General features: G+C 71.2%; 106 protein-coding genes (1 of these 106 cut by a window edge). 50 read left to right on the top strand and 56 right to left on the bottom strand.

Features of this window, described 5'->3' with window-relative positions; translation table 11 throughout:
• The 5 genes from ACZ4TW_RS08940 to ACZ4TW_RS08920 all read right to left on the bottom strand — a co-directional run.
• Positions 1–538, bottom strand: partial view of a hypothetical protein gene (locus tag ACZ4TW_RS08940; protein WP_465542169.1) — the 5' portion only. It extends 236 nt beyond the left edge of the window; the window shows 538 of its 774 coding nt (coding positions 1–538); the start codon lies at positions 536–538; its stop codon lies beyond the left edge, outside the window.
• Positions 539–627: 89 nt separating this feature from the next.
• Positions 628–1,956, bottom strand: a complete 1,329-nt coding sequence (locus ACZ4TW_RS08935) for an ABC transporter substrate-binding protein (RefSeq protein ID WP_465542167.1) — start codon at positions 1,954–1,956, stop codon at positions 628–630.
• A gap of 50 nt (positions 1,957–2,006) precedes the next feature.
• A complete protein-coding gene (locus ACZ4TW_RS08930; RefSeq protein ID WP_465542165.1) occupies positions 2,007–2,936 on the bottom strand; it encodes a carbohydrate ABC transporter permease in 930 nt (309 codons plus the stop codon).
• Positions 2,933–3,880, bottom strand: a complete 948-nt coding sequence (locus ACZ4TW_RS08925; protein WP_465542163.1) for a carbohydrate ABC transporter permease — start codon at positions 3,878–3,880, stop codon at positions 2,933–2,935. The genes ACZ4TW_RS08930 and ACZ4TW_RS08925 overlap by 4 nt, the downstream gene beginning before the upstream one ends.
• The gene (locus tag ACZ4TW_RS08920; RefSeq protein ID WP_465542161.1) at positions 3,877–5,946 is read right to left on the bottom strand and encodes a beta-galactosidase; all 2,070 of its coding nucleotides are present in this window, start codon (positions 5,944–5,946) and stop codon (positions 3,877–3,879) included. Before ACZ4TW_RS08920 ends, ACZ4TW_RS08925 begins: the two co-directional genes overlap by 4 nt.
• A 142-nt stretch (positions 5,947–6,088) precedes the next feature.
• Between ACZ4TW_RS08920 and ACZ4TW_RS08915 the strand changes: the two genes are divergently transcribed.
• A complete protein-coding gene (locus ACZ4TW_RS08915; RefSeq protein WP_465542159.1) occupies positions 6,089–7,111 on the top strand; it encodes a LacI family DNA-binding transcriptional regulator in 1,023 nt (340 codons plus the stop codon).
• A gap of 14 nt (positions 7,112–7,125) precedes the next feature.
• Here the strand turns inward: ACZ4TW_RS08915 and ACZ4TW_RS08910 are convergent, their stop codons facing one another.
• Together ACZ4TW_RS08910 and ACZ4TW_RS08905 are read right to left on the bottom strand one after the other, a co-directional pair.
• On the bottom strand, positions 7,126–7,593 hold the full coding sequence (locus tag ACZ4TW_RS08910) for a hypothetical protein (RefSeq protein WP_465542158.1): 468 nt from the start codon (positions 7,591–7,593) through the stop codon (positions 7,126–7,128).
• Positions 7,590–8,240, bottom strand: a complete 651-nt coding sequence (locus tag ACZ4TW_RS08905) for an SDR family oxidoreductase (protein ID WP_465542156.1) — start codon at positions 8,238–8,240, stop codon at positions 7,590–7,592. Before ACZ4TW_RS08905 ends, ACZ4TW_RS08910 begins: the two co-directional genes overlap by 4 nt.
• 316 nt (positions 8,241–8,556) lie before the next feature.
• Here ACZ4TW_RS08905 and ACZ4TW_RS08900 point away from each other — a divergent pair, with 316 nt between their 5' ends.
• Positions 8,557–9,027 carry an NUDIX hydrolase gene (locus ACZ4TW_RS08900; RefSeq protein ID WP_465542154.1) on the top strand — a complete coding sequence of 157 codons (471 nt, stop codon included), beginning with the start codon at positions 8,557–8,559 and terminating at the stop codon, positions 9,025–9,027.
• A 12-nt stretch (positions 9,028–9,039) separates the two neighbouring features.
• On the opposite strand, the gene ACZ4TW_RS08895 is transcribed toward ACZ4TW_RS08900, so the two are convergent.
• From ACZ4TW_RS08895 to ACZ4TW_RS08880, 4 genes are read right to left on the bottom strand one after another with little or no spacing between them, the layout of a single operon-like run.
• Positions 9,040–9,855, bottom strand: a complete 816-nt coding sequence (locus ACZ4TW_RS08895; RefSeq protein WP_465542152.1) for a nitroreductase family protein — start codon at positions 9,853–9,855, stop codon at positions 9,040–9,042.
• A 5-nt stretch (positions 9,856–9,860) separates the two neighbouring features.
• Positions 9,861–10,265, bottom strand: a complete 405-nt coding sequence (locus ACZ4TW_RS08890) for a hypothetical protein (protein WP_465542150.1) — start codon at positions 10,263–10,265, stop codon at positions 9,861–9,863.
• Positions 10,262–11,482 (bottom strand): AI-2E family transporter, encoded by a 1,221-nt coding sequence (locus ACZ4TW_RS08885; protein WP_465542148.1) that lies wholly within the window; start codon positions 11,480–11,482, stop codon positions 10,262–10,264. The genes ACZ4TW_RS08890 and ACZ4TW_RS08885 overlap by 4 nt, the downstream gene beginning before the upstream one ends.
• 54 nt (positions 11,483–11,536) lie before the next feature.
• Positions 11,537–12,121 (bottom strand): helix-turn-helix domain-containing protein, encoded by a 585-nt coding sequence (locus ACZ4TW_RS08880; protein ID WP_465542146.1) that lies wholly within the window; start codon positions 12,119–12,121, stop codon positions 11,537–11,539.
• A gap of 91 nt (positions 12,122–12,212) precedes the next feature.
• Here ACZ4TW_RS08880 and speB point away from each other — a divergent pair, with 91 nt between their 5' ends.
• The 6 genes from speB to ACZ4TW_RS08850 are packed head-to-tail and all read left to right on the top strand — an operon-like array spanning position 12,213 to position 17,194.
• Positions 12,213–13,169 carry an agmatinase gene (speB, locus tag ACZ4TW_RS08875; protein ID WP_465542144.1) on the top strand — a complete coding sequence of 319 codons (957 nt, stop codon included), beginning with the start codon at positions 12,213–12,215 and terminating at the stop codon, positions 13,167–13,169.
• 39 nt (positions 13,170–13,208) lie between these two features.
• On the top strand, positions 13,209–13,628 hold the full coding sequence (locus ACZ4TW_RS08870) for a YybH family protein (protein ID WP_465542142.1): 420 nt from the start codon (positions 13,209–13,211) through the stop codon (positions 13,626–13,628).
• A 34-nt stretch (positions 13,629–13,662) separates the two neighbouring features.
• Positions 13,663–15,075, top strand: a complete 1,413-nt coding sequence (locus tag ACZ4TW_RS08865) for a purine-cytosine permease family protein (RefSeq protein ID WP_465542140.1) — start codon at positions 13,663–13,665, stop codon at positions 15,073–15,075.
• Positions 15,076–15,086: 11 nt separating this feature from the next.
• On the top strand, positions 15,087–15,716 hold the full coding sequence (locus tag ACZ4TW_RS08860; protein ID WP_465542139.1) for a cyclase family protein: 630 nt from the start codon (positions 15,087–15,089) through the stop codon (positions 15,714–15,716).
• 39 nt (positions 15,717–15,755) lie between these two features.
• Complete coding sequence (locus ACZ4TW_RS08855; RefSeq protein WP_465542137.1) at positions 15,756–16,823, top strand: PHP domain-containing protein; 1,068 nt, start codon at positions 15,756–15,758, stop codon at positions 16,821–16,823.
• Positions 16,823–17,194 carry a VOC family protein gene (locus ACZ4TW_RS08850; RefSeq protein WP_465542135.1) on the top strand — a complete coding sequence of 124 codons (372 nt, stop codon included), beginning with the start codon at positions 16,823–16,825 and terminating at the stop codon, positions 17,192–17,194. The genes ACZ4TW_RS08855 and ACZ4TW_RS08850 overlap by 1 nt, the downstream gene beginning before the upstream one ends.
• Before the next feature lie 62 nt (positions 17,195–17,256).
• Here ACZ4TW_RS08850 and ACZ4TW_RS08845 read toward each other — a convergent pair whose 3' ends face one another.
• Both ACZ4TW_RS08845 and ACZ4TW_RS08840 read right to left on the bottom strand, forming a co-directional pair.
• On the bottom strand, positions 17,257–17,451 hold the full coding sequence (locus ACZ4TW_RS08845) for a hypothetical protein (protein WP_465542133.1): 195 nt from the start codon (positions 17,449–17,451) through the stop codon (positions 17,257–17,259).
• Positions 17,452–17,484: 33 nt separating this feature from the next.
• Entirely contained in the window at positions 17,485–18,426 is a 942-nt protein-coding gene (locus ACZ4TW_RS08840; RefSeq protein WP_465542132.1) for a cytochrome b/b6 domain-containing protein, read from the bottom strand.
• A gap of 150 nt (positions 18,427–18,576) precedes the next feature.
• On the opposite strand from ACZ4TW_RS08840, the gene ACZ4TW_RS08835 reads away from it, so the two are divergent.
• Positions 18,577–19,335 (top strand): EI24 domain-containing protein, encoded by a 759-nt coding sequence (locus ACZ4TW_RS08835; RefSeq protein ID WP_465542131.1) that lies wholly within the window; start codon positions 18,577–18,579, stop codon positions 19,333–19,335.
• Positions 19,336–19,345: 10 nt separating this feature from the next.
• Complete coding sequence (locus tag ACZ4TW_RS08830) at positions 19,346–20,800, top strand: MFS transporter (protein WP_465542130.1); 1,455 nt, start codon at positions 19,346–19,348, stop codon at positions 20,798–20,800.
• Here ACZ4TW_RS08830 and ACZ4TW_RS08825 read toward each other — a convergent pair.
• From ACZ4TW_RS08825 to ACZ4TW_RS08800, 6 genes are read right to left on the bottom strand one after another with little or no spacing between them, the layout of a single operon-like run.
• A complete protein-coding gene (locus ACZ4TW_RS08825) occupies positions 20,797–21,519 on the bottom strand; it encodes an NAD-dependent deacylase (RefSeq protein ID WP_465542129.1) in 723 nt (240 codons plus the stop codon). The genes ACZ4TW_RS08830 and ACZ4TW_RS08825 overlap by 4 nt on opposite strands.
• Complete coding sequence (locus tag ACZ4TW_RS08820; RefSeq protein ID WP_465542127.1) at positions 21,516–22,142, bottom strand: class I SAM-dependent methyltransferase; 627 nt, start codon at positions 22,140–22,142, stop codon at positions 21,516–21,518. The genes ACZ4TW_RS08825 and ACZ4TW_RS08820 overlap by 4 nt, the downstream gene beginning before the upstream one ends.
• A 48-nt stretch (positions 22,143–22,190) precedes the next feature.
• On the bottom strand, positions 22,191–23,855 hold the full coding sequence (locus ACZ4TW_RS08815; protein WP_465542125.1) for a glycoside hydrolase family 13 protein: 1,665 nt from the start codon (positions 23,853–23,855) through the stop codon (positions 22,191–22,193).
• Positions 23,855–24,757 (bottom strand): carbohydrate ABC transporter permease, encoded by a 903-nt coding sequence (locus ACZ4TW_RS08810; protein ID WP_465542320.1) that lies wholly within the window; start codon positions 24,755–24,757, stop codon positions 23,855–23,857. The genes ACZ4TW_RS08815 and ACZ4TW_RS08810 overlap by 1 nt, the downstream gene beginning before the upstream one ends.
• Positions 24,758–24,774: 17 nt before the next feature.
• Complete coding sequence (locus tag ACZ4TW_RS08805) at positions 24,775–25,743, bottom strand: carbohydrate ABC transporter permease (RefSeq protein ID WP_465542123.1); 969 nt, start codon at positions 25,741–25,743, stop codon at positions 24,775–24,777.
• A 28-nt stretch (positions 25,744–25,771) separates the two neighbouring features.
• A complete protein-coding gene (locus ACZ4TW_RS08800; protein WP_465542121.1) occupies positions 25,772–27,067 on the bottom strand; it encodes an ABC transporter substrate-binding protein in 1,296 nt (431 codons plus the stop codon).
• A 130-nt stretch (positions 27,068–27,197) separates the two neighbouring features.
• On the opposite strand from ACZ4TW_RS08800, the gene ACZ4TW_RS08795 reads away from it, so the two are divergent.
• Positions 27,198–28,442 carry an ROK family protein gene (locus tag ACZ4TW_RS08795; RefSeq protein ID WP_465542119.1) on the top strand — a complete coding sequence of 415 codons (1,245 nt, stop codon included), beginning with the start codon at positions 27,198–27,200 and terminating at the stop codon, positions 28,440–28,442.
• Between the two features lie 80 nt (positions 28,443–28,522).
• Here the strand turns inward: ACZ4TW_RS08795 and ACZ4TW_RS08790 are convergent, their stop codons facing one another.
• Positions 28,523–29,074 carry a hypothetical protein gene (locus ACZ4TW_RS08790; RefSeq protein ID WP_465542117.1) on the bottom strand — a complete coding sequence of 184 codons (552 nt, stop codon included), beginning with the start codon at positions 29,072–29,074 and terminating at the stop codon, positions 28,523–28,525.
• Between the two features lie 89 nt (positions 29,075–29,163).
• Complete coding sequence (locus ACZ4TW_RS08785; RefSeq protein ID WP_465542115.1) at positions 29,164–29,766, bottom strand: histidine phosphatase family protein; 603 nt, start codon at positions 29,764–29,766, stop codon at positions 29,164–29,166.
• A gap of 117 nt (positions 29,767–29,883) precedes the next feature.
• On the opposite strand from ACZ4TW_RS08785, the gene ACZ4TW_RS08780 reads away from it, so the two are divergent.
• The 4 genes from ACZ4TW_RS08780 to ACZ4TW_RS08765 all read left to right on the top strand — a co-directional run bounded on the left by ACZ4TW_RS08780 (position 29,884) and on the right by ACZ4TW_RS08765 (position 34,334).
• On the top strand, positions 29,884–31,950 hold the full coding sequence (locus tag ACZ4TW_RS08780) for a sensor histidine kinase (protein WP_465542113.1): 2,067 nt from the start codon (positions 29,884–29,886) through the stop codon (positions 31,948–31,950).
• Complete coding sequence (locus tag ACZ4TW_RS08775) at positions 31,943–32,602, top strand: response regulator transcription factor (RefSeq protein WP_465542111.1); 660 nt, start codon at positions 31,943–31,945, stop codon at positions 32,600–32,602. The genes ACZ4TW_RS08780 and ACZ4TW_RS08775 overlap by 8 nt, the downstream gene beginning before the upstream one ends.
• Positions 32,603–32,737: 135 nt before the next feature.
• The gene (locus ACZ4TW_RS08770; protein ID WP_465542109.1) at positions 32,738–33,502 is read left to right on the top strand and encodes a hypothetical protein; all 765 of its coding nucleotides are present in this window, start codon (positions 32,738–32,740) and stop codon (positions 33,500–33,502) included.
• Positions 33,503–33,725: 223 nt separating this feature from the next.
• Entirely contained in the window at positions 33,726–34,334 is a 609-nt protein-coding gene (locus ACZ4TW_RS08765) for a dihydrofolate reductase family protein (protein ID WP_465542108.1), read from the top strand.
• Positions 34,335–34,805: 471 nt separating this feature from the next.
• Here the strand turns inward: ACZ4TW_RS08765 and ACZ4TW_RS08760 are convergent, their stop codons facing one another.
• From ACZ4TW_RS08760 to ACZ4TW_RS08750, 3 genes are read right to left on the bottom strand one after another with little or no spacing between them, the layout of a single operon-like run.
• Positions 34,806–35,222, bottom strand: a complete 417-nt coding sequence (locus ACZ4TW_RS08760; protein WP_465542106.1) for a VOC family protein — start codon at positions 35,220–35,222, stop codon at positions 34,806–34,808.
• Entirely contained in the window at positions 35,212–36,765 is a 1,554-nt protein-coding gene (locus tag ACZ4TW_RS08755) for an ATP-dependent DNA ligase (RefSeq protein WP_465542104.1), read from the bottom strand. Before ACZ4TW_RS08755 ends, ACZ4TW_RS08760 begins: the two co-directional genes overlap by 11 nt.
• A 47-nt stretch (positions 36,766–36,812) precedes the next feature.
• Complete coding sequence (locus ACZ4TW_RS08750) at positions 36,813–37,262, bottom strand: VOC family protein (protein ID WP_465542102.1); 450 nt, start codon at positions 37,260–37,262, stop codon at positions 36,813–36,815.
• Positions 37,263–37,530: 268 nt separating this feature from the next.
• Between ACZ4TW_RS08750 and ACZ4TW_RS08745 the strand changes: the two genes are divergently transcribed.
• The 6 genes from ACZ4TW_RS08745 (at position 37,531) to ACZ4TW_RS08720 (ending at position 42,808) form a co-directional block, all read left to right on the top strand.
• Positions 37,531–38,553, top strand: coding sequence for a 1-aminocyclopropane-1-carboxylate deaminase (locus ACZ4TW_RS08745; RefSeq protein ID WP_465542100.1), 1,023 nt, complete (start codon positions 37,531–37,533; stop codon positions 38,551–38,553).
• A 47-nt stretch (positions 38,554–38,600) separates the two neighbouring features.
• Positions 38,601–39,017, top strand: a complete 417-nt coding sequence (locus ACZ4TW_RS08740; protein ID WP_465542098.1) for a hypothetical protein — start codon at positions 38,601–38,603, stop codon at positions 39,015–39,017.
• A 130-nt stretch (positions 39,018–39,147) separates the two neighbouring features.
• Entirely contained in the window at positions 39,148–40,074 is a 927-nt protein-coding gene (locus ACZ4TW_RS08735) for a 3-methyladenine DNA glycosylase (protein WP_465542097.1), read from the top strand.
• A gap of 140 nt (positions 40,075–40,214) precedes the next feature.
• On the top strand, positions 40,215–41,036 hold the full coding sequence (locus tag ACZ4TW_RS08730; RefSeq protein WP_465542095.1) for a VOC family protein: 822 nt from the start codon (positions 40,215–40,217) through the stop codon (positions 41,034–41,036).
• Entirely contained in the window at positions 41,037–41,978 is a 942-nt protein-coding gene (locus tag ACZ4TW_RS08725; protein ID WP_465542093.1) for an NAD(P)/FAD-dependent oxidoreductase, read from the top strand. It begins immediately after the preceding gene.
• A 74-nt stretch (positions 41,979–42,052) separates the two neighbouring features.
• Positions 42,053–42,808 carry a DUF2306 domain-containing protein gene (locus tag ACZ4TW_RS08720; protein ID WP_465542092.1) on the top strand — a complete coding sequence of 252 codons (756 nt, stop codon included), beginning with the start codon at positions 42,053–42,055 and terminating at the stop codon, positions 42,806–42,808.
• Positions 42,809–43,037: 229 nt separating this feature from the next.
• Here ACZ4TW_RS08720 and ACZ4TW_RS08715 read toward each other — a convergent pair whose 3' ends face one another.
• Together ACZ4TW_RS08715 and ACZ4TW_RS08710 are read right to left on the bottom strand one after the other, a co-directional pair.
• Complete coding sequence (locus tag ACZ4TW_RS08715; protein WP_465542091.1) at positions 43,038–45,353, bottom strand: glycoside hydrolase family 3 C-terminal domain-containing protein; 2,316 nt, start codon at positions 45,351–45,353, stop codon at positions 43,038–43,040.
• Between the two features lie 273 nt (positions 45,354–45,626).
• On the bottom strand, positions 45,627–46,559 hold the full coding sequence (locus tag ACZ4TW_RS08710; RefSeq protein ID WP_465542089.1) for an aldo/keto reductase: 933 nt from the start codon (positions 46,557–46,559) through the stop codon (positions 45,627–45,629).
• Positions 46,560–46,659: 100 nt separating this feature from the next.
• On the opposite strand from ACZ4TW_RS08710, the gene ACZ4TW_RS08705 reads away from it, so the two are divergent.
• Together ACZ4TW_RS08705 and ACZ4TW_RS08700 are read left to right on the top strand one after the other, a co-directional pair.
• The gene (locus tag ACZ4TW_RS08705; RefSeq protein WP_465542087.1) at positions 46,660–47,544 is read left to right on the top strand and encodes a LysR family transcriptional regulator; all 885 of its coding nucleotides are present in this window, start codon (positions 46,660–46,662) and stop codon (positions 47,542–47,544) included.
• A 49-nt stretch (positions 47,545–47,593) separates the two neighbouring features.
• Positions 47,594–48,499, top strand: a complete 906-nt coding sequence (locus ACZ4TW_RS08700) for a hypothetical protein (RefSeq protein ID WP_465542085.1) — start codon at positions 47,594–47,596, stop codon at positions 48,497–48,499.
• On the opposite strand, the gene ACZ4TW_RS08695 is transcribed toward ACZ4TW_RS08700, so the two are convergent.
• The 5 genes from ACZ4TW_RS08695 to ACZ4TW_RS08675 are packed head-to-tail and all read right to left on the bottom strand — an operon-like array spanning position 48,496 to position 52,915.
• The gene (locus ACZ4TW_RS08695; RefSeq protein WP_465542083.1) at positions 48,496–49,296 is read right to left on the bottom strand and encodes a bestrophin-like domain; all 801 of its coding nucleotides are present in this window, start codon (positions 49,294–49,296) and stop codon (positions 48,496–48,498) included. The two genes, ACZ4TW_RS08700 and ACZ4TW_RS08695, sit on opposite strands and share 4 nt — an antisense overlap.
• 59 nt (positions 49,297–49,355) lie before the next feature.
• A complete protein-coding gene (locus tag ACZ4TW_RS08690) occupies positions 49,356–50,318 on the bottom strand; it encodes an oxygenase MpaB family protein (protein WP_465542081.1) in 963 nt (320 codons plus the stop codon).
• Positions 50,319–50,375: 57 nt separating this feature from the next.
• The gene (locus tag ACZ4TW_RS08685) at positions 50,376–50,864 is read right to left on the bottom strand and encodes a GNAT family N-acetyltransferase (protein WP_465542079.1); all 489 of its coding nucleotides are present in this window, start codon (positions 50,862–50,864) and stop codon (positions 50,376–50,378) included.
• Between the two features lie 26 nt (positions 50,865–50,890).
• Positions 50,891–51,514 carry a GyrI-like domain-containing protein gene (locus ACZ4TW_RS08680; protein WP_465542077.1) on the bottom strand — a complete coding sequence of 208 codons (624 nt, stop codon included), beginning with the start codon at positions 51,512–51,514 and terminating at the stop codon, positions 50,891–50,893.
• A 51-nt stretch (positions 51,515–51,565) separates the two neighbouring features.
• Positions 51,566–52,915, bottom strand: coding sequence for a serine hydrolase domain-containing protein (locus ACZ4TW_RS08675; RefSeq protein ID WP_465542075.1), 1,350 nt, complete (start codon positions 52,913–52,915; stop codon positions 51,566–51,568).
• An 84-nt stretch (positions 52,916–52,999) separates the two neighbouring features.
• Here ACZ4TW_RS08675 and ACZ4TW_RS08670 point away from each other — a divergent pair, with 84 nt between their 5' ends.
• Positions 53,000–53,395, top strand: a complete 396-nt coding sequence (locus ACZ4TW_RS08670) for a YybH family protein (RefSeq protein ID WP_465542073.1) — start codon at positions 53,000–53,002, stop codon at positions 53,393–53,395.
• Positions 53,396–53,422: 27 nt separating this feature from the next.
• On the opposite strand, the gene ACZ4TW_RS08665 is transcribed toward ACZ4TW_RS08670, so the two are convergent.
• From ACZ4TW_RS08665 to ACZ4TW_RS08655, 3 genes are read right to left on the bottom strand one after another with little or no spacing between them, the layout of a single operon-like run.
• Positions 53,423–54,163, bottom strand: coding sequence for an MBL fold metallo-hydrolase (locus ACZ4TW_RS08665; protein ID WP_465542071.1), 741 nt, complete (start codon positions 54,161–54,163; stop codon positions 53,423–53,425).
• A 29-nt stretch (positions 54,164–54,192) separates the two neighbouring features.
• Positions 54,193–54,633, bottom strand: coding sequence for a hypothetical protein (locus ACZ4TW_RS08660; protein WP_465542069.1), 441 nt, complete (start codon positions 54,631–54,633; stop codon positions 54,193–54,195).
• A 1-nt stretch (position 54,634) separates the two neighbouring features.
• A complete protein-coding gene (locus ACZ4TW_RS08655) occupies positions 54,635–55,501 on the bottom strand; it encodes a DNA-formamidopyrimidine glycosylase family protein (RefSeq protein WP_465542067.1) in 867 nt (288 codons plus the stop codon).
• A gap of 82 nt (positions 55,502–55,583) precedes the next feature.
• Between ACZ4TW_RS08655 and ACZ4TW_RS08650 the strand changes: the two genes are divergently transcribed.
• Complete coding sequence (locus ACZ4TW_RS08650; RefSeq protein ID WP_465542066.1) at positions 55,584–56,192, top strand: TetR/AcrR family transcriptional regulator; 609 nt, start codon at positions 55,584–55,586, stop codon at positions 56,190–56,192.
• On the top strand, positions 56,189–57,415 hold the full coding sequence (locus ACZ4TW_RS08645) for a glycosyltransferase (protein ID WP_465542064.1): 1,227 nt from the start codon (positions 56,189–56,191) through the stop codon (positions 57,413–57,415). Before ACZ4TW_RS08650 ends, ACZ4TW_RS08645 begins: the two co-directional genes overlap by 4 nt.
• A gap of 33 nt (positions 57,416–57,448) precedes the next feature.
• Here the strand turns inward: ACZ4TW_RS08645 and ACZ4TW_RS08640 are convergent, their stop codons facing one another.
• Complete coding sequence (locus ACZ4TW_RS08640; RefSeq protein ID WP_465542062.1) at positions 57,449–58,726, bottom strand: dihydrolipoamide acetyltransferase family protein; 1,278 nt, start codon at positions 58,724–58,726, stop codon at positions 57,449–57,451.
• Positions 58,723–60,909: an alpha-ketoacid dehydrogenase subunit alpha/beta gene (locus ACZ4TW_RS08635; RefSeq protein WP_465542060.1), complete on the bottom strand. Its 2,187-nt coding sequence runs from the start codon at positions 60,907–60,909 to the stop codon at positions 58,723–58,725. Before ACZ4TW_RS08635 ends, ACZ4TW_RS08640 begins: the two co-directional genes overlap by 4 nt.
• Before the next feature lie 167 nt (positions 60,910–61,076).
• Between ACZ4TW_RS08635 and ACZ4TW_RS08630 the strand changes: the two genes are divergently transcribed.
• On the top strand, positions 61,077–61,604 hold the full coding sequence (locus ACZ4TW_RS08630) for a VOC family protein (protein ID WP_465542058.1): 528 nt from the start codon (positions 61,077–61,079) through the stop codon (positions 61,602–61,604).
• A 10-nt stretch (positions 61,605–61,614) separates the two neighbouring features.
• Positions 61,615–62,307: a GntR family transcriptional regulator gene (locus ACZ4TW_RS08625; RefSeq protein WP_465542056.1), complete on the top strand. Its 693-nt coding sequence runs from the start codon at positions 61,615–61,617 to the stop codon at positions 62,305–62,307.
• A gap of 4 nt (positions 62,308–62,311) precedes the next feature.
• On the opposite strand, the gene ACZ4TW_RS08620 is transcribed toward ACZ4TW_RS08625, so the two are convergent.
• The gene (locus tag ACZ4TW_RS08620; protein ID WP_465542054.1) at positions 62,312–63,340 is read right to left on the bottom strand and encodes a ketopantoate reductase family protein; all 1,029 of its coding nucleotides are present in this window, start codon (positions 63,338–63,340) and stop codon (positions 62,312–62,314) included.
• Positions 63,341–63,481: 141 nt separating this feature from the next.
• On the opposite strand from ACZ4TW_RS08620, the gene ACZ4TW_RS08615 reads away from it, so the two are divergent.
• Positions 63,482–63,793, top strand: coding sequence for a Dabb family protein (locus ACZ4TW_RS08615; RefSeq protein WP_465542052.1), 312 nt, complete (start codon positions 63,482–63,484; stop codon positions 63,791–63,793).
• A gap of 5 nt (positions 63,794–63,798) precedes the next feature.
• Positions 63,799–64,854, top strand: a complete 1,056-nt coding sequence (locus tag ACZ4TW_RS08610; protein WP_465542050.1) for a zinc-dependent alcohol dehydrogenase — start codon at positions 63,799–63,801, stop codon at positions 64,852–64,854.
• 7 nt (positions 64,855–64,861) lie between these two features.
• Here ACZ4TW_RS08610 and ACZ4TW_RS08605 read toward each other — a convergent pair whose 3' ends face one another.
• On the bottom strand, positions 64,862–65,557 hold the full coding sequence (locus tag ACZ4TW_RS08605; RefSeq protein WP_465542048.1) for a helix-turn-helix domain-containing protein: 696 nt from the start codon (positions 65,555–65,557) through the stop codon (positions 64,862–64,864).
• A gap of 113 nt (positions 65,558–65,670) precedes the next feature.
• Here ACZ4TW_RS08605 and ACZ4TW_RS08600 point away from each other — a divergent pair, with 113 nt between their 5' ends.
• Together ACZ4TW_RS08600 and ACZ4TW_RS08595 are read left to right on the top strand one after the other, a co-directional pair.
• Positions 65,671–67,053: a M24 family metallopeptidase gene (locus ACZ4TW_RS08600; RefSeq protein WP_465542046.1), complete on the top strand. Its 1,383-nt coding sequence runs from the start codon at positions 65,671–65,673 to the stop codon at positions 67,051–67,053.
• Positions 67,050–67,919, top strand: a complete 870-nt coding sequence (locus tag ACZ4TW_RS08595) for an NAD(P)-dependent oxidoreductase (protein WP_465542044.1) — start codon at positions 67,050–67,052, stop codon at positions 67,917–67,919. The genes ACZ4TW_RS08600 and ACZ4TW_RS08595 overlap by 4 nt, the downstream gene beginning before the upstream one ends.
• A 24-nt stretch (positions 67,920–67,943) precedes the next feature.
• Here ACZ4TW_RS08595 and ACZ4TW_RS08590 read toward each other — a convergent pair whose 3' ends face one another.
• Positions 67,944–68,657, bottom strand: coding sequence for an SDR family oxidoreductase (locus tag ACZ4TW_RS08590; protein WP_465542042.1), 714 nt, complete (start codon positions 68,655–68,657; stop codon positions 67,944–67,946).
• Between the two features lie 166 nt (positions 68,658–68,823).
• Here ACZ4TW_RS08590 and ACZ4TW_RS08585 point away from each other — a divergent pair, with 166 nt between their 5' ends.
• Entirely contained in the window at positions 68,824–70,266 is a 1,443-nt protein-coding gene (locus tag ACZ4TW_RS08585; protein ID WP_465542040.1) for an amidohydrolase family protein, read from the top strand.
• Positions 70,267–70,422: 156 nt separating this feature from the next.
• Positions 70,423–70,962: a flavodoxin domain-containing protein gene (locus tag ACZ4TW_RS08580; RefSeq protein WP_465542038.1), complete on the top strand. Its 540-nt coding sequence runs from the start codon at positions 70,423–70,425 to the stop codon at positions 70,960–70,962.
• 95 nt (positions 70,963–71,057) lie between these two features.
• Here the strand turns inward: ACZ4TW_RS08580 and ACZ4TW_RS08575 are convergent, their stop codons facing one another.
• Complete coding sequence (locus ACZ4TW_RS08575) at positions 71,058–71,957, bottom strand: oxidoreductase (RefSeq protein ID WP_465542036.1); 900 nt, start codon at positions 71,955–71,957, stop codon at positions 71,058–71,060.
• Positions 71,958–72,047: 90 nt separating this feature from the next.
• Here ACZ4TW_RS08575 and ACZ4TW_RS08570 point away from each other — a divergent pair, with 90 nt between their 5' ends.
• Complete coding sequence (locus ACZ4TW_RS08570) at positions 72,048–72,590, top strand: TetR/AcrR family transcriptional regulator (protein WP_465542034.1); 543 nt, start codon at positions 72,048–72,050, stop codon at positions 72,588–72,590.
• Positions 72,591–72,737: 147 nt separating this feature from the next.
• Here the strand turns inward: ACZ4TW_RS08570 and ACZ4TW_RS08565 are convergent, their stop codons facing one another.
• The 7 genes from ACZ4TW_RS08565 to ACZ4TW_RS08535 all read right to left on the bottom strand — a co-directional run bounded on the left by ACZ4TW_RS08565 (position 72,738) and on the right by ACZ4TW_RS08535 (position 80,152).
• The gene (locus tag ACZ4TW_RS08565) at positions 72,738–73,760 is read right to left on the bottom strand and encodes a VOC family protein (RefSeq protein ID WP_465542032.1); all 1,023 of its coding nucleotides are present in this window, start codon (positions 73,758–73,760) and stop codon (positions 72,738–72,740) included.
• Between the two features lie 34 nt (positions 73,761–73,794).
• A complete protein-coding gene (locus tag ACZ4TW_RS08560) occupies positions 73,795–74,667 on the bottom strand; it encodes an alpha/beta fold hydrolase (protein WP_465542030.1) in 873 nt (290 codons plus the stop codon).
• Entirely contained in the window at positions 74,664–75,695 is a 1,032-nt protein-coding gene (dmpG, locus tag ACZ4TW_RS08555; RefSeq protein WP_465542028.1) for a 4-hydroxy-2-oxovalerate aldolase, read from the bottom strand. Before dmpG ends, ACZ4TW_RS08560 begins: the two co-directional genes overlap by 4 nt.
• Positions 75,692–76,645, bottom strand: coding sequence for an acetaldehyde dehydrogenase (acetylating) (locus ACZ4TW_RS08550; RefSeq protein ID WP_465542026.1), 954 nt, complete (start codon positions 76,643–76,645; stop codon positions 75,692–75,694). The genes dmpG and ACZ4TW_RS08550 overlap by 4 nt, the downstream gene beginning before the upstream one ends.
• A gap of 1 nt (position 76,646) precedes the next feature.
• The gene (locus tag ACZ4TW_RS08545) at positions 76,647–77,498 is read right to left on the bottom strand and encodes a 2-keto-4-pentenoate hydratase (protein ID WP_465542024.1); all 852 of its coding nucleotides are present in this window, start codon (positions 77,496–77,498) and stop codon (positions 76,647–76,649) included.
• Positions 77,498–79,237 carry a bifunctional 3-(3-hydroxy-phenyl)propionate/3-hydroxycinnamic acid hydroxylase gene (locus tag ACZ4TW_RS08540; protein ID WP_465542023.1) on the bottom strand — a complete coding sequence of 580 codons (1,740 nt, stop codon included), beginning with the start codon at positions 79,235–79,237 and terminating at the stop codon, positions 77,498–77,500. The genes ACZ4TW_RS08545 and ACZ4TW_RS08540 overlap by 1 nt, the downstream gene beginning before the upstream one ends.
• 216 nt (positions 79,238–79,453) lie before the next feature.
• Positions 79,454–80,152, bottom strand: a complete 699-nt coding sequence (locus tag ACZ4TW_RS08535; RefSeq protein WP_465542021.1) for an IclR family transcriptional regulator — start codon at positions 80,150–80,152, stop codon at positions 79,454–79,456.
• A 161-nt stretch (positions 80,153–80,313) separates the two neighbouring features.
• Here ACZ4TW_RS08535 and ACZ4TW_RS08530 point away from each other — a divergent pair, with 161 nt between their 5' ends.
• On the top strand, positions 80,314–81,711 hold the full coding sequence (locus ACZ4TW_RS08530) for an MFS transporter (RefSeq protein ID WP_465542020.1): 1,398 nt from the start codon (positions 80,314–80,316) through the stop codon (positions 81,709–81,711).
• Between the two features lie 159 nt (positions 81,712–81,870).
• Here the strand turns inward: ACZ4TW_RS08530 and ACZ4TW_RS08525 are convergent, their stop codons facing one another.
• Positions 81,871–82,446: a TetR/AcrR family transcriptional regulator gene (locus ACZ4TW_RS08525; RefSeq protein ID WP_465542018.1), complete on the bottom strand. Its 576-nt coding sequence runs from the start codon at positions 82,444–82,446 to the stop codon at positions 81,871–81,873.
• Positions 82,447–82,595: 149 nt separating this feature from the next.
• Here ACZ4TW_RS08525 and ACZ4TW_RS08520 point away from each other — a divergent pair, with 149 nt between their 5' ends.
• From ACZ4TW_RS08520 to ACZ4TW_RS08505, 4 genes are all read left to right on the top strand, one after another.
• Positions 82,596–83,957 (top strand): flavin monoamine oxidase family protein, encoded by a 1,362-nt coding sequence (locus ACZ4TW_RS08520; RefSeq protein WP_465542015.1) that lies wholly within the window; start codon positions 82,596–82,598, stop codon positions 83,955–83,957.
• 62 nt (positions 83,958–84,019) lie between these two features.
• Complete coding sequence (locus tag ACZ4TW_RS08515) at positions 84,020–85,471, top strand: APC family permease (protein ID WP_465542013.1); 1,452 nt, start codon at positions 84,020–84,022, stop codon at positions 85,469–85,471.
• A gap of 41 nt (positions 85,472–85,512) precedes the next feature.
• Positions 85,513–86,334 carry a MoaF C-terminal domain-containing protein gene (locus ACZ4TW_RS08510; RefSeq protein ID WP_465542011.1) on the top strand — a complete coding sequence of 274 codons (822 nt, stop codon included), beginning with the start codon at positions 85,513–85,515 and terminating at the stop codon, positions 86,332–86,334.
• Positions 86,335–86,369: 35 nt separating this feature from the next.
• A complete protein-coding gene (locus tag ACZ4TW_RS08505) occupies positions 86,370–87,785 on the top strand; it encodes an aldehyde dehydrogenase family protein (RefSeq protein ID WP_465542009.1) in 1,416 nt (471 codons plus the stop codon).
• A gap of 99 nt (positions 87,786–87,884) precedes the next feature.
• Here the strand turns inward: ACZ4TW_RS08505 and ACZ4TW_RS08500 are convergent, their stop codons facing one another.
• Positions 87,885–89,162 carry a glycosyltransferase gene (locus ACZ4TW_RS08500; RefSeq protein WP_465542007.1) on the bottom strand — a complete coding sequence of 426 codons (1,278 nt, stop codon included), beginning with the start codon at positions 89,160–89,162 and terminating at the stop codon, positions 87,885–87,887.
• Positions 89,163–89,247: 85 nt separating this feature from the next.
• On the opposite strand from ACZ4TW_RS08500, the gene ACZ4TW_RS08495 reads away from it, so the two are divergent.
• Both ACZ4TW_RS08495 and ACZ4TW_RS08490 read left to right on the top strand, forming a co-directional pair.
• Positions 89,248–89,907 (top strand): TetR/AcrR family transcriptional regulator, encoded by a 660-nt coding sequence (locus tag ACZ4TW_RS08495; RefSeq protein ID WP_465542005.1) that lies wholly within the window; start codon positions 89,248–89,250, stop codon positions 89,905–89,907.
• Between the two features lie 179 nt (positions 89,908–90,086).
• Positions 90,087–90,482 carry a hypothetical protein gene (locus ACZ4TW_RS08490; protein ID WP_465542003.1) on the top strand — a complete coding sequence of 132 codons (396 nt, stop codon included), beginning with the start codon at positions 90,087–90,089 and terminating at the stop codon, positions 90,480–90,482.
• Between the two features lie 87 nt (positions 90,483–90,569).
• Here ACZ4TW_RS08490 and ACZ4TW_RS08485 read toward each other — a convergent pair whose 3' ends face one another.
• Positions 90,570–93,191 carry an ATP-dependent Clp protease ATP-binding subunit gene (locus ACZ4TW_RS08485; RefSeq protein WP_465542001.1) on the bottom strand — a complete coding sequence of 874 codons (2,622 nt, stop codon included), beginning with the start codon at positions 93,189–93,191 and terminating at the stop codon, positions 90,570–90,572.
• A gap of 131 nt (positions 93,192–93,322) precedes the next feature.
• On the opposite strand from ACZ4TW_RS08485, the gene ACZ4TW_RS08480 reads away from it, so the two are divergent.
• From ACZ4TW_RS08480 to ACZ4TW_RS08460, 5 genes are all read left to right on the top strand, one after another.
• Entirely contained in the window at positions 93,323–94,870 is a 1,548-nt protein-coding gene (locus ACZ4TW_RS08480; protein ID WP_465541999.1) for a P-loop ATPase, Sll1717 family, read from the top strand.
• Positions 94,871–94,998: 128 nt separating this feature from the next.
• Positions 94,999–95,844, top strand: a complete 846-nt coding sequence (locus tag ACZ4TW_RS08475; protein WP_465541997.1) for a hypothetical protein — start codon at positions 94,999–95,001, stop codon at positions 95,842–95,844.
• A 242-nt stretch (positions 95,845–96,086) separates the two neighbouring features.
• The gene (locus ACZ4TW_RS08470; RefSeq protein WP_465541996.1) at positions 96,087–96,656 is read left to right on the top strand and encodes a hypothetical protein; all 570 of its coding nucleotides are present in this window, start codon (positions 96,087–96,089) and stop codon (positions 96,654–96,656) included.
• Positions 96,657–97,152: 496 nt separating this feature from the next.
• Complete coding sequence (locus ACZ4TW_RS08465) at positions 97,153–98,061, top strand: alpha/beta fold hydrolase (RefSeq protein ID WP_465541994.1); 909 nt, start codon at positions 97,153–97,155, stop codon at positions 98,059–98,061.
• 105 nt (positions 98,062–98,166) lie between these two features.
• Positions 98,167–98,721 (top strand): TetR/AcrR family transcriptional regulator, encoded by a 555-nt coding sequence (locus ACZ4TW_RS08460; RefSeq protein ID WP_465541992.1) that lies wholly within the window; start codon positions 98,167–98,169, stop codon positions 98,719–98,721.
• A gap of 83 nt (positions 98,722–98,804) precedes the next feature.
• Here ACZ4TW_RS08460 and ACZ4TW_RS08455 read toward each other — a convergent pair whose 3' ends face one another.
• From ACZ4TW_RS08455 to ACZ4TW_RS08445, 3 genes are all read right to left on the bottom strand, one after another.
• Positions 98,805–99,383, bottom strand: coding sequence for a helix-turn-helix domain-containing protein (locus ACZ4TW_RS08455; RefSeq protein ID WP_465541990.1), 579 nt, complete (start codon positions 99,381–99,383; stop codon positions 98,805–98,807).
• Positions 99,384–99,509: 126 nt separating this feature from the next.
• On the bottom strand, positions 99,510–100,934 hold the full coding sequence (locus ACZ4TW_RS08450; protein WP_465541989.1) for an APC family permease: 1,425 nt from the start codon (positions 100,932–100,934) through the stop codon (positions 99,510–99,512).
• Entirely contained in the window at positions 100,934–101,797 is an 864-nt protein-coding gene (locus ACZ4TW_RS08445; protein WP_465541987.1) for a carbon-nitrogen hydrolase family protein, read from the bottom strand. The genes ACZ4TW_RS08450 and ACZ4TW_RS08445 overlap by 1 nt, the downstream gene beginning before the upstream one ends.
• A gap of 86 nt (positions 101,798–101,883) precedes the next feature.
• Between ACZ4TW_RS08445 and ACZ4TW_RS08440 the strand changes: the two genes are divergently transcribed.
• From ACZ4TW_RS08440 to ACZ4TW_RS08430, 3 genes are all read left to right on the top strand, one after another.
• Positions 101,884–102,492, top strand: a complete 609-nt coding sequence (locus ACZ4TW_RS08440) for a TetR/AcrR family transcriptional regulator (RefSeq protein ID WP_465541986.1) — start codon at positions 101,884–101,886, stop codon at positions 102,490–102,492.
• Between the two features lie 414 nt (positions 102,493–102,906).
• Positions 102,907–103,371, top strand: a complete 465-nt coding sequence (locus ACZ4TW_RS08435) for a hypothetical protein (RefSeq protein ID WP_465541984.1) — start codon at positions 102,907–102,909, stop codon at positions 103,369–103,371.
• A 3-nt stretch (positions 103,372–103,374) separates the two neighbouring features.
• Positions 103,375–104,328: an HNH endonuclease signature motif containing protein gene (locus ACZ4TW_RS08430; protein ID WP_465542319.1), complete on the top strand. Its 954-nt coding sequence runs from the start codon at positions 103,375–103,377 to the stop codon at positions 104,326–104,328.
• Positions 104,329–104,523: 195 nt separating this feature from the next.
• Here ACZ4TW_RS08430 and ACZ4TW_RS08425 read toward each other — a convergent pair whose 3' ends face one another.
• The 3 genes from ACZ4TW_RS08425 to ACZ4TW_RS08415 form a co-directional block, all read right to left on the bottom strand.
• Positions 104,524–105,369 (bottom strand): alpha/beta hydrolase, encoded by an 846-nt coding sequence (locus ACZ4TW_RS08425; protein ID WP_465541982.1) that lies wholly within the window; start codon positions 105,367–105,369, stop codon positions 104,524–104,526.
• Positions 105,370–105,412: 43 nt separating this feature from the next.
• Positions 105,413–106,237, bottom strand: a complete 825-nt coding sequence (locus ACZ4TW_RS08420) for an alpha/beta fold hydrolase (protein ID WP_465541980.1) — start codon at positions 106,235–106,237, stop codon at positions 105,413–105,415.
• A gap of 123 nt (positions 106,238–106,360) precedes the next feature.
• Positions 106,361–109,111 carry a helix-turn-helix transcriptional regulator gene (locus tag ACZ4TW_RS08415; RefSeq protein WP_465541978.1) on the bottom strand — a complete coding sequence of 917 codons (2,751 nt, stop codon included), beginning with the start codon at positions 109,109–109,111 and terminating at the stop codon, positions 106,361–106,363.
• Positions 109,112–109,156 lie beyond the last annotated feature (45 nt).

The raw sequence follows: 109,156 nt of genomic DNA, 5'->3' as shown, positions 1-109,156 counted from the left end.
CGCGAGCGAGGCGCTCCGACTCGAAGACGCTGTCGGCCTCGAGCTCCTCCGCGAGCACGTCGGCGAGCTCCTCCGCGGTGTCGGAGTCCTCCCGGCCCGCCGCCGACGCGAACGCCTCGGCGTGCTCGGCACCGTACGGTTCGGGGAGCACCTCCTCGTCGGCGCCGGGCTCGCGGGAGGGGTCGCTCGAGTACCGGCCGAGCTCCTCGGGCCCGTTCCACGCCGCGAGCACGAGCTGGCGGTCGCGTCGCACCCGGACGGCGAACGCCGTGGCGCGCAGCCGCTCGGCGAGCACCGCCGCGACCTCGAGCATCCCGCGCCGATCCGAGGCGACCGTGCCGTCACCCGGGTCGCCGATCGCCGCGACCCACCCGCCGTCGGGCGGTGCGATCCAGCCGGTGAAGCGGATGTCGCGGAGCACGCCGACCACGTCGTCGCGCGTCGCACCCCCGGCCGTGGAGACGAGCACGGCACCGTAGGTCTCGCCCTCGGCGCCGTCGGGCTCGGACGGCGTGGCACCGGGCAGCGGGAGGGTCATGCCCCATCATCCCGCACGCCCGGCGACGGCGCACCCGTGCCGCGGAGGTCGACCGGACGTCGATCTCCGCGGCACGGTGACGCACCGGGCTATTCGGCGACCGGGATCGACTGCGCCTCGAGGGCGTCGATGGTCGACTGCTGCCCCTCCTCGAGCGCCTCGAGCAGCGTGCCGCTGCCGGATGCCGCGGCCTTGAAGCCGTCGGAGACGTCGGCGTACGTCTGCGTCATGGTCGGCCCCCAGACGAAGTCGGGGTTCACCTGCGCCGACGCCTCGGCGAACACGTCGTAGATCGCCTGGCCGCCGTAGAACTCGACGCCCTCCTTGAGCACCGGGAGCTCGAGCCCGGCCTCGGTTGCCGGGTAGATCTGCGCCTGCTCGTTGAGGATGGTGAGCGCCTCGTCGGAGGTGTTCAGCCACAGCGCGAACTTCGCCGCCTCGTAGAGGTGATCGGTGCCCTTGAAGACGGCGATCGACGACCCGCCCCAGTTGCCGGCGGCGGCGTCGCCGTCCTCCCACTGCGGCGCGAGCGCGACCGACCAGTTGCCCGCCGTGTCCGGAGCACCGGAGAGGATCGAGTTGGCGCCCCAGACGGCCGAGTTCCACGTCCAGACCTCGCCCGAGTTATAGGCGTTGTTCCACTCGTCGGTCCACGCCGGGTAGGTCGAGACGAGGTCGTTCTCGAGGAGGTCCTGCCAGTACTCGGCGACCTTCGCCGACTCGTCGCTCGTGAGCTCGACGCTCCACGCGTCGCCGTCGTTGCCGAACCACTGGCCGCCGGCCTGCCACACGAAGCCCGCGAACTGGTTGATGTCGGTCTGTGAGAAGTTCGTGATGTAGCCGCCGGCCTCACGCACCTTCACCGCGGCCTCGCGGTACTCCTCCCACGTGGTGGGCACCTCGATGCCGTTCTGCTCGAACAGGTCGCTGCGGAAGAACAGCGCCATCGGGCCCTGGTCCTGCGGGATGCCGTAGACCTCGTCGTCGGTGCCCAGCGAGACCTGGCCCCACGTCCAGTCGAGGAACTGGTCCTCGGCGGCCACGACGTCCTCGCATGCCGCGAGGTTCTCGAGGCCGTCCTGCACGCGGAAGTTCGGCAACGCGTCGTACTCGATCTGGCCGAGGTCGGGCGCGTTGCCGGCCTCGAGCTGGTTGAAGAAGTTCTGGTACGTGCCCGAGTTGCCGTTGGGTCCCGTCTGGACCTCGACCTGGATGTCGGGGTTCTCCTCGTTCCAGAGCTCGACGGCGTCCTCGATGCCGGGGATCCAGCTGGTGAACGTGAGCGTGACGTCCTCGCCGGCGGGCTCGCACGAGGCCGCGTCGCCGCCGCCCGTCGTGTCGCCGGCGGCGCATCCGGTCAGGGCGAGGGCGGCGGAGGTGAGCAGGGCTGCGGTGACCGCTCGTTTCGTGTGACGCATGGTTTCCTCTTCTCGGTGGGGTGGTCGCCCGGATGCCCCCGGGCAGGGCTCTACTTCAGGGCGCCGGTGCCGAGGCCCGTGCGCCAGTAGCGCTGAAGCAGCAGGAACGTGATGATCAGCGGGATGATCGAGAGCAGCGAGCCGACGAGCACGTAGGTGCGCAGCTCGGGGAACTGGTTGATGGTCGAGTTCCAGGCGTAGAGGCCGTAGGTGACGGGGAACAGCTCCTCGCTGCGCAGCATGATCAGCGGCAGGAAGAAGTTGTTCCAGATGGTCACGAACTGGAACAGGAACACCGTGATGAGCGCCGGGAACATGAGGCGGATCGAGACGGTGAAGAACGTGCGGATCTCGCCCGCGCCATCCAGCCGGCTGGCCTCGAGCAGCTCGTCGGGCACGGATGCCTCGGCGAACACGCGCGAGAGGTAGACGCCGAAGGGGCTGACGACGCTCGGCAGGAACACCGCCCAGAAGGTGTCGGTGAGCTGCACGCGGCTGAACAGCAGGAACAGCGGCAGGGCGAGTGCGGTGGCGGGCACGAGCACGCCGCCGAGGACGACGTTGAAGATCGTCTCGCGCCCGGGGAAACGGTACTTCGCGAGCGCGTATCCGCACATCGCGGCGAGGATCGTCGCCACGACCGCGCCGAGCCCGGCGTAGAGCAGGCTGTTCAGGATCCACTTCAGGTAGACGCCGTCGCGGTAGGCGAACAGCGCGCCGATGTTCTCGACCAGCGCGAAGTCGGCGAACCAGAGCGGGTTCGTGCTGAAGAGGTCGCCGCGCTCCTTCGTCGAGGCGACGAGCAGCCACCAGATCGGCACGAGGAAGTACAGCGTGAACACGCCCATGACGAGCATGGCTCCGGTGCGCGAGAGGATGCTCTCCCGCGGTCCGCGGCCGCGCGCGGAGGTTCCGCGTCGCTCGGTGGACTCCTCCGCGCTCTCGAGGGTCGCGGCATCCGTCGGCGTGACGAGGCTCATGCGTCCGCCCCCTTCGGTCGGGTCAGTCGCAGGAACGCGAACGACAGGATGAACGTGGCGAGCGCGAGCACCACCGAGAAGGCGGCGGCGAGTGACACGTTCGGGATCGCGCTGGTCGCGTAGATCGTCATGTTGGGCGTGTAGGTGCTCGTGACCGCGGAGCTGAACGACCGGAACGTCTGCGGCTCGGCGAGCAGCTGCAGCGTGCCGATGATCGAGAGCACCGCGGTGAGCACGAGCGCGGGCCGCACCAGCGGGATCTTGATCGACCACGCGATGCGCGCCTGGCCTGCGCCGTCGATGCGGGCCGCCTCGTAGATCTCCTGTGGGATGGCGAGGAGGGTCGAGTAGATGATGAGCATGTTGTAGCCGACGAAGACCCACGTCACGACGTTGGCGATCGCCCACAGCACGAAGTCGGCCGACAGCAGGTCGACCCGGCTCGTGAGGGCCTCGAACGGCGACAGGTTGGGCGAGTACAGGAAGCCCCACATGATCGCCGCGATCACGCCGGGCACCGCGTAGGGCGCGAAGAACGCGAGCCGGAAGAACTTCTTGCCGCGGATCAGGGGCGAGTCCAGCAGGAGCGCGAACAGCAGTGCCAGCGCCAGCATGACCGGCACCTGCACGATGCCGAACAGCAGCACGCGGCCGACCGACGTCCAGAACGCCTCGTTCTGGAACACGAGCGCGTACTGCTGCAACCCGCCGAACACCTCGGTCGCCGCCCCGTAGGTGCCCTCGCGCTCGACGACCAGCAGGGACTGCCAGATCGCGACGCCGATCGGAACGAGGTAGAACAGCACGAACAGCACGCCGAACGGCGCCACGAACGCGATGATCGCGCCCGGATGGTGCACCTTGCGTCGGGGCGGGCGGGGTCGCACGGTCCCGCCGCGCGCTGCGGCGCGTGCGGCGGTCGGGGTGGTCACGGGAGCGGTCATGCCGCGCCCTCCTCTCTGATCACGCGGACCGCGCCACCGGGCACCGCGAGGCGCCCGTCGACGACGGATCCGGTCACGAGCTCGGTGCCACGCGCATCGACGTCGACGGCGGCGGAACCGTGGTTCACGACGAAGCGCCAGGTGCGCTCGCCGTCGGTGCGGCGGCTGATCTCGACGTCGGGTGAGGCGCCGGGTTCGAGGGCGACGCCGGCACGCTCGACCGCCCGGCCGACGAGGTCGAGGAGGTCGTCGCGCTCGAGCAGCGTGCCGAGGTACCAGGCGTCGCCCGCGCCGTCGGCGCCGTCACGGCGGGTCAGGGCGGGGCGTCCGGCGGCGGGGCCGTCGGCGAAGCGGTCGAGCACCGCGGCATCCGTCACGTCGAGGCGATCGGCCCACAGCGACGCGGCGGCACCCGACTCGAGCGCGATGGGCGTGCCCGGCAGCACCGGCGCGAACTCCTCGACGCGGATGCCGAGCAGGTCGCGCCATGCTCCCGGGTAGCCGCCCGGGCGGACGCGGTCGTGCTCGTCGACCACGCCGCTGTAGAAGGTGACGAGGGCATGGGCGCCGGTTGCCACGGCGCGGTCGAGCGCGGCGGCGTCGGCGTCGGACACGAGGTACAGGCCGGGAACCACGACCAGTCGGTACCCGGTGAGGTCGGCTCCGGGGCGCACGATGTCGACGGTGACCCCGAGGTCGTGCAGCGCGCCGTACAGTGCGTGCACCTGGTCGAGGTACTCGATCGCGTGCGTCGGGCGCGTCTCGGCGTCGGACGCCCACCACGACTCCCAGGAGAACAGGAGCGCGACCTCGGCGTGCACCCGGCTGCCGGCGAGCTCCTCGAGCGCGCCGATGACGCGGCCGAGCTCGGCGACCTCGCGCCAGAGCGCCGAGTCGGTGCCGGCGTGCGGAACGAGGGCGGAGTGGAACTTCTCGGAGCCCTGCAGCGACGCGCGCCACTGGAAGAAGCAGACCCCGTCGGCGCCCCGTGCGACGTGCGCCAGCGAATTGCGCAGCAACTGGCCGGGCTCCTTGGCGACGTTGACGGGCTGCCAGTTGACCGAGCCGGTCGAGTGCTCCATCAGCAGCCACGGGTCGCCGCCGGCGAGTCCGCGCGTGAGGTCGGCGGCGAAGGCCAGCTCGGTGCGGGGGTCGTCGAGTCGGTGGTCGAGGTAGTGGTCGTTGGCGACGACATCCATCTCGGGCGCCCACGACCAGTAGTCGAGATCGCGGATGTGCGCCGTGACCATGAAGTTCGTCGTGATCGGCAGCGCGCTGTGGCGACGGATCACCTCGGCCTCGGCGCGGTAGTACCCCAGCAGCTCGTCGGACGAGAAGCGGTGGAAGTCGAGCACCTGCCCCGGGTTGCGGGTCGAGACGGTGAGCCTGGGCGTCAGGATCTCATCCCAGTCGGTGTAGCGCTGGCTCCAGAAGCTGGTGCCCCAGGCCCGGTTCAGCTCGTCGATCGTGCCGTGCCGCTCGGCGAGCCAGCGCCGGAACGCGGCCGTGCTCTCGTCGCAGTGGCAGAGCGCGTTGTGGCAGCCGAGCTCGTTCGACACGTGCCACAGCTCGACCGCGGGGTGGTCGCCGTACCGCTCGGCCACCGCCTCGACGAGCGCGAGCGCGTACCGGCGGAACACCCGCGAGCTCGGGCACCACGCCTGCCTCCCGCCGGGGTACCGGGTGGTCCCGTCCTCCATGACGGGGAGGATCTCGGGATGCCGCGTCGTCAGCCACGGCGGCGGCGAAGCCGTCGCGGTGCCGAGGTTGACCCGGATGCCGGCGGTGTGCAGGAGCCCCATCACCTCGTCGAGCGCCGAGAAGTCGAACGCGCCGTCGGGGCCCTGGAGCGCCGACCAGCCGAAGATGTTGATCGCGACGAGGTCGATCCCCGCCTCGCGCATGAGCGCGACGTCGTCGCGCCAGACGGCGGGATCCCACTGCTCGGGGTTGTAGTCGCAGCCGAAGGCGATGCCCTGGTGCGCGAAGCGGGGGCGGGCGGCGGCAGGCGCAGGATGGGCCTGCAGCGGCGGGATCGGCGCCAGCGTCGTCGCGGGGTGGTCCACGGTGCTCCCGGTGATCGTCGTTGATTCTGTGAACGTGCACAGTCTGAGCCGGGCGAAGCGCCGAGGCGATTTCTGTGAACGTACACAGAGTGGCACCGCGTGGCGGTCTTGTCAATACCCCTGCCGCAGTACAGTGAGTCGCATGACGACCAAGCCGGGCCGATCCAGGCGTGCGACCGTGCACGACGTCGCCCTCGAGGCGGGCGTCTCGCGGGGCACCGTGAGCCGCTACGTCAACGGCGAGCGCTACGTCTCCGCAGCGGCACGCGACGCGATCGAGGCCGCGATCGCGAAGGTCGGCTACGTGCCCAACACCGCGGCGCGCAACCTCGTCATGCAGCGCACGCAGGCGGTGGGCTTCATCGTGCACGAGCCGCACTCGCTCTTCGTCGACGACCCGAACATCGGCGAGATCCTCCTCGGCGCGAACGCCGAGCTGTCCCAGGCCGACCACCAGATGGCCGTGCTGATCGTCGACTCCGAGCGCGACACCGATCGCGTCGCGCGATACCTGTCGGGCGGCCTCGTCGACGGCGTCATCATCGTCTCGGCGCGTGCCGACGACCCCATCACCCGCGTCGTCGAGCGGCTGCGACTCCCCGCCGCCTACGTCGGGCATCCGCCGGGCGCGGCGAGCAGCGCCGCCTTCGTCGTCATCGACAACCGGGGCGCGGCACGATCCATCACCGAACGGCTCGCGGCGACGGGCCGCCAGCGTATCGGCATGATCGCGGCGGCCCTCGACCGCGACTCGGGCGCCGACCGTCTGGCCGGTTTCTCCGCCGCGCTCGGCGAGGCGTTCGACGAGTCGCTGGTCGAACCGGTGCCCCTGTACTCGTACTCCGCCGGCCGCGACGGCATGCGCCGGCTGCTCGAGCGCGCCCCCGACGTCGACGGCGTGTTCGCCGCGTCCGACGCGGTCGCGGCGGGCGCCATCGAGGCGCTGCGGGCCGCCGGCCGGCGCGTGCCCGAGGATGTCGGCGTCGTGGGGTTCGACGACAGCGCCTGGGCCCGCCGCACCACGCCGCAGCTGTCGACCGTGCGGCAGCCCGCGGCCGGCCTGGGGGCCGAGGCGGCCCGTCTCGTGCTCTCGCGACTGCGCGACCAGGAGACCCCGACCGAGCGCCGCCTCGACACCGAGATCGTCTGGCGCGAGTCGGCCTGAACCGCCGCCGCAGGTCAGCCCTCGGGAGCATCCTTCGCGAGTCGCGCGCGGCCCTGCTCCGAGACGGCCCTCGATCGCGTCAGCTTCGCGATGTACTCGACGCGCCGGAAGCGCAGTGCCGACCAGTCCTCGTCGATCGCGACCTGGCGCACGGGCTCGAAGCCGGCCGCGCCCATCGAGGTCCATCCGGTGTCGCGGTTGAACTCGCACGTGTACCGCTTCGACGAGCCCTTCGGATACGCGATCCACACGGTGGCGTCGCCCTCGGTGGCGCGGGCGACGGCCTCGGCGAAGGCGTCGACCTCGTGCTGCCTCGTGGCGAACGCCATCGCGAAGGTCGCGCCGCTGACGCCGTCGAGCGAGCGTTCCACGGGGTTCGTCGCCCCCACCTCGGCGAGCTCGGGCTCGAACGACGTGGGCGCGTCGATCACGTGCACCGGGCCGTCGCCCTTGAGGTTGAGCTTGCGGAAGAGGGCGCTCACGACGCGGCCCGCAGGGCTTCGGCGATCGGCGTCGCGCCCCGGTTGAAGCGGATGGTCCGCCCGATCGTACCGGGATCCGCGAGCGCGGCGGCGGCGACCGCCGCCACATCGGCACGGTCGACGTCGCTGCTCGACTCGGCCGTCGCGTCGATCGCGCCCGTGCCGGGCCCGTCGGAGAGCGCCGACGGACCGAGGATCGTGTACTCGAGCGAGGAGGCGCGCAGGTGCTCGTCGGCGTCGGCCTTCGCGTCGGCGTAGTGCCGGAAGGCGCTGTCGGCGGGGACCCGGTGGTCGGTGCGCGAGCCGAAGTACGAGACCATCACGTACCGGCGCACGCCGGCCTGCTCCGCGGCATCCATCGACCGCACTGCCGCATCGTGGTCGACCGCGCGCGTGCGCGTGGGGTCGCCGCCGCCGGCGCCGGCGGACCAGACGACCGCGTCGTGCCCGGCGATGACGTCGGCGAGCCCGTCGACGTCGAGCGTCTCGATATCGGCGACGACCGGGTTCGCCCCGGTCGCGGCGACGTCGGCCGCATGGTCGGGGTTGCGGATGACCGCATCGACCTCGTCACCCTGCTCGGTCAGGATCCGTTCGAGCTGCAGCGCCACCTTGCCGTGGCCACCGATGATCAGCACCCTCGCCATCGCCGTCCCCTTTCGCGTACTCCCACCGTAGTGACGCATGCCCCGGCGGCAACCCCGCGACGGACGCAGGCCGGCCGGAACGGCGGCGCGGCGCGCTGGCGCGGCGGCATCCCACGCGGGCAGAATGAGCCCAGGTGTCACACGGAGGTGCGCATGTCGATCGAAACGGTGCTCTGGGGCCTCATCTTCGGGATCATGGCGGTCGGCGGCGTCGGCCTCGCGGCCTGCCTCGTGGTGTTCTCGCGGTCGCCCAGGCCGTGAGCGGGGCCGCACGCAGCGCTGCGGCGGGCGCGGCGGCGGGGGCGGGGGCTCGACGATGCCGGTGACCAGCGCCGGCGTGCTGCTCTACCGTCGTGCGCCCGGGCTGCAGGTGCTCGTCGCGCACATGGGCGGCCCGTTCTGGGCGCGCAAGCAGGAGCACGCGTGGTCCATTCCGAAGGGCGAGCTCGACGGCGACGAGGCCCCGCGCGCGGCGGCGCTGCGCGAGTTCGCCGAGGAGCTGGGGCTGCCCGCACCCGACGTGCAGTACGCCGACCTCGGCACCGTGCGCTACGCCTCGGGCAAGCTGCTGCACGTGTTCGCGGGCGAAGCAGCCGGGTTCGCGCTCGACGGGTTCCGGCCGGGCGTGTTCGAGCTCGAGTGGCCGCCGCGCTCGGGGCGGACGGCCGAGTTCCCCGAGGTCGACGAGGTGCGGTGGGCGGATGTCGCCGAGGCCCGCGTGCTCCTCGTCGCGGGCCAGCTCGGCGCGCTCGACGCGCTCGAACGGCACCTCGCCCGGCGATCCTGACCGGCGGCGCCGTCAGCCGTGTCCCGGCTCGAGGAGGGGCTCGTCCCATCCGCCCTGCGGCGTCTCGCAGGTCTCGCGGAACACCACCTGCGAGGGCAGCTTGCGCTCGTGGCTGACCCAGTCGATCGCGGGCCGGCGCGCCGACTCGGGCACGTATCCGAGCCGGTACACGGCCATGAGCTCGAGCTCGTCGGGCACCCGCAGCAGCCGCACGATCTCCTCCCAGCGACCGGGCACTTCCATGGGGAACGAGATGAACTGGATCCCCATGCCGAGCTCCACCGTGGTGAGCCACACGTTCTCCATCGCGGCGCCCATGCTGAACACCGAGTAGAACGACGACAGTTGCCCGGGCCGGTACTCGGACCGGTCGAGCATGACGCCCATGAGCAGCGGCGATCCGGCGACGAGCTTGCGGTTCTCCTCGCCGAGCGTCCTGGGCACTCCGAACGTGTTCATGAGCTTCTGTCCGCGCTTGGTGAACACCTGCGAGGTGAACGGCCGCAGCGCCGAAGGCAGCTTGTCGAAGAGCATCCCCGACCGCTTCTCCTCCATCTCGGCCTGGCTGAAGCGGAAGTAGGGCTTGTACCGCTCGAAGAACGTGCCGTTCGACATCGCCTCGGTCATGCTCTCGCCCGAGATGCGCGCGATCGCCTCGATCGTCGAGCGGTCCTCGATGAGCACGAACCGCCACGGCTGGCTGTTCAGTTGCGACGGCGCGCGCCCGGCGGCCTCGATGAGCGTGCGCTGATGCTCCTCCGAGACCGGGTCGGGCAGGAAGGGTCCGTTGGTCGTCTTCCGGCGCCGGATGGCGTCGAGCAGTTCCATGCGTCCTACCTCCTCGATCGGACGGCCGCCCCGGCGAGGAACGGCGCGGCGGTCAGTGCGATGAGCGGATGTCGCCGGGTGTGCGTCCCGGCGTACGGGATCACGGCGAGCGGCACGGCGGCGGGCGCGAGCACGAGCGCCGCGGCCCTGGCCGAACGGTCGGAGCGACCCGGCAACAGCGACGCCGTTCCGGCGGCCGCGGCGAGCGCGCAGGTCGCGATGTAGATCGCGTGGTGCACCCAGCGGTGGCGGCGCGTGTCGACGAGGCGCAGCGCGACGGCCGTGCCGAGCGCGCAGTTCGCAGCGTAGCTCGCGAGCGCCGCCGTGAAGAGCGCGGGCGCGACCTCCGCCATCACCGCACCGCCGCGCACGGAGCGGCGGCGGGGCGGGCGACGGACGGCGCGGCTCACGCGACCGTCGTCCCGCCGGCCGAGTCGGCGGCGACCTCCTTCACGCGTCGCCGGCGGAACCGCAGCGACTTGCGCTCGTCGAGCGAGGGGTCGGGTGCGTCCCAGACCTTCACGATCGCCCAGCCGAGGGCGGTGAGGGGCACGGCGAGCACCGCGCCGGCCACGCCGGCGAGGATCGTTCCGGCCGTCAGCGCGATGAGGATGACGAGAGGGTGCAGCTTGAGGGACTGGGCCATGACCACGGGCTGCAGCAGGTCGCCCTCCAGTTGGTTCACGACGACGACGATCGCGACCACGATGAGCGCGACGACGGGTCCGTTGGCGACGAGCGCGACCAGCGCGGCGAGGATGCCCGCGAGCGTGGCGCCGACGATCGGGATGAACGACGTGAGGAACACGATGACGGCCAGCGGCAGGGCGAGCGGCACCTGCAGGATCACGAGTCCGAGGCCGATGAAGAACGCGTCGACGAAGGCGACGATCGCGGTGCCGCGCAGGTACCCGCCCAGGACCTTGACGCTCGTCACGCCGATCCGGCGGCCGCGCTCGAGACGCTCGCCTCGGTAGGGACGGAGGAAGAAGGCCCAGATCCGGTCGCCGTCCTTCAGGAAGAAGAAGAGCACGACGAGCATCAGGACCAGGCCGGTGATGAACTCGGTGGCGCGCGAGACGCCGGTCAGCGCCGTCTGCCCGAACTCGGCGCTCGTCACGAAGTCGATGATGGAATTGCGCGCGTCGTCGATCTGCTGCTGGTCGATCGGGATCGGCAGCGTCTCGACCCAGCCGAGGAGGTCGTCGAAGCCCTCCGAGGCGGACGTGGCGAGTTCGTCCCACTGGCTGCGCACGGCGAAGACGATCGCCGTGATGATGCCGCCGAGGACCAGGATGCCGCCGAGCAGCGTCACCCATGCCGCGAGCATCGGCGAGAGCCCGATGCGCCGCAGCCAGACGATGAGCGGGCTGGCCGCCGCCGCCAGGATGATCGCGATGATCACCGGGATGACGAGGACCTTGACCTGCAGGAGCGCCCAGATCGCCACCGCGGCGAGCAGGACGACGACGAGCATCTGCCAGCTGCGGATGGACCATCGACCGAGGCGGTCGTTCCAGATGGGGCCGCCGGTACTGCCGCGCACCCCCTCGCCGAGGTCGGGCTGCGTCGGGACGACCTCGGCCCTGACGACGGGATCCGGATCGCGGTGGCGTCGGAAGAACATGGCACGACGATAGGGCCGGTCGCGCGGGATGCACAGGCCTTGACGCGGCGCGCCTCAGGCGGACCCGCTCCAGGGTGCGGGCACGAGCACCCAGACGACCTCGGCCGGCGCATCGTCGTCGGCGGTCCACGTGTGCGGCTCGCGCCCGGGGAACGTGAGCGCGTCGCCCGCGTCGAGCCGCACCATCCTATCCGCGAACTGCACGGTCACGGCGCCGGAGACGACGTGCATGACCTCGACGTCGCAGTTGACGGTGTAGAGCTCGTGGCCGCCGTGCGCACCGGCCTCGAGCGACGAGCGCAGGAGCTGCACGCGCGACTCGCCGCGCGGCGACATGAGGTGCTCTTCGACGTGCACGCCCCCGAGGTTGATGCGGGGCGCCTCGGCACGCGTGACCTTCTGGATCTCGGGTTCGGCGAAGAGCGCGCCGACCGGCAGCGAGAGCACCTGGCAGAGCTGCACGAGCGTCGCGACGCTCGGCGAGGTCTCGTCGCGCTCGAGCCTGCTCAGGAAGCCCTTGCTGAGGCCGCTCGACTCGGCGACCTGCGCGAGCGTGAGGCCCTGCGCCATCCGCGTGCTGCGCAGCTTGGCGCCGATCGGCGGCCCGCCGGCATCGGCCGAGGGATGGATCGGGCGCACCACGGCCTCCTTCGCTGGACGGTTGACGCGCACGGGTCTGCGGGCGTACCGTGAGGCTAAGTTTCCTCGATAGTACTGGAAGTTTCGTAATATGCAACTCACTCCCGCAAACGCCCCGCTCGGCCCAGTCGACGCCAGCGTCGTGCCCCGGTTCGCGGGCATCGCCACCTTCGCGCGACTGCCGCGACTCGACGAGGTCGGGCGGGCGGATGTCGCCGTCGTCGGCGTCCCGTTCGACTCGGGGGTGAGCTATCGGCCCGGCGCGCGCTTCGGCCCGTCGCACGTGCGCGAGGCGTCGCGCCTCCTGCGGCCCTACAACCCCGCGCAGGACGTCTTCCCGTTCGGCGCACAGCAGGTCGCCGACGCGGGCGACATCGCCGTGAACCCGTTCGACATCGCCGAGGCCGTGCGCCAGGTCGAGGCCGGCGCACGGGAGCTGCAGGCGAGCGCGGGCCGGATCGTCGCCATCGGCGGCGACCACACCATCGCGCTTCCGCTCCTGCGCGCCGTCCACGCCCAGCACGGTCCGGTCGCGGTGCTCCACTTCGACGCCCACCTCGACACCTGGGACACGTACTTCGGCGCGCCGACCACGCACGGCACGCCGTTCCGCCGCGCGAGCGAGGAGGGCCTGATCGACCTCACCGCGAGCATGCACGTCGGCATTCGCGGCCCGCTCTACGCCAAGAGCGACCTCGAGGACGACGAGCGCCTCGGGTTCTCGATCGTCTCGAGCGAGTACCTCGAGGAGCACGGCGTCGCGAGCGCGATCGATCGGATGCGCGCCCGCATCGGCGACGCGCCGCTGTACATCTCGATCGACATCGACGTGCTCGACCCCGCCCACGCGCCCGGCACCGGCACGCCCGAGGCCGGCGGGTTGACGAGCCGCGAACTGCTCCGGATGCTGCGCGCACTCGCCGACCGGAACATCGTCGGCGCCGACATCGTCGAGGTGGCGCCCGCCTACGACCACGCCCAGCTCACGGCCGTCGCGGCGAGCCATGTCGCGTACGAGCTCCTCAGCGCGATGACCCCTCGCGGCTGAGCCCCACTCGCGAACCGTCCCCAGGCGAAGGAGCCCGACATGACCGAACCACGGACCCCCGGCGTCGAGGAGGTCGAGGCCGCGGCATCCGCCATCGTCGAGGCCTTCGCCTCCACCGACGCGCGCCGTTACTTCGCCACGTTCGCACCCGACGCGACGTTCGTCTTCCACACCGAGCCCGCGCGGCTCGACGACCGGAGCGCCTACGAGCGCCTCTGGGCCGAGTGGGTCGAGAGCGGATGGCGCGTCGTCTCGTGCACCTCGACCGACCGGCACGTGCAGCCGTACCCCGGCGGCGCCGTGTTCAGCCACTCGGTCGACACGACCGTCGAGACTCCCGACGGCCGCGACTCGTACCGCGAGCGCGAGACCATCGTGTTCCGCACCGACCCCACCCGCGGACTCGTCGCCGTGCACGAGCACCTCTCCCCCATGCCCGCGGCGGCCGACGCGGACTGACGCCCACCCCACCCCCTCACCGAGGAGAACCGCAATGTCGCTCTACACCCGCCTCGAACAACGCCTGGAACGCAACTCCGACGATGCCGGCCCCGTCGCCGGCGAGCTCTCGCTGCTGCGCATCGGCATGATCTGGCTCGCCGCGAACCTGGTCGTCACCACCCTCCTCACGGGTACGCTCTTCGTGCCCGGCGTCGACTACGGCTTGGCCATCCTGCTCATCATCGTCGGCACGCTCGTCGGGGCGATCGTGCTCGTCCTGGTCGGCAACATCGGCACGCGCACCGGCCTGCCGACGATGGCGCTCACACGCGGGCCCTTCGGCACGCGCGGCAGCCTGCTGCCGGTCACGGCCAACGTCGTCATCCTCATGGGCTGGAGCTGGGTGCAGGCGATGCTCGCCGGCATCGCACTCGACTTCCTCGTGGCCTCCGTCACCGGCGTGTCGATGCCCGTGCTGTGGGCCGTGGTCTGCCAGACGATCGTCGTGATCCTCGCGATCTTCGGCCACGAGGGCATCGCGCGGGTCGAGCCGTGGCTCGCGGCGCTCATGCTCGCGATCATGGCCTTCATCTTCATCACGGCCTTCGTGACGTTCACGCCCGCCGAGTACACGGCCATCCCGGTCGACGAGTCGATCGGGTACACGCCGATCCTCGTGCTCGACGTGGTGATCGCGACGGCGATCTCGTGGACTGTGCTCTCGGCCGACTTCAACCGGTTCGCGAAGTCGAGCAGGGCGGGCATCGTCGGCTCGGGCGTGGGCTACAGCCTCTCGACGATCATCTCGATGTCGCTCGGCGCGACCGCGATCTCGTACGTGATCCTCTCCGGCGGCGAGGCGATCCCGTTCGACCCGGTCACGATCGTCGAACCGTTCGGCTGGCCGTTCGCGATCGTGATCTTCCTCTCGGTCATGGCGACGAACACCATGGTCGTCTACGGCATGGTCACCTCGGTCGTGAACGCGGTGCCGGGCACGCGCGTGAAGTTCCTGCCCACCGCGCTGATCCTCGGCCTCATCTCGATCATCGGCGCGACGTTCTTCGGGCTGCTCAACCAGTTCACGACGTTCCTCGTCACGATCGGGGCCCTCTTCGCCCCGGTCTTCGCGATCATGATCGCCGACTACTACATCGTCAAGCGCGGGGCGTACACGCCCGACATCCTGCACCCCCGCGGCGGGCGGTACTGGTACCTCGCGGGCGTGAACTGGGCGGCGATCGCCGCGTGGGCGGTCGGCGCGGTCGCGGTCTACCTGTGGACGTACGTGTGGCCGACCCCGATCGGGGCGACCATCCCCGGCTTCGCGCTCACGTTCGTGCTGTACCTGCTGCTGTCGCTGCGCGAGCGCGCCGCGCACCCGGCCGAGCCGAGCCACCACCTGAGCCGCGTGCCGATCGGCACGAGCACTGCCACGGGCGGGGGCCGCGGCACCGCCGCGTGACCGGAGCCGGCATGCGCGACCTCAGCCATCCGATCGCCAGCGACATGATGGTGTACCCCGGCGACCCCGGGGTGCACCTGGCGCCCGCGCTCGAGCTCGACCGCGACGGCGCCGCGGTGACCGCGATCCGCATGGGATCGCACACGGGAACGCACGTCGATGCGCCCTCGCACACGGTCGCCGGAGGGCGGACGATGGCGGACGTGGGGCTCGACGAGCTCGTCGGCGAGGCGCTCGTGCTGCGAGTCGAGGGGCTCGACGACGGGGCGACGATCGGGTTCGCCGACCTCGGCGACCTGCCCGCTCGAGTCCCGCCGATCGTGGTGGTCGACACGGGTTGGTGGCGGTTCTTCGGGAGCGAGCGCGCGCTGCGGCATCCGGCGCTCTCGGCCGAGGCGGCGCGCGAGCTCGTCGCCCGCGGCATGCGGGTGCTCGCGGTCGACACGCTGAGCCCCGACCCGACGGATGCCGCGGGCACCACCTCGTTCCCGGTGCACGAGGTCGTGCTCGGCGCCGACCGGCTCATCGTCGAGAACGTGACCGGCCTCGAGGGCCTGCCGGCGCGCGTGCGCGTGGGCTTCTTCCCGCTGCGGTTCGGCGGCGACGGCGCTCCCGTGCGCGCGGTCGCCTTCGATCCGTAGCCCCTCGACCACCGGCGCCCCGCGCGGCAGACTGGGGCGATGGACCCGGTGCAGGCGCTCGAGGAGATCGCGACGCTGCTCGAGGTGCAGCTCGCCTCGCCGTTCAAGGCGAAGGCGTTCCGACGGGCGGCGGCCGCGATCGCGCCGCTGTCGCAGGACGAGCTCCGCGCCCGCGCTGCCGACGGCCGACTGAAGCGCACCCCCGGGATCGGCGACTCGAGCCTCGGCGTGATCACCGAGGCGCTCGCGGGCGGCACGCCGTCGTACCTCGCCGACCTCCGCGAGCGCGCGGGTGCCGAGTCGCACGCCGGCCTGCGGGGGCTGCTGAAGGGCGACCTGCACGCGCACTCCGAATGGTCCGATGGCACGACCAGCATCGCCGCGATGGCGCGCGCCGCGGCATCCGCCGGGCTCGAGTACTTCGCCCTCACCGACCACTCCCCCAACCTGCGCGTCGCGAACGGGCTCTCGCCCGAGCGCCTCGAGTCGCAGCTCGAGATCGTCGCCGCGCTGAACGCCGGGCACGGCGAGGGCGAGTCCGACTCCGGCGGGCGCGACCGCGGCGACCTCGGCGTGAGGATCCTCACGGGGATCGAGGTCGACATCCTCGAGGACGGCACGCTCGACCAGCGACCCGACCTGCTCGACCGGCTCGACGTGGTCGTCGCGAGCGTGCACTCGAAGCTGCGCTCGCCGTCGCGCGAGATGACGCCGCGCATGCTGGGCGCCATCCGCGACCCCCGCACCAACGTGCTCGGGCACTGCACCGGCCGGCTCGTGCAGGGCTCCCGCGGAACCCGCCCCCAGTCCGAGTTCGACGCCGACGCCGTGTTCGCCGCGTGCGCCGAGCATGACGTCGCGGTCGAGATCAACTCGCGCCCGGAGCGGCAGGACCCACCCGACGACCTCATCGCGCTCGCGCTCGAGCACGGGTGCCGGTTCACGATCGACACCGACGGCCACGCGCCCGGCCACTTCGGGTTCCTCGCGCTCGGCGCCACCCGGGCCGAGGCAGCGGGCATCCCGCCCGAACGGATCGTCACCACCTGGGACGCCGACCGGCTCGTCGAGTGGGCGGCGTCGAAGAAGCGGCGGAAGGAGTCGTGATGGAACTCGGCGCATTCTCGGTGAGCCTCGCGGTGAAGGACCTCGACGCCTCGCGCGCCTTCTACGAGAAGCTCGGCTTCGAGGCGTTCATGGGCGACCCCGAGCACGGCTGGCTCGTCCTGCGCAGCGGCGACCACGTGATCGGGCTGTTCCAGGGGATGTTCGAACGCAACCTGCTGACCTTCAACCCGGGATGGGACCAGCAGGCGCAGGATGTCGAGAGCTTCACCGACGTGCGCGAGCTGCAGCGGTCATTCCGCGAGCGCGGGCTGGAGTTCGCGAGCGAGGTCGACGAGTCGGGCTCGGGGCCGGGCAGTTTCATCGTGGTGGATCCCGACGGCAACCCCGTGCTGTTCGACCAGCATCGCTGAGCGCTGTCAGTCTCGCTGGCGCACCCCGTCGGGCGCGACGTCGCGTGGGCGCGGCACGCGCGTCAGCGCTCCACCTGCCTGCGGTCGCCGGTGCGGCCGAACCATGCGCGCAACGCGAGGAACACCACGACCGCGACGACGGCGACCACCGCGAGCTTGACGATGAACCACACGACGCTGAAGACGAGGTCGACCACGAACCACGCGATGACGACGGAGGCGATGACGCCGAGGATGATCCAGATGGTGCGGCTCATCGTTCGAGCCTACCGAGCGGCACGCGGCATCCGTCAGCCCTGGACGCGGCCCGACGCCGCGGCGATCCGCTTGAGCAGCGGCGGCTTCGCGAGCACCCATGCGGCCACCATGGCGACCACGGAGAGGGCGAACACCACGAAGCCGAGCCAGTCGTCGGTGTCGCGCGCCGTGTACATCTGATTCAGCTTGCGGAGCGCGCCCGTGGTGAACACGAGCACGACGTGCACGAAGGTGAACGCGAGGAAGAACAACATGACCGGGTAGTGGATGGCACGGGCCGACTTCTCGGTCGCCGGACTCGCGAGCCGGCCCTCCGTCGGCCACACCGACGACAGGCGGAGTCCCGTGAGCAGTGCGAGCGGCGCCGCGATGAACACGACGGTGAAGTACGCGAGCTGCTGCAGTGAGTTGTACACGACCCACGAGTCCTCGGTCGGCCAGTCGAGCGAGGCGTACTGCAGCGCGGCCGAGATCGCGTTCGGCACGACCGCCCAGTCGGTCGGGACGATGCGCATCCACTGCCCGGTCGCGAAGAGCAGCACGACGTAGCCGACGCCCGTGAGCACCCAGAGCGCGTCGAGCCACAGGTGGAACCACAGCCAGATGCCCAATCGACGCGGCGCGCGCCTGGTGCGGGGCCACCGGGTGTTGTCGCGCGTCCAGAACCCGGGCGGGCGCCGCTTGCCGCGGAGCTCGAGCCCGGTCTTGACCAGCAGGGCGAGGAAGAACGCGTTGAGGAAGTGCTGCCAGCCGAGCCAGGCCGGGATCCCGACGGGAGCGCCCTCGGGCGGCGGCACGATGCCGGGGTACTCCGCGATGAACGCCTCCACGGCGGGAACGCCGCGCAGCACGCGCGCGACGACCACCGCGACGACGAGGACGGCCAGCGCGATGCCGACGCCCCACAGGACGCGCCGGCGCTGCGCCTTCCACCATTCGGCGGCGCGCGAGGGCTTCGTCGAGGTCACGGTCATCTCCGGGTCGGTTCCTTCTCCGGTCGGGTTCGGCCGGCGGTGCCGGACTGAGCGTTACGACGATAGCGCCGACGGCTGGGAACGCGGGCCCTGCGTGACGCTCCGCGACGAACGCCGGCGCCCTGCGCCCACCTGCCTATGCTGGGGCCGATGCTGAAGGAACTCGCCTCGGGTGCGCGCATGCTGCTGCGCGGATTCGGCTTCTGGCGCCGCGATCCGGGGGTCATGCTGCTCGGACTCATGCCGGCGGCGATCGTCTTCGCGGCGCTCGTGTGGGGCCTCGTCGCGCTCGGCATCGGACTGCCGGGGCTCGTCGACTGGGCGACGCCGTTCGCCGACGGATGGCAGGAGTTCTGGCGCTCGGCGTTCCGCGCGCTGGTCTCGGTCGTCGTCTTCGCGGGCGCGGCCGTGCTCGCGTTCGTCACGTTCACCGCGCTGACGCTCATCGTCGGCGACCCGTTCTACGAGCGCATCTGGAAGGCGGTCGAAGCCGATCTCGGCGGCACGGTGCCGCCCGAGGGGCCGAGCTTCTGGAGCGGCGTCGGCGGTGCGCTGGTGCTCGTGCTGCAGGGGCTGGTCTCGGCGGTCGCGGTCGCCGCGGTCGGCTTCCTCCCCGTGGTCGGCGGCGTGCTCGCCGCGGTCCTCGGCGCGGTCCTCACCGGGCGCCTGCTCGCGCGCGAGCTCACGGCGCGCGTGTTCGACGCCCGTCGCCTCGACCCCGCCGTGCGTCGTGGGCTCATCCGGGCGCACCGTTGGCGGTTCCTCGGCTTCGGCGTGGCGACGCAGCTGTGCTTCCTCGTGCCGCTCGGCGCGGTCGTCACGATGCCGGCCGCCGTGGCCGGTGCGACGATGCTCGCGCGTTCGGTGCTCGACCCCGTGCATCCGATCGGCGCGGGCGACCCGCAGTAGGGCGCGAGCGATGGGGCGGCGTCGGCGCGAGCACGGGCACGACCCCGGCGCAGACCGGGCCGCGCCGGCTGGCGGTGCGGCTCGCGACGCCCCCGCCCACGCGTCCCGGTGGGTGATCGCCGCGCTGTGCACGGGCACGATCCTCAGCGCCCTCAACTCGGGCATGGTCGCCGTCTCGCTCAGCACGCTGCGCCGCGAGTTCGCGGTCGACGTGGCCACGGTGACCTGGGTGATCTCGGTGTTCTACCTCACCTCGGCGGTGCTGCAGCCGCTGATGGGCCGGCTCGCCGACCGGTACGGGCCGCGGCGCGTGTTCGCCGCGGGGATGTGCACGATCATGGCGGCCGGCGCGCTGGGGCCCTTCGCTCCCGACCTCGCCTGGCTGTGCGCCGTACGCGTGCTCCTCGCGATCGGGACGGCGACCGCGTTCCCCTCCGCGGCAGCGATGCTCCGGGCGGTCGCGGCGACGAGCGGCGGGAGCGCGCCCAAGATGATCGCCCGCATCCAGCTCATCGACACCAGCTCGGCGGCGGTCGGACCGGTGCTCGGCGGACTGCTCATCGTCGCCTTCGGCTGGGAGGCCATCTTCTGGATCAACGTGCCGCTCGCGGCGATCGCGCTGGTCAGCACGGCGCTGCTCGCCCCGCGCGACCCCGCGCGCGAGCGCGTGCCGCTCGCCCGGACGCTGCGCGAGTCGGACGTGCCGGGCATCATCCTCTTCGTCGTCGCCGTCGCGACGCTGCTCGTGTTCCTGCTCGAGCTGCCGGAGGGCCCCCTGTGGCTCCTCCTGCCGGTCGCGGTCGGCGCCGGCGCGCTCTTCGCTTGGCGCGAGCTGCGCACGCCCTCGCCGTTCATCGATCTGCGCCTGCTCGCCGCGAACGTGCCGCTCATCCGCGTGTACGCGCTGTTCGTGCTCGCGAACCTCGTCTTCTACAGCGCCCTGTTCGGCATTCCGCAGTACCTCGAGGACCATGCCGGCTACCGCACCGACCTCGTCGGGGCCCTCCTGCTGCCGCTCGCCGCGTTCAACGTCGTGATGACCCCGTTCGTCGAGCGCCTGATCGACCGGCGCGGCGCGCAGCGCACCCTCGTGATCGGTTCGGCGGCGCTCGCCGCGGCAACGCTCGCGCTGCCGCTGCTCGGCGCGTCCACCGCGATCGCCGTGGTCCTCGCGGTGACCGCCGCCGTGGGCATCCCGTACGTCTTCGTCCTCATCTCGATCACGCAGTCGCTGTACGTCGCCGCGCCGCCCGACCACGTCGGCCAGGCGGCGGGCCTCTTCCAGACGGCGCGATCGCTCGGCTGCATCGCGGCGAGCGTCGTCGTCGGGCTCGCGTTCACGGGCGGGACCGGGCCGGCCGACTGGGTGCTGCTCGCGAGCATCGCCGCGGGCCTCGCCGTCGCGTTGCTGCTGGTCGTCGTGCTCTGGCGCGTCGGGCGCGCGTCGGCGCCGGCACGCGGCTAGCCCCGGGACATCCGGCCCGCGAGCACCTCGTCGACCCACTGCGGCACGAGCTCGCTCGCGCGTCCCAGCCGGCTCTCGTCGAAGAACGGCGTGATCTCGCTCTCGGCGAGGTTCAGCTCGAGGGTCGCCGCGCCGAACGCCGCCGCAGTGAGCACGAACCCGGCGGCGGGGTGCACGGCGCCCGAGGTGCCGATGGCCACGAACCGCTCGCACGCGACGAGGGCGAGGTCGATGTCGTCGAGCCAGTACGGCATCTCCCCGAACCAGACGACGTCGGGGCGCAGCATCCGCCGGCCGCATCGGGGGCACGGCGGCGCATCGACGAGATCGCCGGGAACGTCGACGCGCGCCTCGCATTCCAGGCATCGCGCGCGCCCGATCTCGCCGTGCATGTGCCGGACCCGCTCCGAGCCGGCGCGCTCGTGCAGGTCGTCGATGTTCTGGGTGATGAGGAGCAGGTCGGTTCCGAGCGCCGCCTCGAGACGGGCGAGCGCGGCGTGCGCCGGGTTGGGTGCGACCGATGCCACGGCACGCCGGCGCGCGTCGTAGAACCGCTGCACGGTGTCGGGGTCGCGCTCGAACGCGTCGGGCGTCGCGACGTCCTCCACCCGGTGCCCCTCCCACAGGCCGCCCGCGTCGCGGAAGGTGGGCACGCCGCTCTCGGCGGAGATGCCCGCACCGGTGAGCACGACGATCCGCGGCGACGCGCCCGGAGTCATGCCGCCTCCGTCCCGGTCTCGGCACCGGCCGCGGCGACGTGCCCGCTGAACAGCAGCACCCTGGTCGGCCCGAAGGGGAACGAGGGCACGCGGACCAGTCGCACGTCGTCGCCGGCGAACCCCGCAGCGACGAGGGCGGCGCCCGTGTCGCGGTCCCAGTGGCAGCCGTGGCAGAACCGCGCCGAGAACGGCGTGACGACGCGCTGCACCGCGCGCTTGAGCGTGCGCGGAGGCGCGATGACGTGGTCGACGAACACGACGCGACCGCCGGGCCGGAGCACGCGCCGCACCTCCGCGAGCGCCGCGCGCTGGTCGCGCACGGAGCACAGCACGTACGTGCCGACGACCGCGTCGACGGATGCGTCGGGCAGCGGGATCGCCTCGGCCACCGCGTCGAGCGGCGCCGACCGGTGGCCCCACTCGCGCGCCCGCGTCGCGAGCTCGCGGCGCCGCTCGGCGTCGGGTTCGAGGCCGACCCAGTCGACGTCGTGGTGGAGCGCGCCGAAGTTCTCGCCCTCGCCCGCGCCGATCTCGAGCACGCGTCCGCGCACGCGTCCGACCGCCGCCCGCTCGAGGTCGTCGAGCGCGTCGTCGGTGATCAGCTCGGGTCGCGCGCCGTCCATGCCGTCATGCGACCACGCGGCGGCGCGCCCGTCAAGCGATTCCGCCGGTCAGGCGCGCAGCCACACCGTCGTCTCGCCGGGCAGGCGCCCGTGGTCGAGGCGACCGCTCGCGACGAGCGGCGCCCCGGCGGGCAGGTCGACCGGCTCGGTGCCGAAGTTCATGACGACCTCCCACCCGAACGGGCGCCGGAAGTGCACGACATCGGGCCGGGCGGATGGCACCCACTCGAGCTCCTCCGGCGCCTGCAGGTCGCCCCGCAGCACGAGCGCACGCCGGTACATCCAGAGCGTCGACGACGGGTCGTCGGCCTGCACGTCGGCGGCGAGCTCGCCGAACCACTCGGGCTGCGGCAGGTGCGCGCCGTCCGACCCGAAGCCGAACGACCCGCCCTCGCTCGTCCACGGCAGCGGCACGCGGCATCCGTCGCGGCCGATGTCGACGCCGGGGTTGCGGAAGTACGCCGGATCCTGGCGCTCGGCCGCGGGGATTTCGGCGACCTCGTGCAGGCCCAGTTCCTCGCCCTGGTACAGGTACGCCGAGCCGGGGAGCCCGAGCATGAAGAGGCTCGCGGCGCGGGCGCGCCGCACACCGCGCTCGCGGTCGAGTCGGGGCTCGGCACCGCCCGAGAGCAGCCAGGCGGCACCGTGCTTCTCGCCCGGCTCGGATGGCTCGGGCAGCCCGTAGCGCGTGGCGTGCCGTACGACGTCGTGGTTGGAGAGCACCCACGTCGTCGAGGAGCCCGAGGCGGCCGCCAGGGCGAGGTTCGCATCGACGATGCGGCGGAACGCGTCGGCGTCGAACGGCGCCTCGAGCAGGTCGAAGTTGAACGCCTGGCCGAGTCCCTCGACGCTGGCGTACCGCGGGCGGCGGTGCGTCTCGACCCACGCCTCCGCGACCGCGGTGCGCGGCGGCGTGTACTCGTCGAACACCCGCCGCCACTCGGCGTAGATGTCGTGCACCTCATCGCGGTCCCAGAGCGGGTGCGCGCCGTCGCGGGGCAGCGCGTCGAGCGTCGCCTGGTCGGGCAGCTCGTCGCCGAGCCGCTTGGCGAGGCCGTGCGCGACGTCGATGCGGAACCCGTCGACGCCGCGATCCGACCAGAACCGCAGGGTGCGCAGGAAGTCGTCGCGCACCTCGCGGTTGTCCCAGTTCAGGTCGGGCTGCTCCGTCGCGAAGTAGTGCAGGTACCACTGGCCGTCGCCGACGGGCTCCCACGCGGGACCGCCGAACGCGCTCGTCCAGTCGGCGGGCGGCAGCGCGCCATCCGGCCCCAGGCCGTCGCGGAAGACGTACCGGGCGCGGGCCGCCGAGCCGCGGGGCGACGCGAGCGCCTCGCGGAACCAGGCGTGGCGGTTCGACGTGTGGTTCGGCACGATGTCGATGATCACGCGGATCCCCACGTCGTGGAGCGCGGCGATCATCTCGTCGAAGTCGTCGAGCGTGCCGAGCCGCGGGTCGACGTCGCGGTAGTCGTCGACGTCGTACCCGCCGTCGGCGAGCGCCGACGGGTAGAACGGGCTGAGCCAGACCGCGTCGACGCCGAGCCGTCGCAGGTACGGCACGCGCGAGACGATGCCGCGGAGGTCTCCCAGGCCGTCGCCGTCGGCGTCGGCGAAGCTGCGCGGGTACACCTGGTACACGACGGCCTGACGCCACCAGTCGGCGTCGTCCCGGAGCCGATCGAGTTCGGGACGAGCGAGCACCTCCGTCATCAGCCCTTGACCGCGCCCTGCGTGACGCCCTCCATCACCCAGCGCTGGGTGAAGAGATAGACGATGATGGCCGGCGCCATCGCCATGAGGTACGACGCGAACGACACGTTGTAGTTGTTGCTGAACTGCGTCTGGAAGATCGACTGCACGACCGGCAGGGTCTGCTGCGCGGAGTCGGCGATGATCAGCGACGGCATCATGAAGTCGTTCCACGAGGCCAGGAAGGCGAAGATCGCGACCGTGGCGCTCATCGGGGCCAGCAGCGGGAAGATGAGCTGGCGGAACGTCTGCCACGTCGTCGCACCGTCGATCCGCGCGCTCTCCTCGAGCTCGAGCGGGATCGAGCGGAGGAACGCGGTGAACAGCAGGATGCTGAACGACAGCTCGAACATGATCTTGAGGATGATCACGCCCACCGGGTTCGCGAGCCCCACGAGCCCGGTCAGCTGGATCTGCGGGAGCGCCACGACCGGGAACGGCAGGAACAGCGCCGTGAGCAGGTAGAAGAACGACCAGCGGAACAGCCGGTGATCCCAGTTCCGGACGATCGCGTACGACGCGAGGGCCCCGAGGATCACGGTGCCGGCCACGGTGCCGGCGGTGATGAACAACGAGATCACGAATGCGACGGGGAAGTTGGTGAGCTCCCACGCCTGCGCGAACCCGGAGAAGTCGATGGGGTTCGGCAGCGAGAACGCGTTGCCGTCGACCGCCTGGGAGGTCGACTTCATCGACATGGAGATCGTGACGTAGAGCGGCAGGAGCACGGTGAGGGCGCAGAGGAGCAGGATGACCGTCGCCGCCCAATTGGTGCGCTCCTGGCCGACCCGGCGCCGGCGGCGGAGCGCGGTCGTGGCGGCCGCTCCCTCGCGGGTGCGGGTCGTCGTGGCGGGAGCGGGCATTCGCTTGGTTGCCGTGGTCATGAGATCGCCGCCCTTCCGCGGGAGATTCGAAGTTGGAGGACCGAGATGGCGACGGCGATGATGAAGAAGATCGTCGCGTTGGCCATCTGGTAGGCGTAGTCGCCGCCCGTGAAGCCGGTGAAGATCGTCATCGCGATGCTCCGCGTCGCCGTGCCGGGGCCGCCGTTGGTCAGGCCGACGATGACCTCGTACACGTTCAGGTAGTTCTTGAAGCCGATGATCACGTTGATCACGACGTACCCCGCGACCAGCGGGAGCGTCACCGACCAGAGCCGGCGGGCCGCATTCGCGCCGTCGATGTCGGCGGCCTCGTAGACGTCGCCCGGGATCGAGAGCAGTCCGGCGATGTAGATCAGCAGCGTCGCCGGAATCGACTGCCACGCGGTCACGATCACGATCGAGAGCCAGGCGAGGTCGGGATTGGCGAGGATCGACTCCGACAGCCAGGGGATGCCGAGCGACGATCCGAGCCGCGGCAGCGAGTTCGAGAAGAGGAAGTTGAAGACGTAGGCGATGATGATGCCCGAGATCACCATCGGGATCACGAACACGGCCCGCAGCGGCGTCTTCAGCTTGATGCGCGAGGTCAGCCCGACCGCGAGCAGGAACGCGATCACGTTGACCAGCAGCACCGTCACGATCGCGAAGCCGAACGTGAACCCGTAGCTGGCGAGGATCGCGGGGTCGGAGAACACCGCGACGTAGTTGGTCAGCCCGATGAACTGCCAGTCGCCGAACCCGATGAAGTTGGTGAACGAGTAGAAGATGCCGAGGATCGCGGGCACGGTGATGGCCAGCGTGAACACCACGAGGGTCGGGATGAGGAACCAGTAGTAGATCGGGTCGACCCGCGGGCGCCCCCGCTTGTCGTGGGCGGCGCCCGCGAGGTGGTCGACCTGGCCGTGCTCGGCCTCGTCGACCAGCGCGCCGGCTGAGGCCGCGGCGGTCGTGATGGGTGTGCTCATGACGGAGTCCTCTCTCGGTTTCGCCCGGTCAGCCGCGCAGCGCGAGCCGCGCCCAGTCGGCGTCGATCTTGGCGAGGGTCTCGGGGATGTCCCCGCCGGTCGCCATGGTCTGGATGTAGTTGTCGATCGGGATGGTCAGCGGGATCGACCGGGACAGGCCCTGGTAGAACGCGCCGTCGTCGTAGTACTCCTGCATCGGGAGGATGCGCTCATCGGTCACCTCCGCCGCATCGGTCGTCGTGCCGAATCCGAGGAACGCGGCGTTGTACTCGTCCATGACCTCCTTCTGCATGAGGTAGGAGACGAAGTCGCGCGCCGCCTCCTTCTCGGTGCTCGCCTCGGGGATCCACAGTGCGAGGTCGAGGTTGACCCGCACCTTCAGGTCGTCGGGGTCGTCCGACGACGGCAGCGGGAACGTCGCGAGCTCGAGGTCGGGGTTCGTCTTCGCGATCTCGCCGAGCGCCCATGGGCCCTGCATGTACATGGCTCCCTCGCCGTTCGCGAACGCGACGTTGCCGTCGCCGTAGCCGCGGCTGGCGGCGTCGTCGTTTGAGTAGTCGGCGAGCTGCTTCATCTTCTCGGACGGCTCGAGGATCGTCTTCTGGAACGAGACCTCGGAGTCGGGGCCGACCTCGGTGCCGAGCTCCTCCATCTTGTCGAGGAACTCGGGCACGTCGACCAGGCCGCCGACGCTGTAGTCGAAGAGGCCCTGGCCGAGCGTCCACGTGTCCTTGTAGGTGCTGTAGATCGGGGTGACGCCCGCGGCCTCGAGCTTGTCGCACACCGCGATCATCTCGTCCCAGGTGGTCGGCACCTCGATGTCGTTCTCCTCGAAGATCTCGACGTTGTAGATGACGGATGCCGCGGCGACCGAGTACGGCAGGACGCTGGTGCGACCGGGGTAGGTGGCGTACTGGTCGACGAGCTCCTGGACCTCGGGCCGGATGCGCTCGGCCTCGGGCATGTCGGAGAGGTCGGAGAGCGCCCCGCGCTCCATGAAGCGCGCCATCTCGTAGTTGTAGTTCAGCAGCCCGACGTCGGGCGGATTGCCGCGGAGGAAGCCGGCCGACAGGTTGGAGGCGGTGTCGAGCGTCACCTCGACCTCGGACTGCTCGTCGTTGTAGCGCTCGACGAGGTCGCGGAAGAACGGGATCGCCTCCGGCTTGGACATGTGGAACGTGATCTCGGCCGGTCCGCCGCCGGCTGCGCCGGCGCAGCCGGACAGGGCGATCGTGGCGCCGAGGAGTCCTGCGGTCGCGAGCGCGAGCGGCAAGCGCCGTCGCCGCGGGATGCGTGGGGCGGGGCGGTCTGCGCGATGAGGCACGTCGTCGTCTCCTCGTGGTTCCGGGCCGACGGCGCCGGACCCGGCTCGTCGACCCTGACGGAAGTAAATTTAGAGTGTAGATTTACTTGTTGTCGTAAATAATGACCGAGGGACTCGGAAAGGTCAAGGGGTGGACAGGATCGAAGCGGCGACGTCGCCGCAGGTGCTGCGCCGGGTGAATGCCCGCCGCGTGCTCGACCACGCTTGGCGCACCCGCGCGTTCACCGCCACCGATGCGATGGCCGCGACGGGCCTCACCCGCTCGACCGTTATCGGAGTGTGCGACGAGCTCGTGCAGAACGGCTGGCTCGAGCAGCTCGACGATGCGCGCGCGGTCGGCGCGTACACGAAGGGACGGCCGGCGCGGAGGTACGCGCTGCGTGAGCGGGCCGCGATCGTGGTCGGCATCGACGCGGGCTACGACCACGTCTCCGCCACCGTCGCCGACCTGCGCGGCACCCCGATCGGCCGGCACGGAGTCGGCATTCCCGCGCCCGGCCCCGACCGGGTCGAGCGCCTCGCCGACGCGGAGGAGCGGCGCTCGCTGGCCCGGCGCGCCGTCAGCGAGGCGCTCGCCGACGCCGGCGTCGCGCCCGCCGACGTGCTCGCCATCACGGTGGCGGTGCCCGCGCCCGTCGACGCCGACGGCAACTCGCCCGCCGAGGACTGGTTCTGGAGCATCACCAACCCGCGGTACGCCGAGGAGTTCGCCCACGACGCCCACCTCGTCACGGTCGAGAACGACGCGAACCTGGCCGCGATCGCGGAGCGGTCGACACCCGAGGGAGGGGGTCGCGACGTCGACTCGTACATCGCGCTCATCGTCGGCGAGGGCCTGGGTGCCGGCCTCATGATCGACGGGCGGCTCGTGCGCGGCCGCCGGGGCGGCGCGGGCGAGCTGCGCTTCCTCGAGCACGTCGAGGGCGTCGGCTCGCCGGAGGGCCTCGCCCTCCTCGCCCGCAGATGGGCGGTCGATGCCATCCGTGCCGGCCTGCCCGCCGACAGCCCGCTCGGCCGGCTCGATCCCGACACGCTCGACGAGGGTGCCGTCGGCGACGCCGCGCGGGCGGGCGATCCCGCCGCGAACGCGATCGTCGATCGCCTCGCCGAACGCCTCGCACGCATCTGCCTCGTGCTGGGCGACCTGCTCGACGTCGATCGCATCATCGTGAGCGGCGCGGCGGCCGAGTCGCTGCCGATGATGATCGAACGAGCCGCCGCCATCCTCGAGGGCAGCCACGATCCGACCGCTCCCGAGCTGCGGAGGTCGGAGCTCGGCGAACGATGCGTCGCGATCGGCGCGATCGAGCACGCGCTCGAGCTCGTGCGCGAGCATGCGCTCGACCTCGAGCCCACCGCGCGGGGCGCCGCCTGAGCCGTGCCCGGCGGCCGCGCCATCCCGCCAGACTCGGGTTCTTCACGGCCACGAGACGCCGCCGTACCGCCCGCTTCGCGCTAGTCCATCGGCGCATGCCCGGGCGCCACGCGGTCGGGCACGGCCTTCACGACCGTCGGCAGCCAGTCGCGAACCTCCGGCCACGCCCGCGCCGTGGGCAGCCGCCGGATGAGAGCGGCGAGCGGCGCCTCGCCGGGCGCCCACGGGATGACGCGGCTCGGCGAGGCCGAGGCGAGCACGCCGAGCCACCAGTGCATCCACGTGCCGTGCAGCGACTCGGGCTCGAGCACGACGTAGTAGTCGGGGACGCGGATCCGGTGCTGCGCGACCTGACCGATCACCTGCTCGATCTCGAGCTGCAGCACCCCGAGCGTCGAGCGCTCGTCGTAGAACTCGACCCACGCCGCCGCGACATGCCCCAGCGGGTCGCGGTCGTGCACCACGTAGGGCGCGTGCGAGGTGGCCGACCACGTGACGACCTCGGCGTCGGTGGCCTCCGTCAGGTCGGCGAAGCTCGCACTCTCGACGTTCGCCAGCCCGGCGAGCGAGCCGATGGCGCTCGTCGCCTCGTCGCCCACGACGACCAGGGTGGTACTGCCCGGTTCCTCCATTTCCGGATTGTACGTCCGGCGGGCGGGTGTGCGGCAGGGCCGGAGGGCGGGTCTCGAGACCCGCTCTCGGTGCGCCTGCCGGCAGGGCGTCAGGCCGCGAGCTCGACGCGCACGAGCGACGGCAGCACGTCGGCGAACGGAGCGCCGCCGACGGTCAGCACGCGCCACGCGGCATCCGCCCGCTCGACCTGCGAGACCGCGAGGTTGTCGAGCCTCGGGTAGCTGCGCGCGTCGTGCCCGCTGACCTCGCCGAGCACGTGCCGGATCAACGTGCCGTGCGCGACCGCGAGCACGCGGGCGCCGGCGTGCTCGACCGCGATCCGCTCGAGCGCGCGCACGCCCCGGGGGCCGAGCTCCTCGTCGGGCTCCTTGCCCTCGAACGCGCGGCCGGGCCAGCGCACGTCGATCTCGGACACGAGCGTGCCCTCGGCGGCCCCGAAGTCCTGCTCGACGAGGTCGGCGTACTCGCCCGCGACCGGCAGTCCGAGCCCGCGGGCGAGGATCGCGGCGGTCTCGCGGGCGCGCGCGAGGGTCGAGCTCACGACCAGGTCCCATGCGGCGGGGTCGATGAACGCGGCGGCGGCCTCGGCCTGCGCTCGACCGGTGTCGTTCAACGGGATGTCGGTGCGCCCCTGCATCAGCCCGCGAAGGTTCCAGTCGGTCTGTCCGTGGCGGATGAGGGCGAGCTGCATGGGTTCCAGCCTACGGGGCGCGTGCCGGGGGGATGCCGCGTGCAGTCGCGAGCGCGGATCGCGGGTCGGGACCCGTGTCCCGTGACAGCGGGACATCCGGCCTGCGACGATGAGCGGATGACGCTCGCCTCCAGCCGCATCGCGACCGTCGTCGCGCTGTGCGTGTCGGCCGTCGCGGCGGTCGCGGCGATCGCGATCGACCTCGTGGTGCTGCCGTCGCATCCGCAGCCGCCGCTGTCGTCGGGCTGGTCGGGCGTGCTGCCGGGCGTCGCGATGCTCGTGCCCGGCTGCCTGTTGCTCTGGCGGCTGCCGTGGCATCCGATCGCGGTGGTGCTGACCGGGTTCGGCATGCTGTGGGTGCTCGACGGGCTCGCCTCGGCGGCCGTGAACCTCGCCTGGTACACCGACCGCGACGCGTGGTGGGCGGTGCCGGCGATGTGGTTCTTCGGGCGGCTCGGATCGGTGCTGATCCTGCCGATCCAGCTGCTGCTCCTGCTGTTCCCCGACGGGCGGCTGCGCGAGGGCGGATGGCGCGTGGTGTCGATCATCGCGATCGCGCTCGGGCTCGTGATGCCGTTCGCGTTCCTGTTCGCGCCGAACGCGGCGCTCGTCGCCGACGATCCGGCGCGGGCCGGCCTGCTCGCCGAGTTCGACCCGGGCCTGCCGACCCTGCCGTTGCCGGATGCCGCGTGGGTGCTGATCCTCGGGATCGCGCTGCCGTGCCTCGCGGCGAGCCTCGTGCTCTCGCTGATCGTGTGCGTGAGCCGCCGCTTCGACGCCGACGCCGAGGAGCGCGCGCAGCTGCGCTGGCTGGTGTGGTCGGGCGTGGTGTTCGTGGGTGCGCTCGCGATCTACCCGCTGGTGCCGACGGTGATCGTCGACGTGCTGCTCGGCGTCACGATCGGGCTCATCAGCGCCTCGGTCGTGATCGCGGTCACGCGGTACCGCCTGTACGCGATCGACCGGCTGCTGTCGTGGACCCTGGTGTACGCGGTGCTCATCGTCGCGATCGTCGCGGTCGACGTGCTCGTGGTGCTGCTCGTGGGCAGCGCGATCGACGACCGCGTCGCGATGCTGCTCGCGGTCGTGGCCGTCACGGTGGCGTACGCGCCGCTGCGCGGGCGGCTGTTCGCGGTCGCGAACCGCCTGGTGAGCGGGCGCCGGGGCGACCCGTACGGCGTGGTCTCGTCGCTCGGCGACCGGCTGGAACGTGCCGAGGGCACCTCCGAGCAGCTGCGCGACCTGGCGGCCGCGGTCGCGGAGGCGTTCGGGTCGCGGTACGTGCGCGTCGAGCTCGACCGCCCCGACGGCCGGCCGCTGGCGTCGTCGGTCGGCGTGCCGGCGCCGAGCGTCGTCGAGGTGCCGATCGACCACGGCGGCGCCGTGATCGGGCGCATCCTGATGGAACCCGGTCGGCGCCCGGTCGTCTCCGCGCGCGACCAGCGGCTGCTCGGCGACCTCGTGCGGCTCTCCGCGGCCGCGATCCTCAACGGCGAGCTGCGCCGCGAGCTGCAGTCGATCCGCGAACGGCTGGTGCTCGCGCGCGAGGAGGAGCGGTCGCGCCTGCGCCGCGAGCTGCACGACGGCCTCGGCCCGCTGCTCGGCGGCGTGAAGCTCCGCCTCGAGACCGCGAGCAACCTGGCGGATCGCGACCCGCAGCGCTCGCTGGCCCTCGTCGACGCCGCGATCGGCGACCAGGCCGAGGTGATGGCCGAGATCCGCCGCATCGTGCACGACCTGCGCCCGCCCGCGCTCGACGACCTGGGACTCGTGCGCGCGGTCGAGCAGCAGGCCGAGCGCCTGACGGGCGCCGGCCTCGTCGTCGAGGTGTCGGGCGACGCGCCCGCCGACCTGCCGCCCGCGGTCGAGGTCGCCGCGTACCGCATCGCCTCGGAGGCGCTCGCGAACGTCCGGCGACACTCCGGCGCGACGCACGCCTCGGTGCGGCTCGAGCACGACGAGCGGATGCTGCGGCTCGAGGTGCGCGACGACGGCACCGGGATCCCGGTCGATGCCGTCGGCGGCGTCGGCCTGCGGTCGTTGCGCGAGCGCGCGCAGGAGCTCGGCGGCACGCTCGAGATCACCGACGCCGACGGCGAAGGCACCGTCATCCGCGCCGTCCTGCCCCGTGCGCACGACGCCGCCACCCGACCCGACCCCATGGAGGCCACCGCCGATGCCTGAGGATCCGATCCGCGTCGTGCTCGTCGACGACCACCCCGTCTACCGCGACGGGCTGTCGATGCTGCTCGAGTCCCTGGACGGCGTCGACGTCGTCGCCACCGCCGAGGACGGCGAGGCCGCGCAATCGGTCATCGACGACGTCGAACCCGACGTGGTCGTGATGGACGTGCAGATGCCCCGGCTCGACGGCATCGCCGCGACGCGCGAGGCCGTGGCGCGGCATCCGCACCTGCCCGTCGTCGTGCTCACCATGTCGGAGGACGACGAGACGGTCTTCGCGGCGATGCGCGCCGGCGCCCGAGGCTACCTCGTCAAGGGTGCCAGCCAGCACGAGATCCTCACCGCGATCCGCGCCGTCGAGCGCGGCGAGCTCGTCTTCGGCGCCGCCATCGCGCGGCGGGTCGCCGAGTTCTTCGCCGCCGGGCCGGCGTCCGCACCGGCCGCCGAGGTGTTCCCCCAGCTCACGGCACGCGAGCGCGAGATCCTCGACCTGCTCGCCGCGGGCCGCTCGAATCCGCAGATCGCACAGACGCTGTTCCTCTCGCCGAAGACCGTGCGCAACAACGTGTCGAACATCTTCGCGAAGCTGCAGGTCGCCGACCGTGCCGAGGCGATCGTGCGCGCCCGCGACGCGGGCCTCGGCCGCGCCTGACCGCACGAGACGTGCCGGGCGGATGTCCCGGGCGCGATGCGGGACATCCGCGGGACGCCGCACCCTGCCGGCCCGGGTCGCGCCGCCCGGAATCTGGGATCACCGATTCAGAACCGCCCGGAAAGGCACACGACCATGGACCTCTTCGCACCCGCGACGACCAGCACCGCAACGACCACCACCGCCCCCACCAGCACCGCAGCGACCGCCGCGGCGGCGCCCGCGGCATCCGCCCACCCGGCCGGCCGCGGCCGGACCGCTGCCGCGCCCGACCTCGGCCCGGTGCGTCCGAACCGGCTGCAGCGCCTCGGCGGTGTCGCGCTCCTCGCCGCACCGGTCCTCATGACCGGCGGCATGCTCACCTCGCCCGAGCAGACCGCGCCCGGCGACGCCGGGTACATCCAGTCGCTCGCGGCCGACCCGGCGCTCAGCCTCTGGTCGGCGAACCTCCTGCACTACGGCTGGGTGGCCCTCGCCCTCGGCGCGCTCGCGACGCTCGGCCTGCTGCGCGGCCCGCGAGGGCGGGTGTTCCTGCCGATCGCCGCGGTGACGCTGCTGTTCGGCGCCATCCAGATGTCGGGCCTGCTGCTCTCGGACTGGTTCCTGGTCAGCGCGGGCAACACGCTCGCGATCGAGGACGCCGTGCTCATGGACGCGAACGCGAAGGAGTGGAGCGTCGCGATCTGGCAGTACTCCGGCATGGCCGCGGGCCTCCTCGGCATCGGACTGCTCTCGCTGGCGCTCGCCCGCGCCAAGGCGATCTCGTGGTGGATCGCGCCGCTCGGCTTCCTGCCGTGGATCGTGCCGGCGTTCGGGCTCGGCCCGGTGGGCGCCGTCCTCGGCTTCGTGTGCTACCTGCCGCTGCTCGTCGCGGGCGTGCGGCTCGTCGCCGCGCGCTGATCCGGCGGCGGCCCGCGCAGAACACATGAGAATCCGCGTCACGCGGCCCCGGACGGGCCCGTGGCGCGGATTCTCATGCAATACTGCGCGCGGATGTCACAGCCGCCGCGGTGCGCGTCGCGCCGAAGCCCGTCGGCGCACGGTTCGGCGGTCTGCACCCGCCGTCCACCCCTCGACCGCAGCGCTCTGCCTCGCTAGCGTGGCGCGCGGAAGGGAGCACATCATGGGAATCCTCGCGGTCGACCTGTTCATCACGCTCGACGGCGTCTACCAGGCGCCGGGCGGGCCCGAGGAGGATCCCTCCGAGGGATTCGAGTACGGCGGATGGCAGGCCCCGTACTTCGACGACGAGTCGGGAGCCGTCATCGGCGCCGGCATCGACCGGCTCGACGCGCTGCTGCTCGGCCGCAAGACGTATGACATCTTCGCCGACTACTGGCCGAAGCACACCGACATGCCGATCGGGGCGAAGTTCGAGGAAGTGCCGAAGTTCGTCGCCTCGCGCACGCTCACCGACCCCACCTGGGCGAACACGACGGTGGTGACGGATGTCGCGGCGGAGATCCCCGCCGTCAAGGAGCGTTTCGACGAGATCCACGTGATCGGCAGCGGCGCGCTCGCCCGGTCGCTGCTCGCCGCCGACCTCGTGGATCGGCTCAACCTGTACCTCTACCCGATCGCCTTCGGCACCGGTAAGCGCCTCTTCGACACCGGGACCGTGCCGGCGGCCTTCGCACTGGCGCAGCAGCCGATCGCCTTCCCGAAGGGCGCCGTCTCACTGGTGTACGAGCGCGCGGGCGTGCCGGTCACCGGCATCCGAATCGACGAGTGACCGGCCGGCGGGACCGCCGCCGCGGCGGCCGGGCCTCGGCGTGCCCGAGTTCAGCCCGTAGGACGATGTCCGCAATGTCTGACGATCGCCGCACTGTCGGACGCGTGAGGGCGATTCGGTCCCACGTTGGCGCCCATGTCCGACGTTGCGGCCCACGTCCTCCCTTCCAGACCGCGTCGCCACGAGGGCGGATCACAGGAGAAGCGACGATCGACAGGAGCGGATCGCGCAGTTCGTCCTGTACATCGCTGGGTCTCCTGTGAACGGTACGCCTCGGCGCGCTGCGCGACGCGACGCGCGAGGCGCGGCGCGGTCGTCGCGCGACCAGCGGCACGGGCGACCGGCCACGCACGAGGCGTCGCGTGCGACGGGCGAGGCGTCGCGTGCGACGGGCGAGGCGCCACGGGCGACTCGGGCAGCGGCCGGCGACGTTCAAGCGGCGACCGGTCGGCGCCGGCGCGCAGCGCGCCGCTAGTCGAGCTCCTGGAAGATCGTGAGCTGCAGGCCGGCGGGAGCGCGCAGCCGCGCGTTCACCGACCGCCACGGGGTCTCGCGGGCTGCGGCCTCGAGCTCGGCGCCCGCCTCGACCAGCTCGCCGGTGACCGCGGCAGCGTCGTCGACCTCGAGCGCGACGCGCAGCCGGTCGCTGCGGCCGCCGTCGGTCTCGACCCGGTCGATGAAGCGCACCTGCGCGGGGTTCGAGAGTTCGAGCGTCGCGCGCCCCGCCTCGAGGATCCGCACCTCGGCGCCATCCTCACCGCTGTACGCCTCCTGCTCGGGCATGCCGAGCACGTCGCGGAAGAACGCGAGCGCGGCCTCGAAGTCCGCCGCTTCGACCACGAGCCGCAGCTGCCGCACGCGACCCGCGCCCGTCGTTTCATCCGCCATCGGCCTCCCCCTCGGTCTCGCCGCCGCGCAGCAGCCCGCGCAACGTCTGGATCGTGTCGGCCTCGTCGGGCCGCTTGTCGTCGCGGTACCGCTTCACGCGCGCGAAGCGCAGCGCGATGCCGCCCGGGTACCGGCTGGAGCGCTGGACGCCGTCGATCGCGATCTCGACGACCGTGGCCGGCGCGAGCCACACGGTGTTCGACGTGCGGCGCGTCTCGAGGGTGGGGAAATGCTCGGTCTGCCAGCGCAGCAGCTCATCGGTGAGGCCCTTGAAGGTCTTGCCGACCATCACGTACCCGCCGGGCTCGCCGAAGTCGCCCGCCGGGTCGAGCGCGCCGAGGTGCAGGTTCGACAGCCAGCCCGTGCGCCGGCCCGACCCCCACTCGGCGGCGAGCACGACGAGGTCGTACGTGTGCACGGGCTTGACCTTCAGCCAGCTCGCTCCGCGCCGGCCCGCCGCGTACGGCGCGTCGATGCCCTTCACGACGATGCCCTCGTGCCCGGCGGCGAGCGCCTCGCGGGCGACGCGCTCGGCGACCGCGGGGTCGTCGGTGACCTCGCCGGGGATGCGATGGGGACCCGCGACGCGCTCGAGCTCGCGCAGGCGCGCTGAGAGCGGCTCGTCGAGGAGGTCGCGGCCGTCGACGTGCAGCACGTCGAAGAACCAGGGATGCAGCAGGACCTCGCGCGCCGCCTCGGCCCCGAAGCGCGACATGGTGTCTTGGAAGGGACGGGGGGCGCCGTCTTCGTCGAGCGACAGCGTCTCGCCGTCGAGGATCACCTCGCGCACGGGCATGCGCCGGACCACCTCGACGACCTCGGGCACCCGGTGCGTGATGTCGGCGAGGTTGCGCGTGAAGACCCGCACCTCGTCGCCCGCCCGGTGCACCTGGATGCGGGCGCCGTCGAGCTTGTACTCGACCGACGCCTCGCCGGCCTGTTCGAGGGCCGCCGACGCGCTCGACGCGGTGCCCGCGAGCATCGGCAGCACCGGCCGACCGACCACGAGGCCGATCGCCTCGAGATCGCCGGGCGCGCCGGTCAGTGCCAGGCGCGCGGTCTCGCCCAGGTCGCCCGAGAGCATGGCGGCCCGGCGCACGACCTCGCCGGGCCGATCGGCGGCGCGCGCGATCGCGTCGGTCAGCACGCCCTCGAGCGCCCCCGTGCGCAGTTCGCCGAGGATGACGCGGGACACGAAGTCCTGCTCGGGGCCGGTGGCACGCGATCCGAGCTCTCGGAGGATGCGCGCCCGCTCGGCGGACGAGCCGGCACCGGATGCCGCGGCGAGCCGATCGAGCGCCGCATCGACGTCGAGGATGCCGAGCGTCGCCACCTCGGCCGGCTCGCCCATCGCCCCGGTGAGGCCGCGCCATCCGACCCCGACGCGCCCCTGCCTGGGCTTCGCGGTGAGGAACCCGATCGCGGGCAGGATCTCATCACGGTCGAGGCCGGTGAGCACCGCGGCGAGCGCGTCGACCTTCGCGAGGCGCGACCTCGTGGACGCGACCCGCTCGGCGGTCGCGACGAGCTCCTGGAGCAGCACCCGCCCAGTCTGGCATCGGCCACCGACAGCGGCCGGCGACACCCGCATCAGGCGCTGGGCGGCGCCTCCATGTTCACCTTCGTGCCGTCGGACAGCGTGTCGGAGATGAGCCCGAACAGGTTGCCGTCGGGGTCGATGAGGTAGCCCCAGCGCCCGATGGGCGGCGAGTCGGTGGCGGGCATCGACTCGACGGCGCCGAGCTCGACGGCGCGGCGGAAGTACTCGTCGATGTTCCCGTCGACGCCGATGACGATGTCGCAGCCGTTGACGGGCGCACCGGGCTGGGGTGCGGGCCCCTCGCGCTGGGTGAGCCCGCCGTTGATGCCCATGCCGGGCTGCCCCGCCACGTTGCCGATCGATCCTTCCCCGGTCTCGATGGTCCAGTACGGGGTGTCGCCGAACTGCGTGAAGCGCCAGCCGAGGAGTTCGGAGTAGAAGTCGATGAGCCGTTGCGGATCGCTGGCGTGGATCTCGAAGTGCACGACGAGGTTGGCCATGATGCCTCCTTGGATCGGGTGCCCGCGGTCGCCCCCCTCGGCGCCGCCGCGCTCGGATGCGGCACACGCTACGCCCCAGCACCGACATCCGGGAAGCGTCACCCGCCTTGACAGGCACCGAGCCATTCGCTGCAATATATTGCATGCCGCCGGTCCCGCTCGCTCGACCACCGAGCGTCCGAGGACGACTGGTCGACCCGCGGCCGGTTGCTCCACCTCGACGATGACGACGAGACGCCCTTCCCAACCCATCCCGACAAGGAGCACCATGGCCATCGCCGACTTCCCCCGCCACCGACTGACGTTCGGGCCGAGCCCGATCCATCCGGTCGACCGCCTGAGCGCCCACCTCGGCGGCGCCCGCGTCTGGATGAAGCGGGAGGACGTGAACAGTGGCCTCGCGTTCGGCGGCAACAAGACCCGCAAGCTCGAGTACCTCGTTCCCGACGCCCTCGCGAAGGGCGCCGACACGCTGGTCTCGATCGGCGGCGTGCAGTCCAACCACACGCGTCAGGTCGCGGCCGTCGCCGCGCACCTCGGCATGAAGGCCGTGCTCGTGCAGGAGCACTGGGTCGACTGGCCCGACTCCGTGAACGACCGCGTCGGCAACATCCTGCTCTCGCGGCTCATGGGCGCCGACGTCCGCCTGTCGCCGGCGGGCTTCAGCATCGGCTTCCGCGAGTCGTGGAAGCAGGCGATCGCGGATGTCGAGTCCGCGGGCGGCACCCCGTACGCGATCCCCGCGGGCGCGTCCGACCACCCGCTCGGCGGCCTCGGCTTCGCGAACTGGGCGCACGAGGTCGCCGCGCAGGAGGACGAGCTCGGGGTCTTCTTCGACACGATCGTGGTGTGCTCGGTCACCGGCTCGACGCACGCCGGCATGATCGCCGGCTTCGCCGACCTCGAGCACAATTTCGGCGGCCGTCCGCGCCGCGTCATCGGCATCGACGCGTCGGCGAAGATCGACGAGACCCGCGACCAGGTCGCGCGGATCGCCCGGAACACCGCCGAGCTCATCGGCCTCGGCCGCGAGGTGCGCGACGACGAGATCACGGTGCTCGAAGGCTGGGCCGGCGACTACTACGGCATCCCGGTCGAGTCGACCGACGAGGCGATGCGACTCACGGGCAGCCTCGAGGGCGTGATCCTCGATCCCGTCTACGAGGGCAAGTCGATGGCGGGGCTGGTCGACCTGGTCTCGCGCGGCGACATCCCGAAGGACTCGAACGTGCTCTACGCCCACCTCGGCGGGCAGCCGGCGCTCAACGCGTACAGCGGCCGCTACCACTGAGCGGCTCGCCGCTTGCCGCCAGGCATCAACGGTGCCAGCATGAGCGCATGTTGCGGCTCGTGGGGGCGATCGGACGGGTGCAGCTCATGCTCGGCGTGCTCGGACTCCGGAAGGCGTACCGCGATGGCCTGCCGGGTGACGTGCCCGGCGTCCGCATCAGGTCGGTCGACGAGATGCGGGCGCGGCACTGGATCGAGGGCACCTCGCTCTCGGCACCGACGACGATGCTCGCCGTGCAGGGCGCGGCGAGCATCGCGCTCCCCACCGCGTCACGGCCGCCGGTGCTCGCCGCGCGGGTCCTCGGCGTGCTCGGCGCGATCATGTCGGTCGGCTACCCGATCGAGAAGGTGTGGCGCGACTCGCTCGTGACGCCCGACCGCGAGGTCACGCCGCTGACCGCGCTCGGGTTCCTGCTCGCGCTCAAGATGGCGGTCCTCGGCTGGTCCGCCGGTCGGGGCGGCTGACGCGTCCCCGCGATTCACGAGCTGCGATTCGCAGGAGAACCCGCGATTCACAGGACCGATCAGCGCGATCCGTCCAACACATCCCCGATTGTCCTGCAAACCGTGAGCGGATGGCCCAGAAGGTGAGCGGATGTCGCGCCCGGCGGCCGCCGCGTATCCTCGTCGGGTGACTCCGACCGCCTCGCCGACCGCGGCCCGCGCCCCCGCCCGTGCGCTCGCCGCCGACGAGTGGCGCGCCCGCGAGGCGGCGCACGCCGAGCGGGCCGACGCGCTCACGGCCGGCCACCGCGAGCGCCGCGCTCGCGGTGAGGGGCACCCGATCGAGGACTTCCTCTCCACCTACTACTCCTACTCGCCCGCGCTCCTGCGACGGTGGCACCCCGGCGCGGGTGTCGAGCTGGCGGATGCCGCGAGCACGCCGCGCGCGGAATGGCGCTGGTACACGAACGGCGCAACCGGCGGCCTGACCGTCGACGTCGACGCGATGCACCGCGAGAAGGGCCCGATGCTGCGCGCGGTCGAGCGGATGCTGCGGCTCACCGCGTCGCGCCCGGGACAGTTCGGCTGCTTCGGCCTGCACGAGTGGGCGATGGTGTACCGGCAGCGCGAGCATCGCCATCCGGTGCCGCTGCGACTCGGGCAGGCCGCGACCGATGAGGTCGTGGAGGCGCACGAGCTGCGGTGCACGCACATCGACGCCTTCCGGTTCTTCACGCCCGACGCGGTCCCGCGCAACCGGTTCGCGCCCACGCGCGAGGACCAGCCCGAGCTCGAGCAGCCGGGCTGCCTGCACGCCGGCATGGACGTGTACAAGTGGGCGGTCAAGCTCGGGCCGCTCGTGCCGGGCGAACTGCTGCTCGACGCGTTCGAGCTGGCCCGCGACATCCGGTACCTCGACATGCAGGCCTCGCCGTACGACATCGCACCGTGGGGCGGCGAGCCCGTGCGGATCGAGACGCCCGAGGGCAAGGCCGAGTACGTGCGCCGGCAGCGCGGGTTCGCCGAGCGCGGCAACGCGCTGCGCGCCCGCATCCTGGAGGCGCTGCCCGGCCGATGAACGCGGGTGCCGCGCGCCGCGCACGCCGCCTCGGTCGGGGCATGGTCGAGCGACGGAGGGCGGTGTTAGCATCGCGCTCGTCGGCATCCGCTCCACGGTGAGCGTGCCGACCTGCCGATGGCACCCGACAGGAGGCGCGCATGCCCGGACCCGATGACCTCGTCGCCGGTGCGCCGGCGTGGGTCGACGTGACCACGACCGACCTCGAGCGCACGGTCGCGTTCTACGAGTCGCTCTTCGGCTGGACCCCCGAGTACGGCGACGAGCGGTACGGCGGCTACGTCACGTTCCGGCACGAGGGCCGGCGGGTCGCCGGCGCCGCGCTGCGGCAGGAGTCCGACCCCTCGCCGACGCATTGGACGGTGTACCTGCTCACCTACAACGCGGCGGCCACGAGCGAGCGGATCGCCGAGGCCGGCGGCACGGTCCTGTTCGAGCCGCTCGACATCCCCGAGATGGGCGTCATGGGGCTTGCCATCGACGCGACCGGCGCGGTCGTCGGCTACTGGCAGCCCGGCGGGCTGCCCGGCTTCGACGCGTTCGGCGAGCTCGACACCGCCGTGCGGTTCGAGCTCGCGGCGAGCGACTTCGAGGCGGCCGAGCGGTTCTACGCGCACGCGTTCCACTGGAGCATCGACTACGGCACGGGTGAGCCGCGATACGGCGTCTACCGGCACGCGCGGCACGACTACGCCGGCATCCTCGACGCGAGCGGCCTCCTGGGAGCCGACCTGCCGCCGTACTGGAGCGTCGCCTTCGGCGTCGAGGAGGTCGAGCAGGCCGTCGCGCGGGCGGTCGCGGCCGGCGCGACGCTCGTCGTGCCACCGTGGGACCTTCCGTCAGGCCGCCGTGCGGGGCTCACCGACCCGACGGGCGCGTACTTCGTGGTCGCCTCCGACGCCGAGCCGAGCGCCGACGCAGCGGTCGACGCTGAGGCCCGCGCTCAGGAGGAGGGCCGGTAGATGGGCGATTGGGACGTCATCGTCGTCGGAGGCGGCAGCGCCGGCCTGAGCGCCGCCCTGATGCTCGGACGCTCGCGCCGCCGCGTGCTCGTGGTCGACGGCGGGGCCCCGCGCAACCGCGTCGCCGGGCACATGCACGGCGTGCTGGGTCGCGACCACTCCTCGCCGCTCGACCTGCTCGCGGCGGGTCGCGCCGAGCTCACGCGCTACGACGACGTCGCCATCGAGTCCGCCGAGGTCGCCACGGCGGCGCAGCTCGACACCGATCCGACCTCGTTCGAGGTCGTGCTCGCGTCGGGGGAACGCCATACCGCCCGCCGCATCCTCGTGGCCACCGGCCTCACTGATCGGCTGCCCGACGTGCCCGGCCTCGCCGACCACTGGGGGTCGGGCGTCGTCTCGTGCCCGTACTGCGACGGGTGGGAGGTCCGCGACCGCCGCATCGCGGTGATCCCCACCTCGGCGGCCAATGCGCACCAGGCGCAGCTGCTCCGCCAGCTCTCCTCCGACGTGGTGTTCCACGCGAACGGCCTGTCCCTGCCGTCCGCCGCACGCGCGGCCCTCGCAGCGCGCGACATCGAGATCGAGGAGCGGGCCATCGCCGAGGTGGTCGCCGACGAACGCGGCGCGCTTCGGGCCATCCGCTACGACGACGGCACCGAGCGCGAGGTCGATGCGATCTTCGTCGCGCCGCGGCCCGAGCCGAACGACCACGTGCTCCGCGAGCTCGGCGCGCGCCGCATCCGCAACGACGGCGTCGACTGGGTGCTCGTCGACGACGATGGCCGCACCAGCGTTCGCGGCGTGTGGGGCGCCGGCAACGTCGTCTCGGCGCGCGCCACCGTGCCCATGTCGATGGCCGCCGGCAACGCCGCGGGCACCGCCATGAACGCCGACCTCATCGACGAAGACATCCGCGCCGCGGTGGCGTCGGCCGGCTGACGCGGCGGGCCACCCTCCCGATCCGGGGGTTCGCCGCATGTCGGCGACGCGCGGCGCCTCGGTACCTTCGGCGCATGACCGCGACCTCGACCTCCGCCGCCGCTCCCGCCGCGCCACCCGAGGCGCCGCGCCCCGCGGCACCCGCCCGCCCGCAACTCGCCTCCCGCATCGGGTGGTCGTGGGTGCTGCTCAGCTCGCTCGCGATCGCCGCGTTCGCGGTGGTGCCCTACCTCACCGCGCCGCTGGCGGAATCGAGCGGCGGTCTCGCCGACTGGTACGAGGGACGTCCCTGGCCCGTGCTCGTCGCCTTCTTCACGCACGTGATCGGCGGCGGCATCGCGCTGGTGCTCGGGCCGCTGCAGTTCTGGCGCGGCCTCAGGTCGCGGCATCCGCGCGCCCACCGCCGGGTCGGCCGCACCTACCTCGTCGCGGTCGCCGCGGCGGCCCTCGCGGGCATCGCGCTCGCGCCAGTCAACCAGGCGGGGCTCGTCGGGCTGTTCGGCTTCGGCGCCCTCGGCGCGCTCTGGCTCGTCACCGGATGGCGCGGGTACCGGGCGATCCGGGCGCGGGATGTCGCGAGCCACCGCGCCTGGATGATGCGCAACTTCGCCCTCACCTACTCGGCCGTGACCCTGCGGATCTGGCTGCCGCTGCTCATCCTCGCCCAGGTCCCGTTCGCCGGACCGGCCGGGTTCGACGCGGATGCCGCATTCGCGAACGCGTACGCCGCGGTGCCGTTCCTCGCCTGGCTGCCCAACCTCATCGTCGCCGAGTGGCTCATCCGCCGGCGCGGCCTGCCGTCGGACCGACTCGCACCGGCGGTCGGGTGACCGCGGCGGCCGGCCGAGAACGCAGGCGGGGGGGGGGGGGGGGGGGGGGGGGGGGGGGGGGAGGGGGGGGGGGGGGGGGGGTGTGTTTGTGCTGTTTTTCGCCTCCTTTTCTCTTCCTCCCCCCTCCCCCCCCCCACCCCCCCCCCCCCACCCCCCACCCCCCCCCCCCCCCCCCCCCCCCCCCCCCCCCCCCCCCCCCCCCGGTCCGTGCGGTTCGCGCGTCAGCGCGTCAGCCGCGCCCGTTCGCCGCCGCAGCCGGCATCGTGATGTTCAACTGCAGCGTGTCGGTCAGGTGGATGTCGCGCGACGACGAGCCGACCGAGACCTCGAACCGGCCCTTCGGCGCGACCCACCGGTCGGCGTCGACATCCCAGACCGAGAACGGCTGGCTGCTCGCGGCCGAGTCGAGCACGAGCTCGACCCGCGTGGTCTCGCCGGCGGCCAGCTCGAGCCGGTCGAACGCGACGAGTCGCTTGCCCGGCTCGCCCGCGGCGTCCGGCAGGGTCAGGTAGACCTGCGGGATCTCGGCGCCGTCGCGGTCGCCGGTGTTCGCCACCGTGAACGAGACCGTCGCCACGGCGCGCTGGCCCGCCCGGTCGCGGTCGACCTTCACCTTCAGGTCGGAGTACTCGAACGACGTGTACGAGAGGCCGTGGCCGAACTCGAACAGCGGCTCGATGCCCTGCTCGTCGTACCACTTGTATCCGACCTCGAGCCCTTCGGAGTACTCGACCTGGCGGATCTCGGTCGAGCCGGCGGGGCGCGTCGTCGAGCCGTCGGAGAAGACACCCGGGTACTGCTCGGGCGTGTTGGTGGGCGTGTCGGCGACCGACTTCGGGAACGTCATCGGCAGCTTGGCCGACGGGTTCACGTCGCCCCAGAGCAGCGCCGCGAGCGCCGGGCCGAACTGCTCGCCCGAGTGCCACGCGTGCAGCACCGCGTCGACGTCGTCGATCCACGGCATATCGACCGCGCTGCCCGCGTTGATGACGGCGACGGTGCGGTCGGATGCCGCGGCCACCGCCTCGACGAGCGCGTCGCCGTTCGCGTCGAGTCGCAGGTCGGCCAGGTCGGTCGTCTCGCCCATGGTGTAGTGGCCGAAGACGATCGCGACGTCCGCCTGCGCCGCGACCGACGCCGCCTGCGTCAGGTCGGCGCCATTGGCGTAGAGCACCTGGCCGCCGGCCTCCTGCACCCGCTCGGTGATGCCGGTCAGCGGGTCGACGATCGCGTCGCAGTTGAGCGCGGTGTTGCGGGCGAACACGAGGTACCAGGCGCAGCCGGTCTTGGCGCTCACGCCGCCCGTGGCCGTGGCGGATGCGGTCTGGCCGACGACGGCCACCGTGGGCGCGTCATCCGCCAGCGGCAGCACGCCCTCGTTCTTCAGCAGCACCGTGCTCTGCTCGGCGATCTCGCGGGCGAGCGCCTTGTGCTCGGCGGTCGACACGTTCGGGATCGCGGTGGCCGGCACGAGGTGGTCGAACAGGCCCTTCTCGATGTAGGTGTGCACGACGTCGAACGCCGACTGCCGGATCTGGGCCTGCGTGATCTCGCCTGCGGCGAGGGCCGCGTCGAGGCGGGCAGGGGTGTACCAGATCGGGCGGTTGAGCTCCTGGTCGAGCCCGGCGTCGAGCGACGCGGCGGTCGAGTGCACCGAGCCGAAGTCGCTCATCACGTACCCGTCGAAGCCCATCTGCTCGTCGAGGCTGGTGGTGAGGATCGGGTTCTCGCACGCGTACACGCCGTTGACCTGGTTGTAGGAGCACATGACGCTGCCCGGGTCGGATTCCTTGACGGCGATCTCATAGGGCAGGTCGTACACCTGGCGGAGGGTGCGCTCGTCGATGTTCGACGAGCTGGTCTGCCGGTCGACCTCCTGCTCGTTCGCGACGTAGTGCTTGAGGTTCGCGACGACGGGCTTGTCGGGGTTGCCGTGCTCGAGGCCGCGCACGTTCGCGGCCGCCATGAGGCCGGAGAGCAGGGGGTCCTCGCCGAAGTACTCGGAGGTGCGGCCGGAGAGCGGAGTGCGCCCGCTGGCGATGCCCGGTCCGAGCACGACCGCGCTGCGGCTGTCGAAGGACTCGCTGCCGTGGGCCACCGCCTTCTCCTCGCCGAGCTGGAGGTTCCAGGTGGAGGCGACGGCGATCGGGCCGGGCCAAGCGGTCGTGCCGGCCTTGGTGTAGACGCCGTCGGGGCCGTTGGCGTAGATCACGACGGGCGTGCAGGGCAGCTGCGCCGGGTAGACCACCGGCGCCTCCCCCGCGAAGCCCGGGTTCCAGCTGGTCCTGGTCGGGGTGTTCGCCGGCTGCTCGACGAGCCAGCGGTACATCTGGTGCTGCGAGCTCGCGTCGAGCAAGGCGTTCGCCCGCTCCTCGGAACTCGTGGACGTGTCCATCCACGGGTACGCCGAACAGTCCTCCGCTGCCGCCGGCACGGCGGTCGTGGCGAGGACGCCGCTCGACAGCATGATGGCGCCGGTGATCAGCGCCGCCAGGCGTCTGCGTGAGCGGGGTCCGTCCCCGCCGTGCTTCCGGCTCAACTGCATCTGTTACTCCCTCTCCATCGAAGGTGGATCGCGGTGGTGCGACGTCGTCTCCCGCCGTCGTCGCCGGATATTGTGTAGACCGATCTACAACAGTAGACCGATCCACAGCCTTGCACGTTTCAATCGACCCACGCAAGCCCTCGCCTCATCGAGCCCGAGAACGGATCCGCGCCGATCGCGGCCTCGGCAGGACGCACCGGAGCCCGCTCCGTCGTCAGCGGAACGGGCTCCAGGCGTTGTCGACATTCGTATGCCGACGCCGGCATGCGCGGGTCAGGGCACGGTGTACCCGGCCGCCTGGACGAGCTCGTACCACTCCGAGCGCGTCAGCGGGACGTCGGAGCCCTGCGCGGCCGCCGCGACGCGCTCCGGCGTGGTCGTGCCCAGCACGACCTGCATGTCGGCGGGGTGGCGGGTGATCCACGCGGTCGCGATCGCGATCGTCGGCACGTCGTACTTCGCGGCCAGGCGATCGATCGCGGCGTTGAGCTCGGGGTACTCGGGCGAGTCGAGGAACACGCCCGTGAAGAACCCCGCCTGGAACGGGGACCACGCCTGGATCGTGATGTCGTTGAGCCGGCAGTAGTCGACGATTCCGAGGTCGAGGCTCGCCGACTGCTCGATGCCCTGCATGTTCGCGGCGAGTCCCTGCGCGACGGTCGGCGCGTGCGTGATCGAGAGCTGCAGCTGGTTCGCGACGATCGGCCGGGTCACCGAGTTCTTCAGCAGCTCGATCTGCCCGGGCGTGTGGTTCGAGACGCCGAAGTGCAGCACCTTGCCGGCCGCCGCGAGCTCGTCGAACGCCCGCGCGACCTCGTCGGGCTCGACGAGGGCGTCGGGCCGGTGAAGGAGGAGCACGTCGATGCGGTCGGTGCCGAGCGCGCGCAGCGAGCCCTCGACCGACGACATGATGTGCTCGTACGAGAAGTCGAAGCCCCAGGGCTCCTTCACGATGCCGCACTTGGTCTGGATCGTGATCTCGTCGCGCTCGGACGGCGTGAGCTGCAGCGCCTCGGCGAAGCGGCGTTCGCAGCCGTGCAGCTCGTCGCCGTAGATGTCGGCGTGGTCGAAGAAGTCGATCCCGGCGTCGCGGGCCGTGCCGACGAGCTCGCGCACCGCGTCATCCGTCATCTGCTGGATGCGCATGACGCCGAGCGTGACGTTGGGGACGGCGAGGTCGGTGCCGCCGAGGGGGATGGTCTTCATCGGTTCGCTCCTGGGGTCGGGGGTGCGGATTCACCCTAGGCAGGAGCGATTGAGAAGTCCAACGATTCTCGCTCATGCGATTCACAACTAGTCTTGATGGATGGATCTGCGTCAGATGGAGTACCTCGTGACGCTCGCCGACGAGCAGCAGTTCACGCGCGCGGCGGCGATCTGCGGCGTCTCGCAGTCGGGGCTGTCGGCCGCGATCCGGAGCCTCGAGGACGAGCTCGGCACGCCGCTCTTCGAGCGCACCACCCGCCGGGTGCAGCCGACCGAGGCCGGCCTGGCACTGCTCCCCCACGCCCGCACCATGCTCGCGCAGGCGAGCGCCGCGCGCGATGCCGTGCTCCGCGCCGCCCATGAGCTCTCCGGCAGCCTGCGCGTCGGCGCCGAGCAGTGCCTCGGGTTCGTGGATGTCGCGGGCCTGCTCGAACGCGTCCGCCGGCGCCATCCGCTCGTCGACCTCGACTTCACGCAGGCCGGCTCGCACGACCTCGTCGCCGGCGTCCGCGACGGAGCCGTCGACCTCGCGTTCGTCGCCGGTACCGAACTGCCGGCGCGGATGTCGCGCACCGAGCTGGGCCGGCGCCCCATGGTGCTGCTCGCGCCGCCGCGGCATCCGCTCGCCGCCCTCGACTCGATCGGCTGGGCCGACCTGCGCGACACCGACTTCGTCGACTTCCAGGAGGCGTGGGCCGTGCGCTCGGTCAACGATCGGATGTGCGCGGCGCACGGCGTCACGCGACGCGTGCGGTGCACGGTCAACGACGTGCACACGCTCATCGACCTCGTGCAGCGCGGGCTCGGGGTCGCGATCGTGCCGCAGCACGTCGCGTCCAAGCCGCAGGCGGCCGGGCTCGCGGTGCGACCCCTGCCCGCCACCGCGCCGCCTTGGATCGTGTCGGTCGTCGTGGGCGAGTCGTCGCCGGCGTCGGCGTCCCTGCTCCTGGAGCTGCTCGACGCCGAGATCGCGCTCAGCGCCTGAGGCTCGTCTCCGATTGGCCGCTCTCAGGAAGATGGGTCATGCTCGAATGATGCGCCCTACCGCACTGCGCCGCCTCCGCCTCACCGCCGTCGCCGCGTCCCTCGCCGTCGCGCTCTCCGCGTGCGCGACCCCGGCCGCGGAGGAGCCGCCGGCCGATCCCGAGGCGCAACTGAAGGCCGACCTGGCCGAGCTCCCGGGCGTGGAGTCCGTCGAGATCGGCGGCATGGAGCCCGCCGACGAGAACCCGCGCTACACGACCGTCACGATCGCGTCCGACGCCGACCGCGACGACGTGCTCGCCGCCGCCGAGCGCACGCCCGAGATCGCGGCCGGGCTCGACTGGGCCGACCCGATCACGCTCACCGCCGACGCGCCCGAGTCGGCCGCGGGTTCGGGCACCGGCGCCGGTGCGGCGGGCACGTTCGTCGAGCCGTGGTGGTCGTTCGAGGTCACCCCCGAGACGGATGCCGCGACCTCACGGGCCACGGTCGAGGGCCTGCTCGACGCCGCCGAGGTCGATGGCGTGGTGGGCCTCGCGTTCGTCGCGGGCTGGCCGTACGCCGCCCTGCTCGAGCCCGATCGCGTCGCGGACCGGTTCGAGGCGCTCATGGAGACGCCCCTGTTCGTGCAGGGCGGCTCGTTCGCGCTGCGCTCCGACCAGCCGCTGCTGCGCTTCTCCCACATCGAGGGCGTCACGTCGCCGAACCTGATCGACGAGCTCATCTCGATCGCCGCCGAGCATCCGCACGCCGAGGTGCTGCTCGAGGGGCCGCAGTTCCCGAAGCTGTACATCGCGCGCGTCACGACCGCCGAGGCCGAGGCCATCGCCGCGCGCCTCGCCGACCCGGCGCTGCTCGAGGGCGTCGACGAGGGCACGGGCGCGCTCGGCTGGCAGATCACGTCGACCGACACCGACGGCCCCGGCTTCTGGGAGGGCCAGGTCGGCGTCGGCTAACCCGAGCCGGCTCCGGGCTCGACGACCTGCTCGAGCACGCGGTCGAACGCGCCCGCGTCGATCGCGATGTCTCCGGCATAGGGATGGTCCATGTCGGCCGTGACGAAGATGACGAGGCCGATGAACAGCGAGAGCATGCCCGCCATGAGCAGGTGCAGTCGCCGATTCCGCACCGCGATGAACGCGATGAGCACCGCGTTGATGATCGCGCCCACCCAGATCACGATCCAGAGCAGAGGCGGCATCGCGAGGGTCGTGGCGTCGATCCGTGCGCGGCGCGACTCGATGAAGGTGTCGAACGTCTCGAGCGCCTGCTTGAACTGGGCCTGCTCGGTGAGCGACTCGGCCTCGACGGCGTCGAGGATCTCCTCGAGCTCGTCGGTCTGCGCGTCGCTCGCGGTCGGGAGCACCTGGCGCTGCTGCGAGGGGAAGTCCTCGTCGATGACCGTGCGCAGGTACTCGCCGAGGGTGTCGTGCATCCGGTCGCCCGCGCCATCCGGGAGCCCGGAGCTCGCGCGGTAGAGCGCCCCCGCCCGGCTCGCCTCCTCGATCACGACCTCGCGCGTGTGCGCGAGGTTCTCGTACACCGACACCGCGACGAGGGCGAGCAGGATGCCGAAGAACACGCCGAACGTGCCGATCACGTGTCCGAGCGCGCGATCCCATTCCTTCGTGTCGGAGACGAGCCGCGCGACCATCGGCCGCAGTCCGATCACGATGCCGCAGGATGCGGCGACGAACACGATCAGGAACAACGGCAGCGTGATCCAGACGCTGGTCTCGTAGAACCAGTTCACGCTCGGCTCCTCCCCCCGGACGCCGATGACGGGCGTCGCGCCCGTCCGTGGGGTTCACCCTAGCCAGCGGGGCCGGGCTCCGTCGAGGGCCGGTTCGCGGGCGACCCCTCGAGGCTCGCCGCAAGCCGGGCGATGCGCATCCGCGCGTGACGCTCGCTGGGCGACATCCGCCCCAGCACCCGCTCGCCCGCGCGGAGCACGATCCGCGTCAGCGTGATCGCCGGCCACCACGGCCGGCGCAGGCCGAGCAGGCGCCGGTACGCCGGGTCGAGCGAGGCGACCGCGCCGCCGAAGAGGATCGGGTAGAGCCGTCCGGTCAGGCCCGGAAGCCCCGGGCGTCGGATGAACCGCACGGCGCTGGCGACGCGGTCGTCGACCTTCGCGCCGCGCAGGAAACCGGCGAGCTCGGCGTGCAGTTCGGCGACGCTGGTCGGAGGATGCTCGACGCCCATGAGCCGGCCGGCCTCGGCCCACTCGCGCACGTACGCGTCGGGCCCACCCGGGATCGGCCGCCCCCACACGCCGTGGGCGCCGAGGAACGCCTCGGTGAATGCGTCGTGCACCCACCGCAGCAGGTCCTGGTCGGCGGCGGAGTACGCGCGCGCGGCGCCCGCGGCATCCGTGTAGGTGCCGCGCACCTTCTCATGCAGGCGGCTCACGAACGCCGAGGCCTCGGTCGCCTGGCGGCGGTCGCCGAACGTCGTCGTCGCGACCCAGCGGATGGTGCCGTCGAGGCGCCCGAGCGGATCGTCGCGGTAGCGCGAGTGATCGTGCACGCCCGCCATCGCGCCCGGATGCAGCGTCTGGAGCAGCAGGGCGCGGATGCCGGCGACCAGCGTCGGCAGGGCGCCGTTCACCGCCCAGACCGCGCTGCCGGGGCCGAAGAACCCGGCGTCGTCACCCTCGGCGAGCCGGCGCGTCCAGGGCGGCAGCTCGTCGTCGCGCTGCGCCGACGACCCGCGCACGCGCAGGCGCGGCCGCGGCGTGATGCGCGGAGCCGCGTTCGTGGTCGACGACGCCATGCATCCGACCGTAACCCGGTCCGCCGGGGCGATTGCTGACGATCCGCCGCGAACGCGCTACCGCGTCGCCGGGTCGAGCTCCAGGGTCATGAAGACGCTGTGCGGGTCGAGGGCGTAGTCGCCGAACGGGCCGCACTCGCTGAAGCCGTACTTGGTGTAGAGCGTGCGCGCGGGGGCGAAGAAGTCCTGCGACCCGGTCTCGAGGCTCACGCGCCGGTAGCCTCGGCGGGCGGCCTCGGCGAGCACGTGCTCGAGCAGCCGGGCGCCCAGCCCTCGGCCGCGGGCGGCGGCATCCGTGCGCATCGACTTCAGCTCGCCGTGCTGGGGGTCGAGCTCCTTGAGCGCCACGCAGCCGACGACGTCGTCGCCGTCGGCGATGGTCCAGAACGTCACTTCGGGCACCGCCAGCCCGGAGACGTCGAGCGCGTGGACGCTCTCGGGCGGCGAGGTCGCGAACATGTCGCTGAGGTGGTCGGTGAGCAGGCGCAGGACGCGCTCGTCGGCGAGGTCGCCGCGGTCGATGGTGATGGGGGCGGGGAGCGTCACCCGTCCATTCTCCCCGGTTCGGCCGGTCAGGCGGGTCGCACCGGTTGGCGCAGGATGGTGCGGAGCTTCTCGGGCGCGGTCCGGCGCGGGTCGCTCAGGTAGACCTCGTGGTGGTCGCCCGCGAAGGTGAGCCCGTGCTGCGGCATCCACTCGTCGTGCAGGCGCGCGAGCGTGGGCGTCTCGTCGTCGTACGAGCCGAGGTGCAGGATCTGCGCCGACGGGCCCTCGTGCAGCTCGCGGAGCCGCACCAGGTCGAGCGCGGGACGGTCGTCCTTCGCGCGGGCGGCCGCGACGCCCTCGGCGACGAGCGGCTCGTCGATCCACTCGGGCTGGGCGATGAGCATCGTCCAGCTCCACGCGGCCTTGTCGCGGGTGAGGAACGCGGCCGGGTCGTCGGCACGCCAGAGCCCCTCGAGCGGCGCGACCACGAAGTCGCGTCCGAGCTCCTTCTTGCTGCGGAACTTGACCGCGTACGCGACCGAGTACAGCGCCTCGACGGCGTCGGCGTACTCGGGGGCCGTGTTCGGGTCGCCGTGCCCGTCGACGGCGAGGTACCGCATCGGCGGCACGTCGACCAGGGTGAACTCGCGAGCGGACGGCGCGTAGAGGTCGCGGTACGCCCGCTTGACGTCGTACTTCTCTCCGGTCATGCCCGCAGGCTACGCCCGACGTCGGTCGTATTCCGACCGGATCGGCGCGGATCACCCGAGGGCGGCGATCGCCTCGTCGACGAGTCGCACGACCGACGGGTCGGCGTCGAGCTCGGGCGTGAAGCCCATGCGCACCACGACGAGGCCTTCGGATGGCACGATCAGCACCTTCTGCCCGTCGTGCCCGGCCGCGTAGAACGTGTCGACCGGCAGCTCGGGCCAGCGGAGCTCGCCGCCGGGGAGCACGTTCCCGCGCCAGCTCATGCCGTTGCCCGGGTCGTCGGTCTCGTCGACGTCGAGGACGGTGAGGCTCTGCGCCATCCAGCCGTCCGGGAGCAGCCGCTCGCCGTTCCACTCGCCGTCCTGCAGCGCGAACTGCCCGATGGCGGCCCACTCGCGCGGGGTCGCCCACAGGTAGGAGGAGCAGACCGGGGTGCCCGCGGCATCCGGTTCGAAGGTCGCCGAGGTGAGCCCGAGCGGCTCGAGGATCGCCCGGCGCGGCAGGTCTGCCCCGAGGCCGCTGCGTTCGGCGAGCACCGAGCACAGCAGGTTCGTGTTGCCGCTGGAGTACTCCTGCACGGTTCCGGGTTCGTGCTGCAGCGGCAGGCTCGCGACGTAGCCGGCCATGTCGGGCTCGAGGTAGAGCATGCGCGTGATCGGCGTGCCGAGGTCGTAGTCCTCGTCCCACTCGAGGCCGCTGGTCTGGTGCAGCAGCTGCTCGATCGTGATGTCGGCCCGCCAGTCGGTCCACTCGGGGCGGAGCCGATCGTCGTCGAGGGCCACGACGCCCTGCTCGACGAGCACGCCCGTGATGAGGTTCGCGACGCTCTTCGTCATCGACCAGCCGAGTTGGGGCGTCTCGGCGTCGAAGCCGTCGGCGTAGCGTTCGGCGACGAGCTCGCCGTCGTGGATGACGACGACCGCTCGGGTGCCGAGCGCCGCGGCGTCGGCCAGGTCGAGGTCGTCGCCGAAGGCCCGGTCGATCGCGGCCGCGAGCGCGGGTTCGGTCGCGGCGGAGCCGGGCGCGGGCGCATCGCCGAACGGATCGGCGCCCGCCGGGATCGGGGTCGCGTCGCCGAGGTCGGGACGCTCGTCGGCGAGCGTGCAGCCGAAGCCCTCGGTGAACCACGCGCGTTGTCGCGCGAGCGCGCCGAGCAGCGAGCCGGTCGTCGGGTCGCCGGCGCCCGCGACGTCGAGGTACGGCACGAGGGGGTTCGGCGGCAGGTCGCTCTCGGGGTCGTCGCGCCCGGCGACCTCGCCGACGGCGCACGCGTTGTGCGCGGCGTACCCCGTGCCGGTGAGCAGGATCGGCCGCTGCCACAGGTACACGCTTGTGAACGCGGCGACGAGCACGAGGACGAGGACGGCGACGACGGCGACCACGCGGCGGAGTATGCGCACCAGCGGATGCTAGCAGCGGGCGCCGAGGCTCCGGCGCGGCGTTTGGCCATTGTGTGCGGCGCCGCGCAGGAGGATCCTGAACCCATGACCGAGCGCGAGGATTTCCTGATCTGGGTGCATCGCGATCTCGCCGATGCCGAGCGGGCCATGTACAACGGCGACGACGGCCCGCGCCGGGCGGTCTGGTCCCACGATCCGCCGGTGAGCGTGCTCGGTGCCTGGCGGAACGCCGTGGGCAGGGAGCAGCTCGTCGAGGCGTTCGAGGTGCTCGCCTCGAGCTTCTCGAACTGCACCTCGTACGCGATCGACCTGATCTCGTGGGACGTGATCGGCGACATGGCCTACACGGTGGGCTTCGAGCGCGTCTCGACGTCGATCGACGGCGCGCCGCGCACGTTCACGCTGCGTTCAACGCAGGTGTACCGCCGCGACGACGGCGAATGGAAGGTCGTGCATCGCCACGCCGACACGGTGACGTAGCGCGCCGACCCGGCCGCGGGCTCGCCGTCACCACGGCTGGCCGGCGTCGAGCGCGAGGTCGACCAGCGGCCCGACGGGGCCCATCCACGCCGGCCCGTGCCCGGGGAGCACCACCCGCGCCCGCGACGATCGGAGCTGCGCAAGCGAGCCGCGCACCCGGCTCGGGTCGTGGTGGAAGACCGACGGCAGCAGCTGCGGCCCCGAGAGGATCGAGGTGCCGTGCCCGGTCGCGATGGCGTCGCCGACGACGAGCACGCCGTCGTCCTCGAAGTCGAAGGCGGCGTGCCCGGTGGTGTGACCGTCCAGCACGATCGCCCGAGGACGCCCCGGCACCGCGACGCGTCCGTCGTCGAGCAGGGGAAGGGCGGTCGCGCTCGGCACGCCGAGGCCCGGCCGGAACCGCAGGAGCGGCACGATCGCCGCGCCCCATCGGGCGACGCCGGGGCGCCGGGCGTTCCGCACGAGCTGCAGCGGGCCGGCCTGCTCGAGGATGTCGCGGTGCGCGTTGCGCAGCTCCGCCGCGGCGGCGTGCACCGGGGTGCCGAATCGCGCGGCGAGCCAGGCGGCACCGCCCAGGTGGTCGGCATGGGCGTGCGTGAGGAGCACGGCCGCGACATCCGCCGGGTCGTGCCCGGCCGCTTCGAGCGATGCGACGAGCAGCCGGCGCTGCCCCGCGTATCCGGAGTCGACGAGGGTGACGCCGTCGGCCCCTGCGCAGACGACCCAGTTGACGTGGTCGGTCCAGGCGAACCAGAGTCGTTCCCCCACCCGGTCGACGCGAAAACGGGGCGACACGGTCACCGCCCGAGCAGCGCGTTGAGCCAACCCGGGCCGGCGACGACGGTGTCGGGGTCGAGCCGTGCGCGGAGTCCGCGGTCGGCGCTCACGACGACGATCCGCGCGTCGGCCTCGGCGCCCGTCGCGGCGCCCGCGAGCGCCTCCGCGGCGACCGCGACGATCGTGGTGTCGCCGTCGGCGGGCGCTCGCACGACCTCGATCCCGGCCGGCGCGTGGGCGGCCTTCGCGGCGCCCTCGACGACGGCGAGCAGCCGCTCGATCCGCACCGGCTCGCCCTCGGGGCCCTCGACGTCGCGTCCCACGAGGTCGGGCATGCCCGCGAGCAGGGCGGTCGCGGCGCCCGCGCGGTCGCGCCACCACCCGTCGGGGCGCGAGCCCATCACGTTGGCGACGTCGACCACGACCACCATCGGCGTTCCGGATGTCGCGGCGCCGGCCATGTCACGCCTCGCGAAGGGGCAGCTCCGCGCCATCCGTCTGGCAGGTCGGGCAGTACTGGGCGGTCGTGCTCGCGAACGAGAAGTCGCGGATGGTGTCGCCGCAGACCGGGCAGGCGTCGCCGGTGCGACCGTGCAGCCGCATGGCCGCGACCTTGGCCGCCTTCTGCTCGGCGATCGGGACGCCGCGGCGCGCCTCGATCGCCGAGGTGATGACGCCGACGGTCGACTCGAACAGCCGGTCGAGCTCGTCGTCGCCGAGCGTCGAGGCGTGCACCACCGGCGAGACCTTCGCAGTGTGCAGGATCTCGTCGGAGTAGGCGTTGCCGATGCCGGCGAGCGACTCCTGCTCCTGCAGGATGGCCTTGACCTGCTTGCGGCGGCCCCCGACGGCGCGGTCGAAGTCGGCCCGTGCGAAGTCGGGCGACGCCACGTCGGGCCCGAGCTTCGCCACCGCCTGCACCTCCGACGGGTCGTCGACCACCCAGCAGCCGAGCGAGACGAAGTCGCCGGCGTCGGTGAGCTCGAGAGCCGGACCGTCGTCGAAGTCGAACACGACGAGGGCGGGCGGCGGCGGCTCCGCGCCATCCGCTACCGAGTAGTCGGTCGATTCCCCCGCGCCGTCGGCCCAGCGCGCCCAGCCGTGCCGGCCGAGCGAGATCACGAGGTGCTCCGACCCGTCGAACTCGAGGTCGACGAGCTTGCCGTGCCGCGTCGCGCCGACGATGCGTTCGCCGATGAGCGAGGTCAGCGGTCGCGCGCGCGTCTTCGTCACGCGGAACTCGATGACGTCGACATCCCGGATGGCTCGGCCGCCGAGCCGCGCGCCGAGCTCGTCGACGAGCGCCTGGACCTCCGGTGACTCCGGCATGTCTCCCAGCATCGCACGAGACCCGCGCGCTCGGCGATCGCGCGCCTGGCGCAACGCTGTACAGGGTGACAGACTGCTGTACATGCGTACAGCCCCGGTCGCCGACACCGACCTCACCGCGCGGGCCCGCATCGTCGCGAGCGCGCTCGAGCGGTTCGCCGCACGCGGCTACGACGCCGCCACGATGCGCGAGATCGCAGCGCGGGCCGGGGTGAGCACGGCCCTCGTCACGCATCACTTCGGCACGAAGCTCGCCCTCCGCGAGGAATGCGATGCCCGCGTCGCGCGATTCATCGCCGAGAAGCAGGATGCCGCCGGGTCGCCCGCCGACGTGCTCGGCGAGGTGCTCGGCACGTTCGGCCCGTACCTCGCGCGCATGCTCGGCGACGGCGGCGAGGCCTCCGCCGCCCTCTTCGACCGCCTGCTCGACGTGTCGCGCGCGATGATCGCCGAGGGTTCGGCGAGCGGATGGCTCCGTCCCTCGCGCGACGCCGAGGCCCAGGCTGCCGCGCTCGTCATGCTCGGCGTCGCACCGTTCCTGATGCTCGGGCCGCTCACCGCCTGGGCCGATGGCGATGCCGGCGCCGCGCTCGCGCGCATCGCGGTGCCGCTCGCCGAGCTGTACTCGCACGGACTCACCACCGACGACCGGCTCCTCGCCGCCGCCGGGCTCGCAGAGGAGGAACGATGAGGATCCTGCTGGTCACCGCGGGTTCGCGCGGCGATGTCGAACCCTTCGTGGCGCTCGCGCGCCGCGCTGCGGCATCCGGTCACGAGGTGCAGGTGGCGGCACCCGACCGCTCGGGCGTCGACACGGCCGGCGTCGACGTGCGCAGCCTGGGCGTCGACTTCTCGGCGATGATCGAGTCCCAGGGGGTGTCGCCGCTCGCCGCGATGCGCAACCTGCGCGAGGTCGTGCGCCCCGTGATGCGCGGCGTGATCGTCGGTGCGGCCGAGGCGGCGCGCGACTTCCGCCCCGACGTGATCGCGTACCACCCGAAGGTGCTCTCGGCGCCGATGGCGGCCGACGTCCTCGGCGTGCCGCACGTGCTCGTCGACATGGTGCCGGCGATGACGCCGACGCGCGAGTTCCCCGCGGCGGGGACGATCACGCGCGATCTCGGTCCCCTCAATCGGCTGACCTACCGTGCGGCGTCGGCGGCGAGCGCGATGTTCCGCCGCGAGCTCGACGAGGCGGCGTCGTTCCTCGGCATCCGCCGCCCGGGGCGTTCGTCGGCGCCGGCTGCGACGCTGATGCCGATCAGCCCGGCGATCCTCTCGCGCCCGGGTGATTGGCCGGACTCGGTGACGCTGACCGGTGCGTGGCGGTGGCCGACGGCCCAGGCGGAGGGCGCGGTGCCGGCGCTCGACCCGGCGGTCGAGGTGTTCGTCCGCGGCGACGGGCCGTTCGCGTACGCCGGCTTCGGCTCGATGGCGGCCGGCGACCCCGCGGCGCGCGGTCGCGCGCTGGTCGCGGCCGCCCGGTCGCGCGGGCTCCGGTTGCTGGTGGCGACGGGCCTCGGGGGGATCGGCGTGCCCGACGACCTCCTCGGCGACGACGTGCTCGTGGTGCGCTCGGTCGATCACGGCGCCGTGCTGCCGCATGCCGTCGCGGCCGTGCACCACGGCGGCATCGGCACCGTGCAGGCCGCGACGGCGGCCGGCACCGTGTCGATCGTGGTGCCCTTCATCGCCGACCAGCCGTTCTGGGGCGCCACGCTGCACCGGCGCGGGCTGGCGCCGACCGCCATCCCGCACCGGAAGCTCACCGCCGCGCGCCTCTCGGCCGCGCTCGACGAGGCCCCGACCCACCGGGAGGCCGTCGCCTCGGCCGCATCCCGCATGGCGGGCGAGGACGGCACGCACCGGGCCCTCGAGGTGCTCGAACGAATCACCGCACCCGCCAGGGCCTGAGCGGTCCACTCGGCTCGGCGCCCTTACGCGGCCTCACAGCAGGATCGACAGCGGGTGCTCGATCCGGCGCACGAACGCGGCCAGCCACCGGGCCGCGAGGGCGCCGTCCAGCACGCGATGATCGGCCGAGAGCGTCACGGTCATCACCGTGCCCACGGCGAGCTCGCCATCGTCGACGACGGGCGCCTGCCGGGTGGCGCCGACCGCGAGGATGCCCGCGTGCGGCGGGTTGATGATCGCCGAGAACTCCGGCGTCCCGTACATGCCGAGGTTCGACACGCTGAAGCTCCCGCCCTCGAGCTCGTCCTGCTTCAGGCGGCCCGTTCGGCCTCGCTCCGCGAGGTCGGCGACCGTCGCGGCGACCTCGGCGAGCCCCATCCGGTCGACGCCGCGCACCACCGGGGTGAGCAGTCCCCCCTCGACTGCGACCGCCACGGCGATGTCCACCGACCGGTGCCGGTGGATCACCGTCTCACCCCAGGTGGCGTTCGCTTCGGGCACGTCGGCGAAGGCGCCGGCGCAGGCCTTCACCACGAAGTCGTTCAGCGACACCCGCACCGACGACGCCTCGTTCACGCGGCGGCGCAGCTCGAGGAGCTCCTCGACGCGGCAGTCGGCCGTGAGGAAGAAGTGCGGGACCGTCGACGTGCTCTCGGTGACGCGGCGGGCGATCGCCCTGCGCATCGGCGAGATGGGAAGGTCCTCGACGGACGCCGCCGCCGGGGCCGCCGACACCGCCGGCATCGGCTCCGCGGCAGCGTGCTCCGCCGCCTGAGCTTCGAGGTCGCGGCGCACGATCCGTCCGCCGGGGCCGGTGCCGGTGAGACGCGACAGGTCGATGTCCTGCTCGCGCGCGAGCCGCCGCACGATCGGGCTCGCGAACCTGCGCCCGCCCGGTCCGGCTGCGGCCTCGCTCGGACGTTCGTCGTCCCGCTCCACGACCGGCGCGCCGGATTCCGGGTCGGCGGCCGACCCCGTCGCAGGGGTGGGCTCCTCGGCATCGATCGCGGTCGGCACGGCAGGGGTCGTCGACCCGGCGCCCGCGAGATCCGCCTCGTCGGCCGACTCGCCCGGCGCGCCGATCACCGCGATCGGATCGCCGATCGCCACGGCCGCGCCCGCATCGACGAGCAGGCGCAGCACCGTGCCCTCCGACTCGGCGGCGTACTCGACGACGGCCTTCTCCGTCTCGACCTCCGCGAGCGGCGTGCCCACGGCGACCTCCTGCCCCGGCTCGACGAGCCACGACTGGATCGCGGCCTCGGTGACGCCCGTGAGCACTGCCGGCATCCGGATGACGGTCGCCATCATGCACCGCCCATTCCGGCCCGCAGCACCTCGATGCCGGCGACGACCTCCTCGGTCCGCGCGATCGCGGCGCGCTCGAGCACCTTCGAGATGCTCGGGCTCGCCTCGCCGCCCGTGACGCGATGCACGGGCTGGTCGAGCCAGTCGAAGCACCGCCGCTGGATCTCGTCGGCGAGCCATCCGCCGTACGAGGTGCCTAACGCGCCTTGCTCGACGATCATCACCGCGTTCGTCTTCCTCACCGACTCCTCGATGGTTTCCCAGTCGAGGGAGGCGCGATCGAGCCAGCGCAGGTCGATGACGTCGGCGTCGAAGCCGGCCTGCTCGACCGCCTCGAGGCAGTGCCGCACCATCGAGAGGTAGCTGATGATCGTGGCATCGCCGCCCGTGCGCCGGACGCCCGCCTTCCCGAGCGGCAGGCGGTAGTCGAGGTCGCCATCCGGGATCTCGTCGGCGAGCCCGTAGAGGTCGATGTGCTCGATGACGAGCACCGGGTCGTCGAGGGCGAGCGCGGTGTTCATGAGCCCCACGTAGTCGGCCGCCGTCGACGGCGCGACGATGCGCCATCCGGGGCTCGTGGCGAAGATCCCCGCGGGGTCCATGAGGTGCTGCGAGCCGTATCCCGACCCCATCGCCACCTTCGTGCGCAGCACGAGCGGCACCGGGTTCACGCCTCCGAACATGTGCCGAGCCTTGCCGATCTGGTTGAACACCTGGTCGGCGGCGACCCACATGAAGTCCGGGTACATGAACTCGACGACCGGCCGGAAGCGGCCGTCGAGCGCCATGCCGCCGCCGAGGCCCACGAACGCGTTCTCGCTGATCGGGGTGCCGAGCACGCGGTCGGGGAAGCGCGCCGCCAGCCCCTTGGTCGCGCCGTTGGTGCCGCCTGCGAGCCGGTGCACGTCCTCGCCGAGCACGACGATGCGCTCGTCGTCCTCCATGCGACGGCCCATGACGGATGCCACGGCGTCGACGAACTTCGTCGGCGTCATGGCCACGTCGGCCCCGATGGGCTCGAGCGTGCGCCCCCCGTCGAGCTCGTTCGCGTCGCCGCGGATGCCGACGTCGACGAAGGCCGGGTCGGGCCACAGGTCGGGACGGATGCGCCGCTTGCCGGCCTCCTCGGGATCGGGCTCCAGCAGCTCGCCGGCCGCGGCGCGCATCGCCGCCTGCGCCTGCTCCCGCACCGAGGCCACGTCGTCGGGCGAGGCGATGCCGAGCCGATCGAGCTCACGGGCCATGCGGAGCACCGGGTCGCGCTCCCGCCACTCGGCCTCCTCCTCCTTGGTGCGATAGCCGAAGGCGCTGCCGGGGTACGGTCCGTTCTGGTGGAAGTAGCGGTAGACCTCGGCCTCGATGACGACGGGGCCGTCGCCGGCGCGCAGTCGCTCCTCGGCCTCGCGCATCGCGAGGTGCACCGCGAGCGGGTCCATGCCGTCGACCCGCCACGCCGGGATGGCGAAGCCCAGGCCGCGCGCCGACAGGCGCGGCTCGCCGGTGGATTCGTCGACGTTCGTGGAGACCGCGTACCGGTTGTTCTCGATGAAGAAGGCGAAGGGCAGCTTCCAGGCCGACGCCAGGTTCATCGACTCGAGCACCGAGCCGATGTTCACGGCGCCGTCGCCGAAGTAGCTGACGGTGATGTCGTCGGTGCCCGCGTGGCGCTGGGCCCACGCGTTGCCGGCACCCATCGGCACCCCGCCGCCCACGATCGCGTTCGTGCCGAGCGCGCCGGCCTCGAACCACTGCAGGTGCATCGAGCCGCCGCGGCCGCGGCAGTACCCCTGCGCGAGTCCGAGGATCTCGGCCAGTGTCTTCTGCAGCACCTCCTGGACGGGCGGGGTGACGATCGCCGCGAGGTCGTGGCGACCGCCGGCGACGTGCGTGAGGGCCTTCGCGAGGAACTGGTGGTGACCGCGGTGCGACCCGTTGACGGCGTCGCTGGATCGCAGGCCGATGATCGATCCGACCGCGCCGCCCTCCTGCCCGATGCTCGAGTGCGCCGGCCCGTGCACGAGCCCCTCGGCCGCGAGCTCGAGCACGGTCTCCTCGAAGGCGCGGATGAGGTGCAGCTGGGCGAGCATGCCGGTCAGCAGCTCGGGATCGGCCGCCTGCCAGTCGTCGGGCGTCGTCGCCAGCGCGACCCAGGGCTGCGCCGGCTCGAGCGGTGTCCGTGTCGGCATGGTGCCTCGTCTCCCTCTTCTCCATCGATGAAGGATGCGGCGCGCACGAGGTGCGCGCTGGGCTCGATCGTAGTCGCGATTGCATCCAATCGAAAGTGTTCGGTTGCGATATCCTCGACTTTCGGCCGATTCGGCGCGATGCTTGTATCCAATCAAGGAGGATTGCGATGCCACTCCCCGGGATGCGCGGCAGCGACCACTTCGGCTTCACGGTGCCCGACCTCGACCAGGCCGACGACTTCCTCGTGCGGGTCCTCGGCGCCGAGCCGTTCTACGACCTCGGGCCGTTCGCGTTCGGCGAGGGCGACTGGATGGCGGAGCACCTCGGTGTCCACCCTCGGACGGTGATGCGCCGGCTCCGCTTCTACCGCCTCGGCAACGGCACGAACCTCGAGGTGTTCGAGTACGAGCCGGCCGACGGCCGGCAGCCGCAGCCGCGCAACAGCGATCTCGGAGGGCATCACCTCGCCATCTACGTCGACGACCTCGACGCCGCCGTCGAGTTCCTGCGCGCCGAGGGCATCCGCGTCATGGGCGACCCGACGGTGAGCCGGAACGCGAGCGAGGGGCAGCGCTGGATCTACTTCCTGAGTCCGTGGGGCATGCAGTTCGAGCTCGTGAGCTACCCGAACGGCAAGGCGTACGAGCGCGGCCTCGACCGCACGCTCTGGCACCCGGCCCATCCGGAGCGGTAGGCAGGACGCCATGACGATCACGGCAGGCGGCCGCAGCACGCGAGGCGGCGACGCGGGGGCGCGCATCGCCGAGCAGCTGCGGAACCGCATCCTCCGCGGCGAGGTGCCGCCGGGCACGCGCATCCGACAGGAGGACGTGGCCGAGCAGTTCGGCGCCAGCCGCGTGCCGGTGCGCGAGGCGCTGCGCATCCTCGAGCACGACGGGCTCGTGACGCTCGTGGCCAACACCGGCGCCTGGGTCTCGCGTCTCACGCTCGAGGAGTGCGACGAGATCTACCAGATGCGCGAGCGGCTCGAGCCCTTGCTCCTGCGGTTCAGCGCGCCGCACCTCGGCGGGGCCGACCTCGACGAGCTGCAGCACCTGGCCGAGCGGATGGCGCAGACCGCCGACGTCGACGAGTTCCTCGAGCTCGACCGCGCGTTCCACCTGGGCGCGTACCGGGGCGCGACGACGTCGCAGCTCGGCGAGCTCGTCGTGAAGCTCTGGAACACCACGCAGCCGTACCGTCGGGCCTACTCGCGGTCGATGGACGCCGAGGCGGCCCGCATCGTGCACGACGAGCACCACCTCATCGTCGCGAACCTGCGCGACGGCGACGTCGAGGATGCCGAGCGGGTGCTCGCAGGGCACATCCGGCGCACGCGGCGACGGCTGTCGCGACATCCGGAGCTGTTCGAGGCGCTGCAGGCGCCGCCGGCCTGACCGGTCAGCCGAGCGCGGCGCGCAGGCGCTCGAGGTGGGCGGGCGCAGGGTCGAGCTCACCGCGCTCGATGCGGTGCGCGAGCTCGACGACCGTCGCGTTCACCGGGGTCGCGATGCCGAGCCGCTCGCCCTCGACGACCACGTGCCCGTTGAGGTCGTCGACCTCGCTGTGCCGGCCCTTGCGCCAGTCCTGCAACACGGTCGTCGTGGCGCCCGGAACGACGAACGCGGCGAAGAGCTTGTCGGTCATGATGTCGACGACGCGATCGGGGTCGGCGACCTCGCTCGGCTCGAGTCCGAAGATGGGCAGGACCGGATGGCCCAGGGCCATCCCGACGGCCAGCGCCTCGTCGCCCGCCGCGACCATGACGTCGCGGAACCCCGGCGCCGCAAGCGCGTCGAGCATCGGCAGCCCGAGGATCGCCGAGGTCACGAGCAGCGTGCAGTTGCTCACGAGCTTCATCCACTTCGCGGCCTGGATGTGGTCGACGACCGCGACCGTGCCCGAGTGGCGCAGCAGCGCGGCGATCTCCTCGACGCGACCCGCCGGGCCGCCCGGGAGCGCCCCGACCGCGAACCACGAACGCGGCACGCCCGTGTGCCGGTGCACGATGCCCGGCTCGTCCATCGTCGCGGAGCACTCGATGACCGACGCGAGGGTGCGATGCGGCCCCACGACCCCCTCGACGACACTCGCGGTCATGCCGTTCTGGACGCCGACCATCAGTCCGTCGCGCGCGAGATACGGCTCGATGAGCTGCGCGGCCCACCGCGAGTCGTACGCCTTCATGAGCATGAGCACGACGTCGAACTCGTGCTTCAGCTCCGCGACCTCGCAGAGGTGCAGCGTGCGGGGCCGCACGTGCAGCTCGCCCTCGGGCGCGAGGATGCGCAGTCCCTCGGCCCGCATGCGCTCGACGTGGGCCGGCCACTGCTCGACGAGCACGACGTCGAGTCCCGCCGCCGTGAGGTCGGCCCCGATGGAGCCGCCGTTCGCGCCGGCCCCGAGCACCGCGATCCGCTGCTGACCCATGCCGGTCTCCGTTCCTCCATCGGGACGCGACGAGGATACAGCAGCGATGTACACGGATGGCGCTACTCGCTAGTTTGGGAGCAATGCGGCCGCCGGTGTACATCGCCGGTGAACAGGACTCGACGACGAGAGCAGGAGCCCATGATCCTCCACATCGCCACGTTCCGCTGGAAGGACGAGGTCACCGAGACCGACGTCGCCGACCTCACGTCGGCACTGCGAGCCATGGCCGCCGGCATTCCCGAGATCCGCTCGTACTCGGCGGGGCCCAACCTGCACCTGCGACCGGGCGGTGCCGACTACGGCGTCGCCGCGATCGTCGACGATGCCGCGGGTCTCGACGCCTACCTCGACCATCCGTCGCACGCCGCGGTGTACGAGCGACACCTCGGCCGCATGATCGCCGAGCGCAGCGCCGTGCAGTTGCCGATCGATCGGGGCTCCTTCGCGTGAGGTCGATGCGCGCCGCGGTGCTGCACGACGTCGGGAACCTCACCGTCGACGAGCGCCCGGTGCCGGAGCCGGGGCCCGGGGACGTGCTCATCCGCGTCGCGGTGTGCGGCGTGTGCGGCAGCGACGCCACGGAGTTCGGGCGCGGACTCGTGCTCGCCCGGCCGCCGGTGACGCTCGGGCACGAATTCGCCGGCGTGGTGGAGGCGCTCGGCCCGGGCGTGACGTCGGTGCGGGTCGGCGCGACGGTCGTCTGCGGCGCCGGGATCTCGTGCGGCGCCTGCGCACCGTGCCGGCAGGGCCGCACGAACCTCTGCCGCACGTACACGACGATCGGCTTCCATCACGACGGCGGCCTCGCCGGCTACGTGACCGCCCCGGCGGGCATCGTGCTCGACGTCACCGACTCGGGGCTCCCGCTCGACACGCTCGGCCTGGCGCAGCCCATGGCGATCGGCGTGCACGCCGTCCGCCGCAGCGGGCTGCGCGACGGACAGGACGCGGTCATCGTCGGAGTGGGCGGCATCGGCGCCTTCATCACCTTCGCGGCGGCCGCCACGGGTGCCCGGGTGCTCGTGGTCGATCCCAACGACGAGCGTCTCGACCTGGGCCGCCGGCTGGGCGCGGCCGCGACCCTGAAGGCCGGCGCGACGCCCCTGGCCGACCGCCTGGAGGCACTGGGCCTCGAGCCCGCCGTCTTCTTCGAGGTCAGCGGCTCGGCCGCCGGCCTGGCCTCGGTGCTGGATGCCGCGAAGCCGGGCGCCACGATCGTGCCGGTCGGCATCCAGCGCGGCGAGCCCGCACTCCCCCTCGGCCGGTGGACGCTCAGCGAGTACACGATCGTCGGCACGGTCGCACACGTATTCGCCACGGACTTCCCCGAGGCCGTCCGCCTGCTGGGCACGCGGTCCGACTGGTCGGATGTCGCGCCCGACGTCATCCCGCTCGACCGCGTCGCCGACGACGCCCTCGGCCCGCTGCTCGCGGGCGGCTCGCGGCGGATCAAGACGCTCGTCGACCCGTGGACCGCCGAACCGCGGCCCGCGGAGCACGCCCGCGGATAGCGAGCGATCAGGCCCGGAGCTCGTCCATCGATCGCAGCACGTCGACGGCCGACCCGATCGGGCTGCCGGCCGGCGCGGCCTCGGCGCCCGGGGCATCCGGCATCGCCTCGTTCTGCTGGCGGCGCCCTACCACGAACCACACGCCCTTCGCGGGCACGGATCCCTCGTTCGTGTAGAGGTGCGGACGCACCGAGTCGAACTGCAGCGAGTCGCCGGGGCCGAGCACGTAGGTGTCGAAGTCGAGGTGCAGCGTGAGGCGCCCCTCGATGAGGTAGGCGTACTCGAAGCCGGCGTGCCGCATGAGCTTGCCCTCGACCGAGCTGCTCGCGCCGGGTGCGTATGTGACGAGGAGGGCGTCGGCCGTGCCGCCGCTGCCGGCGGCGAGGCGCTCCCAGCGCACCCCGTTCTCCATCTCGATCACGGGGTTCTCGGCGGCCCGCTGCACGGGCGGGAACGCCGGCGCGGCCGGCCCGAGCACGGACGGCGCCGCCGCGCCGGGCGCGCCGATGCCCAGGAGCTCGTCGAGCGAGACGCCGAGGTGGTTCGCGAGCGCGTACAGGGTCGCGACCGACGGCTGGGTCTTGCCGATCTCGACCTGCGAGATCAGGCTGGCCGACACGCCGAGGGCCTGCGCGACGCTCCGGAGGCTCAAGCCCCGCTTCAGGCGCGCTTCGCGCAGGCGTTCACCGAGGCTGTCCGGCATGCAGGTCTCCTGTCGTCGGTGGCCATTCTAGGCGCCATTCCGCAGGGCTGATGTTAAGCTGGGCTGTACAGCGTGCAGTGTCGCGCCCAGGGTGATCGCCACGGGAGGCCTCGATGAAGAGCACCGGTTCGACCGGACCGAACGCCGTCGACTGGGAGGAGCGCGTCGAGATGGGTCGGCTGCGCGACGACCGGCTCGCGCGGCTCAAGGCACAGCTCGAGGCATCCGATCTCGGAGCCCTGCTGGCGTTCGACTTCTCGAACATCCGCTACATGAGCGCCACGCACATCGGCACGTGGGCGATGGACAAGCTGATCCGCTTCGCCCTGCTGACGCGCAACACCGACCCGATCGTGTGGGACTTCGGCTCGGCCGCGAAGCACCACGCGATGTACAACCCGTGGCTCGACCTGACCACGGCCGAGATGGATGCCGACCCGAACGCGCCGCACGAGGGTGCGAAGCGTCCGCGGCTCGAGTCCGGCGCCCGCGCCGGCATCTCCACCCTGCGCGGCGCCTTCCCGCCCGACGCGGGGATCGCCGAGGGGCTCGCGAAGAAGATCAAGCGCGAGCTCGAGAAGTTCGGCGTCGCCGACCAGCCGCTCGGCGTCGACGTGATCGAGCTGCCCGTCCTGTTCGCGCTGCAGCAGCAGGGCATCCAGGTCGTCGACGGCCAGCAGGTGTTCATGGAGGCGCGGCGCATCAAGACCCCCGACGAGATCCGCCTGCTGACCCAGGCGGCGTCGATGGTCGACGCGGCGTACGAGGAGCTGTACCGCTTCCTCCGGCCCGGCGTGCGCGAGAACGAGGCCGTCGGCCTCGTCGCCAACACCCTGTACGACCTCGGCTCCGAGTACGTCGAGGGCGTCAACGCCATCTCCGGCGAGCGCTGCTCGCCCCACCCGCACGTGTTCTCCGACCGTGTCATCCGGCCCGGCGACCCGGCGTTCTTCGACATCCTGCACAGCTGGAACGGCTACCGCACCTGCTACTACCGCACGTTCGCGGTCGGGTCGGCGAGCTCGGCGCAGCGCGACGCCTACATCCGGGCGCGCGAGTACATGGACCGCGCGATCGCCCTGGTGCGGCCCGGAGCGACGACCGCCGAGATCGTCGAGGTGTGGCCGACGGCGCAGGAGTTCGGCTTCGCCGACGAGGAGGCCGCGTTCGCGCTGCAGTACGGGCACGGCGTCGGCCTGTCGATCTGGGAGAAGCCGATCTTCTCCCGGCTGACCTCGCTCGAGCACCCCGAGGAACTGCAGGAGGGCATGGTGTTCGCCCTCGAGACGTACTGGCCGTCGGCCGACGGCTGGGGCGCCGCGCGGATCGAGGAGGAGGTCGTCGTCACCGCCGACGGGTGCGAGGTCATCACGAAGTTCCCCGCCGAGGAGCTCATCGTCGCCGGTCGCCGCTACTACACCGTGGACGGGCCGCTGAACCTCGAACGCGACTCGCAGTCGCACCGCAACACGGTGTGGGGCCGGGGCGAGGCGTGACCACCCTCGGCTTCCTCGGGCTCGGCACGATGGGCGGCGGGATGGCGCGTCGCCTGGTCGACGCGGGCCATGCGGTCCGGGTGTGGAATCGCTCGCCCGACGCCGTCGACGAGCTCGTCGCGGCGGGCGCCGAACGCGCCGACTCGCCCGCCGACGCGCTCGCGGCGGACGTCTCGTTCTCGATGCTCGCGAACGACGAGGCCGTCGAGGCGGTGTTCACCGACGAGGCCGTCCGCGCGGCCGCGGGCCGCACGCACGTCGTGATGGCCTCGATCAGCCCGGCGCTCGCCGAGCGCTTGACGGAGCGGTTCGCCGCCGAAGGGGCGACGTACGTCGCGGCGCCCGTGCTCGGGCGACCGTCGATCGCCGCGGCCGGACAGCTGAACATCATGGCGGCCGGCCCCGCCGGCGCGGTCGACGCGGTCGCGCCCTACCTCGCGGCGATGGGCCAGCGCCTCTGGCGACTCGGGGAACGACCGGCCGTCGCCAATGCCGTGAAGGCGGCGGTGAACTACAACATCATCCACGCCATGCAGGCGCTTGGCGAGTCGATCGCCATGACGGAGCGGCTGGGCGTGCCGGCCGCGCAGTTCGTCGAGCTGCTCTCGAGCACGCTCTTCGGCGGCGTCGTGTACACCACCTACGGCGGGATCATCGCCGACGAGCGGTACGTGCCGCCGGGCTTCCACATCGAACTCGGCCGCAAGGACCTCGGGCTCGCCGAGGAGGTCGCGACGGCCACCGGGGTGACGCTCGCGACGATGCCCGCGCTCATCGAGGTCTTCGAGCGCGCGCTCGCCGACCCCGAGCTGAGGGACGCCGATTGGAGCGCGATCGCCGAGGTGAGCCGGCGGGACCTGCTCTGAGGCGTACGCTCGGGCTGGACACGCCTACGTGATGTGCCAGCCGCGATCGACGTAGAGGTTGACCGCCGACACCCCGCGATTGCGGAGCAGGAACTGCACGGCATCGACCACGTCGGCCATGGTGGCGAGCTCACCGCCCGGCGTGCGGTGCTGGTACTGATCGAGCACGCCCTCGGGCTTCTTCGCCCAGAACGGGCTGTCGCCGATGATGCCCGGATGCACCGCGTTGACGCGGATCGGCGCGAGTTCGAGCGCGAGCGTGTTGACGAGCCCGGTCACGCCGCCGTTGATCGTCGACACGGTGGTCGAGCCGGGGTACGGCAGGTCCTTCGCCCGGCCTCCGAAGAGCACGATGCCGGTGTCGACGCTGGGTTCGAGCCGGTCGAGGAGCGCATGCACGGTCTCGGTGTAGCCGATGAGCTTGAGGGTGACGAGCCTCGTCGCCCGGTCGATGTCGTAGTCGCGGACCGTGTTCTGGTCGCGCTCGATCGCGGCGAGCACGAGCCCGTCGACCCTTCCGACGGAGCGGAGCTGCCCGGCGATCGACTTCGGCTCGGACACGTCGAGCGCCACCGCGGAGGCACCCGCCCCGAGCGACGCGGCGATCTCGTTGGTGCGGGCCTGGTCGCGCCCGGTGATGACCGCGCGGTCGCCGCGCGCGATGGTGTCACGCGCGATCTCGAGTCCGATCCCCGACGTGCCGCCGACGACCACGATCGTCCTCGCGTTGTCTTCCACCCGTGGCCTCCTGCAAGTGCTACTGGACATCGTTGTGCAGCGGTGCTTAACCTGAGTCAAGTCGACCGATTCGGTGGAAGTCAAGCGGCACGGCCGCGCCATCCGTCGCCGTGGTCGGCAGCGCCCCGATGCGCACGACGTCGAGTCAAGGAGGATGAGCGTCAGAATGAGCGACACCCAGCGCCCGCGGTCCGGCCAACCCATCGTGTTCCGCAACGGGATCGTCCTGCAGATGGATGACGCCCACACCGTGCTGCCCGAGGGCGACGTACTCGTCGTCGACGGGAAGATCGCCGAGGTCGGCGTCGACCTCGCCGCGCCCGACGGCGCGTTCGAGATCGACGCCAAGGGCGGCATCCTGATGCCCGGCATGATCGACACCCATCGGCACATGTGGCAGTCGGCCATGCGCGCGTACGGCGCCGACTGGACCCTCACGCAGTACTTCGTCTGGTACTACCTCGAGCACGGCATGAAGTTCCGGCCCCAAGATGTGGAGGCGGGCAACCTGATCTCGGCGCTCGACGCCGTCGAGTCCGGCGTCACCACAGGGGTCGACTGGTCGCACGGGCTCCGCACGCCCGAGCACGGCGCGGCCGCTCTCGAGGCGCTCGCCACCTCGCCCGGGCGGTTCGTGCTCGCGTACGGCAACCTCGCGCAGGCGCCCTGGGAGTGGACGCAGGACCCCGAGGTGCGCCGCCTCGTCGAGAAGGCGCGCGACGACTCGCGCCTGTTCGGCACGTGGATCGCGTTCGACGTGCCCGGCGACGAGCACTTCCCCGAGAAGCCCGCGTTCGAGTTCGCGAAGGAGCTCGGCCTCAAGGTCACCACGCACGCCGGCGTCTGGGGTGCGACGAACGACAACGGCATCCGGCTCATGTACGAGAACGGGGTCATGGAACCCGGCAACATCTACGTGCACGCCGCGACCCTGAGCGACGAGTCGTACCAGATGATCGCCGCGACGGGCGGCACCGTGTCGCTGTCGACCGAGAGCGAGCAGACGTGCGGCCAGGGCTATCCGCCGGCGCACGCACTGCGCAAGCACGGCATCCCCACCTCGCTCTCGATCGACACGAGCGTGTGGTTCAGCGCCGACATGTTCTCCGCCATGCGCACGACGATCGGCGCCGACCGGTCGCTCGAGCACTACATCGCCCACCAGTCCGGCGAGACCGTGACGCACGCGACCATCCGCGTCGAGGAGGTCGTCGACTGGGCCACCCGCGGCGGCGCGAAGGCGCTCGGCAAGTACGATCAGGTCGGCAGCCTCGAGCCCGGCAAGCTCGCCGACGTCGTGCTCATCAAGAACGACGACTCCCCCACCATGACGCCGATCGTGAACCCGTACGGGCACGTCGTCTACCAGGCCGGGCGCGGTGACGTGCACACGGTTCTGGTGGGCGGCGAGCCGGTGAAGTGGCAGGGCAAGCTCGTGGCCGGCGACCTGCCATCGGTGCGGCGCAAGCTCGAGGACACCGTCGAGTACCTCCGCGGCGAGCTCGGCGACGAGACCTGGAAGGCGGGCATGAACCCCGAGATCCCCGAGAAGGAGATCCTCAGCAACCCCTATCAGTACCGGCGCAGCGACGCAGCGCAGACGAGCTGACGTCCCGCCGGCACGCGACGGCTCGGTCCCGGTCCCTCAGGGGGCCGGGCCGTCGTCGTCCGGACGCGGCCGAGTGACCTTGGTCACCGGTGCGCCGGCCGCATCGGCGTAGCGTGCGAGTTCCGGGAAGGATGCGGCGACGAAGGAGGAACGGCGATGAAGGTGCTGGTCGCCTACGCGAGCAAGTACGGCGCGACGGAGGGCATCGCGCGACGCATCGGCGAGACGCTGACGCTGCAGGGGCTCGAGGTGGTCGTCGCGAAATGCAAGACCGTGCACGATGCATCCGGCTACGACGCCTACGTGGTCGGCTCGGCCACCTACGAGTTCAACTGGCGCAAGGCCGCCAGGAAGTTCGTCGAGCGGAACGCCGAGCTGCTGGCCGCGCGGCCGACCTGGCTCTTCGCCAGCGGCCCGCTCGGCACCGACACGACCGACAAGGACGGCAACGACGTGCTGAAGGGCGCGGAGCCCAAGCAGTTCGCGAAGTACAGCGAGCTCGTGCACCCGCGCGGCATGCAGGTGTTCCGGGGCGCGTACGACCACGACAAGCTCCGCGGCGCCGACCGGATCGTCACGTGGCTGCCGGGGATCCGCGACCTCATGGTCGAGGGCGACTTCCGCGAGTGGGACGCCATCGAGGCGTGGGCCGGCACGATCGCGACGGAGCTGCAGGAGTCGGTCTCGCGGCCGTGACGCGCCGCTGAGGCGGCCGCCCGGTTCCCGCCTTCATCGTCGAGTCCCGGGTTTCTGCGGGTCGAGCCGCACCAACTCGGGATTCGAGATGCCGACTACGCCGCGAGGCGCTCGTCGTTCGCGGAGCGTCCTTCCGTGGGCTCCGTCTCGACGGCCGCCCAGTCGGCCTTCGTCGGGGCGAAGACCCTGCGGACGACGACGTCGAAGAGCCGGTCGGGCAGCACCCGGCGCAGGCCGACGATGAACTTGGCGCTGACCGGCGTCGCGTAGCGCGTGCGCGGCCGCCGCGCCGTCACGGCCTTGGCGATCGTGGCGGCGACCACCTGCGGATCGCTCGCTGCCGAGGTCTCGTCGGCCGCTTTGAGGGTGCGCACCAGCGCACGCGCCTGGGCCGCGTACGCCGTCGCGCCCGAGCGCTCGACGGCACTGCGCCGCGAGATGCCGTTCCACTCGGTGCGGATGGCACCGGGCTGGATGACCACGACGCGGATGCCGTGCGGCTCGAGCTCGACGCGCAGCGAGTCGCTCAGGCCCTCGACCGCGAACTTCGTGGCGTGGTACCAGCTGCCGAGCGGCTCGTAGATACGGCCGCCGATCGACGAGATGTTCACGATCGTGCCCGAGCGGCGTTCGCGCATGCCGGGCAGCACGAGCTGCGTGATGCGGGCGAGGCCGAACACGTTGACCTCGAACTGGCGGCGCGCCTCGGCGATCGGCACGTCCTCGAGCGCGCCGTACGACCCGTAGCCCGCGTTGTTGACGAGCACGTCGATGCGTCCCTGCCCGGTGATGATGCGGTCGACGCCGGCGCGGACCGACGCGTCATCCGTCACATCCATCGCGAGGGCGTGCCCGCCGGCTTCGGTGAGGGCCGACATCCGGTCGACGCGGCGGGCGGCGCCGTACACGACGAAGCCGCGACGCAGCAGTTCGAGGGCGGTCTGCTCACCGATGCCCGACGAGGCACCGGTCACCAGGGCGACGTGACGTTCCATCTCATTCTTCCTAACCGGTTGGTTACTTGACGCTCTCGAGTGAACCACGAATCATCCGCGTTTGCAACTAACCGGTTATATACTGGACGGATGGCACGCAATGCTGACCTCACTCGCGCCCGCATCCTCGAGGCCGCGACCGCCGAGTTCTCGGCGCGCGGCATCGCGGGGGCGCGCGTCGATCGCATCGCCGACAGTGCCGGGTGCAACAAGGCGCTGCTCTACTCGTACTTCGGCAACAAGGAGCAGCTGTTCGATGCGGTCTTCGCCGCGCTCATCGGAAGGCTGGTCGCCGAGAATCCCATCGACGCGAAGCACCTCGACCAGTACGCGGGCGAGCTCGTCGACTCGTCCCTCGAGCGCCCCGAACTCGTGCGCCTCGCGCTCTGGGATCGCCTCGAGCGCGGCGGCGCCGGCATGCGCTCGGCCGAGCTCCTCGCGACGGATGGCGCGAAGGTCTCGGCGATCGCCGACGCCCAGGCCGACGGCTCGGTGTCGACCCGGTTCTCCCCCAGTGAGGTCCTCGCCCTCGTCCAGGTGCTCTCGTCCGTCCTGCCGGTCCTGCTCGACGACGAGCCGGACGAGCGGGTCCGCGAGGTGGTGACGACCGCGGTCGCCCGCCTGCTGAGCTGACCGGGGCTCGCGCGTCGGGCCGCTTGAGCGCCACGCGCAGCCGTCGAGCACCCCACTACCCCATACGCGAATCCCGGGTTCCTGCGGGTGAGGTCGCAGGAACCCGGGATTCGCGAGGCGGCGCGGTCGCCCGTCCCGCGGACGGTGCTATGCGGCGACCGCCTGCGGCAGCCGCAGTCCGGCGGTGCCGGTGGTGTCACGGCCGCGGCTGCCCGGCGTGACGTCGATGGGGTCGCCGTACCACGTCATCCCCTCGGGGAAGTCGACGGGCTTCCACTCGATCGCCTCCCAGTCGGGGTCGAAGATGAGGTAGCCGCCCGCGTACAGCTCGACGCGGTGGTCCGAACCGGGGTCGTGCACGTAGAGGTACATGGCCTGCCCGATGCCGTGCTTGCCCGGTCCGACGCCGTAGGCGACGTCGAGGTCGCGCAGCACGTCGGCCGCGGTGAGCGCGTCGGACATGTTCTCGAGGTTGTAGGCGAGGTGGTGCAGTCGGCCGGTCATCTCGTCCTGGTTGGCGACGATCGCGAGGTCGTGCACCTGGGGCGTCACCGACATCCACGACGCCATGATCGTCGTCGGCGACTGCGGCAGGTAGGCGAACTCGCGGCGCTTGAAGCCGAGGTGGTCCTGCACCCAGCGCTCGGCCTGGTTGATCGAGCCCGGGGCGGTCTGCACGTTGAAGTGGTCGAGCCGGCGCACGCCGAGCCCGCGTCGGCGCGAGCTGTTGGATGGCAGGCGCGAGCGGAGGTGCTCGGGCGCCTGCGTCTTCTCCATGTCGTAGTACAGCTCGAAGGGGTGCTCGCCGCCGGGCAGCAGGAAGCGCACGGCGGTGCCACGTCCGCGCTCGGTGCCGGCGGGCACCTCGACGGCCTCGACCTCGTTCCGCTGGAGCTCCTCGTAGAAGAGCTCGACGTCCTCGGGGCGCTTGGTGCGGAAGCTGAACGAGTTCACGATCGCCTCGTCCTGCTGCGTGAGCACGAGCGAGTGGTGCCCGAGCTCCTGGTAGGCGCGGAGGTAAGCGGTGTCGCCGTCGCGTTCGACCTCCTCCATACCGAGGATGTCGCGGAAGAACCAGAGCGAGCTCTCGAGGTTCCTCGTGCCGAGGTTGATGGTGCCGGCGTGGGCGATCTCGGGCCCGGGGTCGTACCGGTCTGACAGCGTCGTCATGATGGTTGCTCCTTGATTGGTGGGGTGGTGGTGTTCAGTTGTCTGCGGTGCGGATGCCGCGGGCCGTGAGGTACTCTCCGACGATCTCGTTGAACTCCTCGGCGCGCTCCACCTGCGACCAGTGCCCGCATCGGCTGAAGATGTGGGCGTCGGCGTGCGGGATCGTGTTCAGCAGTTCCCACGTGCGCGACACGGGGATCACGACGTCCTGGACGCCGTGGATGAGCAGCACGGGGATCTCGAGCCGCGACAGTGCGTCGAAGTCGAGCGGGAACGCGTTCCGGTCGCGGTCGCGGGCGGCGACCACCTCGGCGAGGCGGTCGGAGGCGGTGTCGTTGAGGGCCGCCGCGAAGCGCACCGACACGAGCTCGTCGGTGATGAGGGACGTGTCGACGACGAACGTCTCGAGCGTGCGGCGCACTCCCTCCTCGGTGAGCACCGGGTTCGAGTGTCCCTGCAGCGCGGCGGTGAGCTTGGCGCCGCCCGTCCCCATCGACACGACGCCGAGCACCCGCTCGGGGTGGTCGATCGCGAACTGGAGGGCGAGCCATCCGCCGAGCGAGTTGCCGACGATCCAGGTCTTCTCGATGCCGAGGGCGTCGAGCACCCGCACCGCGTGGCGCGCCCATTCCCGGATGCCGTACTCCGTGCCCTCGGCGACGACGGTCTGGCCGTAGCCGATCGAGTCGATCGCGATGCAGCGGCCGAGCTCGGAGAGTTGCGGCAGGTTCAGCCACCAGTTGGCCGCGGCGGTGACGCCGGTCCCGGATCCGTGGAGGAAGAGGATCGGGGTGCCTTCGCCGAGCTCGTGGTAGTGCGTCAGCTCGCCCGGGGCCGTCTCGAGCCATCGGTCCTCGAGGCCGAAGAACGCGTCGGTGACGTACTCGGGGATGGTGAGCGTGGTCATGCGGGCACCTCCGTTCCGCGCTCCCCGACGAGGTCGAGGGCGACATCCGTGATCATGTCCTCCTGGCCGCCGATGAGGCGCCGCTCGCCGACGCGCACGAGGATGTCGCGGGCGTCGACGCCGTAGGTCGCCGAGGCGCGCTCGGCGTGGCGCAGGAAGCTGGAGTACACGCCGGCGTAGCCGAGCGTGAGGGTCTCGCGGTCGACCTGCACCGGGCGGTCCTGCAGCGGGCGCACGAGATCGTCTGCGGCGTCCTGCAGCGCGAAAAGGTCGGCGGCGACGTCCCAGCCCTGCAGCCGGGCCACCGCGACGAACGGCTCGATCGGCGTGTTGCCCGCGCCGGCGCCGTGGCCCGCGAGCGAGGCGTCGACGCGGTTCGCGCCCTCCTCGACGGCGACGACCGAGTTGGCGACCGCGAGCGAGAGGTTCTGGTGGGCGTGGATGCCGACCTGGGTGTCCTCGTCGAGGACGTCGCGGTAGGCGCGCACGCGTTCGCGTACGCCGTCCATGGTGAGCCGGCCGCCCGAGTCGGTCACGTAGACGCAGTTCGCGCCGTACGACTCCATGAGCTTGGCCTGCGTCGCGAGGGATGCGGCATCCGACAGGTGCGACATCATGAGGAACCCCGAGACATCCATGCCCCATTCGCGTGCCGCGGTGATGTGCTGTGCCGAGACATCGGCCTCGGTGCAGTGCGTGGCGACGCGCACCGACCGCACGCCGAGCTCGAAGGCCCGCCGCAGGTCGTGCAGGGTGCCGATGCCCGGGAGGATGAGCGTCGTCAGCCGGGCGTTCGTGACGGCGGACGCCGCGGCCTCGATCCACTCCCAGTCGGTGTTGCTGCCCGGGCCGTACGTGAGGCTCGACCCGGCGAGCCCGTCGCCGTGCGAGACCTCGATGGCGTCGACCCCTGCTGCGTCGAGGGCGCCGGCGATCGCGGCGACGTTCGCCGGGGTGATCCGGTGCCGGATGGCGTGCATGCCGTCGCGCAGGGTGACGTCCTGCAGGTAGACACGGGTGGCGGTCATGCCGCGACCTCCTTCGTGTTCGCGCGCGCGAGCGCCAGGGACTCCGCTGCGCGCATCGCCGCGGAGGTCATGATGTCGAGGTTCCCCGCGTACGCGGGCAGGTACATCGCGGCGCCCTCGACCTCGAGGAAGACGCTGACCCGCGTGTACGCGTCGCGGCGGCGCTCCTCGGGCACGAGACCGTCGAGCTCCGCGCCCTCGTCGGCGAACTGCACGCGCTGCTTGAGCCGGTAGCCGGGCACGTACTCGGCGACCCGGGCGACCTGGTCGGCGACGGATGCCTCGACCGCGGCGCGCTGGGACTCGTCGAGCCGGTCGACGATCGCCTGCACCGTGTCGCGCATGATCATGGGCGGGTCGGCCGGATTGAGCACGATGATCGCCTTGCCGCGGGCGGCGCCGCCGACCTGCTCGATGCCGGCGGCGGTCGTCTCGGTGAACTCGTCGATGTTCGCCCGGGTGCCCGGCCCCGCCGACTTCGAGGCGATGGAGGCCACGATCTCGGCGTAGTGGACGGGCGTGACCGCGCCGATGGCGGCGACCACGGGGATGGTGGCCTGGCCGCCGCACGTGACCATGTTCACGTTCGTCGCGTCGAGGTTGGCGTCGAGGTTCACGGCCGGCACCACGAATGGGCCGATCGCGGCGGGCGTGAGGTCGATGAGCAGCGTGCCGTGCGGGGCGAGCGCCTCGGCGTTGTGCCGGTGGGCGCCGGCCGACGTCGCGTCGAAGACGACCTCGACGTCGGCGAACTCGGGCATCGCGATGAGGCCCTCGACGCCCTCGTGGGTGGTCGCGACGCCGATGCGGCGCGCCCGGGCGAGTCCATCGGACTCGGGGTCGATGCCGACCATCACCGACATGTCGAGCACGTCGCTGAGGCGGATGATCTTGAACATCAGGTCGGTGCCGATATTGCCCGAGCCGATGATCGCTGCCTTGATTCCCATGTCACTCCTTCGTGGCGGTCGCGGAGACGGTTCCGAGACCGGTGATGTGTGCCGTGACGCTCGTTCCCGGCCCGAACGGGACCATCGGGCCGAGCGCACCGGAGAGCACGATCTCCCCCGCGCGGAGCGGACGACCGAGCCGGAGCGCCGTCTCGGCGACCCAGGCGAGCGCGTTGAGCGGGTCGCCCATGCAGGCCGCGCCGGACCCCTCCGACGCGAGCTCGCCGTCGCGCTCCAGGCGCATGCCGACGGCGGCCGCGTCGACCTCGTCGAGCCGGCGGCGCTCGGCACCGAGCACGAAGAGCCCGCTCGAGGCGTTGTCGGCGACAGTGTCGACGATCGAGATGTCCCAGTCGCGGATGCGGCTGTCGACGATCTCGAGCGCCGGGGTCACCCAGGCGACGACGGCGCGGACGGCTTCGGGAGCCGGATCGGTGACGTCGGCACCCAGGATGTAGGCGACCTCGGCCTCGACCTTCGGCTGGAGCAGGCGGCTCGACGGGATGGCCGCGGCGATGCCGCTGACGTCCATGCCGGCCGTCAGCACGCCGAAGTCGGGCTGGTCGACCCCGAGCTGGCGCTGCACCGCGGGCGAGGTGAGCCCGACCTTGCGGCCGACCCTGCCGTTGCCCGGACCGGCGACGGCCGAGATCACGCGCTCCTGCACCTCGTATGCGGCGTCGAGGTCGTCGCCGAGCAGGACCCGGACGGGAGCGACGGGGTTGCCCGTGCGCGAGGCGCGGAGGAGTCGACGGGCCGCCTCGGCGATGGCGGCCGGGTTCGCCCGGCCGGCCGCGGGGCGCAGCGGTGCGGCGTCGTACTCGACGATCGCGTTGGAGTCCACGTGAGGCATCAGGCGGCGCTCCTCGTCGCGATCTCCGCATGCGCGGGGATCGAGGCCTCACGCTCGACGGCCGGCGCGTCGGCGCGGAGCCGCACCGCGTCGGCGACCGACTCGACGGCCCGCCCGGCGAGCTGCGCGACCGTCGCCGCGGCGATGAACCGGTCGGGCCGCAGCACGAGCACGGGCGTCGGGCGGTCGTCGAACCATGCCTTCAGCCGGCCGGTCGCGTCGCCCACGACGATCGCGTCGGGGTCGGCCGGCAGGTCGATGCCGCATTGCACGGTGGGCCGCACCGAGACGAGCACTGCGCCGAGGCGGCGCAGCGTCTCGCGCTGCTCGGGGGTGAAGAGTCGCTCGGGGTTGCCGCCCCACTGCAGCACCGCCCATCGGTAGCCGATGACGTCGTCGAGCAGGGCGTGCTCGCCGAGCTCGGTCGTGACGCGCGGCTGGATGAACTGGGTGCCGACCGGCGACACGCGAGACGCGGTGCGGCGTGCGTGCAGGTCGGCCGTGATCTCGGGGTTGGACGAACCCGGCCGCAACGTCGAGGCGTCGACCACGACGCCGCTCGTGTACCGGGGCATCGGCTTGTAGCGCATCTGCGCGAAGTGGTCGCGAACCCGCGGCAGGACGTTGAGCGCCCGGGCCGCGGCATCCCTCGCCCCGGCGACGACGCGGTTCGTGGGCTTCACCACACGGCCGAACGCCGTGGACAGGTCGATCATCGCCTTGGCGTGGTCGTAGCGCTCGTCGCGGTAGGTGTCGAGCAGGGCCTCGTCGCTCGTGCCGGCGACGACCGCCGCGAGCTTCCAGGCGAGGTTCGTGGCGTCGCGTTCGCCGCTGTTCCAGCCCTGGCCCTGCCACACCGGCATGAGGTGCGCGGCGTCGCCGGCGAGGAGCACGCGGCCCTTCCGGAAGTCGCCCGCGATGCGGGAGTGATGCGTGTAGACGCGCACCCGGATGAGGTCGATCGACGCCGGGTCGGGCACGTGCGGAGCGAGCAGGCGGAGCACGAACGCGGGATCCTCGACCAGCTCGTCGGGCTCGTCGTCGAACACCATGAACTCGAAGCGGCGGATGGCGCGCGGCAGCCCGAGCGACACGTACGGGCGCTTCGGGTCGCCGCCGAGGTAGATGTTCGGCGTGCCGATGGGATCGTCGCGGACGTCGATGACGAGCCAGCGCGTCGAGGGCGACTGCCCCTCGAAGCTGACGCCGAGGTGCTTGCGGGTGCGGCTGCGACCGCCGTCGGCGCCGACCATGTAGCGGCCGCGCACCGTGAACTCCTCGCCGTGGCCGGTCGTGCCGGTGACCGTGACCCCCGCCTCGTCGTCCTGGATTCGAGTGACCTCGTGATCGAACCGCACGTCGACGTGCGCGAACCGGTCGAGCCCGTCGAAGAGCACTCGGTCGACGTCGGGCTGGATGAAGGCGTTGCGTCGCGGCCAGCCGAACTCGTCGGTCGTCGGCCGGATCTCGGTGATGAGGCGCCCACGTCCGTTGACGAGCCGCATGATGTGCATCGGCGTCGTGTACGGCAGGGCGAGCTCGGCGAGGCCCATGGTCTGCAGCGAGCGCAGCGACTCGTCGTCGATGCCGACGCCGCGCGGGTAGTCGATCAGGCTCGGCAGCGCCTCGAGCACCACGACGGAGACCCCTTGCAGCCCGAGGAGGTTCGCGAGGCTGAGGCCCGCCGGCCCCGCCCCGATGATCAGGACGTCGGCGTCCACCGACTGCGTCTGCGTCATCATCGACCCTTCGTTTCATCTATCGCACGTCCGTGTGCGTTAAATGAGAATACGACAGAGATTCACAGATCGCAACATCGCGGTTTGAGGTCGACCGGGCGCAGTCCAACCAGCACGCTTGGCCGCAGGGCCGAGCGTCAGGCGCAGTGAGCGGATGGTCCGGCCGGACGGGACGGCCGGACGGCACGCACGTTCAGCCGCCTCTGCGGCGGCGCACTACTCCGCTGCGGCGAGCCGCCGCTCGATCCGTCGAGCGCACTCGAGCGCCTCGGCGATCGACGCGCGGACCAGGTCCTCGCGGTGGCTGATGACGTTCACGCAGGCGACGAGCCCACCCGACGGCACCTGGAGCGGCACCGCGAGGCCCCACGCACCGGGCTCGACCTCGCCGTGGGTGATCGCATATCCAGCGGTACGCACTTCGGACACGCGCTCGGGCTCGTCGGCCCGCGCCGGCATCGCCGCCGAGAGCGCGAGACCCGCGGCGCCTCGGTCGAGCGGGTGCCGGCTGCCCTGATGGAACGCGATGTGGTAGCGCGTGCCTCGCGGTTCGACGACCGAGATCGCGACCGCCTCGTCCTGCTCGGGCACGAGCAGCGAGACGGTGGCGCCGAGACTGTCGGCCAGTTCGACGAGGGACGGCTGCGCGACGTGCTTGAGCGACTCGTACGCGGCCGCGCGCAGGCCGAGCAACCCGGCGGCGCCTCGGTACCGCCCATCGGACCCGCGGGCGATGAACCCCGCGTCGACGAGCGTGGCCAGCATACGGTAGGCGATCGTGCGGTGGACGCCGAGCTCGTCGGCCACCTCCTGCACGCCGAGCCCGTCGGGCGAGGACGCCACCGCACGCAGTGCCGCGATGCCGCGCGCGAGCGTCTGTGCTCCCGCAGTCGGACGCGTTCCGGTCTCGGCCATGCGCACCACCATACTCATCGTCGCCGACCGGGGTCGGCAGGACGAGCGTCACATCCGCACTTGACAAACGCCGCGACATCCTTCACCGTAAGTCACACCTAACGCACGGATCGGTGCGTTATTTGCACAGGCTTCGGCCCCACAGAACGATGGAGTTCCCCGTGAGCGAACTGACTGCACCCTCGGCGGCACCCCGTGCCCGCCGACGCGCCATGGTCTCGAGCTATCTCGGCACCACGGTCGAGTTCTACGACTTCCTGCTCTACGGCACCGCCGCGGCGCTGGTCTTCCCGGCTCTGTTCTTCCCCGGAGCCGACCCGCTCGTCGGCACGCTCGCCTCGTTCGGCACGCTCGCGGTCGGCTACCTCGCGCGCCCGATCGGCGGCATCGTGTTCGGGCACTTCGGCGACCGCCTCGGCCGCAAGAACATGCTCGTGATCACGCTGCTGATCATGGGCGCCGTGAGCTTCCTCATCGGCCTCCTGCCGACCTACCAGCAGATCGGCGTCCTCGCCCCGATCCTGCTCGTGACGCTCCGCCTCATCCAGGGCATCGCGGTCGGCGGCGAGTGGGCCGGCGCGGCGCTCATGTCGATGGAGCATGCGAAGCCGACCAGCCGTGGGTTCGCGGCGAGCATCGTGGCATCCGGTGGCCCGTCCGGCGCCGTGCTCGCCACGCTCGTGCTCGTGCCGTTCTCGATGCTGCCCGAGGAGCAGTTCCTCACCTGGGGATGGCGCGTGCCGTTCATGCTGAGCGCGGTGCTCGTGGTGATCGGCCTGGTGATGCGCCTGCGGGTCACCGAGACGCCCGAGTTCGCCGCTGCGCTGGAGGAGCGGAAGGCATCGACGACGAAGCAGCGTGCGCCGCTGTTCACCGTGTTCCGCCACAACCCGCTCGCGGTGCTCTCGGGCGCGATCGGGGGGCTCGCACCCCTGTTCATGCAGTCGATCCTCGCGACCTTCGTGCTCACCTACGCCGTCACCGTCGCCGGGTATCCGCGCGCCGAGGCGCTGTGGCTCGTGACGATCGCGAACGCCGTGCACATCTTCACCATCCCGCTGTTCGCGGTGCTCTCCGACCGCGTCGGCCGCAAGCCCGTTATGATCACGGGCGCCGTCGTCGGAATCGTGCTGATCTGGCCGCTCTTCCTCCTCATCGGCGTGGGCACCTGGTGGTCGCTGCTGCTCGCGTTCGTGATCGGCAACCCGATCATCCAGGCGGTCATGTACGGCCCCCTCGGCGCCTGGATCGGCGAGAAGTTCGCCGCCGACGTGCGCTACACCGGTGTCGCGGTCACGTACCAGCTGGCGACTACGTTCGGCGCCGGCCTCGCCCCGCTCATCGCGACGAGCCTTCTGGCGGCCGGCGGCGGCACGGATCCCACCCTCGTGGCCGTCTTCTTCGTCGGGCTGTGCGTCGTCAGCGGGATCGCCTACCTGGTCTCGAAGGAGACCCACCGCAGCGAGCTTCCGCTCACCACGGGTTCGGTGCCGGTCGACCCGGAAGCCGAGGCGCTGTCGACGCAGGATGCCGGCCTGACGCGCGCCGAGCGCGTCTGACGCGGCGACGCGGAGATTGCGAACGCCCGGCCTCCCTATGGGGGCCGGGCGTTCGGTCGTGAGCTCAGCCCGGTCGGGTCAACCGCTGCGATTCGTGCAGTAACGGTGCCTTTCATCTGAGGCGAAGGCACCGTTACTGCACGGATAGCCGCGGGTGGGTCAGCCGCGCGGTCCGGCGGCGAGGACCGCGCCGAGGGCCTCGACGGACTCGGAGAGCTGCTCGGCCGTGATTGCGTGGCCGAGGTACTGCAGCACCAGCCCGTCCAGCGCCGCGAACATCGCGCGGTCGAAGCCCGCGCTGCTCGCCAGTCCGAGGTCGGACCGGCCGTGTGCGAGCTCCTGGACGTAGCGCTCGTAGAGCGTGCGCACGGCCGGCTGGAGGTCGGGCCGCCGGCTCGACTCGAGGACCATCTCGAACTGGAACACCTGCAGGGCGGGCTCGGAGAGCACGTTCTCGACCAGGGCGGACCGGAACGACTCGGGGTCGCCGGCATAGTCGCCGAGGTTCGCCAAGCCGATCGAGCGCTCCATCGACCATTCGAGGGCGGCGGCGAGGAGCTTGTCGCGCGTGCCGAAGTGGTGCGCGATCAGGGTGTTGTTGACGCCGGCCTCGTCGGCGACCGCCCGGAACGTCATGCCCCGCAGCCCCTTCGCCGCGACCACCCGGACCGTCGCCGCGAGCAGCGCCTCCTTGCCGTCACCGTGGTTCAGAGGCCGCCGCCGGGGGTCCGTCATGGGCTCCAGTGTAGGCAGCGGCCCACCGGACGTCCGTGAAGCAGTTGACGCAGAACTGAGCATGTGCTTAGCTTACCGCCATCCATACTCAGCAGTTGCTTAGTCAGAACCAATCGCTCGAGCAGCTGTGCCACGTGAAGGAAACGACGATGTCTCTGAACACGCATGGACGCTCGACCACCCGCCCGACGGAGGTCGACGTCCTCATCCTCGGCGCCGGCTTCGCCGGCCTCACCGCCGCCCGCGAGCTCACGCAGCGCGGTCTCACGGTGCGGATTCTCGAAGCTCGCGACCGCATCGGCGGGCGCACCTGGTACACCGACGGACTCGGCCGCGGGTTGGAACTCGGCGGCACCTGGGTGCACTGGACGCAGCCGTACGTCTGGGCCGAACTCGCGCGCTACGGCATCGGCACGGTCCCGAGCCCCGCACCCGTGGTCGCGCACTGGTGGGAGGACGGCGGGCCGAGGTCGGGCGACCCGCTCGAGCTGCTCGCGCGCCTGGACGAGCCGAACCGGCGCCTGACCGCCGAGGCCAGGCTCGTCTTCCCCGAGCCCTTCGATCCGCTGAAGCAGGCGGCGCTCGTCGAGGCGGTCGACCAGGAGACGGTCGCCGATCGCATCGCCGCCCTCGACCTGCCGACCGGGGACCGGGCGCTGCTCGAGACGTTCTGGACGCTCAACGTCAACGGGTCCATCGACGCGGTCGCATACACGCAGGCGCTGCGCTGGGTCGCGCTGACCAACGGCGACTGGGCCGTGAACTTCGAGGCGTGCGCTTCGTACAAGGTCGACGGCGGTACCGGACGACTGGCGCAGGCGATCGCGGATGACACGGGCGCCGAGCTGTGGTTCGGCACCGTCGTCGAGTCGGTCGAGCACGACGACGACGCGGTGCGGGTGACGACCGCGGACGGCGCGACCCACGTCGCGCGGCACGCGATCTCGACGCTCCCCCTCGCGGCGCTCTCGGGCGTCCGGATGACACCCGAACTCCCCCAGCCGATGCGCGATGCAACGCACGAGGGGCAGGCGGGGCTCGGCACCAAGGTCTGGTTCCGGCTCGAAGGAGTCACCGAGCCGTTCGTCGCGTTCGGCGAGAAGGACTGGCCGCTGAACTTCTTCCAGGGCGAGTACCCCGACGACGACGGGATCATCGTGATCGGGTTCGGCCCCGATGCCTCGGCGATCGACCCGACCGACGTCGCAGCGATCGAGCGCGTCATCGGCCGGCTGATCCCGGGCGCACGCGTGACCGCGGTGCGCGCGCACGACTGGGTGGCCGACCCGTTCGCCGGGGAGACCTGGCCGATGCACCGACCTGGGTACCTCACCCGCGCCCTGCCGGGCTTCCACGCCGGATCCGGCCGCTTGCGCTTCGCCGGCTCCGACTACGCGCACGGGTGGGGCGGCTTCATCGACGGCGCCATCGAGAGCGGCCTCGTCGAGGCACGTCGCATCCTCACCGAGCACGCCCAGGCCGGCGTGCACCTGCTGGCCGTCAGCGCCTGACGCGCCGGACCCCTCCACCCCTCGTTTCCCGGAGCACCGCTCGAAGTCCAAAGGAGGACCTCATGAGCACCACCACCACCCGGCCCGAGCCCGTGACGAGCGATGCCTCGCACGGCACGAGCCTGAAGCCGAACAGCCTCGGCTTCGTCGGTATCGCCTTCTTCGTCATCGCCGCCGCGGCTCCCATGGCCGCCTTCGTCGGCGCCGGCCCCGTGCTGTTCTCGATCATGGGTCCGGGCGTGCCGCTCGTCTACATCCTGGTCGCGTTCGTCATCGCGCTCTTCGCCGTCGGCTACCTGAAGATGAGCCGGCACATCGTGCACGCGGGCGGCTTCGTCGCCTACATCGCACGCGGACTCGGACGGCACGCGGCCACGGGCGCCGCCGGCATCGTCATCGTCACGTACATCGCGCTGCAGGTGGGCTTCTGGGCGCAGTTCGGCGTGTTCGCGCAGCAGTTGGCGGCCGGATGGCTCGGCATCGACCTTCCTGTCTGGGTCTGGGCCCTGGCCTTCATCGTGCTGACCACGGCGCTCGCGATGCGAGGCGTCGACCTCAACCTCAGGGTCCTCGGGCTCCTGCTCGTGGCCGAGATCGCGGTGGTCGCGATCCTCGTGGTCGGCATCCTCATCGGCGCCGCCGGCAACCCGCCGTCGCTCGAGAGCTTCAGCCCGTCGGCGCTGGCGAACCCCGGCTTCGGCGTCGCGGTCCTCTTCGTCTTCGCCTGCTTCACCACGTTCGAGGCCACCACCGTCTTCAGCGAGGAGGCGCGCAATCCCCGCCGCACCATCCCGCTGGCGCTCTACGCGGTGGTGCTCTTCGTCGCCGTCTTCTACACCGTCGCCACGTGGGCGGTCAGCTACGCGGTCGGTCCCGACCAGGTGCAGCAGGCCGCGACCGACGACCTGGCCGGCATCATCTTCGGCCTCGCGGCGACGTACGTCGGCCCCTGGCTCGACGTCACCATGCAGGTGCTCGTCGTGTCGAGCTTCATCGCGATGCTCATCGGCATGCAGAACATGTTCGCGCGGTACGGGTTCGCCCTCGCCCGGGCGGGCGTGCTGCCGAAGCCGCTCGCGCGCGTCGGCCGACGCTCGCACGCTCCGGCCGCCGCCGCCGTTGCGAACGGCATCATCGTCGCGGTGATCGTGACCGGCTTCCTGCTCGCCGGGGCCGACGCCATCGAGGTCGTCTACGCGTGGTTCGTCGCACTCGGCACGGTCGGCTTCATCGTCATGATGGCCCTCGCCTCGCTCGCGATCGTCGTGTTCTTCCTGCGCGAGAAGGTCGAGCGGGGCTTCTGGACGACGAAGGTGGCCCCCGCGGCATCCCTCGTGCTCGTCACCGCGGTGCTGGTCATCGCGCTGCAGAACTACGACGCGATGCTCTTCAGCGAAGGCGCCACCGCGAAGCTCCTGCTCTGGCTCATCCCGATCGGGTTCGCCCTCGGCGCGCTCCTCCCCACCGTCAAGAGGGACATCGACTACGCGACGGTCACGTCGGCCGTCGCCTAACCACCCCACGCCCCGTGTCATCCGCTTCGAAAGGATTCATCATGACCCACACCATCCAGACCACGCGCACCATCGACCAGGACTACGTGCCCGTCGACGAATGGCCCGACGTCACTGCCATGCTCGACGGCTTCGGCGAGCCCAGCCTTCCCGCGACCGACGACCTCGACGGCACCGCCGTCGACATCGTCTTCGACAACGGTTGGACCATCGCGCACCGCTTCGACGCCGGCTCGATCACCTGGACCATCACCGATGGCGAGGGCACCGGCATGACCGGCACCCACTCGTACCGGGCGGTCGAGGCTCGGCCGGGCCTGTACTTCGTCGACTTCATCAAGGGCGAGGGAGCGCATGCGAGCGACGTCTCGATGGTCATCGACCGCACCGACGGCCGCGTGATCGTCGCCGACTCGAGCTTCGTCGACCGCGCCGGCGCGGTGCGCATGCACACCGAACTGCTCACGGGCCGCGTCGCCGGCACCGGCATGGGCGAGATCGAGCCGCTGCGCCGGACGAGCGAGCTCGTGGGCAAGCGGATCTTCTACCGCTACAGCCCGACGGAGGCGTACGAGCACGTCTACCTGAACGGCGGCACGTTCCTGTGGCACTGCGTCCGCGGCGCCGAGCAGGGACTGGCCGACGTCGACCCTGCGAACGTGTACGAGGTGGGCGACGGCATCGTGCTGCTGCACTGGAGCGAGAGCGTGATGCCGGTCGAGTCAATCGTGCTCATCGACCTCGTCGAGGAGCGCTCGATCGGGCGGATGTTCTGCTGGGACGGCCCCACGCTCGCGCCGGTGCACCTGCCGTTCGACAGCCGCTTCACGGTCCTCAACGAGACCACCTATCCGACCGACTGACCGTCGACCCCCACACCTGTTCCACGGAGGAAACCATGTCCACCACACAGCCCATCACGATCCTCGAGATGGTCTCGGCCGACGAGACGAGCGGCCGCCCGATTCCGGATGCCGCGACGCGCGAGATCATCGGCTACGCACCGGTGCACACCGTCGACGATCTCGACGCCGCGATCGCCGCGGCCCGGGCGGCCCAGCCGGGCTGGGCTGCACTGGGGCACCGCGAGCGCAGCGCCATCCTGAACGCGATCGCCGATGACATCGAGGCGAACGCCGAGGAGCTCGCGGTGCTGCTCTCGCGCGAGCAGGGCAAGCCGCTCGACGGGCCGAACGCGCGATTCGAGGTCGGCGCCTGCGCCGCGTGGACGCGGAACGCGGCGGACACGCCCCTCGAGCCCGAGGTCGTGTTCGAGGATGGCGCCGCTCGCGCCGAACTGCACTACGACCCGCTCGGCGTCGTCGGCGCGATCGGCCCGTGGAACTGGCCCATGATGATCTCGGTCTGGCAGATCGCGCCGTCGCTGCGCATGGGCAACACCGTTGTCGTGAAGCCGAGCGAGTACACGCCGCTGTCGGTGCTCGCACTCGTCGAGGTCTTCAACCGCCACCTGCCCGAGGGTGTGCTCGCTGCCATCTCGGGCGACCGGCAGGTCGGCGCGGCGATCGCTGCGCACCCGGGGCTCGACAAGATCATGTTCACAGGGTCGACGGCGACCGGGCGCAAGATCGTCGAGTCGTCAGCGCACAACCTCGCGCGGCTGACGCTCGAACTCGGCGGCAACGACGCCGGCATCGTCCTTCCGGGCACGGATGTCGCGGCCATCGCCGAGAACCTCTTCTGGGGCTGCTTCATCAACAGTGGCCAGACGTGCGCGTCGCTCAAGCGCCTCTACGTGCACGACTCGGTCTACGACGAGGTCGTCGAGGCGCTCGCCGAGCTGGCGCGGGTCATGCCGATGGGCCGCGGGCTGGATGCCGGGAACGTGCTCGGCCCGCTGCAGAACGAGCAGCAGTTCGACATCGTGCGCCGCCTGGTCGACGACGCCCGGGGCCGCGGCGCGCGGGTGGTCGCGGGCGGCGAGCCCGCGCCCGAGCTCGGCCCGCTCTTCTACCGCGCCACCGTGGTGGCCGACATCGACGACGGCGCGGCGCTCGTCGACGAGGAGCAGTTCGGTCCCGTCATCCCGGTGATCCGCTACTCCGACGTCGAGGACGCGATCGCGCGCGCGAACGCCTCGGAGCAGGGACTCGGCGCCTCGGTGTGGTCGAGTGACCCGGACGAGGCCGTCGCGGTCGCCCGCCGCCTCCAGGCGGGCACGGTGTGGATCAACCAGCACGGAGCGCTGAACCCGAACATCCCGTTCGGCGGCACGAAGGCGTCGGGCTACGGCCACGAGTTCGGCATCCACGGCCTGAAGGCGGTGTCGTCGCCGAAGGTGATCTCGCGCTGATCGCAGGTGCGCGGAACGTGAACGCCCGGCCTCGCACGAGGCCGGGCGTACCGTTCGGCGCGTCTACGCCGCGGAACTCGCGCCCGCTCGCTGCGACACCTAGCGCGCGGCCGCGCGCTGTGCGACCCGCTGTTCGATCTCCTCGGCGAGGCCGTCGACGCCGCGCGATGCGCGGATCGCGGCCCCGATCCGGGCACTCGCGCTTCGGTACGAGGGGTCGGACAGCACCCGCTCGACGGCATCGGCGATCCGAGCCGCTGAGGGTCGGCGGGAGCCGAGGGAGACGCCTGCTCCCGACCAGGCAACCCGAGCCGCGATCTCTTTCTGATCAGCGACCCCGCCTCCGGCGATGATCGGCACGCCGTGCTCGAGCGCCGCGTGCACGCCGCCGTAGCCGCCATTCGTCACAAACGCGGCGCACCGGGGCAGGAGGTGGTCGTAGGGCAAGGATTCGGCTGAGAGCGCGTTTCCGGGCATTTCGGGTAGCGCCGAAACCGGCCGCCCTCCCGTGGCGACGACCACCTGAACGGGGCGGTCCGCCAGTCCGCGAAGTGCGGGCCCGATGAGCGTCTCGAAGTCCAGATTGAAGCTCGTGCCCTGGGTCAGGTGCACGATCGGACGATCAGGGTCCAATCGGTCCCACCATTCGGGCAGTTCAGCGCGGACCGGATGGGAGTGAGTCGGCGGGCCGAAGAACTCCATGTGGTCCGGAAGGTCGCTGCGGCGGTACTCGAATTCGGGCACCGTGAATTGCGCCATCAGATCGACATCGGTGATGACATCGAAGAACGCGCGGCCGCGTCGCTGATCGGGCACGCCGATCTGTGCGAAGAGCGTATCGGCGGCCGAGTTCAGCGGCTTCAGGAGTACCCGACCGTGAAACGAACTGAAGGCGCGGGCCGACACGCGTGCAACGGCGGTGCGCGATGGCCGAAGCCCGAGGCCGAACGGCCAGGTGTCTCGGCTTCCGAAAATCGGAACAGTGACGCCGCAGCTCACGAGCAGCGGACGGCTGCGTTCGTCCTCGGCGAAGAGCGCCACCATTCCGAGGAACGCGGTCTCGGCCAATACGGCGTCCGTGGGCTCCTCGGCGATCAACCGCCGAAGCAGGTCGACCTGCGCCGGCACGGTGGCGAAGAACTCATCTTTAATGTGGTTGATGTTCCTCGCCGTCCTGGAGTCGGGCGCTTGAAGGACTTCGTCGAAACCGGGCGACAGTTCGACGTACTCGGCTCCCGATGCACGGATCTCGGCCTCGAACGGTCGTCCGCCGATGAACCGGACACGCCATCCGCGGCGAACCAAACCCGCGGCAACCGCGAGCATGGGGCGGGTGTGGCCGGCTGCAGGGATGCTGGCGAGGATCACGCTGGTCATGGCGGCCTCCATGAGAAATCGTCGTTATGGGATATTATTCATCCGTATTACGTGTCGGTCAATACTGAAATGAGGAAACCTCGCCATGGCGAAGACGAGTCGCAGATACCACTCTCCGATCCGCCAGGAGCAGGCTGCGGAGACGCGGCGGCGCATCGTGCTTGCCGCCGCTGAGCTCTTCGCGGCCCAGGGTTACGTCTCGACGACACTCGCCGACATCGCCCGACGAGCCGGGGTGTCGATGGACACCGTCCGTACCGCCGGACCCAAGCGGCGCCTGCTCGAGGACGCCGCGACCGTCGCCACATTCGGCGCGCTCCAGCCCGAGGGCCCGCGCGACTGGACCGCGGACTTCGTCGCCGCCGGCCTCGACCTCTCCGATCGCGAACGATGGCTGGAAGGCGCCGTCGCCTTCGTGGCGCAGCTGAACGCCTCGACGGCAGGGATCTTCCGCGCGTGGGCGTCCGCGGCGGCGGACGATCCCGACGTCGCGGCGAGTTGGACTGCGCAGCAGGCGACCGTTCATCGGGAGTGGCGAGCACTTGTCCAGTGGGTGGACGACCGCGGGTGGATCACCTCGCAGATTCCGCTCGAACACATCGGCACGACGGCATGGCTCTTCACCCTCGCAGACACGTACGACCGCATGGTCGGTACTGGACTCATGGACGATGAGCGGTATCGCGCGTGGCTGCACGCCTCGCTGCGCAGTCTGTACTTCGGCGACGCGACGAAGAGCGATTAACGCGCCGGGGTGCGGAACGCGAATGCTCTGCGCCCGTTCGACTGCCCCGGCGCGAACTGGCGCCCAACGTTCGCACGTCTCGTGTTCCGGGGACCTTGGTCACCACCGTCGAGGTCCGTGCGGCGTAGCGTCTCGACCGAACGTGGATGAGGCACTCGCCTCACGTGACGGAGAAGCCGATGGCGCAGATGCGGGACACTGCCAGCAGCCTCGAGGCGATCAGACTCGTCAGCGACTGGGCGAAATGGCTCGTGACGATCGAGACGGCCGTCATCGCCATCATCGGCGCATCCTTCACCGGCGAGGCGGCGGTGCCATCGTCGGCGAAGTGGCTCGGAACGTTCGCGATCTGCAGCTTCGCCATCTCGATCATCGCCGCGGCCATGCTCTTGCTGACCCTCCCCGAGATCGCGCAGTTCCTCAGGCCGGACCAGAACATCTGGCTGACCCGGGACAGCGTCGCCGGCCGGTTGCTGCACGTGAACAGCCAGTTCCTCGCCCTCGCCGAATCGGTCTTCTTCGGGTTGGGTCTCCTGCTCGTGGTCGCGATGATCCTGACCTCGATCTGGTCGTAGCGCCGGCTCGAACGGCGAAGGCCCGGTCTCCATGGGAGAGCCGGGCCTTCGCAGATCCCGGTACTTCGGTACCGCGATCCGAGGTGGTTACGCTGCCTGCTCGAGCGACACCGTCGCGTTCGGCACGGATGCCACGACGAACGCGCCGTCCGCGGCATCCACCCGCACCGCCTCGCCGTCGCCGAGGGCGCCGGTGACGAAGAGGTCGGCGATGCGGTCGTCGATTTCACGCTGGATCAGGCGACGCAGCGGGCGGGCACCGTACTCGGGCTCGTAGCCGCGCTCCGCGAGGAGCGCCACCGCGGCATCCGTCACCTCGAAGCCGATCTCACGAGCGGCCAGCCGGCGCTCGGTCGCGCCCAGCATGAGCCGCACGATCTGACCGATCTCAGAAGCCGAGAGCTTCTGGAACAGCACGATCTCGTCGATGCGGTTCAGGAACTCCGGCCGCATGGCCTCACGCACCTTGCCCATCACGCGAGCGCGCACGTCGTCAGCAGACGAGAACCCCGAGCCATCCGTCGACGCGACGAAGCCGAGCGCACCCGACCGCGACGCGAGGAACTCCGAACCGAGGTTCGAGGTCATGATGACCACCGTGTTGCGGAAGTCGACCGTGCGACCCTGGCCGTCGGTCAGGCGTCCGTCGTCGAGCACCTGCAGCAGCAGGTTGAACACGTCGGGGTGCGCCTTCTCGATCTCGTCGAACAGCACGATCGAGTACGGGTTGCGCCGCACGCGCTCGGTGAGCTGGCCGGCCTCGTCGTAGCCGACGTAACCGGGAGGGGCGCCCACGAGCCGCGACACGGTGTGCCGCTCGCCGAACTCGCTCATGTCGAAACGGATGATCGCGCCCTCGTCGTCGAACAGCGACGACGCCAGCGCCCGCGCCAGCTCGGTCTTGCCGACGCCGGTCGGTCCGAGGAACAGGAACGACCCGACGGGCCGGCGCGCGTCGCCCATGCCGGTGCGGTTGCGGCGCACCGAGCGGGCGACGGCGGTGACCGCGTCATCCTGCCCGATGACCCGGGCGTGCAGCTCGCCCTCGAGGTTCGCAAGGCGCTCGCGCTCGCCCTCGGTGACGCGGTTGACCGGGATGCCGGTGGCCCGCGAGATCACGGCGGCGATCTGCGGCTCGTCGACGACGGTCGCGTTCGCGGCATCCGACGAACCGGATGCCACGGCACGACCCTGCGCGGCCGCCTTCTCGGTTGCGTCATCCAGCCGCTCCTGCACCTTCGCGATCTCGTCGCGGATGCGCGACGCCTCTTCGTAGTGCTCGGCGCGGACGGCCGCGTTCTTGTCGGCCTCGAGCTCCGCCAGGCGCTCGATGAGCGCGGAGACATCGACCTTCACGCCCAGCTTGAGGCGCAGGCGCGCGCCGGCCTGGTCGATGAGGTCGATGGCCTTGTCGGGCAGCACGCGGTCGGTGAGGTACCGGGCGCTGAGCTCGACGGCGGCACGGAGGGCGTCGTCGGTGTAGGTGACGCCGTGGTGCTCCTCGTACGCGGGGCGCAGGCCCTGCAGGATGAGCACGGAATCCTCGATCGAGGGCTCCCCCACGCGAACCGGCTGGAACCGGCGCTCGAGCGCGGGGTCCTTCTCGATGGTGCGGTACTCCTTGAGCGTGGTCGCACCCACGAGGTGCAGCTCGCCGCGGGCGAGGCGGGGCTTCAGGATGTTGCCCGCGTCCATGCCGCCCTCACCGGCACCACCGGCGCCGACGACGGTGTGCACCTCGTCGATGAACACGATGAGCTCGCCCCGGTGCTCGGCGATCTCCTCCATCGTCTTGGTGAGGCGCTCCTCGAAGTCGCCGCGGTAGCGGGTGCCGGCGAGCATGCCGGGCAGGTCGAGTGCGACGACCCGCTTGCCGAGCAGCGCCTCAGGCACGTTCTCCTCGACGATCGCGCGGGCCAGGCCCTCGACGATCGCGGTCTTGCCGACGCCGGCCTCGCCGATCAGCACGGGGTTGTTCTTCGTACGGCGGCTGAGGATCTCAATGGTCTGCTCGATCTCGTCGGCACGGCCGATCACGGGGTCGAGCTCGCCGTTCATGGCGCGCTCGGTGAGGTCCATGGCGAACTTGTCGAGCATGGGGGTGCTCGACTCCCCCTCCGTCGGTCGAGTAGGCGCGCCAGCGCCGTCCTCCGTGGGTCGAGTAGGCGCGCCAGCGCCGTATCGAGACCCGTCCTCGCCGAGGCCCTCAGCGAGCGCCTCGGCGGTCACGCCGGCGCGCGCGAGCACCTGCCCGGCGGGGGCGTCCTGCCCCAGCACGAGCGCGAAGAAGAGGTGCTCGGGGTCGATGTACGTCGACCCGCTCGAGCGTGCGACCTGGTACGCGTGGAACAGCGCACGGCTGGCGCTCGGCGTGATCATGGCCGAGTTGACGTCGGCGGTGTCGGATGCCGCGGGCAGCCGAGCCTCGGTCGCCGTGATGATGCGCTCGGGGCTCGCGCCGACGCGCGTGATCGCCTGCGCGACGGACTCGTCCTCGACGATGACGCGCAGGATGTGCAGCGCGTCGAGCTCGGTCTGCCCGCGCTCGAGCGCGAAGCGTCCGGCGCGCTGCAGGATGCTCTGGGTGCGCGAGGTCAGGAACCGGCTGAGGTCGATCGACCGCGCCTGCCTGGCCTGCTCACCCGCGAGGTAGCGGGCGAGGAACTCGTCGAACGAGCTCGCTCCGGCCTCGTTGAAGTTGTCGGGCACCTAGGTCCTCCTGGGGGAACTTGAGTTGGGTACGCTCAAGTTCAACGCAGATCGAGCGACCCTATTCCCAACGGCCACGACTCGCGATGCCCAAGCAACTCCCCCGCCGAGCGTCCCCATAGTCTTCGAGGATGAGCGATATGCCGAATGGGGCCGCCAGTGGGCGCCGACGTCGCTACCGAGGCTCTACCGCCGCGTCGTCCGCACATGGGACGCTGCCAGGGCTGGACCTCCGGAGTCTCTACTTCGGTCGCGCTTCCGCAGAGAACGAGGTGCAGGAGGATCGGGGGAGGTTCCTGCGAACCTACCTTGACAGGCACGACCTGCCGCGCCGCGTTGAGAAGCATGAAGTCTTCCTTCTCCTAGGACCGAAGGGGTCAGGCAAGAGCGCGTCGGCTTGGTTTGTCGCTCTTAGCTGGGTCGACGTTCTCGGTGAGGAATCCGTCTTCCATAAGTACGTCGACTTCGATGAGTTGAATCGGACAGAAACCCCGCTTTCAGCCCTGGACAAGAAGCTCGTCAGTGCGGACGTCGCCTTTCTGACGGACTCTGCATGGAGGCTCTTCCTCGGAATTCGCCTACTCGAATCACTGATTGCAGACGCCGGATGCTCTCTTTCTCGGGATCCAAAGACGCTCGATTTTCTTCGACGCCTCCGAGAGACCGGCCTCGCGAGCGACGATTACCCGAAGGTGCTGCGACGGGTGCGCGAGCGAAAGGCGTTCTCTAGCCTCGCATCTTTTCTGACCATTGGGCAAAATAGCACTGATTCGGATGCCATTAGCCCCGGACAGATCGCAGACGCAGTCTTGGATCTGGTGATTCACGCGGAAACCCCGAACCGGCACCTCTTATCGATCGATGGCCTTGACAAGGCCATTACTCAAAACGACTCGTACTGGCAAACCCTTGCCGCTCTTATTCGAGTAGCAGATCAAATAAATCGCCGCCTCTACAACACTACGCACGCGTACGTTCTTGTCATGTGTCGCAGCGACGTATTTAGGCGCGTTCCGTTCGCAGATGGCCCGAAGATCGCCGCCGATTCGTCGGTGAGCGTCGAGTGGGGCGCTGAGGCCGCGAACCCACGGGACGTCCTTCTATGGAGGTACCTGGCTTCAAAAGCAGAAATCGATACCAACACCCTTTTCGCCTACTTGCCAAAATACGTTCGAGTCGGTGAAGATCGAGGGGCGGTATCAGCGGAACGTTTCATTCTAGATTTCACACGCTATACCCCTCGAGACATGAGCGTCCTCTTTCGAACGCTGCAGGAGACAACCGAGCCTGGGACGCGTATCAGTGGTGCACAAGTTCGCATTGCAGCGGATAGATTTGCGTCTAACCATCTCTTCCAAGAAATACTGGCCGAGGCAACCGGCCTTCTGCCCACCGAGGTAATACAGCGCATTCCGAGCGTGCTCGGAAAGCTGAAACGGAAGTTCAGCCGCAAGGAATTCGCGGAAGCGATAAACGAGGCGGGGATCGGCGGCGGAACGGACGTGCAGCGTCTAGGTGAATACCTCTTCGTCCAAGGTGCCATTGGTAACTACCGCCCAGACGCAGGCTATATACAATTTTACCACCGACGCGATTCTTACGCGTTCTCAAGCCAGGGCCCTTGGGTCATGCACACCGGCTTGGTGTATGCACTAAATCTTCCTTGGAATGGCCTGTAGCTCCCGCGGCGCAGTAGTATTCGCCAGGCTACTTGCAGCACCCGCGGCGCGCAGCCGACGACAGGGCAAGGTCGTCGACGAGGGCATCCGCCGCCCGCAGCGCCCCGGCATCGGGCAGAATGTGAGACGTGCCGGAGCTCAAGTTTGCGGAGTACCGCTTATACCTCAGTCAGCGTCAAGAGGCAAACACCGCAATCATGGCCTTGCTCGCCGGATCACAACTCGCTGCAAACACGTTGGCGTTGACACGCGGGTCGTCACGACCTCTGGCGGAGATTTTCCCCGGTGTCCGCCACATTCGCCGCTTCAACTTGGCCTCGGATGAGGCTAGTTCGATCCTCATACACGCTGAGCAGCACCTTGGAAGCATGGTATTCCCGTACGTACTGGCCATCCACGAGAACCTCCAACGAAGCTTCCTGATGTTGCTCGCAGAAGCCGGCCTGATGTCCCGAAAGCAGGCTCGCGAAACTTCGATCGCGCGCACGCACGAGGCGTTCGAAACGGCGGCAGGTAGCGCACTACCTGCGCCAACCCTCGAGCTATTCCATCTGCTCCGGCTCATGCGCAATAATCTTGTCCACTCTGGCGGAGTGATCGAGCAGCGCTTGGAGACGTGTGCGAAGTCGCTGTCGGACGACGCTGCATCTCAATGGCAGAAGGTGGCGAGTAAGGGCGTGCCTACGCTGACCATGGGCGACCGGCTAGAGCTGGGGCACGATGAGATTGTAGCGGCGCTCGCGGTGACCAAGCGGCTCGCCAATCAGATGAATGAGATCGCCGCGGAAGCGTACCCGCGCGGCCGCTGGGTGGAGAGACTGCTGAAGGACGTGGAGGCCCACGGGGGTATTCGCGGCAATGATTCGCAGCGTCTCAGGCGGGTGACCGGCTTCGCGCGCATGAACTACGCTCCGCTCAACCTGACGGACGACGAGCTAGAGGCAGCCTTGGTGAAGGCTGGATTGATTAGCTGAGCTCATACGAAAAGAGTGGGGCTCTACCAGTTAAGCTACGGCTTCATGGAGTGAAGCCGCGGGGACTCGAACCTCGTCCTCCCACTTTTCGTGGAGTCCCGACCATGATGCCGATCGCTGCTGAAGCAGACTCCCAGCGAAATGCTACCACTCCCGCCGCCACCGACCCTCCCCATGCGCATCCCCGTGCGGCCCGCGCACAAACCGATTGCGCCCGGTACCGGGTCGCTTAGAGTACGCGCATGGACACCGAGTTCTGGCTCGAGGCTATGCGCGACCTCGCGCTTCTCGTCGCCGGATCGGTTCTGACTCTGGTCGGTGCCGCGATTTCTCACAAGTACTCACGCGATCGTGATGCCGAGGCACGGGCCGATGACCGACATCGGGAGTCGGAGGCGCGCCAACGCGGAGCTCTCGAGCGGAGCCGCGAGGCAGTCTTCGATCTGTATGTATCGGCGCGAGATCAGGCCGACGGCGGGGAGCGTCAACGCGTGAAGTTCGACTCAGCATCTCTGTTGGATGCCGAGTCCCGAGCGTACTTGATCGCGGATGAAGAGCTACGGGCGGTTATCCTTGGCGTTCTAGGTGCGCTAAGGGGCCTAGGTGCCGCTGTCCAGAACGGATCCCTCGAAGGGTCGCCGGTGCATCTCCAAGTGCAGTCCCTTTACAGTGCGCTGCAGCTCCTCAGCGCCCGGTTGCGCGGGGACGAGGATCTTCCGGCGAAGCATCTTGAGTTCGCAACGGACGTGGGTGACAAGACGTCGAAGGCCTGGGCCGACCTGATCAAGAACGGGCAGGCCGAGAGGGCCTGACGCCACCCCGGGCCCTTTCACGCCACATCGACCTCAATCGTCCTCCGACTTCCATCGCAGGTCAGCAAGGGGACCTGCCCGACAGGTGGGTCGACTCCGACCATCCGATAACACTGCGCGCTTGGTAGAACATCCATTCTCAGCGGTGATGAGCATCTCTCGGGCGCCCACGAGCCGTTCAGCGCCGACGCGGCTTGAGTCCCAGCGCGGCGAATCGCCTGGGCTCGCGGCGTTTCATGCCGGTATCGCAATCAATTGCTCAGCCATCCACGCCGCGCGACCGCGCATGTCGGAAGGGTGAAGCACCTTTGTGGTGCCGGCGACCCTGAAGTCTGTTCTGCGCCGGTGTCCTCACCTCGCCGGATACGGCGAATCGCAGGGCGGTTTATGCACTCAGCCGATACCGCCTCGCACCGTAGAGGTGTCGTGCGGGTGTGGCAAGCGCACCATCCGCTGTACTATAAACATAGTAACCCGCACCGACGAAGGAGTCGTCATGCGTGCACCTGAACCTCACCACCACTCGGTCGCCGCACCGGCGGATCTCGCACCGCCGCTGCCCGAGGCATCCGGATTCGAGCACCTCATCGTCGAGACCCCGGGCCTGCGCACCCACGTCGCCATCGTGGGCGACGGTGAACCCGTCGTCATGCTCCACGGCTTCCCGCTGCATTGGTGGCAGTGGCATCAGGTCGCGCCGCTGATCGCCGAGCAGGGCTACCGCGTGATTTGTCCCGACCTTCGCGGTGCCGGCTGGACCGCAGCCGACGACCCCGGCATCGAGCGCGAGACGCGACTGCACGACCTGCTCGCCCTCTTCGAGCCGCTCGGCGTCGAACGTGCGCACCTCGTCAGTCACGACATGGGGGCGATCACCGCGATGCAGCTCGCCTACGCCCACCCCGAACGCGTGGGGAGGGCGGTTCAGCTCTCGGTGCCGCCCGGATTCATCTCGTTCAGCCCCAGACTCGTCGCCGCCTTCCGGCACATGCCGAAGCTGCTCTGGCATCGCCCCGGCAGCTCGCTCCGGGGCGTGTGGGCCGATCAGTACAACGCGAGACGGACGCCGGAGGCGGAGATCGACGCGCACCTTGCGCCCATGCAGCGCCCCGCCATCGACCAGGCGGTCCGCGCGCTCTACCGGGGCATGGTGATCCCCGAGTCGATGCGGCTGAGCCGTGGCGTGTACAAGCGGATGCGCCTGACCGTCCCGACGCTCTTCGCCTTCGGCCGGGTCGACACCAGGTTCGACGAGCAGCTCATCCGCCGCCTCTGCGCGAACCCCGAGCGATACGCCGACGACGTTGAGTTCGCCTTCGTCGACGACGGGGGCAAGCTCCTCCCCGCCGAGGCTCCCGACGCGGTCGCGAATCTCACGCTCGACTGGATCCGGCGAGACGACTGAGCCCGGCCCGCCGACCCCGACCAGCGGATGCCACGGCGCACGGATGCCACGCCGCCACGCGCGCTCGTGCGAAACTCGTCGACGTACGCGACGTGAGGGGCGCCGATGGCTGCGACAACCAGGGAGCGAGCCCTCGAGGCGGCGGTCGAGGTCCTCGGAACCGACGGCGTGCGGGCACTCAGCCACGCGCGCGTCGATCAACGGGCCGGGCTGCCCGCCGGGTCGACCTCGAACTGGTTCCGCACCCGGCGGGCCCTGCTGGCCGGCATCATCGACTGGATGGCCGAACTCGAGCGCGCCGACTTCAGGCCCGAGCTGCTCGAGCAGCCGACGCCCGACTCTCTCGCCGAGGGACTCTGCGCCGTGCTGCTCGCGCAGACCGGCCCGGCCGCGACGCGCACCCGGGCGCGCTACGCGCTCTTCGTCGAACTCGCCGCCGACCCCGAGCTCCTCGAACCACTGCGCCGCCAGCGTCGCGAGTTCGAGCAGTGGACCGACCGGCTCGTGGCTGCAGCCGGCATCCCCGACCCCGTGCCCGCGGCACGCGCCCTCATGGCGCTCGGGGATGGGCTGGTGCTGCACCGACTCACGGTCGACCCCGAGCTCGACGTGCGCCCTGCCGTTGAGCGCGCCGTGCGGGCGCTCGCGGCGACGGGCTGAGCCGACTCCTCCGCTGCTCGTTTTCGCTCCGGGATCGGCCATGCCTGCCTGTCCGTCGACGTCGAGGGGCGCTCGTCGCGGGTTCACACACTCTCGAGGGAGTCGCGCCAGACCAGTACGCCGTGCTCGAGGAACTCCGCAGGGACCTCCTCGCGAGGCGGAGGCAGGTCGAATGGACTGGCGCGTAGCTGGCGCGCACGCTCGAGGCGGCGGGTCGGGGCACCAGTCCACTCGGGGGTGGGCACGCCCTCTTGGTTGAGCCGGTAGTCGACGAGCGCCGCGATCGCGGCATCCCACGTCTTCGAACCTGTCAGCTCGGGCTCGGTGATGGCCAGGATGCCGCGCAGCAGGCCACGTTCACCCACGAGATGGTCGTTCATCTGAATGAAGAACCGGAACGCCAGCGCCCGGTCGTTCCGCCCGAGCGCGTGCCGGATCTCTGCGGCGATCGTCGCGACGTCGTCGCGCGTGGTCGCCGCCGCGTAGAGCCGGTGCCCTGCCCCCGCCAGGAGGCGGCTCGCGGTGTCGAAGCGCGGATCCTCGTGCGCGTTCTCCGCGATCGCGACACGGCTCTGCGAAACGCCGGCGCGGCGTGCGAGCTCCCGTTGGGAGAGACGCCGGGACCGACGCGCGGAACGGACCAGCGCTGCAATGTCGGGCATGCAAACCTCCATTTGATCCGGTAAACAGGATCATATCACCGCGATTGGTGGGACGAGGAAGGTCGCGAAGATGAAGGCGCCGGTCGGATGCTGCGCTGCCGCGACATCCGACCGGCCGATGCCTACTCAGGGCGCGGTCTTCACGCCCTCCGGCAGATCGACTGCCTCGTCGGCGAACTCCTGGTCGAGCGACGGCACCGGCCGCCGGAACCACCGCGTCGCGAAGGCCAGGACGACCACGCCGAGCGCCAGCCACGCCCCGCCGAGCACGAACGCGATGTCGTGCAGCTGCGAGAACAGGAACAGGTCGACGGCGACACCGACCGCCGGAACCAGGCTGAGCAGCGAGGAGGCGGCACCGCTCCGGCGGTCGCGCGTGCGCCAGATCCAGACGAGGAACGACAGGTTGACGAGCGCGAAGGCGAGGAACGCGCCGAAGTTGATGAGCGCCGTCGCCTGCGCGATGTCGAGCAGCATGCCGATGAGGCCGATCCCCGCGATGATGAGGATGTTCACCCACGGCACGCTGAACATGTTCAGCCGCCCGAAGACACTGCGGGGCAGGACCCCGTCGCGTCCGATGACGAACAGCAGGCGGCTCGAGGTCGCCTGGATGGCGAGGCCCGAACCGAACGCGGCGATGACGGCGACCAGGTTGTTGATGTTCGCGAACGTCTCGCCGCCGGCGAGGACCTGCAGGGTGTACCCGGCGATGTCGGGGTTGTCGAAGTCGCCGCCCGGGTGCATGCGCTGCATGAGGAACGACATGAGCACGAAGATGCCACCGCCGATGAGGACCACGAGCAGGATGGCGCGCGGGATGTTCCGCCGCGCATCGCGGGCCTCCTCGCTCAGCGTGCTGACGGCGTCGAAGCCGAGGAACGAGTAGGCGGCCACCGCAGCGGCGGCGCCGATGGCGAGCACCGACGTGTCGCCGTTCCAGAACGCCTCGCCGGGTTCGGCCGCGGGACCGGATCCGCTCACGAGGTACCCGACGATCACGACGGCCGTGACCGCGACCGAGGCCAGCGCGACGATCGTGAACCACTTATTGACGCGGTCGGCGAGGGTGATGCCGAGCAGGTTGATGATCGTGGTGGGCACGATGTTGATCAGCACCCACCCCCAGAGCGGGATGCCCGGGAATTGCGCGTTGAGGTAGATCGACTGGATGAGCCACGCGACCATCGGCAGGAACAGGTAGTCGAGGAGGATTACCCATCCCGCGAAGAAGCCGAGATGCCGTCCCAGGATCTTCCCGACGTAGCTGTACGACGAACCCGCGGTCGGGTAGTTGCGCGCGAGGACCGCGTACGAGACGGCCGTGAGACCCATCGCGATCGTCGCGACCAGGTAGGCCGTCGGAGCCACTCCGCCGCTCTCGGCGGAGACGACCCCGAACGTCGAAGTGACGATCCCGGGCGCCATGTAGGCGAGCCCGAAGAAGATGAGGCCGGCGAGGCCGAGGCGCGGCAGGAGGCGGCGCGCGGCCGGGTGCGCCGCCTCGGATGCGGGTGGCGCCGAGGCGGGCGAAGTGGACGATGCGGTCATCAGCTGTTCTCCTTCGAACGGGGTTGCCAGGTCGACGGCTCGATGTGGCCGCCGTAGAGGGGAAGAGGGATCGAGGCGTCGTCGGCCCGGAACTGCGACCACGGGCGGGAGACACCGGCCGTGCCGAACTCGCGGGTCTGCGCCGTGGCGGCGAAGTCGACGACCGCGGTCAGGATCTCCTCCGACGCGTCGGGAGAGCTCGCCCGCACCGAGCCGTTCGGATCGACGACGAGCGAACGTCCGCGCCCGGTCGGGGCGGCCGCGTTGACCGACGCGATCCAGACCTGGTTCATGATCGCGTTGCCCCGCACGATCGCGAGTTCCTGTTCCCGATCGGATGTCGCGGTCTGCACCAGGTTGAGCACGAGGTCGGCACCGAGCCACGCGAGGTGCCTCGTGTGCTCGGGGAACCAGATGTCGTAGCAGATCGAGATGCCGACCCGGCCGTAGCCGGGCAGCTCGAAGACCTCGAACCGGTCGCCGGGCACGGTCTGCTCGAGCGGACGCCAGGGGAACATCTTGCGGTAGGTGGCGACCCGCTCCCCCGACGGTGAGAACACGAGCGCCGTGTTGTGGATGGCACCGTCGTCGCCGCGCTCGTAGATCGAGCCGGGCACGAGCCACACCCCGAGTTCCCGGGCGAGCGCGGACAGCTCGCCGACGGCGTCGTCATCGATCGCGCGGGCGCCCGACTCGGGGTCGACATGGGTCGACATCGGCTCGAGGTGGAACTCGGGCAGCACCCAGAGGGCAGCGGATGGCACTCGCTGCACCAGTCCGCGCATGCGGGCGCCGAACGCGGCCACATCGAACCGTTCTTCGGCGGCCGCCTGCACGAGCGCCACGATGAGGCTCTGCGTCATCACAGTCATCCATTCGTTGAAAAAACTTTGACGAAAGAATGTCACCTCGATCGCGATTCGTCAAACAAACATGGAAGAATTGATCCGTGGCTCGACCGAAGAACCAGGCGCTGAGGCGAAGTGAACTCGTCGCCGCGACATCCAGGCTGCTGATCGAGCGGGGCGCCTCGGGCGCGCGACTGACCGACATCGCCGAGGCCGCCAACCTCACTCCGGCTTCGGTCTCGTACTACTACCCCGACCTCGTCGAGCTCTACGCCGAGACCCACCAGACGGCGGCGATCGAGTACATCACGGGCCGACGCGCACGTGTCGAGGCCCGCACCGGGCCCGCCCAGCGGATGCGCGAATGCCTGCGGCTCGGCATCCCGATGCAAGGCGAGCCATCGTTCGACGCCACCGTGCTGCTGATCGAGCTCGGAGCCCTGAGCACGCGCAACCACGGATTCGACGCGGCCGCCGACGAGTTCGAGCGCGCGCAGGTCGAGCTCTTCGAACAGCTCGTCGACGAAGGGGTCGCGGCCGGCCTCTACACGCCGGCCACGTCACCCGCCCACGTCGCCCGGACGCTGCTGGCCATCGAGGACGGGTTGGCGCTCTCGGTGATCCGAGGCCGCCTCGCACCCGATGAGGCACTCGACATCATCTCGGATGCGGCGAGCGCGCTACTCGGTCACCGGATCGGGACCGACTGACCCGGCAGGCGTCCGCGGGGCTCGCCGACGCGGCATCCGCTGACCTCACGATCGGCCGAGCCCCTCCGCGGCGTCAGCTCCGGAACCAGGCCCAGGCGGCACGGAGTCGAGACCCCGTTCCCCCGCTGCCGGAGCCGCTCGAGCCGGAGGGGGCGCCGTTCCGGTCGAGCAAGGACCCAGTCACGTTCCGGCATGCGGACCCGCTGCCCCTCGACCTGATTTCGGGGATGACACGGGCGATCGTCGCGGAGCGGCGGGGCGAGTCGGGCTGACGCGCCGCGCCGGCGCCGGCGCCGAGTCGTGCACTCCTCCTCCACAGGTGCGGATTCGGCCGATTCATCCACACGCGGAATGCCTGATCGACCGTGATTTCCGGTGCGAGCGGATGTCGGTGGGTACCTGCAGGATGGAGCCATGGAACAGCCCCCGCGACCCGCGCCCGACACGCCTCCGGCGTCGGGCGCGCTCATCGCGCTGGAGGGTGATCTGGCGGCGCTTCGCGACGCGTGGGTCGGCGCGATGCCGGCGTGGGGCGCCATCCGCGGTTCGGCTCAGGTCGAGGCGGAGCAAATGGGCGATGCCGGGCTCATGCAGGTCGTCGACGAGCTCGCGAAGGTGCGGCGCGATGTTGACGCCCTGTTCGCAAGGCTCGCCGCCGAGGTGGCGAAGCGGTCTGGGCCCGAGTTCGGGGACGTCGGGTTCGCGAAGGCGCAAGGCTTCCACAGCCCGGTACGGCTCGTCGCCGCGGCCACCGGCGCCTCGCGCGCCGATGCGCAACGACTGATCAGCGTCGGCGTCGCCACGGCGGAGCGGCAGGCCTTCAGCGGTGAGCGGATGCCGGCGCGGCATCCACACGTCGCGACCGCGCTGCAATCGTAGACGATCAGCATCGAGGCGGCATCCGCGATCACGACCATGCTCGAGCGAGCGTCGATGCGCGCCGAGGCGGGCCGGGCAGAGACTGTCGAGTACGCCCTGGTCGAGCTTGCCGCGCGAGTGCCGCTTGAAACCCTCCTGCGCGGGGTGCGCGAGGCCGAGGCGCGGCTCGACCCCGACGGCATCGAGCCGCGCGAAGATGAACTCCGGATGGAGCGTTCACTGACGATGCGCGAAGACCACCGCGGAGTCGTGCACCTGCATGCCCGACTCGACCCCGAGAGCGCGGCGCCCGTGAAGGCGGCGATCGAGGCGCTGGTCAGCGACGCGCTGCGACGACACCAGCCGGGCGAGCCCACGCCGGTCGTCGATGATCGGCGATCGATTCCGCAGATCCAAGCCGACGCGCTCGCCGCGCTCGCCCGCCACACGCTCGGCTGCAGCCAGACGGCGACACCGCTCGCGAAGGCCACCTTCGTCGTGCGCGTCGACCTCGACGCACTCGTCAGCGGTCTCGGGCACGCGCGTATCGACGGGATGAACCAGCCCATCTCGGCCGCGACGGCCCGCCGCATGGCCGCCGACGCCGAGCTCGTGCCCGCCGTCCTGGGCGGCGAGAGCCTGCCGCTCGACCTCGGCCGGACCGCGCGCCTCTTCACGAAAGCGCAGAGGCTCGCGCTCGGCGAGCGCGACGGCGGTTGCGCCTCCTGCGGGCAGAACATCGGCTACGTGGAGGCCCACCACATCGACTGGTGGGAACGCGATGCCGGCCCGACCGACCTCTCGAACGGCGTGATGCTCTGCAGCTTCTGCCACCACATGATCCACCGAGACGGCTGGCAGATCCGCCCGGGCCCACGGGCGATCTGGTTCATCCCGCCACCGCACATCGACCCCGCTCAGATACCCCGCCTCGGCGGCCGGGCGCGGTTCGAGTTGCGCGAAGTCGTGGCGGCATGACCTCGTGCCCCCAGCCAGATTGGGCGACCCCCGTACATCGAGATCACACCGCGCATGCGGGCGAGCCCGCATGCGCCATCCGGTGAGTCGATCCACCTCGCCGCGCACGCAGGAGAGCCCGTGCGCTCCGCCCAGCGCATCGAGATTCCGGGCCGCGCGCAGGAAGAACCCCGCGCGCCGCCCGGAACGACCGGATCACGCCGGGCGCAACGCACGCTCCCCCGCGTGCGCCAGCGCCCACTCGAGCGCGTGGTCGGCGACTTCTTCCCAGCCGGGCTCCGCGCAGATCCAGTGCGACCGGCCCGGGAACTCGACGTACTCGGTGGTCGCCGGCGACTTTGCGTAGTGCTTCGCGTTCGACTTGTTCACCGCCGGCGGCATGATGTGGTCCTTCTCGCCGCCGATGAACAGCAGCGGGGCGCGATCCTTCGCGTAGTCGACCCAGGTCTCCTGGTGCCCGGGCTGGAAGTTCGCGATCAGGCCGTACGACCACACCCAGTTGCCGGGCGCGGCGATCGCGTACTTCTCCCAGACCGCGTCCGACTCCTCACGCGTGAGCGTGTTGGCGAACGCGTAATGGAACTCCTCGGGCGTGAAGCCGACCGCCTTGTGCCGGTTCGCCGGGTTCTTCAGCGCCGGGAACAACGACTTCGCCTGCGAGAGCGGCGTCACGCGCACGCCCTCGGTGGGCGCCGAGTCGACCACCACGGCCGCCGCCCCGAGACCGCGGGCGAGCAGCAGCTGCGTGAGCGTGCCGCCGAACGAGTGACCCATGATGATGGGCGGCCTCGGCAGCGCCTCGATCACGCCGGCCAGGTGGTCGACGGTCTCGGGCACGGTGAGCTTTGCGATGACGTCGGGGTTCTCGCGCAGCGCCTCGACCTCGATCTCGAAGCCGGGGTACGCGGGGGTCAGCACGGTGAAGCCCTTGGCCTCGAAATGCTCCTTCCACCCCTCCCAGCTGCGGGGCGTCATCCAGAGGCCGTGCACCAGCACGATGGTGTCGGGGGCGGCGGGGTCGCGGGTGGTCTCGTCGGTCATGAGCGGGGTCCTTTCGGTGAGGGCGGATTTCGCGGCATCCGCTTCAGGAATCAATGAAGGCGAGCAGGTCGGCGTGCAGCCGATCCCGCTCGGTGTCGGGCAGGCCGTGGGCGCCGTTCTCGTACACGAGCAACTGCGCGCCCTCGACCATGGCGGCCGAGCGCTTGCCGCCGACTTCGAACGGCACGATCTGGTCGTCGTCACCGTGGATCACGAGGGTGGGCACGTCGACCTTCGCGAGGTCGTCGCGGAAGTCGGTCGCCGAGAACGCCGCGATGCACTCGTACGCGGCGCGGTGGCCGCAGGCCATGCTCTGCAGCCAGAACGCGTCGCGCGTGCCGGGCGAGACGTCGTTGTTGCGGTTGTTGCCGAAGAACGGCCCGTCGGCGAGGTCGCGGTACAGCTGCGACCGGTCGGATGCCTCACCCGCGCGGATCCCGTCGAACACGTCGATCGGCAGCCCCTCAGGGTTGTCGTCGGTGCGCAGCATGAGCGGCGGCACCGCCGAGACGAGCACGAGCTTCGCCACGCGCCCGCTGCCGTGACGGCCGAGGTAACGCACGAGCTCGCCGCCGCCCGTCGAGTGTCCGACGAGCGTGAGCTCGGTGAGGTCGAGATGGTCGATGAGCACGGCGAGGTCGTCGGCGTAGGTGTCCATCTCATTGCCGTGCCAGGTGCGGCTCGACCGGCCGTGGCCGCGTCGATCATGCGCGATCGCCCGGTGCCCGTGCTCGGCGAGGAAGCGGGCCGCGGCCGCCCACGCGTCGGAGTTCAGCGGCCAGCCGTGGCTGAGGATCACGGGGGTGCCGTCGACGCCCCAGTCGGTGTAGAAGATCTGGGCGCCGTCGTCGGTCGTGACGTAGGGCATTGGGGCCTCCTCTGGCGTGATCGGATGGCACGATGGTGCCGCCGCGCGGCGGGTCGCCGAACCACGTGGCGTGCGTAGTCGTGACGCACGGGTGCCGCCGCGCGCGGCGCTCGCCGTTGCTGGTCAGCGGTCGCCGAGGCGTTCCGCGAGCTGCTTGCGCGAGGTCACGCCGACCTTCCGGAACACCTTGCGGAGGTGGTAGTCGACGGTGTTGACGCTGATGAAGAGGGTCGCCGCGATCTCGGGATTCGTCTTCCCGTCCGCGGCCATGCTCGCGATCGTGCTCTCCTGCGGGGTGAGCTCGTCGAGTCGGGGGTCGCCGGTCGAGCGTGGCGCGACGTGCTCGCCGGTCGCCTCGAGCTCGCGTCGCGCCCGAGCCGCGAACGCGGGGGCGTCCACCCGAGTGAAGATCACGAGCGCGCGCCGAAGCTGCTCGCGCGCCTCGCGGCGGCGCTTCATCCGCCGGAGCCACTCGCCGTAGACGAGATGCGCGCGTCCGAGGTCGGCCGGCGCGGTGGCCGCCTCGAGGTGCTCGATCGCCTCCAGGTACCTCACTTCGGCATCCGCGTCGTCCGCCATCAGTGCCGCCGACTTGGCCGCCTGGCCTCGGACCCACGGCGTTCCGCTGGCCGCAGCGAGTCCCTGCAGTCGAGCGAGCTCGTCGACGACGGCCGCCGCGCGGCCGCTGCGCACCCCGGCTTCGATGTAGTCGGGGAGCTGCTGGTAGGTCACCTGCAGGAAGTTGCGCTCGACCATCGGCCGGAACCGTTCGAATGCGTCTCGATAGTGCCCGTCGGCGATCTCCCTGATACCCAGCCCCGTCATCGCGATCGTCCAAGCGCCGGCGAACCCGGTCGCGAGAACGCCGTCGGCGACGGCCTCGACGAACGCGACCGGGGCGCCCGCCCAGGCGAGCGCCGAGGCATTGACCACCTGCTCGGCGTCGTACCCGATCGCGCGGCGCAGCTCCCGCACCTGCTCGATGTACCGGGCGGATGCCGCGGGGTCGCCGCGCACGAGTTCGAGGTGGCCCAGCAGCCACAGGTTGGTGTCGACGACACGGAGCACCCCCGCATCACGCGCCACCTGGAGCGTGCGCTCGAGGAGCTCGATGCACATGCGCTCCTCCCAGAGCGCCATGGTGAGGGCGACGCCGAGCGAGCCGACATCCAGCAGTTGCGCGTCGTCGGCGTCGCGAATCGTCGCCACCGCCTCGCGCATGAGCGGAACCGCCACCTCGTACGGCTCCAAGATGTGCGCGGCGACCGCTCGAAGCTGTACCGACCTCGGCCCATCGGCCACGGTCGCGCCGTCGGCGAGGCGGCGCCCCAGTTCGGGCAGGCTCACGCCCTCGGCCGCCCACTCCGCGGTGAGGACGTAGTCGAACGCGCGGAGCAGCGCCCGCTGCTCGAGCTCTGGGGCGCGACCGTGGAACAGCGTCGCGGCGCGCAGCATCATGGCCGAGCCGCCGACGACACCGTCATGGTCGGCGATGAACAGGGCGAGCAGCGCACGCAGCGTCAGCACGCGACCGAGCCCGACCGGGTCGAGGCGGTCCTCGTCGAGACGTGCAAGAAGCTCCAGCGCGAGGCCCACGGCACCGGCCGCCGCAGCCGCCTCGGCGGCCTCGAGGATCCGCCGATCGTGCTCGGGTCCATCCGACGTCAGGTCGGCGGCCCGAGTGAGCAGTTGCGCGCGCGACACCGAGGCGCCGCGCCCGCCGGCCGCGTCGGCAAGGTGCTCCATTCGGGCTGCCAGGCGGTCGTCCGCACCGACCGCCGCCGCCGCGCTGTGCCAGACGGCGAGGTCGCTGCGCCCGCGTTCGTCGGCGACCGCGGCGAGCGCCTCGTGCGCGCGGCGCTGGTCCGGGGCGGGCATGCCATTGTACACGGCCGAGCGAACGAGCGGATGTCGGAAATCGACCGTGCGCCGGACGGAGACGAGCCCGGCGCGTTCGGCCGGGCCCGAGGCATCCGCCGTCACACCGAGCCGGTCGGCCGCCGCCGCGATCAGCTCACGATCGCCCGTCGACTCGGCCGCCGCGACGAGCAGCCAGCGCTGCGCATCGGGCTCGATCGCCTCGACCTGTCGGAGGTAATGCGCCTCGAGTTGCTCACCGACCGGCGTGGGGGTCGGCGCCAGCGTGGAGTCCGTGAGCTCTTCGGCGGTGAACTCGCGGCCCAGGTCGATGAGGGCGAGCGGATTGCCGCCGGTCTCCTCGGCGATCCGCGTCGCAAGCAAGGGATCGAGCGCGCCGAGCACCGAGCGGTTGAGCAGCTGCACGGCCGCCGGCTGATCGAGTCCGCGCAGTTCCAACGCGGGAACCCCGGCGGTGACGAGGTGCACGCGCGGGTCGGGGCGCGAGCTCAGCAGCAACGCGACGGGCTCCGCCGTCAGTCGGCGGGCGACGAAGGCCAGCACCTCGAGCGACTCCGCATCGACCAGGTGCGCGTCGTCGACCACCCATGCGATCGGCTCGACCTCGCCGGCCGCCGCGAGCAGCGACAGCAATCCGAGCCCGACGAGGTACCGGTCGGGCGGGTCGCCCTCGTCGACTCCAGCGGCGATCCGCAGCGCCGCCGCCTGCCGCCCCGGCACCCGATCGAGATGTTCGGCGAGCGGGGCGCCCAGGCGCTGGACCGCGGCGTACGGCATCGCCGCCTCGGCCTCGTATCCATCGGACCGCAGCACCCGGATGCCGCGAGCCCCGGTGACGGCGGCGTCGAGCAACGCCGTCTTCCCGATGCCCGGCTCACCCACGACCGAGAGTGCGGTGCCGACGCCGTTCCGGGCATTGCTGAACAGCGCACCGAGGCGGTCGAGCTCGCCGGTGCGTCCGAGGATCGCGGGGGGTGCGGGGTCGATGTGGGTCACCGTACTCCGCCCTCGACGGTGCGGTCCAGTCTGTTCTGCTGGTCC

The sequence above is a fragment of the Agromyces sp. NPDC029043 genome (assembly GCF_055564615.1).
This window is presented reverse-complemented; position numbering and strand designations above follow the sequence as displayed.

What these genes read in the sequence shown, in the direction of transcription:
- ACZ4TW_RS08935 (WP_465542167.1), bottom strand. Translation starts at nt 1,956, where the DNA reads ATGCGTCACACGAAACGAGCGGTCACCGCAGCCCTGCTCACCTCCGCC.
- ACZ4TW_RS08930 (WP_465542165.1), bottom strand. Translation starts at nt 2,936, where the DNA reads ATGAGCCTCGTCACGCCGACGGATGCCGCGACCCTCGAGAGCGCGGAG.
- ACZ4TW_RS08925 (WP_465542163.1), bottom strand. Translation starts at nt 3,880, where the DNA reads ATGACCGCTCCCGTGACCACCCCGACCGCCGCACGCGCCGCAGCGCGC.
- ACZ4TW_RS08915 (WP_465542159.1), top strand. Translation starts at nt 6,089, where the DNA reads ATGACGACCAAGCCGGGCCGATCCAGGCGTGCGACCGTGCACGACGTC.
- ACZ4TW_RS08905 (WP_465542156.1), bottom strand. Translation starts at nt 8,240, where the DNA reads ATGGCGAGGGTGCTGATCATCGGTGGCCACGGCAAGGTGGCGCTGCAG.
- ACZ4TW_RS08900 (WP_465542154.1), top strand. Translation starts at nt 8,557, where the DNA reads ATGCCGGTGACCAGCGCCGGCGTGCTGCTCTACCGTCGTGCGCCCGGG.
- ACZ4TW_RS08895 (WP_465542152.1), bottom strand. Translation starts at nt 9,855, where the DNA reads ATGGAACTGCTCGACGCCATCCGGCGCCGGAAGACGACCAACGGACCC.
- ACZ4TW_RS08885 (WP_465542148.1), bottom strand. Translation starts at nt 11,482, where the DNA reads ATGTTCTTCCGACGCCACCGCGATCCGGATCCCGTCGTCAGGGCCGAG.
- speB (WP_465542144.1), top strand. Translation starts at nt 12,213, where the DNA reads ATGCAACTCACTCCCGCAAACGCCCCGCTCGGCCCAGTCGACGCCAGC.
- ACZ4TW_RS08870 (WP_465542142.1), top strand. Translation starts at nt 13,209, where the DNA reads ATGACCGAACCACGGACCCCCGGCGTCGAGGAGGTCGAGGCCGCGGCA.
- ACZ4TW_RS08865 (WP_465542140.1), top strand. Translation starts at nt 13,663, where the DNA reads ATGTCGCTCTACACCCGCCTCGAACAACGCCTGGAACGCAACTCCGAC.
- ACZ4TW_RS08860 (WP_465542139.1), top strand. Translation starts at nt 15,087, where the DNA reads ATGCGCGACCTCAGCCATCCGATCGCCAGCGACATGATGGTGTACCCC.
- ACZ4TW_RS08855 (WP_465542137.1), top strand. Translation starts at nt 15,756, where the DNA reads ATGGACCCGGTGCAGGCGCTCGAGGAGATCGCGACGCTGCTCGAGGTG.
- ACZ4TW_RS08850 (WP_465542135.1), top strand. Translation starts at nt 16,823, where the DNA reads ATGGAACTCGGCGCATTCTCGGTGAGCCTCGCGGTGAAGGACCTCGAC.
- ACZ4TW_RS08845 (WP_465542133.1), bottom strand. Translation starts at nt 17,451, where the DNA reads ATGAGCCGCACCATCTGGATCATCCTCGGCGTCATCGCCTCCGTCGTC.
- ACZ4TW_RS08840 (WP_465542132.1), bottom strand. Translation starts at nt 18,426, where the DNA reads ATGACCGTGACCTCGACGAAGCCCTCGCGCGCCGCCGAATGGTGGAAG.
- ACZ4TW_RS08835 (WP_465542131.1), top strand. Translation starts at nt 18,577, where the DNA reads ATGCTGAAGGAACTCGCCTCGGGTGCGCGCATGCTGCTGCGCGGATTC.
- ACZ4TW_RS08830 (WP_465542130.1), top strand. Translation starts at nt 19,346, where the DNA reads ATGGGGCGGCGTCGGCGCGAGCACGGGCACGACCCCGGCGCAGACCGG.
- ACZ4TW_RS08825 (WP_465542129.1), bottom strand. Translation starts at nt 21,519, where the DNA reads ATGACTCCGGGCGCGTCGCCGCGGATCGTCGTGCTCACCGGTGCGGGC.
- ACZ4TW_RS08820 (WP_465542127.1), bottom strand. Translation starts at nt 22,142, where the DNA reads ATGGACGGCGCGCGACCCGAGCTGATCACCGACGACGCGCTCGACGAC.
- ACZ4TW_RS08815 (WP_465542125.1), bottom strand. Translation starts at nt 23,855, where the DNA reads ATGACGGAGGTGCTCGCTCGTCCCGAACTCGATCGGCTCCGGGACGAC.
- ACZ4TW_RS08810 (WP_465542320.1), bottom strand. Translation starts at nt 24,757, where the DNA reads ATGCCCGCTCCCGCCACGACGACCCGCACCCGCGAGGGAGCGGCCGCC.
- ACZ4TW_RS08805 (WP_465542123.1), bottom strand. Translation starts at nt 25,743, where the DNA reads ATGAGCACACCCATCACGACCGCCGCGGCCTCAGCCGGCGCGCTGGTC.
- ACZ4TW_RS08790 (WP_465542117.1), bottom strand. Translation starts at nt 29,074, where the DNA reads ATGGAGGAACCGGGCAGTACCACCCTGGTCGTCGTGGGCGACGAGGCG.
- ACZ4TW_RS08785 (WP_465542115.1), bottom strand. Translation starts at nt 29,766, where the DNA reads ATGCAGCTCGCCCTCATCCGCCACGGACAGACCGACTGGAACCTTCGC.
- ACZ4TW_RS08780 (WP_465542113.1), top strand. Translation starts at nt 29,884, where the DNA reads ATGACGCTCGCCTCCAGCCGCATCGCGACCGTCGTCGCGCTGTGCGTG.
- ACZ4TW_RS08775 (WP_465542111.1), top strand. Translation starts at nt 31,943, where the DNA reads ATGCCTGAGGATCCGATCCGCGTCGTGCTCGTCGACGACCACCCCGTC.
- ACZ4TW_RS08770 (WP_465542109.1), top strand. Translation starts at nt 32,738, where the DNA reads ATGGACCTCTTCGCACCCGCGACGACCAGCACCGCAACGACCACCACC.
- ACZ4TW_RS08765 (WP_465542108.1), top strand. Translation starts at nt 33,726, where the DNA reads ATGGGAATCCTCGCGGTCGACCTGTTCATCACGCTCGACGGCGTCTAC.
- ACZ4TW_RS08760 (WP_465542106.1), bottom strand. Translation starts at nt 35,222, where the DNA reads ATGGCGGATGAAACGACGGGCGCGGGTCGCGTGCGGCAGCTGCGGCTC.
- ACZ4TW_RS08750 (WP_465542102.1), bottom strand. Translation starts at nt 37,262, where the DNA reads ATGGCCAACCTCGTCGTGCACTTCGAGATCCACGCCAGCGATCCGCAA.
- ACZ4TW_RS08745 (WP_465542100.1), top strand. Translation starts at nt 37,531, where the DNA reads ATGGCCATCGCCGACTTCCCCCGCCACCGACTGACGTTCGGGCCGAGC.
- ACZ4TW_RS08740 (WP_465542098.1), top strand. Translation starts at nt 38,601, where the DNA reads ATGTTGCGGCTCGTGGGGGCGATCGGACGGGTGCAGCTCATGCTCGGC.
- ACZ4TW_RS08735 (WP_465542097.1), top strand. Translation starts at nt 39,148, where the DNA reads ATGTCGCGCCCGGCGGCCGCCGCGTATCCTCGTCGGGTGACTCCGACC.
- ACZ4TW_RS08730 (WP_465542095.1), top strand. Translation starts at nt 40,215, where the DNA reads ATGCCCGGACCCGATGACCTCGTCGCCGGTGCGCCGGCGTGGGTCGAC.
- ACZ4TW_RS08725 (WP_465542093.1), top strand. Translation starts at nt 41,037, where the DNA reads ATGGGCGATTGGGACGTCATCGTCGTCGGAGGCGGCAGCGCCGGCCTG.
- ACZ4TW_RS08720 (WP_465542092.1), top strand. Translation starts at nt 42,053, where the DNA reads ATGACCGCGACCTCGACCTCCGCCGCCGCTCCCGCCGCGCCACCCGAG.
- ACZ4TW_RS08715 (WP_465542091.1), bottom strand. Translation starts at nt 45,353, where the DNA reads ATGCAGTTGAGCCGGAAGCACGGCGGGGACGGACCCCGCTCACGCAGA.
- ACZ4TW_RS08710 (WP_465542089.1), bottom strand. Translation starts at nt 46,559, where the DNA reads ATGAAGACCATCCCCCTCGGCGGCACCGACCTCGCCGTCCCCAACGTC.
- ACZ4TW_RS08705 (WP_465542087.1), top strand. Translation starts at nt 46,660, where the DNA reads ATGGATCTGCGTCAGATGGAGTACCTCGTGACGCTCGCCGACGAGCAG.
- ACZ4TW_RS08700 (WP_465542085.1), top strand. Translation starts at nt 47,594, where the DNA reads ATGCGCCCTACCGCACTGCGCCGCCTCCGCCTCACCGCCGTCGCCGCG.
- ACZ4TW_RS08690 (WP_465542081.1), bottom strand. Translation starts at nt 50,318, where the DNA reads ATGGCGTCGTCGACCACGAACGCGGCTCCGCGCATCACGCCGCGGCCG.
- ACZ4TW_RS08680 (WP_465542077.1), bottom strand. Translation starts at nt 51,514, where the DNA reads ATGACCGGAGAGAAGTACGACGTCAAGCGGGCGTACCGCGACCTCTAC.
- ACZ4TW_RS08670 (WP_465542073.1), top strand. Translation starts at nt 53,000, where the DNA reads ATGACCGAGCGCGAGGATTTCCTGATCTGGGTGCATCGCGATCTCGCC.
- ACZ4TW_RS08660 (WP_465542069.1), bottom strand. Translation starts at nt 54,633, where the DNA reads ATGGCCGGCGCCGCGACATCCGGAACGCCGATGGTGGTCGTGGTCGAC.
- ACZ4TW_RS08655 (WP_465542067.1), bottom strand. Translation starts at nt 55,501, where the DNA reads ATGCCGGAGTCACCGGAGGTCCAGGCGCTCGTCGACGAGCTCGGCGCG.
- ACZ4TW_RS08650 (WP_465542066.1), top strand. Translation starts at nt 55,584, where the DNA reads ATGCGTACAGCCCCGGTCGCCGACACCGACCTCACCGCGCGGGCCCGC.
- ACZ4TW_RS08645 (WP_465542064.1), top strand. Translation starts at nt 56,189, where the DNA reads ATGAGGATCCTGCTGGTCACCGCGGGTTCGCGCGGCGATGTCGAACCC.
- ACZ4TW_RS08640 (WP_465542062.1), bottom strand. Translation starts at nt 58,726, where the DNA reads ATGATGGCGACCGTCATCCGGATGCCGGCAGTGCTCACGGGCGTCACC.
- ACZ4TW_RS08635 (WP_465542060.1), bottom strand. Translation starts at nt 60,909, where the DNA reads ATGCCGACACGGACACCGCTCGAGCCGGCGCAGCCCTGGGTCGCGCTG.
- ACZ4TW_RS08630 (WP_465542058.1), top strand. Translation starts at nt 61,077, where the DNA reads ATGCCACTCCCCGGGATGCGCGGCAGCGACCACTTCGGCTTCACGGTG.
- ACZ4TW_RS08625 (WP_465542056.1), top strand. Translation starts at nt 61,615, where the DNA reads ATGACGATCACGGCAGGCGGCCGCAGCACGCGAGGCGGCGACGCGGGG.
- ACZ4TW_RS08620 (WP_465542054.1), bottom strand. Translation starts at nt 63,340, where the DNA reads ATGGGTCAGCAGCGGATCGCGGTGCTCGGGGCCGGCGCGAACGGCGGC.
- ACZ4TW_RS08615 (WP_465542052.1), top strand. Translation starts at nt 63,482, where the DNA reads ATGATCCTCCACATCGCCACGTTCCGCTGGAAGGACGAGGTCACCGAG.
- ACZ4TW_RS08610 (WP_465542050.1), top strand. Translation starts at nt 63,799, where the DNA reads ATGCGCGCCGCGGTGCTGCACGACGTCGGGAACCTCACCGTCGACGAG.
- ACZ4TW_RS08605 (WP_465542048.1), bottom strand. Translation starts at nt 65,557, where the DNA reads ATGCCGGACAGCCTCGGTGAACGCCTGCGCGAAGCGCGCCTGAAGCGG.
- ACZ4TW_RS08600 (WP_465542046.1), top strand. Translation starts at nt 65,671, where the DNA reads ATGAAGAGCACCGGTTCGACCGGACCGAACGCCGTCGACTGGGAGGAG.
- ACZ4TW_RS08585 (WP_465542040.1), top strand. Translation starts at nt 68,824, where the DNA reads ATGAGCGACACCCAGCGCCCGCGGTCCGGCCAACCCATCGTGTTCCGC.
- ACZ4TW_RS08580 (WP_465542038.1), top strand. Translation starts at nt 70,423, where the DNA reads ATGAAGGTGCTGGTCGCCTACGCGAGCAAGTACGGCGCGACGGAGGGC.
- ACZ4TW_RS08575 (WP_465542036.1), bottom strand. Translation starts at nt 71,957, where the DNA reads ATGGAACGTCACGTCGCCCTGGTGACCGGTGCCTCGTCGGGCATCGGT.
- ACZ4TW_RS08570 (WP_465542034.1), top strand. Translation starts at nt 72,048, where the DNA reads ATGGCACGCAATGCTGACCTCACTCGCGCCCGCATCCTCGAGGCCGCG.
- ACZ4TW_RS08565 (WP_465542032.1), bottom strand. Translation starts at nt 73,760, where the DNA reads ATGACGACGCTGTCAGACCGGTACGACCCCGGGCCCGAGATCGCCCAC.
- ACZ4TW_RS08560 (WP_465542030.1), bottom strand. Translation starts at nt 74,667, where the DNA reads ATGACCACGCTCACCATCCCCGAGTACGTCACCGACGCGTTCTTCGGC.
- dmpG (WP_465542028.1), bottom strand. Translation starts at nt 75,695, where the DNA reads ATGACCGCCACCCGTGTCTACCTGCAGGACGTCACCCTGCGCGACGGC.
- ACZ4TW_RS08550 (WP_465542026.1), bottom strand. Translation starts at nt 76,645, where the DNA reads ATGGGAATCAAGGCAGCGATCATCGGCTCGGGCAATATCGGCACCGAC.
- ACZ4TW_RS08545 (WP_465542024.1), bottom strand. Translation starts at nt 77,498, where the DNA reads ATGCCTCACGTGGACTCCAACGCGATCGTCGAGTACGACGCCGCACCG.
- ACZ4TW_RS08540 (WP_465542023.1), bottom strand. Translation starts at nt 79,237, where the DNA reads ATGACGCAGACGCAGTCGGTGGACGCCGACGTCCTGATCATCGGGGCG.
- ACZ4TW_RS08535 (WP_465542021.1), bottom strand. Translation starts at nt 80,152, where the DNA reads ATGGCCGAGACCGGAACGCGTCCGACTGCGGGAGCACAGACGCTCGCG.
- ACZ4TW_RS08525 (WP_465542018.1), bottom strand. Translation starts at nt 82,446, where the DNA reads ATGACGGACCCCCGGCGGCGGCCTCTGAACCACGGTGACGGCAAGGAG.
- ACZ4TW_RS08520 (WP_465542015.1), top strand. Translation starts at nt 82,596, where the DNA reads ATGTCTCTGAACACGCATGGACGCTCGACCACCCGCCCGACGGAGGTC.
- ACZ4TW_RS08515 (WP_465542013.1), top strand. Translation starts at nt 84,020, where the DNA reads ATGAGCACCACCACCACCCGGCCCGAGCCCGTGACGAGCGATGCCTCG.
- ACZ4TW_RS08510 (WP_465542011.1), top strand. Translation starts at nt 85,513, where the DNA reads ATGACCCACACCATCCAGACCACGCGCACCATCGACCAGGACTACGTG.
- ACZ4TW_RS08505 (WP_465542009.1), top strand. Translation starts at nt 86,370, where the DNA reads ATGTCCACCACACAGCCCATCACGATCCTCGAGATGGTCTCGGCCGAC.
- ACZ4TW_RS08500 (WP_465542007.1), bottom strand. Translation starts at nt 89,162, where the DNA reads ATGACCAGCGTGATCCTCGCCAGCATCCCTGCAGCCGGCCACACCCGC.
- ACZ4TW_RS08495 (WP_465542005.1), top strand. Translation starts at nt 89,248, where the DNA reads ATGGCGAAGACGAGTCGCAGATACCACTCTCCGATCCGCCAGGAGCAG.
- ACZ4TW_RS08490 (WP_465542003.1), top strand. Translation starts at nt 90,087, where the DNA reads ATGGCGCAGATGCGGGACACTGCCAGCAGCCTCGAGGCGATCAGACTC.
- ACZ4TW_RS08480 (WP_465541999.1), top strand. Translation starts at nt 93,323, where the DNA reads ATGAGCGATATGCCGAATGGGGCCGCCAGTGGGCGCCGACGTCGCTAC.
- ACZ4TW_RS08470 (WP_465541996.1), top strand. Translation starts at nt 96,087, where the DNA reads ATGGACACCGAGTTCTGGCTCGAGGCTATGCGCGACCTCGCGCTTCTC.
- ACZ4TW_RS08465 (WP_465541994.1), top strand. Translation starts at nt 97,153, where the DNA reads ATGCGTGCACCTGAACCTCACCACCACTCGGTCGCCGCACCGGCGGAT.
- ACZ4TW_RS08460 (WP_465541992.1), top strand. Translation starts at nt 98,167, where the DNA reads ATGGCTGCGACAACCAGGGAGCGAGCCCTCGAGGCGGCGGTCGAGGTC.
- ACZ4TW_RS08455 (WP_465541990.1), bottom strand. Translation starts at nt 99,383, where the DNA reads ATGCCCGACATTGCAGCGCTGGTCCGTTCCGCGCGTCGGTCCCGGCGT.
- ACZ4TW_RS08450 (WP_465541989.1), bottom strand. Translation starts at nt 100,934, where the DNA reads ATGACCGCATCGTCCACTTCGCCCGCCTCGGCGCCACCCGCATCCGAG.
- ACZ4TW_RS08445 (WP_465541987.1), bottom strand. Translation starts at nt 101,797, where the DNA reads ATGACGCAGAGCCTCATCGTGGCGCTCGTGCAGGCGGCCGCCGAAGAA.
- ACZ4TW_RS08435 (WP_465541984.1), top strand. Translation starts at nt 102,907, where the DNA reads ATGGAACAGCCCCCGCGACCCGCGCCCGACACGCCTCCGGCGTCGGGC.
- ACZ4TW_RS08425 (WP_465541982.1), bottom strand. Translation starts at nt 105,369, where the DNA reads ATGACCGACGAGACCACCCGCGACCCCGCCGCCCCCGACACCATCGTG.
- ACZ4TW_RS08420 (WP_465541980.1), bottom strand. Translation starts at nt 106,237, where the DNA reads ATGCCCTACGTCACGACCGACGACGGCGCCCAGATCTTCTACACCGAC.